We start from the raw sequence: 115019 nt of genomic DNA, 5'->3' as shown, positions 1-115019 counted from the left end.
GCGGTAGTGCAGCACGCAGGCGTTGGCGCCGCCCGCCACGATGGAGTTGTAGGCCACGCTCTGCGCGCCATGGCGGCGGAATTCGTAGAGCAGCTCGGCTTCCAGGTGGAACTCGCGCAGCCCCGCGCGCGACGTCTGCATGGCCCGCACATGCGCCTGCGCCGAGATCTCGGCTGCCCGGCGCATCGTGACCAGTTCGCCGGCATCCTTGAACAGGCGCATTTCGTCGAGCAGCGTGCGAACGTCCATGGCCACGGCCGGCGACGACACACCGGCACGGCCCTGCATGCGCACGGCGTCGAGCCAGCGGCGCACGTTTGCGTCGATGTCCGCCGTGGCCCCCAGCGGGTAGGCAAGCCGGGCACGATTGGCCAGCAGCGGGGGCAGCAGCTTGTCAATGTCCTCGACCGAGTGCGCTTCGTCGAAGCCGAAGGTCGCCCGGGCGCCTTCCGGACCAAAACGGAAGCCGTCCCAGATCTCGCGCTCTTCATGCTTGGGGCGGCAGAACAGGATGCTCTTGTCGCCACCTTCGCCCGGCGCACCCGCCACCAGCACCAGCACGGCTTCCGGCTCGGTGAATCCGGTCAGGTAATAGAAATAGCTGTCGTGCCGGTACGGATAGTCGCTGTCGCGATTGCGCATGGCCTCGGGCGCGGTGGGCACGATGGCCACGCCGCCGCCCTGGGCGCGGAGATGCTGCAGCACACGGGCGCGGCGGTCGTGGCACGCGCCAAGAAGAGCGGAATCGGGTGCGGACATGGAGTGAAGCCGGTGAGGGGAATGTGCCGATTCTAAACCCGCCGGCGCGCGATGCGGGCGCCGCGTGCGCCTGCCAGGCCGCACGGCATGCGGGTTTGCGCGGTTTCAGGCGCGCAGCGCGCGGTCCAGGGCGGCCAGTTGCTCGGGCGTGCCCACGTTCTCCCAGCGGCCCTCGAAGCGCTCGCCGGTGGCCGTGCCCTGGCGGATCGCCTCGCGGTAGTACGGCGACATGGCCACCTTCTGCCCCGGCTCGATATCGCGGAACAGGCGCGTGTCGTAGAGGCCGATATTGCCGAAGGTCAGCGCCTGGCCGGCGGCGGTTTCGCCGGGAAGCCGCAGTTGGCCGTCGTCGTCCAGCACGAAGTCGCCGCGCGGATGGAAGGGCGGGTTCGGCACCATCACCAGGTGCATGTGCGGCCGGGCGGCCGACGCCATGGCGCGGGCACGCGGCAGCAGCTGCCGGTAGTCGAAATCGCAGAAGATGTCGCCCGATACGGCCAGGAACACCCCGTCATCCGCACCGGCGGTCAGCAGCGGCAGGGCATGGGCGATGCCGCCGGCGGTTTCCAGCGCCGATCCTTCGGCGGACCAGTGGATGCGTACGCCGTACTGCCGGCCGTCGCCGAGGGCCGCTTCGAGTTTGTCGCCCAGCCAGGCATGGTTGATGACGATGTCGGCAAAACCCGCACGGGCCAGCGCCTCGATCTGCCAGACGATCAGCGGCTTGCCGCCCGCCGCCAGCAGCGGCTTGGGCGTGGTGTCGGTCAGCGGGCGCATGCGGTCGCCACGGCCGGCGGCGAAGATCATCGCTTTCAAATCAGGGTCTCCAGGGCGATCAGCGTGGCCATGCCACCGGCAATGGTCCATCCCACGCTGCGCGTGCGCGCGGCGACGACGATGGCCACCAGGCCCGCCACCAGGCGCGCGTTGTAAGGGCTCAGATAGAGCGCGCCGTCGTGCATCAGCAGGTCGGGCGCGATCAGCGCCGACAGCATCGCCGCCGGCACGAACTGCAGCGCCGTGCGGAACCACGGCGGCAGGCGCACCCGGCCTTCCACGGCGATGAACGACAGGCGGATCAGGTAGGTGGCCAGGCCCGCGCCCAGGAACACCCACAGCAGGGTCAGCGAACTCATGCCGCGTGCTCCTTGCTGTCGGAAGCCTTGGGCGCATGCTGCCCGCCGCGCGGATGGCGTTCGAGCAGCAGCATGCCCGCGGCAATGCCGCCCAGCGCCGCCACCATGATGCCGAGCTTGTGCGGCATCGCGTAGCAGGCCACGGCTAGTGCCGTGGCCACCAGCGCCGCGGCCACCTGCGCGCGGTGCTTGAGGTTGGGCACGATGATCGCGATGAAGGTCAGCGGCAGGAAGAAATCGAGCGGCCAGTCACGCGGCACCTGCGCCCCGACCAGCACGCCTGCCAGCGTGGAAAGCTGCCAGCTCGACCACAGCGCGAAACCGGCGCCGAAATAGAACCAGTGGCGGTAGCGGGCGCGCGGGCCCGTGTCGCCCAGCCGCCGCGTCATCGCGGCGAACGCCTCGTCGGTCAGCAGGTAGGCCACCAGCGCCTTCCAGCGGCGCGGCAGCGGGGCCAGCGACGGGGCGATGGTTGCCGAGTACAGCGCGTGGCGCAGGTTGACCATGGCCACCGTAAAGGCAATGACCAGCGCCGGCGTGCCGGCGGACCAGAGCTGGGTCAGGATCATCTGCGACGCGCCGCCGAAGACGATCGCGCTCATGGTGCAGGCCAGCCAGGCGGGCATGCCGGCGTTGACGGCCAGCACGCCATAGATCAGCCCGAACGGCACCACGCCCAGCAGCATCGGGGCCAGCGCGCGGGCACCGGCCCACCATTCGCCGCGACGCGTGATGGCGGGGGTGTCAGGTGTGTCAGCGGGGGCGCTCACGGCTCAGAACGTCAGACCGGTGGGGCGGTCGGTGCCTTCGAGCGCGTCCAGCAGGCGTACCAGCTTGCGCATCTCGGAATAGCGGCCCGCCACGCTGCGCGTGTACTTGAGCACCAGCGGCAGGTTGGCCAGGTAGCCGTCCTTGCCGTCCCGGTGGTACAGGCGCGCGAAGATGCCGAGCACCTTCAGGTGACGCTGCAGGCCCATCCACTCGAAATCGCGGTAGAAATCGCCAAAATCGGCTGCCACCGGCAGGCCGGCCTTGCGCGCGCGTTCCCAGTAGCGGATCAGCCAGTCGAGCTGCTGCTCTTCTTCCCACTCGATATAGGCGTCACGCCACAGCGACACGGCGTCATAGGTAATCGGGCCGATCACGGCGTCCTGGAAGTCCAGGATGCCCGGGTTGGCGCCCACCGTGGCGCCTTCGGGCAATACCATCAGGTTGCGCGAGTGATAGTCGCGGTGCACGTAGACCTGCGGCTGGGCCAGGTTGTTGGCCAGGATCGTCTCGAAGACCTCGGACAGGTCGGCCTGCTGGCGCGCGTCGAGCGTCACGCCCAGGTGTTTGGCTACGTACCACTGCGGGAACAGGTCCAGCTCGCGCTGCAGCATCGCGCGGTCGTAGGCCGGCAGCTCGCCAGGCCGGGTGGCCAGCTGGATCTGCACGAGCGCCGCGGCGGCGTCACTGTAGAGCGGGCGGGCCGAGGCCTCGTCCAGGCGCGACAGGTAGGTCTGGCTGCCCAGGTCGGCCAGCAGCAGGAAACCCTGTTCGAGGTCCTGGGCCAGCACGGTCGGCACGGTTACGCCGGCATCGCCGAACAGCCTGGCGACGTGGATGAACGGGCGGCAGTCCTCGTGGGACGGCGGCGCGTCCATCACGATGGCCGTCGGATGGGCCGGATGTCCGGTGCGTACGCGGAAGTAGCGGCGGAAGCTGGCGTCAGCGGACGCCGGGGCGCACGAAGACGGGTCGATCGACCATGCCGTGCCGAGTCCGGCCACCCACGATTTCAGTTGTTCGATACGCGGGTCGTGGCCCGGGTCGTGAATATGTGCTGCCATGCCGGAAAGGGAGAATACGATGCCCCGTATAATACCCGACCAGACCCGGGCGCCGGGTGGCCCCCGGGAGGGGTCTTTGTCGCCCCGCAGCCCGCTCCGGCATTGGGCTGTGGACGTGGGGACACCGCGAAAGCGGGCCCAGCGCAGCGCCCGCCGCAGAGCCGACCGATAACCGTTTGCATGACCGAACAACGACAACCGCATCATCCGGCCACCCGACCGCCTGCGCGCCAGGGCAAGCCCCGGCTCGCCCGCGTGCCCGCCAGCGCCTTGCGGCCGCTCGTGCTGGCCATGGCCGGCCTATCGGTCAACGCGCACGCCCAGTACGGCGCCGCGTCAGCGATTCCCAACCTCGACGTGGTCGAGCCGGCCATCACGCAGCAGGCCGAGCCCGAGCCGCCGCCGCCCGAATCGGGCGAGCTGGTGCCGCGCCTGACCGAACCGGCCCGCCGGGCGCCTACTGCTGGCAGCAATACGCTGGGCAGTCCGGCGTCGACGCCGTCCAACCCGGACGCGCCCGCCTATGTCTCGGGCGACCGGATGACCGGCTATAACGAGAAGGGCGTCGAACTGGAAGGCAATGCCGAACTGCGTCGCGATGGCGGCGTGGTCAAGGGCGACAAGCTGACCTACGACCAGGACACCGACGAAGCGCATGCCACCGGCAACGTGCGGATGTCGAAGAACGGCACGCTGGCCGTGGGCCCGGAAGCGAGACTGCGCGTGCAGGCCAACGAAGGCTACATGCTGTCGCCGGACTACTACTTCAATCAGACCGGCGGATCGGGCAGCGCAGAACGGATCGACTTCATCGACCCGGACCGCAGCACGCTCAAGAAGGCGAGCTACACGACCTGTTCGCCCGATAACGCGGACTGGTATTTCAGCGCACGTAAGCTGGATCTCGACAGCGACCGCGAAGTGGGCGTGGCCTATGGCGGTGTGCTGCATTTCTTCGGCATGCCCATCGCGGCGGCGCCGGCGTTCTCGTTCCCGCTGAACAACGAGCGCCGCAGCGGCGTATTGCCGCCGCTGTTCGGTTACAGCTCGCGGTCGGGCGCCGACCTGACGGTGCCGTATTACTTCAACCTGGCGCCGAACCGGGATCTGACGGTGTACCCGCGTATCCTGTCCGAGCGCGGCGTGCAGCTTGGCGGCGACTTCCGCTACCTGGGCGACGGCTACAGTGGCCGGATCCGCGCGGAATTCCTGCCCGACGACAAGAAGGCCAACCGCGACCGCTGGGCCTACTCGATCCAGCACAGCCAGCGGATCATCCAGGGCATGACGGCGTACGCGAACGTCAGCAAGGTGTCGGATGACCAGTATCCCGACGACCTGACGCGCAGCGTGTCGCAGTCGACCCTGCGGCAGTACACGCAGGAAGGCGGCGTGGTCTACAACTGGCAGAACTGGACGTTCCTGGCGCGGGTGCAGAAATTCCAGACGCTGCGCCCCAGCGAGCCGTCGTACGAGCGTGAGCCGCAGCTCAATGCGAAGTACACGCGCTACGACCTGGGCGGGTTCGATATTGCCCTCGATACCGACTACACGCGTTTCAGGATTCCGCTGACGTCCACCGGTCTCCAGCAGCCCGAGGGCAACCGCGCCTACTTCAATCCGTCGATCAGCTACCCGATCGTGCGACCGGGTTGGTATGTGACGCCGAAGCTCATCTTCAACGCGGCGCAGTACAACATGGACGCGGGTACGAACACGACGGGTGCATCCAACACGCTGAGCCGCGCCATCCCGACCGTCAGCCTTGATTCGGGCATGACATTCGAGCGCGATGCGCCCGGCATCAGCCGCCTGTTCGGCGTGAACTACACGCAGACGCTGGAACCGCGCCTGTTCTACGTCTACACGCCGTTCCGCGACCAGAGCCAGTTCCCGCTGTTCGACACGGTGCAGTCTGACTTCAGCTACGGCCAGATCTTCACTGAAAATCCGTTCAGCGGTAATGACCGGATCGCCGACAACAACAAGCTGACCGCCGGCCTGACCACGCGCCTGATCGAATCCGAGACTGGCGTCGAGCGCTTCCGTGGCACGATTGCCCAGCGCATCGACTTCACCGGCCAGCGCGTGCAGTTGAACGGCACGCTGCAGGACACCAAGCCGACGTACTCCGACCTGCTGGCGGCTACCACGATCCAGCTGTTCCGTGGCTACTACATTGACGCGGGTATCCAGTGGAACCCCGACGAGAACCGCGTCAACTACTCGAACGTGGCGTTCCAATGGCGGCCGGAGTCGCGCAAGCTGGTCAACGTTGGCTACCGCTACCGGCGCCCGACCTCGGTGACGGACAATACCGCCATCGACCAGTTCGAGCTGTCGGGCCAGTGGCCCATCACGCAGCGCGTCTACGGCATTGGCCGCGTGGCGTATGACCAGTCGGCCAGCCAGCTGGTGGATGCACTGGCGGGCTTCGAATATGCGGCGGACTGCTGGGTCGGCCGCTTCGTGTACCAGCGGTTCCGCAACACCACGAACGGATACACCGGCCGGGTCTTCCTGCAGGTGGAATTCCGCGGATTGTCGAAGGTCGGCTCCAATCCGCTGGACATGCTGCGCCTGAATGTGCCGGGCTACGAGGCGGTGACGGCACGACCCGTGCCCACGTCGCCGTACGATCACTATGAATGACGGACCAAGATGAAACGTCAAGCTTTTTCGGTTATGTCCCGCCTGAACCCCTGGCAGCAACTGCTGCTCTCCGCCGTGCTCGTCACGCTGGCCGCGCCTGCCGCCGCGCAACTGCGCGCGCCGGGCACTTCGGGCGCATCGGGCACACGTACGCAGGGCATCTTCGTGCCGGGCGGCCCGAGCAGCACGAGCACGGTGGCGCCCAGCCAGCCGCAACTCGGCGTGCCGCAGCCCGCGCAGAAGCGCTCGCAACTGGTCGACGAAGTCGTTGCCATCGTCAACAACAGCGTGATCACACGCCGCGAACTGCTTGACCGCGCCGACGAGATCGAGAACCAGCTGCGTGCGGCGAACCGGCCGGTTCCGGAGCGGCCGGACCTGCTGGGCGAGGTGCTGGAACGCCTGGTGATGGAACGCGTGCAGACGCAGGCCGCGCAGGACGCCGGCATCAAGGTGACCGACCAGGAAGTGGATCGCGCGATCGAATCGGTGGCGCAGCAGAACAAGATGTCGGCCACGGAGCTGCGCAGGCGCGTGGAAGCCAGCGGCATGTCCTGGACTAAGTATCGCGACGAACTGCGCAAGCAGGTGCAGGTCATCCGCCTGCGTGAGCGCGAAGTGGACTCGAAGGTACAGGTCTACGACGGCGAGATCGACAACTACCTGGCGGCGCGCAGCGGGCAACCCGCCGCCACCGGGCCGACCGAATACAACGTGCAGCAGATCCTGGTGCGCGTGCCCGAAGACGCTTCCGAAGCCCAGAAGGCGCAGCTCAAGGCCAAGGCCGAGGGCCTGCTCAAGCAGGCACAGGGTGGTGCCGACTTTGCCGACCTGGCGAAGGCCAATTCCGACGCCCCCGAGGCCGCACAAGGCGGTGCGATGGGCTTCCGCGAGATCGGCCGCCTGCCGGCGCTGTTCGCCAATGCCGTAGTCGATCTGCAGCCAGGCCGCGTGGTACCCGAAGTGGTGGAATCGGCCAACGGCTTCCACGTGCTGAAGCTGGCCGCCAAGCGCACGGCCGCTCCGGCGCAGCCGACGGCTTCCGACCGCATTACCCAGACGCAAGTGCGCCATATCCTGATCCGCACGGGCCCGAACATGCCCGAGGCGGAGGCCAAGCGCCAGATGACCACCATGCGCGACCGACTGACGCACGGCGGCGACTTTGCCGACGCCGCGCGCCGCTACTCGCAGGATGGTTCGGCGCAGCAGGGCGGCGAGCTGGGCTGGGTGTCGCCGGGCGAACTGGTGCCGGAGTTCGAGCAGGCCATGAACCGGCTGCGCCCGGGCGAGATCTCCGAGCCTGTGGTCACGCAGTTCGGCGTGCACCTGATCCAGGTGGAGAATCGTCGCGAGACCGAAGTGTCGGCCGAGAAGCAGCGCGACTTTGCCCGCCAGGAAGTGCGCGAGCAGAAGCTGCGCGCCGCCTATGATGACTGGGTGCGTCAGCTGCGCAGCGCGGCGTACGTGGAATACCGGATCAACCGCCAGCGCTGATACGCGCCGGCCCCTTGCCATGCCCGACCCTGCACCCGCGCCCCTTTCGTTAGCGATTACCACCGGCGAGCCCGCCGGCATCGGCCCCGACATCACGATCGGCGCGCTGTTGCAGCTTGGCGGGGGCGCCAACGACATGGGGCATGGGGCGTATCGGTTCCATGTGATCGGCGACGCGCGCCTGCTGGCACGCCGCGCCGAGGCACTGGGCGTGGCGCATGCCTGGCAGCGACGGCTGGCGGATGGCGATGTGGTGGTCGAAGACATCGCACTGGACGTTGCCTGCGAGCCGGGCCGCCTTGACGCCCGCAACGGCCGCTACGTGCTGGCCCTGCTCGATGCCGCCGTCGACGGGCTGCGCGACGGCCGCCATGCGGCGATGATCACGGCGCCCGTGCAGAAAAGCACGATCAACGACGCCGGCGTGCCGTTCACCGGCCATACGGAATACCTTGCCGAGCGCGCTGGCGTGCCGCGCGTGGTGATGATGCTGGCCGGGCCCCAGCCGGCCCACGACAACGCCATGCTACGCGTGGCGCTGGCCACCACGCACCTGCCGCTGCGCGCGGTGCCTGATGCGCTGACGATTCCGATGCTGCATGACACGCTCAGGATCGTCGACCACGACCTGCGGCGCCATTTCGGCATTGCGCGCCCGCGTATCCTCGTTACCGGCCTGAACCCGCATGCGGGGGAATCGGGCCACATGGGCCGCGAGGAAATCGACGTCATCGAGCCGGCGCTGGCGCTGGCCTGCGACGCCGATATCGACGCACGCGGCCCCTATCCCGCCGACACGCTGTTCCAGCCGCGCCACCTGCGCGATGCCGACTGCGTGCTGGCGATGTACCATGACCAGGGTCTGGCGCCGCTCAAGTACGGCACCTTTGGCCACGGCGTCAATGTCACGCTGGGCCTGCCCTTCATTCGCACATCGGTGGACCATGGCACCGCGCTCGATCTGGCCGCTACCGGCCGGGCCGAGCACGGCAGCATGTTGGAAGCCATCCGGTGTGCCATTACCATGGCTGGCCATGCCAGCGGACGCCACGGCAACGGCGCGTCCGCCAACGGCCGGCACTGACATATGCGTTCAAACGTGCACCAGGGCCATGTGGCCCGCAAACGATTCGGCCAGAACTTCCTGGTCGACGACGGCATCATCTACGGCATCGTCAACGCGATCGACCCGCAGCCGGACGACGTGGTCGTCGAGATCGGCCCGGGTCTGGGCGCGCTGACCAATCCGCTGCTCGAACGCCTGCCCAGCATGCAGGTGGTGGAGCTGGACCGCGACCTCGTGGAGCGCCTGCGCAACCGCTACAACGACCGCCTGACCGTGCATGCCGGCGACGCACTGGCGTTCGACTTCGCCAGGCTCAAGGAGCCCGGCCGCGCGCTGCGTATCGTGGGCAACCTGCCTTACAACATTTCGAGCCCGCTGCTGTTCCACCTGATGGATTTTGCCGATCAGGTGCGCGACCAGCATTTCATGCTGCAGAAGGAAGTGGTCGAGCGCATGGTGGCGGAGCCGGGCAGCAAGGCCTTTGGCCGGCTGTCGATCATGCTCCAGGTGCGTTACCACATGGAACACGTGCTCGACGTTCCGCCCGCGTCGTTCAATCCGCCGCCGAAGGTGGACTCCGCCGTGGTGCGCATGATTCCGTGGCCGCGCGCCGAGGACGGCACGCTGCAGTCGCCGTATCCCGCGTGTGACGCGGGCGTGCTGGGCGACGTGGTCACCGCCGCGTTCTCGCAGCGCCGCAAAGTGTTGCGCAACACGTTGTCGTTCCTGCGCGACCAGGTGGACTTCGACGCGCTCGGTTTCGACCTGACGCGCCGCGCCGAGGAAGTACCCGTGGCCGAGTACGTGGAACTGGCCCGCATCGTCGGCATCAAAGCCGTGCCGCCGGCGCAAGGCGTGGCCTGATCGCGCCACGCACCCGCATTCGATACCGTTTCCGAATATCCCGCTGAACATACCAAAGCTTTCGCGACGCTCATGACCGAACAGACCAAGACCGATCCGCGTCCCGTCATCCTGACTGGCGACCGCCCCACCGGCCCGCTGCACCTGGGCCACTACGTCGGCTCGCTGCAGAGCCGCGTGGCCTTGCAGGAAACGCACAAGCAGTACGTGCTGCTGGCCGATACACAGGCCATGACCGACAACGCACACGATCCGGACAAGGTGCGCCGCAACGTGCTGGAAGTGGCGCTGGACTACATGGCGGTGGGCATCGATCCCGCCAAGACCACGATCACGGTGCAATCGCATCTGCCGGCACTGGCCGAGCTGACGCTGATGTACCTGAACTTCGTTACGGTATCGCGCCTGGAGCGCAATCCGACCATCAAGGAAGAAATCCAGGCGCGTGGCTTCGGTCGCGACATCCCGGCTGGCTTCCTGTGCTATCCGGCCTCGCAGGCCGCCGACATCACCGGCTTCAAGGCCGTGCTGGTGCCGGTGGGCGAGGACCAGGCGCCGCTGATCGAGCAGACCAACGAAATCGTGCGCCGTATCAACCATCAGGTGGGCCGTGATGTGCTGCCCGAGGCTGCAGCGCTGATCCCGAAGCACGGCCGGCTGCCGGGCGTCGATGGCAAGGCCAAAATGAGCAAGTCGCAAGGCAATGCCATTCCGCTTGGCGCATCGCCGGACCAGATCCGCACGGCCGTGCACAGCATGTACACCGATCCGAACCACCTCAAGGTGTCGGACCCCGGCCAGGTGGAAGGTAACGTCGTGTTCACGTACCTCGACGCATTCGATCCGAACGTCGAGGAAGTGCAGGCGCTGAAGGACCACTACCAGCGCGGCGGCCTGGGCGACATGGTGCTCAAGCGCCGCGTGGAAGGCATCCTGCAGGAAATGCTGCGCCCGATCCGCGAGCGCCGCGAGCAACTGGCGCAGGATCCGGGCTATGTGTTCGACATCCTGAAGAAGGGCACCGCCGAAGCCCGCGAACTGACCCAGCAAACGCTGGAAGAAGTGCGCAGCGCGCTGGGCATGTTCTCGTTCCCGAAGTAAGCCCCTTCCTGCTTCTGTCTTGCTCCCCTCTCCCGCCGCGCGGGAGAGGGGTTGGGGGAGAGGGCAAGCCTATCGCCTGCGACAAGCGCTTGTCAGAGCCTGAGCCGCCCGCCCTCACCCCCGCCCCTCTCCCACAAGTGGGAGAGGGGAGAATACCCCGCCACCTATCCCCACCTACCCCCGCCGGTTCACCAGCACGATCCCCAGCAGCACCAGCACTGCCGCAACGGCGAACCGTACGCCGACCTGGTCGTGCATCAGCAGCACGCCGAAGGCCACGCCGAACAGCGGCGTCAGGAACGAGAACACCGACAGCCGCGACGCCAGATACTGACGCAGCAACCAGAACCAGATCAGGTAGCTGGCAAACGCGATCAGCACCGACTGGTAGAACAGGCTGGCCACCACGAAGCCGGTGACTTCCACGCGATGAACCTGGCCGGCCATCAGCGCCATCGCCAGCAACAACACCGCCGATACCGCCAGCTGATAGAGCAGCGTCTTGCTGGCCGGGGCGTGCGACAGCTTGCTGCCGCGTACGACGATGGTGGTGGCAGCCCACAGCGCGCCTGCCAGCACCCCCAGCGCATCGCCAAGCAGCGTACTGCCTTGTGCCGATGACGAGACGATGCCGTCCGCGAAGGCCAGCACCATGCCCAGGAACGCCAGCACCACGCCCAGCCACTGGCCGCGATGCAGGTGTTCACCGGGCACGAACAGGTGCAGGCCCAATGCCGTGAAGATCGGCGCCGTGTAGAGGAACACGGCCATGCGCGATGCGGTGGTATGGCCGAGGCCGACGAAGATGCAGAAGAATTCCGCGCCGAACAGCAATCCCGCCACCAGGCCCGCGCGCAGCGTGCCGTCGCGTTCCCAGAGCGGGGTGCCGCGCCACGCGGCGAACGCGAACACCAGCAGGGCGGCAATCGCGGAGCGGACGCCGGCCTGCAGCACGGCGCCCATTAGCGGCGCGGTGACCTTGATGATCACTTGCTGGAGTCCCCATGCGGCGCACAGCAAGACCATCAGTCCGATGGCCGTGCTGTCCAGCGGGCGCCTTGTTATTGTTTGTGTGCCCATTGCCGCGCCGCTTACGGACGCGCTGCGTCGCGCGTCGAGTGGCGCTGGATCAGTTCGATCTTGTAGCCGTCCGGGTCTTCCACGAACGCGATCACCGTGGTGCCGCCCTTGACCGGGCCGGCTTCGCGCGTGACTTTGCCGCCGGCCGCACGGATGCGGTCACAGGCTTCGGCCGCGTTGGGCGTTTCCAGCGCGATATGGCCGTAGGCGGTGCCCAGGTCGTACTGGTCCACGCCGTAGTTGTAGGTCAGTTCCAGCACGGCCGTCTCGCTTTCCGGGCCGTAGCCGACAAAGGCCAGACGGTACTTGTACTCGGGGTTGTCGCTTTCGCGCAGAAGCTGCATGCCCAGCACGCGTGTGTAGAAATCGATCGAGCGCTGGTAGTCGCCAACGCGCAGCATGGTGTGGAGGAGTCGCATAGGGGAGCCTCTTCGATGTGGGAGGTTGTTTGACTGCGGAGTCCGATATTTTAGTCCTGACCGCGAATGCGTGTCGAAATGGCTGAAATCGATCCAAAAGAAATTTCATCGCCTTGGCGAGGCCGATGCCGCCAACGCGTTGCTACATTCGATGAGGTCGCATGCATCGTGCGATCGCCTACGCCGTTTCGACGGCGCGGCAAGCGCGCCGGAGCGCGTGATAGGCAATCTCTGACTGGAGAGACATTGCATGTCGACACGCTTCGTTTGCAGAACGGCCCTGTTTGGATACTGCCTGATCATCGCCAGTGCCGGCGCCGGGCGGGCACGCGCGGCGGACTGTGCCCCACCCGCACCCACCGCGACCTCATATGCGGCCAACGGTTGCGACGGCACGGTCACCGGCGGCACATTCGATACCGGCGCGGGCGCCTATGCGTCGGTGCTGCATGCGGTCAACAGCGGCACGATTACCGTGACCGGCCCGGTGACGCTGCTTTCCGCCGGGGACGAATCCACGGGCGCTTATACCAATGAGAGCGGCATCATCAACTTCAACGCGGCTGGCAGCACGCTGACGATGCAGGGCGCACATTCCAACGGGACGCATGCCTTCGGGACCGGCGCCACGATCACGGGCGAGGTCCACATCACGACCTACGGCGAATCCGCGCACGCCGTATTCGCCGACTATGGCGGCACCGTGCAGTTGCGCAATTCGGATCTGACCACGGGTGGAGATTTCGCGGCGGGCATTGCCGTCGCCACCGGTTACGTCGAACTGCTTGGCGCGAGTTCCATCACCACCACAGGCTACACTGCGCCAGCGGTGGTTATCACGTCGACGAACTCGAATATCCTCATCGATGGCCAGACCGGCCGCATTCCGATCCGCACTATCCGGTACGAATCGTGGGGTGCCGGCGGTGCGCGGGACGGGCACCGTCAAGCTGCGCAATGTCGATGTGCTCACCGAAGGCAACGGGGCCTTCGGCCTGATTTCGGACAGCGTAGGCATCAATGTGGAGGCTGAAAATTCGACGGTCACCACCCAGGGGCTCGCGTCGGTAGGCGCCTCGGCCGGCCGTGGCGGAACCCAGTTGCTCACCTCCACGTCCGTCACGACGACGGGGTCCTACGCGCATGGCATCGGCGTGCGTGGCGCCAATAGCCGGGCAGTGCTCAACGGCAGCAGCGTTACGGTATCGGGCACCGGTGCGGATGCGCTGCGGGTTTCCGACGAAGGTTATCTCTCCCTCACCAACTCGCAGGCCACGAGCACCGCCGTCAACGGTCGGGCGCTGGGGCTGGAAAGTCCCGACGACAACACCATCCAGCGCGTGGATATCGTGTCGAGCACGCTCTCCGCGCCTAACGGTGTCGGCATCGCCATCCTGGGCGGGGCGGCAAACGTGACGCTGGTCGACAGTACCGTGATGGCGGAGCGGATGCTGGAAATCGACACGCGCCCGTCGCCACTGATTGTCAATATCGATGCCACACGCACCACCCTGCGAGGCGGGGCCAGGGTGGATCCGTCCGAAGGGGGCAGCTTCACGCCGCGAAGCTGACGTTGCACGATCACTCGGTCTGGTGGATTCCGATCGACTCCAACCTGACGCGCGTCGAGAACTTTGACAGTGCGGTGCGTTTCGTCGCGCGCGCCGACGGCATCTTCCACACGCTGACGCTGCGTAACTACATCGCCAGCAACGGCACGCTGGCGGTGAACAGCGCGCTCGGCGGCGATGGCTCGCCAGCCGACAAGCTGATCATCAATGGTGGTGCCGCCCAGGGCAACACGGCGTTGCAGGTGACCAACGTGGGCGGCAAGAGCGGCCTGACGAGCGAGGGTATCCGCGTGATCGAAGTGGCCAACGGCGGCAATGCGCCAGCGGGCGCCTTCACGCTGTCCGGCCGCGCCGTCGCGGGCGCGTTCGAATACAGCCTGTACCGTGGCGGACTGTCCAATCCGAACGATGGCAACTGGTACCTGCGATCGCAGCGCATGCCCGATCCGCCAGACCCGCCTGCGCCTCCCGGGCCGCCGAAGCCGGTCTACCGCCCCGAGGTGCCTGCCTATATCGCGAACGAGCACGCCGCCTCCAACCTCTTTGTCCACAGCCTGCACGACCGCATGGGCGAGATGCCGTTTTCAAGCGCACCGGCCGGCTGGCTCAGGCTGACCGGCAAGACCGGCGAAAGCGGCAGCCGTGGCGACGACTACAGCGCGCGCGCCGATACGGTGGTGCTGCAAGGCGGCGGCGACTTTGCGCGGGGTTCGCTGTTCGGCGCGGCGGACAGGCTGCACGTGGGGGCCATGCTCGGCTACGGCCATGTGGCGACCGATGGACTGGCCGCCGGCAACAGCGCGCGTGCCCAGGGCGAGGTCAACGGCTGCGGTGCGGGCCTGTACGCGACGTGGTTTGGCCAGGCGGCCTCGGACGTTGGGCCCTATGTCGACAGCTGGTTCCAGTACGCCTGGTTCGACAGCAATGTGCGTGGCGACCAGCGGCCTCAGGCGGGTTATCACAGCCAGGCGTGAAATGCCTCGCTGGAGACTGGCTGGGCGCTACCGCTCGCCACGACGGCCTGGCGCGTGGAGCCGCAGGTGCAGGCGATCTGGATCCGGCATCGCGGCGTGAACCTGACCGAGCCCAGCGGCACGACGGTCAACGGGGGAGATACCAACGGCGTGGTCACGCGGCTCGGTGTACGGCTATTCCGCACGCTGGACCGCGAGGATGGGGGGCGGCTGCAGCCGTACGCGACGCTGAACTGGTGGCACGACCAGGCCAGCATATCGGTGGCATTCAGCAACACCATACTGGGCGAGCTGTTTCCGCGGGATCGCTACGAACTCAAGATCGGCGTCAACGCGAAGCTGGCGCGCGGCTGGAGCAGTTGGGGCAATATCGGCGGGCAGTGGGGCACCCAGGGCTACCGGCAGTACGTGATGCGGCTGGGTGCACGCTATGCGTGGTAATGCGCGTGGTAAATGCGCGTGGTGAGGCGCGCGCGGCGGCGCGTCAGAACGTCGGCAGCAGCTCGGGCGGATGCGCGCGCAGTTGGGCGCGGGCGTCGCGGAATTCCGGGAAGATCGATTCCACGGTTTCCCAGAAACGCGGGCCGTGGTTCATTTCCTTGAGGTGCGCCAGTTCGTGGGCCGCCACGTAGTCGATCATCGACAGCGGGAAATGCATGAGGCGCCAGTTGAGGCGGATCTTGCCGTCGGCGGTGCAGCTACCCCAGCGCGTGGCGGCGGAGGTCAGCGCGAAGCCGGTATGGCGCACGCCAAGCCGGGCCGCATAGACGTCCAGGCGCTCGGGCAGCAGGCGGCGCGCCTGGTTCTGCAGCCAGCCCTGCACGCGGTCCTTGACCTGCTGTTCCTCTGCGTGGGCGGGCATGGCCAGGTGCAGCACGCGCGTGTCGGCGTCGAACAGCAGCACGCCGGCAGGCGACTCCAGGCGCAGCGTGATCGGCTTGCCCAGGAACGGCAGCGTCGCGCCATCGCGCCATTGCACCGTGGGCAGTACGCGGCGTGCCTCGCGGTGACGCCATTCGCCCAGTTTGGTAAAAATCCAGCGTTGCTTTTCGAGGATGGCGGCCTCGACGTCGACCTGTGTCACCCAGCGCGGTGCGGTGATCGACAGCCCGCGGTCATCGACCGTGAAGCCGATGGTACGGCGCGACGAGCGCTTGAGCGAATAGTGAAGCGTGCGTTCTCCCACCTGCAGCACCCGGCCGTTGGGCAGTACCGGCGGCCAGGCTTCGGCGGCTGGCGCCACCGGTTGCCCTGTCGAACCCTCGGGCTGCTGGGGCGCGAGCAGGTTCTGCGGCCCCGGCTGGACGGCTGGCGTGGCGTCGGCCAGCGGCAGCTCCAGCTGCGCGCCGGGGTCGGCAGTGGGGCGCAACAGCTTCATGCGGTGGCCTGGCTCCCTGCTTGACGGTAGCTTTCCGGATCGATACGGCGCATTTCGGCTTCAACCCAGGCTTCCACTTCCTGGTTGAGCATGTCGGCGGTCTTGTTGGCCGACGGGATGGCGTCGCCAATCGAGATCGTGATGGTACCCGGATACTTCATGAACGAATTGCGCGGCCAGACGCGTCCCGAATTGACCGCCATCGGAAACACCCATGCGCCGGTTTCCACCGCCAGACGGGCACCGCCGCTCTTATAGCGCGGATTGACCTTGCCAGACGGGGTACGCGTGCCTTCGGGGAACATGATGATCCATGCGCCCTCGTTGAGCCGCTCACGCCCTTGGCGGGCTGCCGAGGCAAACGCGCGCGTGCCGTCCTTGCGATTGATGTGGACCATCTTCAGCATGCCCAGCGCCCAGCCGAAGAACGGCACGAACAGCAGCTCGCGCTTGAACACGAAGCACAGCGGCTTGGGCATCAGTGCCACGTAGGCCACGGTTTCCCAGGCCGATTGGTGCTTGGACAGCAGCACCACGGGCTTGTCCAGCATGGCGAGCATCTTGTCCATGCCCTCGATGCGGTAGTCGATGCCGCAGATCAGGCGCGCGGCCCCGATCACCAGGCGCGGCCAGCCGCGCACGAAGAGAAAGCGGTTCTCCGCGTTCATGAACGGGAACACGATGAAACAGGCGCACGCATACGGCGGCGTCAGGATCAGCAGGTACAGCGCGAACAGCAGGGAGCGGATAAAAGTCATCGATGGGGGCGAATTCAGGAAGACGGGTGCAGCCTCAGGGCGCGGGCGAGGCTGCATGGGCAGCCGGGGCAGGGGACTTGTGCGCCCCTTCCGCGATGAGCCAGCGGGCAAACGCGGCCAGGTCGTCGTGCACGCGCGTATTGGCGGGCAGGCCGCCCTTGTCGAGCGTGCGCAGGCCCTTGCCAGTGCGCACCAGGTGCGGCAGGCAGCCCACGGCCACGCCGGCCTCGAGGTCGCGCAGCGAATCGCCCACGGTGGGCACGTTGCGCAGTTCGATGCCGAAACGCTCGCCGATCTGCTCGTACAGGCCCGACTTGGGCTTGCGGCAATCGCAGTTGTCGGCGGCGGTGTGCGGGCAGAAGAACACGGCCTCGACGCGGCCGCCAAGGTTGGCCAGCGCCTTGTACATCTTCTCGTGCATCGCGTTCAGTGCACTCATCTCGAACAGGCCGCGGCCGATGCCCGACTGGTTGCTGGCAATCGCGACGCGATAGCCGGCCTGGTTCAGCATGGCGATGGCTTCGAGACTGCCCGGAATGGGAACCCATTCGTCGGGCGTCTTGATGAAGTGGTCACTGTCGAGATTGACCACGCCGTCGCGGTCCAGGATCACGAACTTCGGCAGGGACTGTGGCATGGCTCTCTCCGATGTGGCCTGACAGCAGCTTAGGCCGCCAGCTTGGAAATGTCTGCCACGCGGTTGGCCAGCCCGTGCAGCGTGGCCAGCAGCGCCAGGCGGTTGGCGCGCAGCTTCGCATCTTCGGCCATCACCATCACGTCGTTGAAGAAGCGGTCCACGGCATCGCGCAGCTGGGCCAGGTCACGCAGCGCGGCGGTGAAATCGCCACCGGCGAAGGCGGCTTCCACGCCCGGGCGCACGCGCTCGATCGCTTCGAACAGCGCGCCTTCGGCCGCTTCCTGGAACAGCGCGGTGTCTACCGTGCCGATCGCTTCGTCGGTCTTCTTCAGGATGTTGGTGATGCGCTTGTTGGCGGCGGCCAGGGCCTCGGCCTCGGGCAGCGCGGCAAACGTGCGCACGGCTTCCATGCGGGCCAGGATGTCGTGCAGGCTGGCCGGGCGCAGGCTGACCACGGCTTCCACTTCATTGGTGGTGTAGCCCTTGTCCTTCAGGTAGCCGCGCACGCGGTCGTACAGGAAGTCGGTGATCGCCTCGCGCGCCGGCTTGACGGCGGCGATGCCGGCAAACGACTGCTCGGTCAGTGCCAGCAGCGTGTCGATCGACACCGCCAGCGGCTTCTCGATCAGCATGCGCAGGATGCCCAGCGCATGGCGGCGCAGCGCGAACGGGTCCTTCTCGCCCGTGGGCTGCAGGCCGATGCCCCAGATGCCCACCAGCGTTTCCAGCTTGTCGGCCAGCGCCACGGCGGTGCTCACGTTGCCCGCGGGCAGCGCGTCGCCGGCAAAGCGCGGACGGTAGTGTTCGGAACAGGCCAGCGCCACGTCCTCGGCCTCGTCGTCATGGCGCGCGTAATACGTCCCCATGGTGCCCTGCAGCTCGGGGAACTCGCCTACCATGTCGGTCAGCAGGTCGGCCTTGGCCAGTTCGGCGCCACGCATGGCGGCGGCCTTGTCGACGGCGGCACCGGCGGCGTTCATGGCGTCGGCCACGTGGCCGGCAATCTGCTGCAGGCGCTGCACGCGGTCCAGCTGGGTGCCGATCTTGTTGTGGTAGACCACGTTGGCCAGTTGCGGCACGCGCGAGGCCAGCGTCTTCTTGCGGTCCTGGTCGAAGAAGAACTTCGCGTCGGCCAGGCGCGGGCGCACCACGCGCTCGTTGCCAGTGATGATCGACTGCGGCGTGTCGGTGGCCAGGTTCGAGACGATCAGGAAGCGGTTGCGCAGCTGGCCGGCAGCGTCGGTCAGCGCAAAGTACTTCTGGTTGGTCTGCATCGTCAGGATCAGGCATTCCTGCGGCACGGCCAGGAACGCTTCCTCGAAGTGGCACGGATAGACCACCGGCCATTCCACCAGCGAATTCACTTCGTCCAGCAGCGAATCGGGCATCACGGCCTGGTCGGCGCCGGCTTCCTTGAGCAGCGCGCTGCGGATGCGCTCGCGGCGCTCGGTGTAGCTGGCCACCACGCGGCCGCGCGACTCCAGCAGGCCCGCGTACTCGCCCGCATGCGGAATCTCGATGATGCCTTGCGACAGGAAACGGTGGCCTTGCGTGATGTTGCTGGCCTGCAGGCCCAGCACCGCCACCGGCACGATTTCTGCGCCGTACAGTGCGATCAGGCTATGCGCCGGGCGCACGAAGTGCACCGTGGCGCCGTCAGGGCGCTGATAGCTCATCACCTTGGGAATCGGCAGCTTGCCCAGCGTTTCGTCTAGCGCTGCCTGCAGGCCATCGGCCAGCGTGGCACCCTTGGCCGTGTAGCGGTAGAAGAACGCGTCGGCCTTGCCGTCGGATGCGCGCTCCAGCGTCTGCCAGTCGATCTCCGCCACGCCCACGGACTTGGCCAGGGCGGCGAGCTTCTTGGACAGCGGCGCGGTCGGTGCGCCGTTGGCGTCCAGCGCCACGGTCAGCGGCAGCACCTTCTCGCGCTGCTCGCGGTCCGGTGCGGTCCGGCGCACGCCGGTCACCAGCGCGGCCAGGCGGCGGGGCGTGGCAAACGGCGTCACGGCGGCGCCGGCGTCGAGCAGATCGCGCGCGCCGAGGCCATCGAACAGACCCTGCGCGAAGGCATCGCCCAGGCGGGCCAGCGCCTTCGGCGGCAGTTCTTCGGTGAACAGTTCGATCAGCAGCGAATCGGTCATGGGTTGCGACATGAATCTATCCAACAGGTATGGGCGCGCGCATCAGCAGCGCGGCGCGAGATTGGGTTCCACGCCAGACAGCAGCCACAGGCCGTTCTGCTGGCGGAATTGCAGCGTGGTGTAGGCGCATTGCACCGCCACCCCGGAAGCGCCGCGCGTACCGGCGGCGGGGAATCGGGCATCGATGCGCTGGGACCGGCGGTCGTAGCGGATCTCGTCGATCCGGCCACCTACCCAGAAATCGATCTTCGCGGGCAGCTGCGCGGCGGATGCGTAGGTGCGCACCACCCGGCGCGACCGGCCGGCGTGTTCTTCCCACTCCACCCACTGCAGCGGATAGCGGATGGCGCTCTCATAGGCGCGCAGCGGCACGCGATGCCAGCCGAGATCGCGAGATCCCGACAGGTCGCACGAGAACGAGCGCACCAGCTGCGTCCACTGGTCGATCGACGACAGCGACGGACGCCAGTGCCGCGTGATGGCCTGCTGCAGCGCCTGGGCGTCGGCCTCGCAGATATTGGCCAGTTCCGCCGGCAGGTACAGCGCCTGAGGCGCCGGCGCGGGCGAGGTGCGCGCGGCGGCGAATGCGCTGCCAGCGGGCGACAGCGCAACCGGCACGGCAAGGGTCATCAGTGCCAGCGTGCCGCGCAGGCGGGGCGTCATGCGCGAGCCCCCTGGTTGCACATCGGAAAGCCCAGCGATTCGCGCGAATCGTAGTAGGCCTGCGCCACCATGCGCGACAGGTTGCGGATGCGGCCGATGTAGGCGGCGCGCTCGGTCACCGAGATTGCCCCGCGCGCATCGAGCAGGTTGAACGTGTGGGCGGCCTTCAGCACCTGTTCGTACGCCGGCAGTGCCAGGCGGGTGCTGTTCAGCTTCGGCGTGCCGTCTTCGTTCTTTTCGCCGGTATCGCCCATCAGGCGCTTGGCTTCGCCTTCATGCTCCGAGAAATGGCGGAACAGGATTTCGGTGTTGCTGTGTTCGAAGTTGTAGGTGGACTGCTCCACCTCGTTCTGGTGGTAGACGTCACCATAGGTCAGACGGCGCGTCTCGCCGTTCTCTTCCCATTCGGTCCACACCAGGTCATAGACGTTTTCCACCTTCTGCAGGTACATCGCCAGCCGCTCGATGCCGTAGGTGATCTCGCCCGTGATCGGCTTGCAGTCGATGCCGCCCACCTGCTGGAAGTACGTGAACTGCGTGACTTCCATGCCGTTCAGCCAGACTTCCCAGCCCAGGCCCCAGGCGCCCAGCGTGGGATTTTCCCAGTCGTCCTCGACAAAGCGGATGTCGTTCTGCTTCAGGTCCAGGCCCAGGGCTTCCAGCGAACCCAGGTACAGCTCCAGGATATTCTCGGGCGCGGGCTTGAGCACTACCTGGTACTGGTAGTAGTGCTGCAGACGGTTCGGATTCTCGCCATAGCGGCCGTCCTTGGGACGGCGCGACGGCTGCACGTACGCTGCGCGCCACGGCTCTGGGCCAATTGCGCGCAGGAACGTGTGCACGTGCGACGTGCCGGCGCCGACCTCCAGATCGATCGGTTGCAGCAATGCGCAGCCCTGCCGGTCCCAGTAGGCCTGCAGGGTGAGAATCATTTGTTGGAAGGTCAGCATAGGAAGACGAATTGGAAAGCTGGCGGGCAAGTGCGCGAACGGTCTCGCGCAGGGTTTGCCAAACCTTGGATTCTATCGGGTTTTTGGCTCGTCTCAGCCGCGATCGTGGTCGAAAACCGTGTCCGAGGGCACGAATCGTGCGTGTCTACGGTGTCGGGCCTGCGCAACGGGTCGGGTAAATCCCGACCCCCGTTTCAGAACCGTCCGACACGTGCCGATACCATTTTTGTATACAGTGGAAGCACGCAGCTACCGAATCACAAACCAGATGGCTGCCAACCGGACTGCGGGCTTCCCCGGGGTCGAAGCGCCGTCTTACAGCTTGTACAGGGCGTCGCGGTCCGCGAATCAGAAAACAACGTTAAGGGGATTTGTCATGTCGCTGCTGTCTCGCAAACCTTATGTCGTCGCGATCGTCGTGATGGTAGCCGCCGCCGCGGTGTCGATGGCGACGTCACTGGCCGGCTGATCGCCGGCTCAGGCCGCCCGGCGCCGCGCCCGCAGCGCCAGCAACAACACGAGCACGCTGCCGGCCAGCGCCGGCACGTTGCCCCAGCGGATATACGGCGTCAGGCCCTGCATGCCCTGCACGCTGGCTGTCAGCGTGCCCACTTCGAACGTCGGCAGCCTGGCCTGGACTTTGCCGTCGGGGCCGACCACGGCCGTCATCCCGGTATTGGTCGCGCGCAGCATCGGGCGGCGCATTTCCAGCGCCCGCATGCGCGAGATCTGCAGATGCTGGTCCAGCGCGATGGTGTCGCCAAACCATGCCAGATTCGTCACATTCGCCAGCATGTTCGCGGGCGTGGCCTGCTGGCGCAGCGTCGTGGCGATTTCCTCGCCGAACAGATCCTCGTAGCAGATGTTGGGCGCCACATGGATGCCGCGCACCGGCACGGCCGGCTGGTCCAGCGTGCCGCGCCGGAAATCGCCCAGCGGCATCTTCATCATGTTCACGAACCAGTGGAAGCCGAACGGGATGAATTCGCCGAACGGTACCAGGTGGTGCTTGTTGTACCGGTACAGTTCGTTCTGCTCGGGGCCGATCGCAAAGACGCTGTTGGTGAAGTCCACCGGTGAATCGGCGCCGGCCGCACCAAAGACGACCGTCGTCCCGGTCTTCTCCATATAGGAGCGCACGTCCTTGGCGATATCGAGCGGCAGGTCCTGCAGGATCACCGGGAATGCGGTCTCGGGCGTGACCACGAGGTCTGCCGGCGCTGCCGTGATCAGGTCGCGATACAGCTCCAGCGACCGCTGGATGCCGACTGGCTCGAACTTGATGTCCTGGGCAACGTTGCCTTGCAGCAGCCGCACGTTGATGGGCTGCCCCACGGGCACGGTGTAGGCCAGCGGCGCCAGCGCCAGGCCGCCGCCGAGCGTGGCGACAATCAGCCCGGCCGACCCGGCGGCAGTGCCAGTGGCGCCCGGCTCCGACCGGCGCAACGCGGCGCGCACGCCTGCCACCAGCAGCGCCGATGCGGACGCCGCCAGGAACGAAATGCCATAGACGCCGAACAGCGGCGCGAAGCCCGACAACGGGCCGTCGGTGTGCGGATAGCCGCTGCCCAGCCATGGGAAGCCGGTGAACACCACGCCGCGCAGCCATTCGGACAAGGCCCAGGCCGCGCCGAAAGCCAGCGCCGCCAGGATGCCGTCGCGGCCGCGCCGGGTCAGCCAGTGCCAGAGGGCGGCGGCCAGCGCCGGCCAGAGCGACAGGTAGCCCGCGAACAGCACCACGGCCAGCGCCGCCATCCAGGCAGGCATCTCGCCGTAGACGTGCATGCTGATATAGAGCCACCAGATGCCGGACAGGAACCAGCCCATCCCGAACGCATAGGCGGTGGCGGCGGCCGCGCGCGGACGCGGCGCGTCGGCAACCAGCGCCACGAGCCCGGCCACCGACAGGATCTGCAGCCACCACCAGTCATGCGGCGCGAACGCCTGCGTGTGCGCCACGCCAAGCGCGGCGGCAATCAGCAGGCGGAACAGCATGCCCTGGCGCGATGTGGCCTGGAAGGCGCCGGCAGGGGTGGCGGAGGGGGAGGACGGACCACTGCCGACCATCGGATCGGTGCGGCGGGTAGCCACGGCGTCGGGCGTGCCGGCGCGCTTCATGCGTCGGCCATGCCGTTGGTGTCGGCGGGTGCCTCGCGGTGCACCTGGAGCAGGTGCACCTGGCGCGCGTCGGCGCGGAGCACCTCGAAGCGGATCGGCGGCAAGGTGATGATTTCGCCACGATGCGGCACGTGGCCGACGTGATTGGTCAGCAGGCCGCCCACGGTATCGACATCGTCGTTCGAAAACGCCGTGCCGAATGCCTCGTTGAACTGCTCGATCTCGGTCAGGCCGCGCACGCGCCAGGCGCCGTCCGCGGTGGGCAGGATCATGTCCTGGTCCTCATCCAGATCGAACTCGTCCTCGATGTCGCCAACGATCTGTTCGAGCACGTCCTCGATCGTGACCAGTCCGGCCACGCCGCCGTACTCGTCGACGACGATGGCAATGTGATTGCGGTTGATACGGAATTCGCGCAGCAGGATATTCAGTCGCTTCGACTCCGGAATGAACACGGCCGGGCGCAGCGTTTCGCGCAGGTCGAAGTTCTCGTCGGTGTAGTAGCGCAGCAGGTCCTTGGCCAGCAGGATGCCGATGATGTTGTCGCGATTGCCCTCGTACACCGGAAACCGCGAGTGTGCGGTCTGCTGCATGAACGGGATGAACGCTTCTGGCGTGTCCGCGATGTTGACCGCATCCATCTGGGCACGGGGCACCATGATGTCGCGCGCAGTCAGCTCCGATACCTGGAACACGCCCTCGATCATCGAGAGCGAATCGGCATCGATCAGGTTGCGCTCGTGCGCATCCTGCAACACTTCGAGCAGTTCAGCGCGGGTGTCCGGCTCAGGGGAGATGAAATCCGAAAGGCGTTCGAGAAGGGATCGGGGCCGATCCGGCTGCCTGAAACTGGCAGGTTTCGAACTGGGATAGGGGTCGTTCATGTCGCGGCGAGCGCGTGGTGGAGATCGTCTGAAGCATACACTAAAAGGCTTGCAGCCCCGTGACGCCAGGATTGTAGTGTCTCCGGCATCACGGGTCCAGCCTTTTGTGACTACTCGCGCACCGGCAGATACGGGTCGCTGAAACCGAGCGCCTGCAGCGTTTCGGTTTCGATGGCTTCCATTTCCTCGGCCTCTTCGTCGTCTTCGTGCTCGTAGCCCTGCGCATGCAGCACGCCGTGCACGATCAGGTGCGCGTAGTGTGCTTCAAGCGGCTTCTTCTGTTGCCGGGCTTCCGTTTCCACCACCGGGCAGCACAGCACGATGTCGCCGGTCACAGGATCGTCGGCGCTCTCGGCGTAGGCGAACGTGAGCACATTGGTCGCGTAGTCCTTGCCCCGGTACGTGCGGTTCAGCGCGCGGCCTTCTTCCTCGTCGACAAAGCGCACGGTCAGCTCGGCGTCGGCGTAGAGCGCGGACTTCACCCACTTTTCGATCAGCTTGCGCGCCGGCACGCCCTTGCGGGCGCGTGCGCCGTCGCCGAACTGGACATCAAGCTCCACTTCGGGCGGCGTGGCCGGCGTGCCCGTGGTGGTCACGATCGGCGTGGCGGTGACGGCCACCGACAGCGTGTCGGCGTCGTCGGGGCGTACTAGGAGGCCGGCCTGCTGGCGCGTGTCGGTGTGCTCGGCCAGCAGGGCCACCACGCCGTCGTTGGCTTGCGAGAGGTCGAGCGTCAGGCTGCGGCCGTCGGCCAGCTGGATACGCAGTGCGTGGACCGACGCCTTGCGCGCGCGGCCGTCGGCATCGAACAGGACGACGCGCGTGGCGTCGGGCGTCTTGGTGACGGGGGACTTCTTGGTCAAGATCAGGCGTCCTTATGCTGGGCGTGATATTCGTCGTAAGCATCGACGATGCGAGCCACCAGCGGATGGCGCACCACGTCGACGCTGGAAAAGCGTGTAACGGCCACACCGCGCACATCGCGCAGCACGTGCTGCGCTTCCACGAGGCCGCTCTTCTGGCCGCGCGGCAGGTCGATCTGCGTGGTGTCGCCGGTGATCACGGCCTTGGAGCCGAAGCCGATCCGCGTCAGGAACATCTTCATCTGCTCCGGCGTGGTGTTCTGGGCTTCGTCCAGGATGATGAACGCGTGGTTCAGCGTGCGGCCGCGCATGTACGCCAGCGGCGCGATCTCGATCATCTGGCGCTCGAACATCTTCTGCGTGCGATCGAAACCAAGCAGGTCGTACAGCGCGTCGTACAGCGGGCGCAGGTACGGATCCACCTTCTGCGCCAGGTCGCCGGGCAGGAAGCCGAGCCGTTCGCCCGCTTCCACGGCCGGGCGCGTCAGCACGATGCGCTTGACGGAGTCGCGCTCCAGCGCGTCCACGGCGCACGCTACGGCCAGATAGGTCTTGCCCGTGCCGGCCGGCCCGACGCCAAGCGTCAGGTCGTGCGCGAGGATGTGGCGCAGGTATTCGCGCTGCATCGCCGTGCGGCCCTGCAGGCCCGAGCGGCGCGTGTGCAGCACCGGCGAGTCGTCTCCCACTTCGGTCGGCGCGTCGTCGTCGTTGCCGGGCAGGTAGGCACCATGCGCGGCGATCTGGCGCGCTTCCACCAGGCCAAGCTGCACGTCGTCGATCGACAGCGTCACCCTGGCGTTGTTGTAGAAGCGTTCCAGCGCCAGCGCAGCGTCCTGCGCGCGCTCGCCGCGCACCGTCATGCGGTGGCCGCGGCGCTGGATCGTCACGTCCAGCGCCTGTTCGATCTGGCGCAGGTTTTCATCGAGGGGCCCGCACAGGTTCTGCAGGCGGGTGTTGTCGTCCTTGGGCGCGACAAACTCTGCGGTTGGAATCTTCATAACGCCTTATTGACGCACGATCAGTTCGCCGCGCAACGAGTGCGGGAACGCCTGCGTGATGTTCACGTCCACCAGCTGGCCGATCATGCGGTCGCGCTGCGCCAGGGGCACGCCCGGCAGCGCAAAGTTGACCACGCGGTTGTTCTCGGTGCGGCCGTGCAGTTCGGTCGGGTCCTTGCGGGCCGGGCCTTCCACCAGGATGCGCTGCACCGTGCCAAGCATGCCCTGGCTAATGCGCACCACGTTTTCCTCGATCGCGGCCTGCAGCACCTGCAGGCGGCGCAGCTTCACGTCGTACGGCGTATCGTCGTGCAGGTTGGCGGCCGGCGTGCCGGGGCGTGCGCTGAAGATGAACGAGAACGACGTGTCGTAGCCGATCTCGTTGACCATGGCCATCAGCTTGTCGAAGTCGGCATCGGTCTCGCCGGGAAAGCCGACGATGAAGTCCGACGACATCGACATGTCGGGGCGGATGGTGCGCAGCCGGCGGATGATGCTCTTGTATTCGAGCACGCTGTAGCCGCGCTTCATCGCCATCAGCACGCGGTCCGACGCATGCTGCACGGGCAGGTGCAGGTGGTTCACGAGCTTGTCGCAGCGTTCGTACAGCTCCACCAGGCGCGACGTGAATTCCTTCGGGTGGCTGGTGGTGTAGCGGATGCGCTCGATGCCGGGAATCTCGGCCACGTACTCGATCAGCAACGCGAAGTCGGCAATCTCGCTGGTACCGCCCATGGTGCCGCGATACGCGTTGACGTTCTGGCCCAGCAGCGTCACCTCGCGCACGCCCTGGTCGGCCAGGCCAGCCACTTCGGCCAGCACGTCCTCGAACGGGCGCGACACTTCCTCGCCGCGCGTGTAGGGCACCACGCAGTAGCTGCAGTACTTCGAGCAGCCTTCCATGATCGACACGAACGCGCTCGGGCCATCCACGCGCGCCGGCGGCAGGTGGTCGAACTTTTCGATCTCGGGAAACGAGATGTCGACCTGCGACAGGCCGGTGCTCTGGCGGCGGTTGATCAGGTCGGGCAGGCGGTGCAGCGTCTGCGGCCCGAACACGACGTCGACGTACGGCGCGCGCGACACGATGGCGGCGCCTTCCTGGCTGGCCACGCAGCCACCCACGCCAATCACCAGGTCGGGTTTGGCGGCCTTGAGCGCCTTCATGCGGCCCAGTTCGGAGAACACCTTCTCCTGGGCCTTTTCGCGGATCGAGCAGGTGTTGAACAGGATCACGTCGGCGTCTTCGACGTTGTCCGTGGGCTCCATGCCCTGCGTGGCGTTCAGTACGTCCACCATCTTGTCCGAGTCGTACTCGTTCATCTGGCAGCCGTACGTTTTGACAAATACCTTCTTCATGGTGCCGGTCTCAGTGGTTTACCTGGGGGCATCCAGGGCACAACAGGTTGTTTCAGAAATGGGTCAGTGCGCGGCCTTCCACGCCTTGACTTCCGCATCGGTCAGTACCCACGCGGTCAGCAACTGGCCATAGAGGTCGAGCTTGTATCGCACATCGAGCTTCTTGCCTGCCACCGTGTTCGGGTTGATCAGCGCAGTGTCCGTGCTGAAGAGCCGCAACCCCGGGGCCACGCCGTGGACCTTGCCGTCGAGCTTGGCCTGCAGCGGGTCGGTGGCCGACGGCCGCGCCAGTTCCATGCGCGCCATGGGCGCGTCGGCGGGGATCACGCGGATCGGCGTGCCGCCGACGGGCGTGGGCACTGCCTGGGTCGTGGCCTGGGTGGTGATCTGCGCCATGGCCGGGGCGACGGCAAACAGCAGCACTGCGGCGCACGCAACGTGCATCGAACGCGAAAACAGCTTCGGCATGAGGGCTCCCGACAAAGAAAAACAGCGATCGTTATTGGAATACCGCCGGCGCCGGACGCCATCACGCTTGCAGCCACATTGCGCAGGCAGGGTAGCCGGCGATTTTACCCGTTTGCGGACCGGGAAGGGGAACGGCGCGGCTGCGCGGTGTGGCGCAATCCGTACATCGGCCGGATCGCGGGCAGCCGTCTGCCTAGAACAGGCAGGATGCCTCTTGCAGCACGCGCTGCTTGGATACGGTGCCCATCAGTTCGCGGCTGGCGGCATCGCGCACCAGTGGGATGCGGTTGATGCCATGTTCCGAGAAGATGGCCAGCGCATCGCGCAGGCGCGAGTCGGGGGTCAGGCAGGGGAAGCAGAGGTCGCCCAGCGACAGCAGCGTGGCATCCGGCGCCTCGCGCTGCGCGCGCTGGACGGCGTGGATCGAGATGGCGCCCAGCAGCGTGCCGGCGGCGTCCACTAGGTACAGGTAGCGCGTGCCGGTTTCGGCGAACTTGTCCGCTGCCTGCGCCACCGAAGCAGTGGGGTCGATGACCGTGTTCGTCGGATCGCACAGCCCGGCCAGGCGCAACCCGCGCGCGCGTTCCACGGCGGCGCTGGCCTGGGCGCGCTCCACAACCACGCTGTACAGCGACAGCGTCTGGCAGCGCGACGCCGTGTAGTACGCCGCCACCGCGCCGATCATCAGCGGCAGCAACAGCGTGGGCGCCAGCGTCATCTCGAACACCATCAGGATCGACATCAGCGGCGCCTGGCTGGTGGCGGCCAGGAAAGCCGTCATCCCCACCAGTGGCAGCACCGGCGTATCGGTCCCGCCCGGGATGCCAAGCGCCACCAGTTGGCCCAGCGCCGCGCCCACGAACATCGACGGCGTGAACACACCGCCAATGGCGCCGGAGCCCATGCTGACCACGGTGGCCACGAGCTTGGCCAGCAGCACGCCCCAGACCGCCACCGAGAGCGGTTCGTTGCGCAGGATCGTCTGGATCGTGTAGTAGCCGTTGCCCACCACCTCGGGCACCACGGTGGCCAGCAGCCCCACCAGCAGGCCACCCAGCGCCAGGCGCGCCACCGGGCCGCCGGGCACGTGCCGGAAGCCGTTGCGGGCCAGCGTGTTGGCGCGCATGAATACCGCGCCCGAAACGCCCGCGATCAGGCCGATGCCGGCGGCGGCCAGCAGCAGGTGCGGCTGCTGGAGCAGGTCCGGGCCGATGTGAAGCCCGGTGTAGAGCGGCTCCAGGCCGCCGCGCCACTGGCTGACCATCGTGCCGGCCACCGAAGCCAGGAACAGCGGCATCAGCCGCTGCACGGCCAGTGCGCCGAACACGACTTCGGCCACGAAGACGGCGGCGGACAACGGCGTGTGATAGGCGGTGGCAAGACCGGCGGCGGCACCGCAGGCGGTGAGCATGCGGCGCATGTTGCTGTCGTCGCCGGCCTGGTCGGCGCGGCTCGACGGAAAGACCGAGCCGGTCAGCGCGGCCAGCTGGATCATGGCGCCTTCCTTGCCGACCGAGCTGCCCGATACGATCGAGCAGAACGACGACAGCGCGCGCAGCAGGGTGATCTTGATCGGCAGCCGGCCAGACCCGCGTGCCACGGCTTCCATGTATTCGCTGGGCAGGGTCTCGGTGCGCGCATAGTGCTGCGCGGCCACCACCAGCGCGCCGGCCACGGCGCCGCCAACCATCGGAATCACCACGCGCCACACCAGTGCCAGGCCGGCGAAGACCAGCACGATATCGGCGTTCTTGCCGAACATGACCAGCCCGCTGGCTTCCAGCGCGTCCTTGAACAGTGTGGTCACGATGCCCGCCAGCAGGCCAATGGGGATGGCCGCGAAAAGCGTGACTTCCTGGTCTTCGAGAAAACGGAACCGCATGGCGATGGGAGGGGGCTGGCGCGCGCCGGCACCGGGTGGCCGCCATGATAGCGCAGGGCCACCTGAAGCCTACTACCGGTACGCCCATTTCCACAGACTGGTACACTACGGGCCTTTCCAGCCCGGGAGCGGGGGCAATCGACCCGTCCCGCCGGCCTGCACCCAGGCACGGTTATCTACCCGAGCCGCCCGACGATTGGCGCACATCTGCTGCGCGACAGGCGGCCGAAGCGTCCTTTCATGTCTTTTTCCGAACTCGGCTTGTCCGACAAGCTGGCGCGTGCCGTGGCCGAACAGGGCTACACCACGCCAACCCCGATTCAGGCGCAAGCCATTCCCGCAATTCTGAAAGGTGGCGATCTGCTCGCCGGTGCTCAGACCGGCACCGGCAAGACGGCAGGCTTCACGCTGCCCATGCTGCAGTTGCTGTCCGAGTCCGCCGCGCGCAATCCGGCGCCCCGTGGCGCCCGCCCGCAAGTGCGCGCCCTGGTGCTGACTCCCACGCGCGAGCTGGCCGCCCAGGTTGAGGAGAGCGTCCGCAACTACGGCAAGTACCTGAAGCTGCGATCCATGGTGATGTTTGGCGGTGTGGGTATCAATCCCCAGATCGAAGCGCTGAAGCGCGGCGTCGACATCGTCGTGGCCACGCCGGGCCGCCTGCTCGACCACGTGTCGCAACGCACGATCGACCTGTCGCATGTGGAACTGCTGGTGCTCGATGAAGCAGACCGCATGCTCGACATGGGCTTCATCCACGACATCCGCAAGGTCCTGAACGTCCTGCCGCCCAAGCGCCAGAACCTGCTGTTCTCGGCCACGTTCTCGGACGACATCCGCGCGCTGGCCGACCGCCTGCTGAACAACCCAGCCTCGATCGAAGTGGCACGCCGCAACACCACGGCCGAAACCGTGGCGCAGCGCGTGTTCCCGGTGGACCGCGAACGCAAGCGCGAACTGCTGGCCCACCTGGTGCGCCAGCATGACTGGCACCAGGTGCTGGTGTTCACGCGCACCAAGCATGGCGCCAACCGCCTGGCGGAACAGCTAACCAAGGACGGCCTGTCTGCGCTGGCCATTCACGGCAACAAGAGCCAGTCGGCCCGCACGCGCGCGCTGACCGAGTTCAAGGCCGGCACGCTGCGCCTGCTGGTGGCCACCGACATCGCCGCACGCGGTATCGATATCGACCAGCTTCCGCATGTGGTGAACTTCGACCTGCCCAATGTGCCCGAGGACTACGTGCACCGCATCGGCCGCACGGGCCGCGCGGGCGCCGAGGGCGAGGCGATTTCGCTGGTCTGCGTGGACGAACACGGCCTGCTGCGTGACATCGAGCGCCTGATCAAGCGTCAGATCGAACAGGTGTCGCTGCCCGGATTCGAAGTGGACCCGAGCATCGCGGCCGAGCCGATCCAGAAGGGGCGCCAGCAACGCGGCGGCGGCCAGCCGCGCGGCAACGGTGGCGGCAATGCCGGCGCCGGCGAACGTCGTCAGCCTCGCGCGCCGCAAGGCCAGCGCCAGGAAGCACCGCGCCAGGCGCGTCCCGCGCAGGCCGCAAAGCCCGCGCGTGGCGACGGCCGCAACGGCAGTGCCAATGGAAGCGCCAATGGGAATGCCAATGGCGCGGCACGCAAGCCTGCCAACGGCGGTGGCAATGGTGCCGGCAACAACGGCACGGCCAATGCAGCAAAGCCGGCCGGCCAGCGTCCGCAGCAAGCGCGTCCGCAACAGGCACGTCCGCAGTCGCCGCGCCCCGCGCAGGACAGCGTGGCGGCCGCTCCGGCCCGCAATCGCCGCCCCGCGCCGCAAGCCGCGCTGCTTGGCGGCAATCGCAAGGCGCCCTGACGGGACCCCGCAATGACCGCACCGGATCACCCATCGCCCAGCGCCGACGTCCCCTATGCGGGACTCACGCCCGAGTGCATCCTCGATGCGCTCGAGGCGGCGGGTTTCTATCCGGATGGCCGGTTGCTGGCCCTGAACAGCTACGAGAACCGCGTCTGGCAGGTGGGCATCGAGGATGCCGCGCCGCTGGTCGTGAAGTTCTACCGGCCCGGCCGGTGGAGCGACGCGGCGATTCTTGAAGAACACGCGTTCGTGCAGCAACTGGCCGATGCCGAGATCCCGGCCGTGCCGGCGCTGACCGCGACGGTGGGCGGGCAACCCGCCAGCACGCTGTTGACGCACGCGGGGTTCCGGTTTGCCGTGTTTCCCCGCTGCGGCGGCCGCGAGCCCGCGCTGGACCAGGCGGCCACGCGTACGTGGCTGGGCCGCTTTATCGGCCGCATTCATGCCTGCGGCGCCGCGGCACCCTATCACGCACGTCCGGCGCTCGATGTCGAAACGTTCGGTGTGGCCGCGCGCGACTATCTGATCGCCAACGACTGCATTCCCGCTGACCTGCTCGCGCCCTGGCGCGCGGCGGTGGACCTGGCGCTGGACGCCGTGCGCCGCTGCTACGAGCGCGCGGGCGATGTGCGTACGCTGCGCCTGCATGGCGATTGCCATCGCGGCAACGTGCTGTGGATCGATGAAGACGATGCGCGCGGACGTGGCGCACCGGGCCCGCATTTCGTCGACTTCGACGACAGCCGCATGGGGCCGGCGGTGCAGGATATCTGGATGCTGCTGGAAGGCGATCGTGCCGCGATGCAGGACCAGTTGGCCGATATCGTCGCGGGCTACGAGGACTTCGCCGATTTCGATACCCGCGAGCTGTGGCTCGTGGAGCCGCTGCGCACGCTGCGGCTGTTGCACTACAGCGCCTGGCTGGCCAGCCGCTGGCGCGACCCCGCGTTCCCGGCGGCGTTTCCGTGGTTCGGTACCGCCCGCTACTGGCAGGATCGCATCCTCGAACTGCGCGAGCAGATCGCGCTGATGGACGAACCGCCGCTCTGGTCGGCGTAGTCCGTCATCCCTCAGGTCAAGCCGTCGGCTTGTCCTTGTCTGCCGCCTTCACCATCACCACCGGGCAATCGGCCTGCGCCAGCACGCGCCCAGCGACGGAACCCAGTACCGCATCGAAGAACGAACCGCGTCCGTGGGTACCCATGACGATGGCGGCAGCATTCACCGACTTCGCATGGCCAAGGATCTTCTCGGGCGGATAGCCATGCAGCGCATGGCATTCGAACGGAATACCCGCGCCTTCGAGTATCGCGCAGACCGATGCCATGGCCTTCTCGCTGGCCTCGTTGTGCCAGGCATCGATGGTTTCCTTGTTGACGAAGGCGCGCACCTGGCCCGTGACGTCGGGCGATACGTGCAGCACGTGCACCGTGAAGCCAGACTGCAGCAGCTTGCCATCGGCCAGAAAACGCGCGGCGGCATCGCTGAAGGCGGAGCCGTCGGTGGCAAGCACGATATTGGACATCGGGGGCATGGCGCTATCTCCTTGGTTGAAAAGCTTCGGGGCGCTGTACGCGCTACGTGACCATCTTGGCACGCACATCGTGCTCATACCGTAACGTAGATCAAATCCAGGCGGAATATTTAAGGATTTCACGATTGTCATCCGCCTGATCGCATAGTCCGGAAATCTGCGGCACTCGCAGTTTCGCAAGCATCCGGCCGATACAAATACTCAACATCTGAAGTTTCCGCAGGGCATTACGGAAATTTCATACAACAAAACCAGACCGGGCTGACATCCGTGCGGCTGCAAAAAATCTATGCTCCCGCTAGTGCTTTCACACGGAGTCCTGACATGCCAAATGCCATCGTTATCGATCCGCATCCCGCATCCCGCATCCCGTGGTCCGAAAGGCCGTATGTACTGTTCTGGAGAATGCGGGTGGGTTCGAGGAGGTTCGCGTTGCCAACGGCGGCGCCGGCGCGCTGCTTGCCCTGAGGGACCGTCCGGCCGACCTGGTCGTGATGGATCTGCAACTTGATGACCTGCCCGGCGATGCCGCGCTGGAGGAAGTGGTGACGACCTGGTCGACCACGTGCGTGCTGGTGCTGTCCGCGCAGCGTCGCGCGGGCGAGCGCGCGCTGCTGGGCGGCGCCCACGGGTACATCGACAAGAGTGCGGGGCTGGACGGGCTGGCCGACGCCGTACGCGCGTTGATGGCCGGCTATGTCGCCTTTCCGATCAAGTCGCTGCCGACCTTCCGGCGGGCCGCCGCCAATCCGGCCGATCCCATGAGCCTGCTGAGCCGGCGCGAGCTGACCGTGCTGCGCCTTCTGGCGGTGGGGCAATCCAACAAGGCGATCTCGGAGGTGCTGGAGATCAGCAACAAGACCGTCAGTTCGCACAAGGCCAGCATCATGGACAAGCTGGGTTTCAGCTCGCTGATCGACCTGGCGGAGTTTGCGAGGATCCACCGGCTGCTGCCGCTGGAAGCGGAGACGGCTCCGCGCATGACAAGGCCGCGTGCAAGGAAAGAGGTCACCGTGGTGCAGTAGCCGCCCGCCACCGCAAGCCCGATGCGGCATAATCCCTGCCAAAAGGCCGCGCGGCCGCGGCACGGGATTGAGTGGGTAATGCACATGAAGCGCCAAAGACTTGCGCCGGAAACGATTGCATCGGAGACGAACGGGCCGGAGACGAACGCCGCAGGGGTGACCGCGATAGACACATCGCACGCTCAACCCGTGGGCGATGCCGACTGCCCGCTGCACTGGTTCGACGCCGACCGCGGCGCATTCGAAGACCTGGAGCGACGCATCGCCGAGCATCCGGCCGACTTCTTCGCAAGCCAGGACTTCGACCCCGTGGGCGCCTGTGCCACGCGCGAGGCGCAGTTCGCCTCGGTGGAGTTGCCTGAAGATCCCACCGCACCGCAGGCGCATGCCGATCACCTGCTCAACGATGTGTTCCGCCACGTGATGCCCGTGGCGGCGCCCACCTTCGTCGGGCACATGACGTCATCGCTGCCGTCGTTCATGCCGTCGCTGGCCAAGATCGTGGCGGCGTTGAACCAGAACGTAGTGAAGCTCGAAACCTCGGGCACGCTGACGGGGCTGGAGCGGCAGGTCATCGGCATGCTGCACAAGCTCGTGTTCGGGCAGGACAACACGTTCTATGCCCGATGGCTGCACGATGCCGAACACTCGCTGGGCGCGTTCTGCTCGGGCGGCACTACGGCAAACCTGTCGGCGCTTTGGGCCAGCCGCAACCATGCGCTGCGTGCGCGCGACGGGTTTGCCGGCATCAACGGTGCCGGGCTGGTGGCGGCGTTGCGGCACTACGGGTACGACGGTCTTGCCATCGTGGTCTCGGAGCGTGGTCACTACTCGCTGCGCAAGGCGGCTGACATCCTGGGCATCGGCCGCGACAACCTGGTGCCCGTCGGCGTCGATGCGGACGGCCGCATGCGGGTTGACCTGCTGCGCCAGACAATCCAGGACCTGCAGCAGCGCAACATTCGCACGATGGCCATCGTCGGCATCGCCGGCACGACCGAAACCGGCGCCGTTGATCTGCTCGACGCCATTGCCGACGTTGCGCAGGAATTCGATTGCCATTTCCACGTTGATGCGGCGTGGGGCGGGGCCACGCTGCTGTCCGAGCGGGAACGCTGGCGCTTTGCTGGCATCGAGCGTGCCGACTCGGTGGTCATCGATGCCCACAAGCAGTTCTACGTGCCGATGGGTGCCGGCATGGTGTTGTTCCGCGATCCCGCCAGAACGCAGGACATCATCCAGCACGCCAACTACATCGTCCGCAAGGGATCGGTGGACCTGGGTCGCCACACGCTGGAAGGCTCGCGTGGCGCGGCGGCCGTGATGCTCTATGCCAACCTGCATCTGCTGGGCCGCAAGGGGCTGGCCAGACTGATCGATACCGGCATCGACAACGCCAGATACTTCGCCGACCTGATCGAGCGCCAGCCCGACTTCGAGCTCGACAGCCGCCCGCAGCTTTGCATCCTGACCTACCGCTACGTACCCGAGCCGGTGCGGGCCGCGCTGCTGTCGCCCGCTACACCCGCCGACCGGCGTGAGCGGATCCAGCAGGCGCTCGACGCGCTGACCATCGACATCCAGGAAAGGCAGCGCGACGCCGGCCGCTCGTTCGTCTCGCGCACGCAGCTCACGTCCTCGCAATGGGATAGCCGCGCGATTGCGGTGTTCCGGGTGGTGCTGGCGAATCCGGACACCACGCAGGCAATCCTGCAGGGCGTGCTGGAGGAGCAGCGGCAGTTGGCGCTGGACAGCGCGAAGCTGGCTGCGGTGATGGTGGAGCTGGAGCGGTAGGAGTAGGGCGGCAGGCCCTGGGCGGCGACTCGCTGCCCAGGGGCAAAAACCAGAAACCCAAAGCAAAAAGCCGCAATCCCGTGAAGGATTGCGGCTTTTCAAATAGATGGTGGCGAATCAGGGATTCGAACCCCGGACCTGCGGATTATGATTCCGTCGCTCTAACCGACTGAGCTAATTCGCCAACGAAGAACGAAATTATACCTACGGTTTCGAACCTGTCAACAGCTTTGTGGCAACTTTCTGCAAGCTTTCGCGTTTGCCCAAAAAAATGGCAGACCCGAGGGTCTGCCTGGAAGGAGCGGCTGGCCTGCCGGCCAGCCATCCTGAGCGAGGGTTACCGGTCGTATCCCTCCGGTGAATGCTTGCTAGCCTTAGTCGTTGGCGTAGATGTCGATGTCCTTGGTCTCGCGCACGAACAGCGCGCCCAGGACGAAGGTCATGGCGGCGATCACGATCGGGTACCAGAGGCCGTAGTAGATGTTGCCGTTCTGGGCCACCAGCGCGAACGAGATGGTGGGCAGCAGGCCGCCGAACCAGCCGTTACCGATGTGGTAGGGCAGCGACATCGACGAGTAGCGGATGCGGGTGGGGAACATTTCCACCAGCATGGCCGCGATCGGGCCGTAGACCATCGTCACGTAGATGACCAGGATGACCAGGATCACCAGCACCATGATCGTGTTCATCTGGGCCGGGTCGGCCTTGGTCGGATAGCCGTGCGCGCTCATCTCGCTGCTGACCGCCTTCTTGAAGTCGGCGATCTGCTTCTTGCTGGCGTCATCGAAGGCGCCCTTGCCCACCGTGGCGTCGAACGACTTGATTTCCTTGTCGCCGATCTTCACCGAGGCAACGGTGCCCGCCGGAGCGTTCACCACCTCGTAGCTGGCCGATGCCTGGGCCAGCGTGCGCTTGACGATGTCGCAAGAACTGCGGAAGTCGATTTCACGTGCGATCGGGCTGCCCTGGAACGAGCAGCTGGCCGGGTCTGCCGTCACCACGATCTGGGCCGACTGCTGGGCGCGTTCCAGTGCCGGGTTGGCGTAGTGGGTCATCGCCTTGAACAGCGGGAAGTAGGTCAGCACGGCCAGCGCGCAGCCCAGCATGATGATCCACTTGCGGCCGATCTTGTCCGACAGCGAGCCGAAGAAGATGAAGAACGGCGTGCCGATCACCAGTGCGCCGGCAATCAGCAGGTTGGCCGTCTTCGCGTCCACCTTCAGCACCTGCGTCAGGAAGAACAGCGAGTAGAACTGGCCCGTGTACCAGACCACGGCTTGGCCGGCGGTCAGGCCCACCAGCGCCAGGATCACGATCTTCAGGTTACGCCATTGGCCAAAGGCTTCGGTCAGCGGTGCCTTCGACGTCTTGCCCTCGGCCTTCATCTTCTGGAAGGCCGGCGACTCACTCATCGACAGGCGGATGTACACCGACATGGCCAGCAGCAGGATCGACAGCAGGAACGGGATACGCCAGCCCCACACGTCGAAGTTCGGGCCCGTGGCTTCACGCACCAGCAGAATCACGATCAGCGACAGGAACAGGCCCATCGTGGCCGTGGTCTGGATCCACGCCGTGTAGGCGCCGCGCTTGCCGTGCGGAGCGTGCTCGGCCACGTAGGTGGCGGCACCGCCGTACTCACCGCCCAGTGCCAGGCCCTGCAGCATGCGCAGCAGGATCAGGATGATCGGCGCGGCCCAGCCAATGGTGGCGTAGCCGGGCAGCAGGCCGACGATGAACGTCGACAGGCCCATGATCAGGATGGTCACCAGGAAGGTGTACTTGCGGCCGATCATGTCGCCCAGGCGGCCGAACACCAGTGCGCCGAACGGCCGCACGATGAAGCCCGCAGCAAAAGCCAGCAGTGCGAAGATGAAGGCGGACGTCGGGTCCAGGCCGGCAAAGAACTGCTTGGCGATGACCGCCGCCAGCGAACCGTACAGGTAAAAGTCGTACCACTCGAACACCGTGCCTAGGGAAGAGGCCAGAATGACCTTTCTCTCTTCCTTCGTCATCGGCGCATTGTGAGCAGTGCCCCCGGGCACGGCTCCCACGTTATGCGCGTTTGCCATTTGTTGTCTCCTCCGTTTCCGTTCTTCCGTCGAAAATCTTCAGGGTCCCCGCCGTCGGTGTCGTACGAGTGCACGCACAGGCCCATTGCGCCGAGGTTGGAACGATTGTGGGAGGCGAAACTTACTGAGTTCTGACAGATTCAGGACAAACGGGGCTGAATCCGTCGGGGTATACGCTAGAGAAAATGTGCGCCTGGAAGGTGCCCTGCATGCTGCACTGCGTGCCATCTGGCGCGCGGACCGCATGGCGTCGCCAATTGCGCCATTCTTGCTCCGCAGCAATACGCGCCAACCGCGAGGAAACCCCTAGATAGTGGGCGGCGGGGGGGTGCCAGGGGTGTTGCCAGCCTGGTCGGGCGGCGCCGGGTGGGCTTCGGCGCTGGCCAGTTCACGCTCGCGCGCATGCGCCTCGTCGTCGGCGCGGTTCATGCGCCAGGCGTAGAGCGCGGCCATCAGCACGTAGAGGATCAGCGAGCCCTGGGCGGCCATCCAGTAGGAAAACGGCCAACCCATGAAGTCGAAGCGCAGCGAGCGTGCAAACCAGCTCACGCCGAACGTCATGACGAACCACGCCGCCAGCAGCGCGGTGATCCAGCGCACGTTGTGATACCAGGCGCGCCGCTCCAGCGGCGTCATCCGGTCGCGGGGCGTTCTTTTCATGAGTCGTCTTCAGGCTCGGTGCGGCGCAGCGTGACGCGGAAGCGTGCGCCCGCCAGGCGCGGCGACGCCTGGTAGACGTTGTCGTCGATGGTGACCTCGCCGCCGTGCTGCTGCACGATCTCGCGCACGATGGCCAGGCCCAGGCCGCTGCCTTCGGTGTTGGTGCCCAGCACGCGGTAGAAGCGCTCCATCACGCGTTCGCGCTCCCCCGGGGCGATGCCTGATCCGGTGTCCTCCACATCGAGATAAACGAACGGCTCGAACGCATCGGTGCTCACGCGCACGGTGGCATGGCCGCCGGCCGGCGTGTAGCGAATGGCGTTGTCGACGAGGTTGTTCAGCATCTCGGTCAGCATCAGCCGATTGCCGGTGATCATGACCGGATGATCGTCGGCTTCCAGGCCCAGATCGATGCGGCGCGCCCACGCTTGCGGCAGCCAGTCCTTGACCACGTCGCGGGCCAGTGTGGTCAGGTCCAGCGGCGCCATGCCGCCTACACCCGCCAGGTTTTCCATGCGCGCCAGAGACAGCAACTGGGTCACCAGGTGTGCGGTGCGTTCGGAACTGCCGGCGATCTGCGCCAGCGACCGCCGCAACTCTTCGGGCGACTGTTCGCGCTGCGCCAGTTCGGCCTGCATGCGCAGCCCGGCCAGCGGCGTTTTCATCTGGTGCGCGGCATCGGCAATGAAGCGCTTCTGCGTCTGCACCGACTGGTCGAGCTGGGCCAGCAGGTCGTTGAACGACGCCACCAGTGGCGTGATTTCCTGCGGCGCCGCGCGCTCGTCGATCGGACTCGTATCGCCGGGATTGCGTGCCCGGATGCGCTGCTGGATTGCGGTGAGCGGCGCCAGCCCGCGCGTCAGGCCAAACCACACCAGCACCACGGCCAGCGGCAGGATCACGAACTGCGGCAGGATCACGCCCTTGATGATCTCGTTGGCCAGGCGCGCACGCTTGTCCAGCGTCTCGGCCACCTGCACCAGCACCGGCTGGTTGCCGCCTACGCCCTTCAGGTCCACATAGGTGTAGGCCACGCGCACGTCGTTGCCGGCCACGCGTTCGTCGCGCATCGACACCAGCCCCGCATGGCCCTGTTCGTCCTCGGGCGGCAGGGGCAGGTCGTGATCGCCGGCCACGTACTCGCCGCGCTTGCCCACCACCTGGTAGTAGATGTTGTCGGTCTCGTCGGCGCGCAAGATCTCGCGAGCCGATAGCGGCAACTGCAGCGTCACCCGCCCGTTCACCTCGCGCACCTGCTGTGACAGCACGATGGCGCTGGCTTCCAGCGCGCGGTCGAACGGCCCATTCGCGATGGACTTGGCCACCAGGTAGGTGACCGCGATGCTCATCGGCCAGAGCAGCAGCAGAGGCGCCAGCATCCAGTCCAGGATTTCACCGAACAGCGAGCGCGGTGCGGGATGAGCGGAGGTTTCCTCCAGGTGGGGCAGGGCGTCGGCCAGCGCGGCATCCTCGGCGGCGGCGTCGGCCAGCGTGGGGCGTGGCGGTTCAGGCGGGCGGGTGCTGCCTGCGGCGGGTTGGCGTCGCCATGGCAGGCGCAGCAGGCTCATGGGCACCCCGCATCAGCCATGCGTGGCCATGGCCGGCTGGAACTTCTCCAGGCAGTAGCCCAGGCCGCGCACCGTGGCGATGCGGATGCCGCCCACCTCGATCTTCTTGCGCAGGCGGTGCACGTAGACCTCGATCGCGTTGTTGCTGACTTCCTCGCCCCATTCGCACAGGTGGTCGACGAGCTGTTCCTTCGACACCAGCCGTCCGCTGCGCGTGAGCAGGATCTCCAGCAGGCCCACTTCGCGGGCCGACAGGTCCAGCATCTGGTCGTTCAGGAAGGCGATGCGGCCGACCTGGTCGAAGGCCAGCGGCCCGTGGCGCATCAGCGTGGCGCCGCCGCCGGCCCCGCGCCGCACCAGCGCGCGCACGCGCGCCTCCAGTTCGGACAGCGCGAAGGGCTTGGCCATGTAGTCGTCGGCGCCCAGGTCCAGCCCCTTGACGCGCTCGTCCACGCCGTCGGCGGCGGTCAGGATCAGCACCGGCAGCATGGCGCCGCGCGCACGCAACCGCTTGAGCACTTCCAGGCCGGGCATGCGGGGCAGGCCCAGGTCCAGGATCAGCAGGTCGAAATTCTGCGTGGAGAGCGCCGAATCGGCTTCCACGCCGTTGGCGACGTGATCGACGGCGTAGCCGGAATGGCGCAGCGACCGTGTCAGGCCGTCTGCCAGCACGTCGTCATCTTCGGCGATCAGAATCCGCATGGTTTGTCTCCACCCTTGTCAGCTTTTTTGCGCTGGCATTGCCGGCCGCCGGGTTGCGGTACCGGTGGGGCTTGCCAAGCATACTGTTTTTTTATACAGTACCCGACATTCCGCGCAGTGGTCCCGAAAGGGGCGCGCGTGAGGCCGGGTCAGGCGCCAAAGCCGTCCGAAATCCATCGGAAAAGGCTTGAAATACAGGCGCCGCGCCGCATGCGGCCTATTTATACACCAATTGACCACCCATTGATTGAAGGACGACCATGGACGACAAGAAGGCCGGCGCCGGCGTGAACGCTGAGAAGCAGAAGGCGCTTGCCGCCGCGCTCTCCCAGATCGAGAAGCAGTTTGGCAAGGGCTCGATCATGCGCCTGGGCGATGGCGACATCGAGCAGGATATCCAGGTGGTGTCCACCGGATCGCTGGGCCTGGACATCGCGCTGGGCGTCGGTGGCCTGCCGCGCGGCCGGGTGGTCGAGATCTACGGCCCGGAATCGTCGGGCAAGACCACGCTGACGCTGCAGGTGGTGGCCGAGATGCAGAAGCTGGGTGGCACCTGCGCCTTTATCGACGCGGAACACGCACTGGACGTGCAATACGCCGGCAAGCTGGGCGTGGACGTCAACAGCCTGCTGATCTCGCAGCCGGATACCGGCGAGCAGGCACTGGAAATCACCGACGCGCTGGTGCGCTCGGGCTCGATCGACCTGATCGTGATCGACTCGGTGGCTGCACTGGTGCCGAAGGCCGAAATCGAAGGCGAGATGGGCGATTCGCTGCCGGGCCTGCAGGCCCGCCTGATGAGCCAGGCGCTGCGCAAGCTGACCGGTACCATCAAGCGCACCAACTGCCTGGTGATCTTCATCAACCAGATCCGCATGAAGATCGGTGTGATGTTCGGTTCGCCGGAAACCACCACGGGCGGTAACGCGCTGAAGTTCTACGCGTCGGTACGTCTCGATATCCGCCGCATCGGCTCGATCAAGAAGGGCGACGAGGTGATCGGTAACGAGACCAAGGTCAAGGTGGTCAAGAACAAGGTGTCGCCGCCGTTCCGCGAGGCATTCTTCGACATCCTCTACGGCCAGGGCATTTCGCGCCAGGGCGAGATCATCGACCTCGGCGTGGACGCCAAGATCGTCGAGAAGGCGGGCGCGTGGTACAGCTACAACGGCGACAAGATCGGCCAGGGCAAGGACAACGCGCGTGAATACCTGCGCGAGAACCCGGACATCGCCGCCGAGATCGAGAACAAGGTGCGCGCGGCATTGGGCGTGGCCCCGACCAATGCGCCCGTTGGCTCGCCGGCCGAGGTCGACGGCTGAGGCTGACGCCAACGTTGTCTCCCAAGTGGTTCGCAAGAAAAGCCGTCGCATGGTTGTGCGGCGGCTTTTTTGTTTTGGCTGAGCCGGCGACGCCGGCAATGCCGGCACTCATCCCCGCCTGAATTTCCCCGCCGATGCCCCGTCCTCCGCTCTCCCTCAAGGCCCGCGCAGTCGGCTATCTCTCGCGCCGCGAGCACAGCCGTGTGGAACTGGCGCGCAAGCTGGCACCGCACGCCGAGTCGGCCGAGGAAGTCGAAGCGCTGCTCGACGCGCTGGAGCGCGAAAACTGGCTGTCGAACGACCGCTTCGTGGACAGTCTCGTCCATCGGCGTGCCAGTCGCTATGGCGCCGCCCGCGTGCTGCAGGAAGCCAAGACCCACCAGCTTGGCGGCGAGCAACTGCGTGAACTCCAGGATCGGCTGCGTGACTCCGAGCTGGAGCGGGCAACCGAGGTGTGGCGCAAGCGCTTCGGTGTTCCGCCTGATTCACCTGAGGCGCGCGCCAAGCAGATCCGTTTCATGATGGCGCGAGGCTTCTCGCGGTCGGTGATCGGCAAGATCATCCGGGGTGCCGAGGACGACGCGTAGCCATCTGCATACCTGCGTACGCATAAGGGGTATTAGGTGAAGCGTCAACCTAGTTGTCGTACCACTGATGCAACGCAGCGCGAGTCTGGCGTGTCGGCCCGAAACCCATGTTTGGAGCGGGTTTGCCGCCAGCGGGCGTGCAACAATCCGCGCCGGACAGACTGTCGCGCAGGATGTTCCCGGTCAAAGCAGCGCGGCATGTTAAACTCCACGAGTTCTCCGGCCCAGGCGGCCGCCCGGCTGAAACCGGGTCGTCGGCCAGAAGATGGCCCCGGAGTGCGCCAAGAGATTTGCCCCCGAATACCGCCACACATCAGCCTGCCGCTTCAGCCCCTGCTGTCATGCCGCTTTCCCCACCCGTCAATCGTGCCTTGCGTCATCGCCGTTCCATCACGGCCGAGGCCTATTTGCGGGACGACGGCCTGTGGGACATCGAGGCACGCCTGACCGATACCAAGCCGCGCGACATCGAACTGGCGGGCAACCGTATCCGGCCCGAGGGCCAGCCGTTGCACGACCTGTGGCTGCGCGTGACGATCGATCTGCGCCTCAATATCGTGGACGCCGAGGCGTGCTCGGAATGGGTGCCCTATCCGACGCATTGCGACACCATCGGCCCGGCCTACCGCGAGCTGATCGGTCTGAATCTGATGAAAGGTTTCCGCCGTGCGGTGCGCGAGCGGCTTGGCCATGTGGCCGGCTGCACCCACCTCACGGAACTGGCCGGCGTGTTGCCTACCGCGGCCATCCAGGCATTTGCCGGCGACGTGTTCAAGATTCGCGACGGCGCCGACGATCCCAATCCCGAACCGCCCATGCAGCTGCATGGATGCCACGCACTCAAATTCGAGGGCGAGGTGGTTCGGCAGTTTTACCCGCGCTGGTATGGTCACCAGCCGAAACCGAAAGCCGGCGCTGCGGCGTCGTCCCCCCAGACCGCGTCACGCGCCGATGCCCCCGCATCAGGTGGCGAAGACACCCTGGCCCACCGGCCCAACGGTACGTCGGGCTGACCGTCACGGTCGGCTCAAGGAAACAGGCGCAAGCCCTTCGTCTCCAACTATTTTTCCAATCCCTTTACGCCTACCCGAAAGGAAACACGCATGAATATCCATGAGTATCAAGGCAAGGAAATCCTGCGCAAATACAATGTGCCGGTTCCGCGCGGCATCCCGGCTTTCTCGGTCGAAGAGGCCCTGAAGGCGGCTGAACAGCTCGGTGGCCCGGTGTGGGTTGTCAAGGCACAGATCCACGCAGGTGGCCGCGGCAAGGGCGGCGGCGTGAAGGTGGCCAAGAGCATCGACGAGGTGAAGACCTACGCCACCAACATTCTCGGCATGACGCTGGTGACGCACCAGACCGGCCCGGAAGGCAAGAAGGTCAACCGCCTGCTGGTCGAAGAAGGCGCCGACATCAAGAAGGAACTGTACGTTTCGCTGGTGGTGGATCGCGTTTCGCAAAAGGTGGCCCTGATGGCCTCGAGCGAAGGCGGCATGGACATCGAAGAAGTTGCAGCCCATTCGCCGGAAAAGATCCACACGCTGCTGGTGGATCCGGCTGAAGGCCTGAAGGACGCCGACGCCGACGACATCGCCCGCAAGATCGGCGTGCCCGACGCAAGCGTGGCGCAAGCCCGCCAGGCGCTGCAAGGCCTGTACAAGGCGTTCTGGGAAACCGACGCTTCGCTGGCCGAAATCAACCCGCTGATCCTGACCGGCGACGGCAAGGTGATCGCACTGGACGCCAAGTTCAACTTCGACTCGAACGCACTGTTCCGTCACCCGGAAATCGTCGCGTACCGTGACCTGGACGAAGAAGACGCCAACGAAATCGAAGCCTCGAAGTTCGACCTGGCCTACATCTCGCTGGACGGCAACATCGGCTGCCTGGTGAACGGCGCTGGTCTGGCCATGGCCACGATGGACACCATCAAGCTGTTCGGCGGCGAGCCGGCCAACTTCCTGGACGTGGGCGGCGGTGCCACCACCGAGAAGGTGACCGAAGCCTTCAAGCTGATGCTGAAGAACCCGAACGTGGAAGCCATCCTGGTGAACATCTTCGGCGGCATCATGCGCTGCGACGTGATCGCCGAAGGCGTGATCTCGGCGTCGAAGGCCGTGCAACTGGGCGTGCCGCTGGTCGTCCGCATGAAGGGCACGAACGAAGACCTGGGCAAGAAGATGCTGGCTGAATCCGGTCTGCCGATCATTTCGGCTGACACGATGGAAGAAGCTGCCCAGAAGGTCGTGGCCGCTGCCGCTGGCAAGTAAGGACAACTTTCGTTGCCGCCTGGCCACAGCCGGGCGGGGCGACTAAAAGGACTAGCAAATGAGCATTCTGATCAACAAGGACACGAAGGTCATCACCCAGGGTATCACCGGCAAGACCGGCCAGTTCCACACCCGTGGCTGCCGTGACTATGCCAACGGCAAGAACGCGTTCGTTGCCGGCGTGAACCCGAAGAAGGCCGGCGAAGACTTCGAAGGCATTCCCATCTACGCCAGCGTCAAGGACGCCAAGGCACAGACCGGCGCCACCGTTTCGGTGATCTACGTGCCGCCCGCAGGCGCTGCCGCCGCCATCTGGGAAGCCGTCGACGCCGACCTGGACCTGGTGGTCTGCATTACCGAAGGCATCCCCGTCCGTGACATGATGGAAGTCAAGGACAAGATGCGTAAGCAGAACAAGAAGACGCTGCTGCTGGGACCGAACTGCCCGGGCCTGATCACGCCGGACGAGATCAAGATCGGCATCATGCCGGGTCACATCCACCGCAAGGGCCGCATCGGCGTGGTGTCGCGCTCGGGCACGCTGACGTACGAAGCCGTGGGCCAGCTGACCGCGCTGGGCCTGGGCCAGTCGTCGGCTGTCGGCATTGGTGGCGACCCCATCAATGGCCTGAAGCACATCGACGTGATGAAGATGTTCAACGACGATCCGGATACGGACGCCGTGGTCATGATCGGTGAAATCGGTGGTCCGGACGAAGCCAACGCGGCTTACTGGATCAAGGAAAACATGAAGAAGCCGGTGGTTGGCTTCATCGCTGGCGTGACCGCGCCTCCGGGCAAGCGCATGGGCCACGCCGGCGCGCTGATCTCGGGTGGTGCCGACACCGCCCAGGCCAAGCTGGAAATCATGGAAGCCTGCGGTATCACGGTGACCAAGAACCCGTCGGAAATGGCTCGCCTGCTGAAGGCCAAGCTGTAAGCAGTGTCGAATACCGCACCGTATTCCGGACGATCCGGAGCGCGGTGCGGCATGCAGTACCAGCGGCCTTTCGGGTCGCGCGCATTGCCCCCGGCCGTCACTGGCGGGGGCAATGTCGTTCTGGCGAGCGGTGCCCCTAGGGTATTTCCCGAGGACCGTTGCGTCACAATGAAACCCAATCGTAAGGTTTCTACGATACATCTCATGTCTGGTAGTTCAGACATCCGAAAGTCCGCAGTTGGCCGATCAGTGGCAGCTTCCGCGGGCACGGAAATAACTTTGTAATTCGAGGAGTCAAGCCGTGGAATTGTTGTCCAGCAGCACGTTCTGGATTGCGCTGGGATCGATCATCCTGACCAATATCGTCCTGTCGGGCGATAACGCCGTGGTGATCGCGCTCGCATCGCGCAACCTACCCCCCGCGCAGCAGAAGAAAGCCATTTTCTGGGGTAGCGCCGCCGCCATCATCATGCGGGTGGTGCTGACCGTGGCAGCCGTCAAGCTGCTGAGCCTGCCGTACCTGAAGATCGTGGGTGCCATCCTGCTGGTCTACATCGGCGTGCAACTGCTGACCGGCGACGACGGCGAAGACGGCCACGACGCCAAGGACAACATCTGGGCCGCGGTTCGCACGATTCTGATCGCCGACCTGGTCATGTCGCTGGACAACGTGGTGGCGGTTGCCGCCGCCGCGCAGAAGGGCCCCGAAGGCAGCCAGCTGATGCTGCTGATCATCGGCCTGGGCCTGTCGATTCCGCTGATCGTCTTCGGCAGCACGCTGCTGCTCAAGGTGATGGAGCGCTTCCCGATCATCATCGTGCTGGGCGCCGCGCTGCTGGGCTACCTGGCCGGCGAAATGCTGGTCAGCGATCCGGTCGATGCCGCCTGGTTCCAGGTCAACGTGCCGCACGCCCACCTGGTGTTCGGCGTGGCTGGTGCCGTGCTGGTGGTACTGCTGGGCAAGCTGCTGCAGAAGCGCGCTACGCAGAAGATCGCCTGAGCGACCTGGTAGCTGAACGAGCCTGAAACGGGCGACCCAAGCGGGTCGCCCGTTTTGTTTTTGCAACACCCAAAAGCGCGGCTTCCGCGCTACGGACTCCTGCGGATTTCCAAACAATTCCCACTTTTCTGTGGGAATTGTCCGAGGTCATTGGGCCGCTGGGGTGGTTCTTCCGATCATGACCCCGCGGCGCATCGCACACCTTTCGGGGGTGCGGCGCGACGCAATTTCATTCCATCCAAAACTCAATGAAAGGGTCAACATGCAACGCAAGACCAACGCCTTCGGCACCAACCTCCGTGGATCGCACCGCCACGCCCGGCACGCGCAACACGGCTTCTCGCTGATCGAACTCATGATCGTGGTGGCGATCATCGGCATCCTGGCCGGTATCGCCATTCCGCAGTACCAGGACTATGTGGCGCGGTCGCAATTCTCCGAAGGGGTCAACCTTGCCTCGGGGCAGAAGGCGGCGCTCACCGAGGCTTTCTCGTACACGGGCACGTGTCCCAACAACGCAAGTGGCGCCACCGACGGCATTCCGGCCGCGTCGTCGATCGTCGGCAGCTACGTGCGCAGCGTGCAGACCGGCGGCACCGCCAGTGACGCGGGCGGCTGCACGATCACCGCGAACTTCAAGGACGCCGGCATTGCCAAGGGACTGCTCGGCAAGTATGTGGTGCTGACCATGGGCAACGCCGACAAGGGTTCGATCACATGGAAGTGCCAGTCGTCGGCCGACAAGAAGTACCTGCCGCAGGCCTGCGGGCAACTGACAGCGTCGGCGGACGACAAGTAAGCCGCGTGAGCTGATTTGCTGAAGACGATAGCGCGGATCGGAAGCGTCCGATCCGCGCTTCGGAAATGCCTGATTTCGAACGCCGCATCCCCGTTTTGTCGCGCCTGTCCGCGATTGCGACATTGCCTGTCAGCTTGTGCTGCATCAATCCAGAACCGGCATGACACCCGTGAAGATCTGGCCTGCCGATGGCCTTGCCGCCGCCGGCGTAGTGCCATCACAGGACAACTTTTCAATCTGGGGGTCAACATGCAACACAAGCGAGTTCGCCAAGCCGGCTTTACGCTGATCGAACTGATGATCGTGGTCGCGATCATCGGCATCCTGGCAGCGATTGCCATCCCGCAATACCAGGACTACCTGGCGCGCGCGCAGTTCGCCGAGGGGCTGAACCTGGGGTCGGGGCAAAAGGCTTCGGTGACTGAGGCGTTTTCGCAAGAGGGGTCATGCCCGAGCAACGCGAGCGCAACCGCAGCCGGCATACCGGTTGCCACGGATATCTCCGGCGCATACGTGGAAAGGATCACGACGGGAGGTACTGCGGTGGCAGGCGGTGGTTGCACGATCGTCGCGACGTTCAAGGCCGCTGGGGTATCGAAGGGGCTGCAAGGCAAGACCGTCACGCTGACGATGGGCAACGCCGACAAGGGATCGATCACGTGGGATTGCACGTCCAACGCCGAACAACGCTACCTGCCGCAAGCCTGCGCATATCAGGCCGCGACCAAAACCTGAACGGACTAGCCAACTTCGTTCTGGACTTCGGAACGCAACAAGGCTTCGACGACTGACCGGCAAAGCCCATGGGCACAAGCGCCCACGCTATCATGGCGCCTTTGCCTCCCAGTCCCCGTGCGCATGCCGGCCCACCGAGCCACGATTCCCGCGACGGCCATTGTCGTTGCCTTTACTGTTCCGTTCCTGGTCTCCCGCCATACGCTGCCGCTGGCGACGTTCTACGGCGAATGGACCGCAGCCGTCCTCGGGGTCGTGCTGGTGGCCGTACTGGCGATGCAGGCCGGGCGCACGGACCCGGCCGACCTGACCGACCGGCGCGCTGCGCGGGCTTTTCCGTGGGTGGCGCTGTTCCCGGTCTGGTTGCTCGGCACCACGCTGCTGCAAGCGGCATCGGGCATGGCCGATACGTCGGGCAGCCGTCTGACCACGCAACTGGTGCTGGGGCTTGGCACCGCCGTCATGGTGAGCGCGTGGCGCACGAGCCAGGGGATGTCTTCCGAGCGTCGTGCTGCCATTGTCGATGCGCTGGCCATTGCCTTTCTGGTGGCCGGGCTGCTCGGCACGCTGGCGCAATGGATTCAGGTCTTCCACATGGAAGACCAGACGTTCGGGCTTGTCTCCGAGTATTTCTACGATGCCAACCGGCGCCTCTGGGGCAACCTGAACCAGCCCAACCATCAGGCCACGGTCAATGGCCTGGCACTGGCTGCGGCGATCTGGCTGGCGACGCGTAGCTGGCTGCAGTTTCCGGCATGGCTCGTGGCCACGTTGATGCTGGAAAGTGGCATCGTGCTGTCGGGGTCGCGCACGGGGCTGGTCCATGTCGGGCTGACCGCCGTGTACGCGTTGCTGGCGGCGCTGATGGCGCGCGGCACGCCGCGCGGTGCCAGCCCGATGCATCGGGCACCCGGCCTGGTCGCTGCCGCGGTGCTGCTGGTGGTGGGTTTCGCGGCATTGCAGCCCGGGATCAAGATGGCGGGACAGGCGTTCGACTGGCGCCTGTTCGACACCGTGGCGCAACTGCAGTCGGGTAGCCAGATTTCGTATCGGGGCGCGCTGTGGACGCAGGCCCTGGCGATGTTCCGCACGCATCCGTGGCTTGGCGTCGGCTATGGCGAGTTCGGCTGGGCGCAGTTCCAGATTACGTCGCAGACGCAAGTGGTGGCCGAGATGTCACTGCACGCGCACAACGCGGTGCTCGATCTGCTGGCCAAGACGGGTGCAGTGGGTACGGCTGGCGTTGTACTGGTGTTGGCGGCGTGGTTCTGGCGTGTGATGCGCGACCGGATCTTGCGCGGCTCGGCTACCGAGCGGGGCATGGCGGTACCGGTCCTGATCTGGCTGGCGATGCTGGCGGCGCACTCGATGCTCGAGTATCCGCTGCACTACCTGTACTACTTCCTGCCGTTCTGTTTCCTGCTGGCCTGGCTGGAACCGTCGGGCGTCGGCAAGCGGTGGCCACGGTTCGCGGTCACGGTGGTGGGCGTGGTGTTCGTGGCGGGGTCGGCCGTGGTGCTGGCCACGTTGTGGCAGGACTACAAGCGGGTGGAAGCCCGCGAGTACGCGAGCGACGAACATCGTGCCGCGCTGCCCATGCCGCGCTACTGGTTCAGGCAGCACGCGGCGTCCGATGTGGCCGAACATACGACAATCACGCCGGGCAGCGCCGCCGGCTTGCTGCCGAACCATATCGCGGCGTTGCATCTGCTGCCCACGCCTACGCTGATTCGCCGCAGCGCATGGCTGCTGGCACTGACCGGCGAGCAGGAACGTGCACGGCTCTGGATGGAGCGTCTGCGCTACTACTATCAGGGCGACGAAGCGACGCAGTTTGACGCGTTAGCGCGCGACTGCGACGCACTCTCCGCCGACCGCCGGCCGCGCGAATTCTGCGCGTGGGTCCGCATGCGCGAGCAGCGAGACCACCATCGGGCGGCCTCGGGCGGCCAGGGTATCGACTAGCGCGTGTATCCCGGCGGAGGCGGGGGCGGGTAGTAGGGCTGATAGTTGGCGGGCGGCATGGCGGCGCGTGCAGGCGGCTGGGCGGTCACCATCTGGCCATACACCGGCACGCGGTTGCCGCTGGCGTACATGCACTGCACGTAGGCCGCGTCATATGCACGCTGCGAGCCATAACCCGCGTTGTACGAATTGCCGGCGCCCACGGCGGAGCCGGTAAGAAGTCCCACCCCGGCGCCGACGGCGGCACCTTCACCACCCCCGAAAGCGGCACCAGCGGCCGCGCCCAGCGCGGTGCCGATGACGGCGCTTCCCACGGCGGCCGTATTGGCATTTTGTTGCGGGCTCGTCCCGCCGATCTGCCCAAACGCGAACTGCCGGCAGTTGTAGTCGTCGCCACGGAACTGGTCGAACGTCTTGTTGGTGCCCGGCAGCGCCATGACACTTGGGCCCGACGGCATTACCGCGCAGGCACCCAACCCCAGCGAAGCTGCCGTCAGCAGGCACAGGGACCGCATTCTCATGATGTCACTCCAGGCGTGGCCGGTACGGGCGCGGCCGAAGACGGGGCGCGCGGCTGCTCGCGCTGCCAGCCGCCGGGGCACTCGCGAACGTACGGGTAGTAGCCCTCGGGCTGCGAGCAGTGGTACCACCAGGCATTGGGCGACGAGCCGTCGGTGATGGCGGGATTGCCGTCGCTGCCCTGTTCGATGTATTGCGGCGGATTTGGCGGCGGCACGGCCACCACGGCCGGCGCGGGATAGTAGCCGGGGTAGTAGTACGGCCCATAGGGTGCCCATCCCGGCCCCCAACCCGGTCCCCAGCCGGGACCCCAACCAGGGCCCCATCCCGGTCCCACGTAGACGCCAACGCCCACGCGGGCACGCGTGTGGTGATACCCGCCGGCCAGCGATGTCGTGCTGTACCCCGCCGCGGCAATCGCGGCCAATGCCAGGGCCACCTGGCAGAGCTTGCGCCCGTTCATGATCTGCATCCCAAGTACTTGCCTGTTACTCAACGCCTGACGCGCGCGGCCGGCATACCGGCCCGGCGTGACGTTTTGTATTGAATATCAATTTGCCGCAGTCAGGGGCACCGTGGGCCATCTGGAAATGCCGCGTTACCTTTATTACGGGCAGGATGAATGGCACGAACAGAGGCGTGTGTGCAGGCATCGGCGCGCAACATCGCCGTTACGGTCCGGACAGGGGCGCGGACAAGTATTACGGCGCCACCCAGTCGCCCGATTTGCCACCGTGCTTTTCCAAAAGCTTCACATTCCCCATGACCATGCCCCGGTCCACGGCCTTGCACATGTCGTAGATCGTCAGCAGGGCCACCTGCACGCCCCATATAGATCAAGGACTTGCAAGCGTAAGGGTGTTCGATCTTGACCAAATTCGTTGATCAAATTGGACAGCGTTTGGACAAGGCTTGGACGACATTCAGCCTCTCTAAACGTGCCAGACGCAAGTTTACGGGATGTGGGGATTCTTAGCGACAGAGCATCCACGTTGGAGTCACAACCGAAGGATGTTCCACGGCCACTGGCACGAACATTCACTCTACGCTTTGTGGCTAACGCTGGTCCGCGACTGAATCTCGTATTGGTCGCTTGCGGCAGTGGAGGCCGCGTAGGACTGAAGAGAGGAGGAATTGAGAAATCCGGTTTCCTCTGCCGGCGTCACGACTGGACAATCAAATGCCGTGCCTACACTGAGCCGGTAAAAAATGGTCCGACAGGGAAAGCTGCTTCATGCTGGAGAGCAGAGGAACGTATCGAGGACAGTCTCCGGTCTTCCTTGATTGCAGGCATTCCGAAGCAAACCTAGTTTCCCTATGGGCCCCTCATAAGGGAAGGTGAAGAGATCTAAGTATAATGGTATTAGTATATCTCTATAGAGTAGATGATCTGTCTATCCATAGAGCATCAATGATGATCTGTCTATGGATACGTCTATAGATTCATTGCTGTACTGTCTTGTAGGGTGTATGGTAATTCTGAAATCAGACTCCGCTATGGACTGGACCCATATTGCCAAGATTCGCCATCAGTTAGGGCTTTCGATGCTGACAGTTCCTTCGATGCCGGTCATAGTCAGGAAAGTGTCATGCATAATTGATTGGGCCTGCCCCTGATGATGATCGGCCACAATAATCGCGTCGTGAATGGGTAGGGCGGCAATATTGAGATCACATAATTTGAGCAGCACTGCAACCAGAATCTGACTCTCAATGAAAAAGACTTCCATTCCTTTGTCGGCGAAGAAAAGGTCGGCAATCGGGCTGTGGAATGTCGTTATGGTGTCCATTATTTTCTTAATAGGCCAAGGGGGCAGGAGGCTTTTAGTCCCTCTGGGCTTGCGTGATAACGTCTTTTCCGGGTGGATCATGGAGTTGAAAACCTTCTTCGCTCCGGTACGGTACGCTTCGAGTCCCGGTATTGCGTAGGCATCATCAAAATGAGGCTGAACACCCTTCATTCCATAGAGAATTCGAGGTGCCATCTGTCCATAGTCCAGGGTCACGGTGTCGTTTTCGTCTATCAAGATCAAATCTTGCCGGTCCTGTCTCGAAAGGGTTTGCCAAAATCCACCAAACAATCGGCCACCTCTTGCAAAGCTTCCGTCGTTGAATACCCTCACGAGATAACGATCATTTGCATCAATCGGCTTTGAGGTGGTCAGCAGACTGATGTCGGCTTCGCTTAGGAATGCATTGATTCGCCTCATCTCTTCCCGATACCGATTCGTATCAGCAGTGTCTACGTATTGGATGCGTCCGCCCCTGTCGAAGGGGCCGCTGTTGGTTTCCTTTAGGATGATAGTCTCCCCACCCAGCTGGATGCCCAAGTCCTTAAGCCCAATACCGTAATGTGAGGCGAGTCCCCGCAGCCGATCACTCGCTCTGATCGTCGTTTGTCTACCGGGCCGCTCGGTAAAGGCACGAGGAAATCCCAGTTCTAGCTGAAGGAAGTCCATTTCAGGCATCGCCATATTCCGGATGACCGTTGGAAGGGTCTTGTTCAATATGGGAGAGCGATACCTATCCTTTGAACCAAGGATGGCCTTGGTGAATGGTACTGCAATGGATTTTCCAGGTCTCGTAAGATCACGATGAATTAGGTCGCATATAATTGCTTCGACCTGTTGCTCGAATAGGCGTTGATCAGTCTTTTTTCGTTTCCTTTCGCGCATTTCATAGTAGTCTTCCAAAACTAGTAGCTGACCAGTAATGTCGATGATCATTTCGCGAGCTGACTCGCTTGCGGCTACCCGCATCCCATTGATGGGTCTGTCGTTCTCCTCTGCCTCCGTGGCTATTACAGAGAACTCGTCGGCATCCATGGTGCGCATACTCACTTGATATCAAGCTCTGCTAGTGTCCGCTCTATTTCATTGGAAAGAGCTGTCACGGCAAACGCTCGCATGGATCTATAGCCGGGCTTGTTATTAATAATCCACTGTATTTTTAAGTACATCTCCGATGTTACTGGGACTCCGAGTGAGTGATGTTTTTGCTTTTGCGGAAAGAGGGGTTCTTGCTGCCACGGGTAAATCGGGGGTTTGATTCTCTTCATGTCGATATTCTCGATAGCGGTGACAAATGAATGATAGTCGTGCGACCGTGCATGCCTCCTAATCACCTCCCGTGGCCCTCGGGAATCATTTGAATTAGCGTGATATGATCCATGCGGGAATTGGTTACTTCGATTGTGATATCAGATCAGATCAAATCAGATCGAATCACATCAGAGTTTCGGTCCAAGACGGAGTGACGGCATTGCTTGGTGACGGTGGCGAATGCATATGTCCGCAAGGAGGTTGTGCGGAGCGAGCGAGCGGGCTACGGCGGCATTTGACGACATTGAAGTCCACGTCAACGCGCCTATGACGGAGGGATGTAGGGCCAGCCCCGTGGGGCTAACTGTTGGGGCAGAGATACTGGCCGCGAATTTCGAGACTCCAAGCTAGACTGCTGCTGTGGAGCATCCCTTCTCGGTCCCGCTTCCTCAGGGGCACAAGGGGCATCAGATAGAAACTGAGATCGCCTGGTCCTTGGCGCGGATACGCATGATGGTCTGGCGAGTTGTATTGAAGTCCCTCGCGAGCTGGGCCACAGAGACGCCTTGGGCGAGTTGAGAGCGCACAGCATCCTGTTGCGCCAACGAGAGCGCTGAGGGCCGTCCAAAGGCCTTGCCTTCGGCCTTCGCCCTACTGATACCTGCGGTCGTGCGCTCGATGAGCAGGTCCCGCTCAAACTCAGCCACGGCGGCAAGGACTTGCATAGTCATCCGTCCCGCTGCGCTAGTAAGGTCCACGCCCCCAAGGGCCAAGCAATGGACCCTGATGCCATCAGCAGCCAGCCTATCAATGGTGCTCCGCACGTCCATCGCATTGCGGCCCAGTCGGTCCAGCTTGGTCACGACGAGGACATCCCCGCTTTCCATGCGATCTACCAGACGCGAGAAGCGAGGGCGCTCAAACGCAGCGACGGACCCGCTCACCACCTCAATCTCAATGCGCTTCGCCTGAATGGCAAACCCAGCCGCTTCGATTTCCCTGACCTGGTTGTCGGTCGTCTGATCGGAGGTGGAGACGCGGCAGTAAGCGAAGACTCTGGACATGGGGCTAATGTGTACGAAAGAGATGTACGAATAATACTCTATGTACGAAATTTGTCTAGGCTTACTTTCGTACATATCGTGCGACTTGGGTACGAAAGGGACCGATTCCGTACTCCTCAGTGTCTTGAAGATCAGCCACGGATTTCCTTGAGTTCTCTCAACGTGTCCCTCGGACGGTCCTCGATCTGTCCCTGGGGTTTCGCTGTGGTGACGCTGTCAGGATTTTTCCGACCGCTCTGCCCAAGTACCCCCCCCTAGTCGAATCGAATCGATCTTCAAAAAAGGGTTAAAGCCCTTGAGCTATTGCTGTTGTTGAGCCTTGCACGCTGGAAACCGTCCCCAGATATTCAGACTCCCAAAAAAAGTACCCCCTATGCCTTTCAGGCTTTCCCCGAAAAGGGTCATGGTTTCCAAAGGTACTGGGGGTAAGGGGTGGGCGACCTCTGCAGAAACGGGGGTTGTTTCCGAAGTAAGTACCTAGCTATGGGGGGGCGCCGCTGCTCGTGACGAAAGCTCATTATCCCCACGGAATCTCATTATCTTGGCCAGATCCCCAAAGCCTCTTGGGGTGGCGAGCCCCTACGGTGCCTGGCGTGGACAACACGGTACGCAACTGCCGCAGTTTTCGAGCTAAGCTTGGCGGCCCCATGTTAGCTGCTCAAGAAAGCAAATTCGGAAAGATCCCTCTGGCTGTCAATACTGCTAGAATGCTTTGAATGAAAAAATAAGCAACAAGGAGATGGAAGATGTTGGAGGATGTGGAAAAGGTTTCGGTTGCCTTGGAGAATGTATTTAAGGAGTCCAGTGATTTCATAGTTATTGGACTGACAGGTAGGACTGGCTCCGGGTGCTCCACCACTGCTCAGATTTTGTCGGGCGATCTACGAAATTTGCCAGAAGCCGGAGCTTCGCACTACACCGGAAATGAGGCAAGAAAGTTCAGAATAGTTAAGCGTTACCTTGAGCCCCATTGGCACCCTTTCAAATGGCTGCAAGTGAGATCTGTCATTACGCGTTATATTCTTGTATTGAGTTTTGCTGAGTTTACAAAACTTGTCGCCGAAATCCTCGGGGACAATCTTCCAGATGTTAGGGAGAAGCTCAGGAGCTTCAAACCAGAGTATGAGGAGGCGCACGCAAGAATAAAGGATTACTTGGGTGCTAAGGACGATACAGTTGAGTCTCAAGAAAACAAGAAGAAGGTGGCCTATCAAATTTATTTTGAATGGCTTCCATTATTTTCTGATCAGCTCCGAGAACATCTGAAAAAACTCTCGATTGATGCCTATACGAGGGTCTATCAGATAGTGGGAGATAACATCAGGACGTCAGGATGCGCTAACAATAGCAAGTTCGATCCTGATAAGATATTTAGTCTCTCCGTAACGATTAATAAGGTCATCAAGTCGGCCCGGTTTGTGTCTCGCCAAGAGGGTGTGCCTTGCTACATTGTGATCGACGCGATTCGGAATCCCTATGAGGCCATGTTCCTCAAGGAAAGATACGCAGATTTTCATTTGCTCGCTGTCAACACAGCTAATGAGAATCGACTTTCACATTTGCGTAATAGTCGAAAATTCTCCGATCAGCAGATTCTTGATCTCGATGCCAAGGAGTATCCTGATAAGTTGAGCGGTTACAGAAAATATACATCCCAGAATATCCAGAAGTGTATTGAGATAGCGGATATCCACGTAAACAATCCACGTACCGATCAGTACGGGCACAGCCAACTTAGATGTCAATTGGCGTGGTATGTATCATTAATGATGCATCCCGGATTGATTATGCCTACATCGATTGAGAGTGGGATGCAAATCGCTTACAGCGTTAAGCACAATTCCGGGTGTATTTCGCGGCAAGTCGGAGCGGTAGTTACGGATGCAAACTATTCGGTAAAGGCAGTGGGGTGGAATAATTCCGCTCAGGGCCAGGTTCCATGCCTCTTACGCAGTGCCGATGATTTACTCAATGGCATCGACGAGAAAGCGTACAGTCACTATGAAAAGAACGATGGCACCTTCCGAGCAGTGCTCTCACATAAATTCTCTGGAGCCTTAGGCTCGAAGACACTGAATGGTAGGAATCTTTGCTTCTGTTTTAAGGATCTACAGAATGAGGTGGACAAGGAAAAGAACCAAGTTCACACCCGGTCACTTCATGCTGAAGAAAATGCTTTTCTCCAGATTTCGAAATACGGTGGGCAGCAGCTGCAGGGTGGCGTCCTATTTACTACAGCAAGCCCTTGTGAACTGTGCGCAAAGAAAGCCTATCAACTCGGAATCAGCAAAATCGTCTATATTGATCCGTACCCCGGAATTGCAACGAGCCACGTGCTCTCATCCGGTGAGCATGCGCCGATTTTGGAGTTATTCAGAGGTGCTGTCGGGCGAGCGTTTCATAAACTCTATCAACCTATAATGCCCTTCAAGGATGAGCTTGATATGCTTCTATCATTTCCAAAAATGAGCAACAGGAAGGAAGATAGAATTAAGAGCCTTGAGGATGAGAATGGATTGCTCAAAAATCAAATCGAGAGACTGAAAGAGCAACTGAAGCACGCAGCACGCAATTGAGGGGAGATGCGTCGAGGTCGATAACTTAGTCAAGGGCGGTGCCGCTGGGCAGGGTCGCTGGCTCGCTCGCCGAGGCTGACTGGCACCGTACCCCTCCCTGTCACTCTAAGGGACTTCTACAGTGGAGGGAGGTATGTTGGGCAGGTAAGCCCTGCTGCTAATCCGAACAGTGTGACTACACTGTGGACGGCCGGGGGCCTGCGCTGGCGATACGTCCTCGAGGAGCTGGAGCGGTACATCTGGCGACGTACCGCCCCAAGGGCAGGCGCGGCAAGCGCTCTACTGTCTTACTCAATGTTCTCCGGGGTTGTAGCGATGGCCGCGAGAACTTTGCTCTGATGCTCCGATACTTCCGCCACTACTGTGTGAATGTGATGGTTGCTGTCAACGGCGATCATGACCGTGGATTCGCGAAGTTCCTTGAGCCCCAGGCTGCAATTCAAGAGCTCCGAGTCACCCCAGCTAAACGAGGGGCCCATGTAATGGGCAGACGCGACTAGCTTCTGTGCAAGATCCTTGTGCTGGACTGTCAGGGAGTCCAGCCTCTTCGTGTGGCCTCGGACGATGAAGGTCTGATTTTCGATCGTATAGCGAATTTTGCCATTTGCGTCAGGTGCGATCACTCCTTCTGCGGCTTTGGGGCTCCGGATAAGGTAGTCGCCGAAGACGATACCTTCATCCTTCAGGCCAGAGAATACCGCTTTCCACGCCCACATTTCGATACGTGGGATGCATCCCTCAGTGTCAGGTGCATCTACGGCTTCGTTCACTCCTGCGGGCATTGAGCCACCGACGACAACTACTGGGCCAAATCCCATCGAACGCAGCGCCTGAACCGCGTCTTCGGTAGCTTGGATGATGTCGGGCACAGCAGTCTTCGAGACATCTCCAAAGTCCACCATCACATAACAGTTCTCCGGGCCAACATCAAGTCCGTCCAGAATTTCCTGCATCCTGCCTTCGAAATACACCAGATCGCCCAGGTCTTCTTTGATTGCTTCCAAGTCAAGGCGAATGCAGGGGGTGATCTGATACGCCTTCCTGATATTCTTCAATGCTAGGCTATAAGCAGGGTCGTCCCAGCGGTCATATCCGACAACGGGCTGGACCACAACTCCTTCAGTGCGGAACTGACCGAACGCAAATTCCAAGACGTGGATTCCACTCTCAGTACGCGCGTCCGGGCTCCATTTGGAGATGTCCAGGAACGCTAAGCGGTTCGCCCATGCCTTTCCCGCGCCAATAGCAGTGCGGGCAATCTTCTTCTCATGTTGGATGGCCTCCGGCTTCTTTGATGGCAATTCAAAGACCGGAATGATCTTCTCAGAGATCGAGGTGCGGAGATTGGCTAAGGCTGTAAACTCGCCACGCTTCGCAGCCATCACCGGAACGTATTTGAGACTCATACTAGATCTCCACTCCTGACAAATTGAAGTGCTTCCGCACTTGGTTCTGGCCAACGAATTCGGTAAACAAAGTGTAGTTTTCCCGCTCTTTCCTTAGTCTGCCTACAATAATTGCGGGATGAATCTTTAGCTCCCTGGAGAGCTTGTCAATAGCTTCACTGCTTGGATTTAGATACGCTTCACTACGTTTCCAGGTTACCCGAGGTATTAATGCTTCCTTTGCGATCCGATTAGCCTCAAGTTCCATGCGATCCTCTGATGAGGAATCCATGTTATCCAAAAAGGTCTCTTCTTGACTTACGTGTTTCCACAAGTGTACGACCTCGTGCAGCAGGGTAAACCAAAAATTATCTAGCCGATCGAACCTTAAAGTGAGCCCGATAATTGGTGTGCCATCCGTGTCATGCAAGGCTGCGCCGTCAAGCAAGGTTCCCTTGAGGGGTGGCTCAACGACCACTGCAATGCCAAATTTTTCGAGGAATTCGACTGCAAGTGCTGGGCCTTGGTCTGACCAACTAAGCTGGACCAGATCGCGCAAAAACGAAGGCGAAAATCCGGCATGATCAAATCTCCCCAAGCTTCCCTTCTTTTCCCTCGCTTTTTGGATGACCCTGGCTAGCCACGCATGCAGCGCGTACCTCGTACTTGGTGAGTAGGCGTCACCATGCAAGGAGCGTCGGAAGGCGGCTGTTCCAAGCTGCATGCCTGCATCCGCGATAAAACCCTTAACAAGGTCTTCCGTAGACCCTTTGGCCTTACTCGCGATTCTTTGAAGCCAGCCCCTCGCAATCATTTCCTTAACAGGAAATCCACTCCAATCCACTTCATCCTTTCGTGGTCGCGAAGCATCTGCAGGCTCAACTCCCAGAAGCGTCTCTGCCGAAATCCCAAGACCGCTAGAAAGGGCGCGAATCATAGGGATCGTCAAGGGGCGCTTTCTGCTTAGAACCTCTGAAACTCGGCTGCGTGTCCCGAAATAGGGGACAAGATCGGCTTGCTTTAGGCCCTGCTCCTGCATCCGGAAAAGGATTGCATCAATCGGGTCCGGAGCTTCAACCGGATACTTCTGGTTCTCGTACGCCTCAATCAGTACAGACAGCAACTCCAGGCGCTCAGCCTCATGACTCCCAAGCCTCGGGTTGCCTGCTATCAAACTTTGCATCTCGGCAAGATATGCCTGATGCTGCTCTTCGGAACGGATTACTTTGGTGTCCATTAACATCGCTATTTTGTGCGCTTCAGATCGCATACGACGGCCACGGGAGGTGAGAATGACATCGCCACCTCAATCCACGCCGCCTGAGGCTCTACGTGGAACTGGACAACGTTGTCTGTAACCCATTTCGCTTGAGGAAACTGACGAAGCACATCCTTGGCTTGCTTCCAGTTTGCACTCGCTACCTCTGAAATCCAGGCGCGAAGCCACCTGTCGGTCTGGTCATCCAGTCCGAACAGCTCCTGCAGCCTGTTCCTACCGTGCAATTTCATATTTTTATCTGTTCACGACGTGGGAACAAATGTACCCCTGTGTGCTGGGCTAGTCAAGTTCCCATTGTGGGAACATTGAAGTGGCGCTTCAGGGACTAACGGACTTGATGGGCGGGAGCTACTTGCATTTTGGTGTTACGGCCAGGACGCACTGAGCGCTTCCGCGTACGTGCGCTACTTCTCCGAAGGCCGGCGAGTTAGCGGTGCAGTCCAACACAGCGCGGCCTGCCGTTGATAGCAAACTATCCAAAATGCTACGGGCAGAGTGGGAAGAAATCAGTGCTGGGAAGCGATGTACCCGGATCCCGATCTCGCGTGTATCGCGTTCACAGACCAGAGTTATCACTGCTTGTTACTCTCGGGGGGTGCGAAGTAGCACCTCGAGTCATTGATTGCTCGCTCAAGCCACGCTGACCGTCAGCACGGACAGTTCTAAGCCGTGAAGTGTGGTCTCACGTTGTGCGAGTGAGTGTGACATTTCACGGTCCTGATCAACGGATCTTTTTCGCCAGATCGACCGCAGACGGATGATAGTACCGCTTCAGCATCGTCAGGCTGCGGTGTCCAGATACTGCCGCGAGTTCGATCAGATTTGGCAGCTTTGTGGCCAGCCGAGTGATCGCCGTATGACGAAGGTCATGCCAGTTCAGGTCCACCAGTCCAGCCCGTTTGCATGCCCGTTTAAATGCCTTATGGTGGGCCGGGGCATTGATCGGGAATACGCTTCCATCGATGCACCTTGGCAAGTCGCGCAATAGAGCCACAGCTTTCAAGGACAGGGGCACTGTCCGCGCCGTGCCATTCTTGGTCACAGGCAAGAATGCCGTCTGGTCCTCCAAGTTGATATTTGCCCAGCGAAGTTGCAGAAGTTCACCCCGCCGCATTGCCGATTCCAGGCTCAGGATTGCCATTGGGCGTAGCCACGGATTTCGACGACCGGTAGGGGCCAATGCAGTCAGCAAGCGGGCTTCTTCCTCCGCCGACAGTACCCTGTCACGCCCCTGCGGCGCTGACGGCTTGCGAACAGATGCGACCGGGTTTGGGACATTGATCCCCCACTCTCGACGAGCGTGGTTGATGATCGCCGACAAATAGGCCAGTTCGCGGATTACCGTCCCCGCCTTCACTTGCTTCAGGCGGTCATCTCGATACGTGGCGATTGCCATCGGGGTCAGCGCAGCCATACTGAGCCTCGCAAATCTGGTCCGACACATCGCACGCAGCCGGATGGTGTCGTCAGCCCCGCCTCGCATTAAAGGGCAAACCTCTGCGATGTACCGTTGGAGGATCTGTCCAAGCGTGGTCGCCTCCGCCTCGGTTCGGCTGACGTAGCTACCTTTGTCCATCTCCGATTCGATAGACCTTGCCCAACGTTCGGCGTCCTGCCGTGTCTCGAAAGACTTCACTTCGGGCGGGAACCCGATCCGTGTTACCCGCGCCTGCCACCTGCTTCCTCGATGTCTTATCGATGCCATCTCCCATCCTCACTTGGACAGAATTTGGACAAGATCGATGTTTCGCCACTCCCTGGTGCTTTCGCAGGTCAAGCCAGCGATGCTGCTAGTAAATCCGGTAGCCAATGGTTCGTCTCGGGCTAAGGCTTACAAAACAACTACTTAGCCTCCCGCCACCCAGTCGCCCGACTTCCCGCCATGCTTCTCCAGCAGCTTCACATTGCCGATGACCATGCCGCGATCGACGGCCTTGCACATGTCGTAGATCGTCAGCAGGGCCACCTGCACGCCGGTCAGTGCTTCCATCTCCACGCCGGTCTGGCCGTGTGTCTCGGTGCGCACGATGCAGGCGATGGTCGAGCTGGGGGCATCGAGTGCGAAGTCCACTGCCACGCGTGTCAGGCCGATCGGGTGGCACAGCGGAATCAGGTCCGACGTGCGCTTGGTGGCCATGATGGCGGCCACGCGGGCAATGCCCAGCACATCGCCCTTCTTTGCCGTGCCATCGCGCACCAGTGCGAAGGTCTCGGGCAGCATCGTGATGGTGCCGGTGGCCACGGCCACCCGGTGCGTGCTGGACTTGTTGCCGACGTCGACCATGTGGGCCCGGCCGGCGGTGTCGAAGTGGGTGAGTTGGCTCATGGTCGCGAAGGAATAAAAGGGCTTGGGTACGGGTGGATGCGGGCGGTACGACCGCAGGTGGAACGGTGCGGGAACACGCCGCCACCGGGGCGCATCGTGACGCAAAACAACGGCAACGCGCGCTGGGGCTTGCCCGATGGGAACGGCATCCGGAGGCCGCTATCATAGCAACATGCTCAAGACATCATGGCCTCGCCGCCTGCCCGTCCGGTCGAGTGCCCACGCCCGCTCCAGCGCCCCACCCAGCGCCAACGATCACGCCTTGCCGGCCGTCCGTGCGTCACATGCGGCACGTGCGCTGGCGGCCGTGCTCGTGCTGACGATGGCGGCGCCAGCCTGGCCGCAGTCGACGCCGGCCGCGACCCCGTCGCAGGCACCCCGGTCCGGCGCAGCGACGGCGGCCAATGCGAAGCTGGCTACGTCCGGGGTGTCGTCAGGCACGCAGGCCGCGCCGGGCATTCCGAAGCTGACGGCACCGAGCGCCGCCCCGGACATCGGCGGCGGTGTCAGCGACCAGGTCTATGACAACCTCAACCGCAGCGTCCGCGCGGGCCAGAAATCGGAATTCGGACTGCGCAGCGGCAACACGGTGGTGGAGGGTGCTGGCATCCAGTTGCCCGACCTGGGCGACCCGTCCACGGCATCGCTGTCGCCGGACATGGAAAAGCGCCTCGGCGACCGGATCATGCGCAGCATCCGGCGCGATCCCGACTACGTGTCCGACCCGCTGCTCAACGATTATCTGAACGCACTGGGATATCGACTGGTGCAGGCCGCGCGCCGCATGAACATCGCGGGGTCGAACGGCGCAGGCACGTTTGCCACCGGCTTCGAGCTGTTCGGCGTGCGTGACCGCTCGATCAACGCGTTCGCCATGCCGGGCGGCTTTATCGGCGTGCATACCGGGCTGCTGGTGCAGTCCGATACCGAGTCCGAACTGGCGTCGGTGCTGGGCCACGAAATCGGCCACGTCACGCAGCGGCATATCGCGCGCGGCATTACCAGCCAGGACCAGTCGATGTGGATTGCGCTGGCGTCGATGGTGCTGGCCGGGCTGGCCGCTACCAAGAGCGGCGATGCGGCGGCGGCGCTGGCGATGGGCGGGCAGGGCGCGGCGATTGCCAACCAGCTGTCGTTCTCGCGCGGCGCCGAACGCGAGGCCGATCGCGTGGGCTTCCAGATCATGACGGCCGCCGGGTTCGATCCGCAGGGCATGCCGGACTTCTTCCAGCGGCTGCAGCGCGTGATGGGTATCTCGGACAATTCCGTGCCCGCCTACGTGCGCACCCACCCGCTGACCTCCGAGCGGATTGCCGACATGCAGGACCGTGTGCGCCACGTCACCGCGCGCAAGGTCGGCAATACGCCCGACTACGAATTCGCACGTGTGCGCGCGGCGGTGCTGCAGTCGCCCACGCCCAATGACCTGCGCAACCTGCTGGCGTCGTTCAAGGCGCAACTGAACACGGTATCGGCAGTGCGGCTGCCCGCCGTCTACTACGGCATCGCGTTCACCAACCAGAAACTCGGACGCTTTACCGACGCCGAGAAGGCCCTGGCCGAAGCGCGGCGCCTGTACGGCACGATTCCGGGCGCCACGTCAGGCACGCCGATGCTCGATGTGATGGCCGTGGAACTGGCGCGCAGCGAGGGCCGCACGCAGGAAGCACTGACGCAGGCGGCCGCCACGCTGAAGGCGTTCCCGCTATCGCACGCGGCGGCCGTGACCTATGCCGACACGTTGCTGGCGTCGAACCGACTTGACGATGCGGTGGCCTTCCTCCGGTCGCGTACGCGCGAGGAAACCGGCCGTTCGGAATGGTGGGAGATGCTGGCGCGTGCCTATGCCGCGCAGGGCAAGCGCCTGCAGCAGCATCAGGCGTTGGCCGAGAAGTATGCGATGGATGGCTCGTACCAGGCAGCCATCGAGCAGCTTCAGATCGCGCGCAAGGCCGGCGACGGCGACTTCTACACGCTCTCGGAAGTCGATGCGCGGCTGCACCAGTTGCAGCTGCAGTACAAGGAAGATCGCCAGGACAACAAGGGCATGCCGAACTAGCGGCAAGCCAAACGGCAATCAGGCGGCCCGACTAGGCTGCCTGCTCCGCGACCGGTGTCCTGACAAAGCCGAACCGCTTCGGCACTTCCGCCTCGACGATCGGTTCGATATCGAGATCACGCCCGCCGTAATGGAACACGCCCAGCGCGGCGCCGCACGCTTCGCCGTGCCAGTCGCTGGCCGTGCTGAACGCGTCAAGGTCGTGATCGTGCAGCACTGCTGCCTGCTCGCCGTCCATGCCTTCCACAGTGCCTGACAGCACCACATTGCCGTGCTCGTCGGCAAAGCAGGCGGTGGGCGTGAACGCCTTGTCCGACGATGTGGTCAGCACGCCGTTATGCAGGCGCGCGATCCACGGAGCGTACGCCAGCGAGACAAACACGCGCTGCGGGCCATTCTGGAAATACCACGCGCCGTGCCCATCGTGCGTGTAGTTGCGCTCGATAAAGGCAATCAACGCCTCGTGGCGGATCGGGTCGCCCGACAGGCCATGCTGCTGCGCGAACTCGTTGCGCATGCGCCATTGGCCGCGACGGTCCAGCGCCAGCCAGCCAAAGCAGTTCGGCACGTTTGGCCAGCGCGCCATGGCTTGCTTTACCACTTCATCCATGGTGTCTCCTTTATTTGCCGACGCCGTCAAAGAAGTCCAGTATGCGCGCGGGCAGCCATTCGATGTGGCCGGCCATCGGGAACAGCGGCAGTTGCCTGAGCAGTCCGCCGCGCGGCGTCATGAAGCCCACGTGGCCGCCGTGTTCGGGCTGCTCCAGCAGCACGTCGGCGCTGACATCGGTGGGGCCTGGCAGGTGCCGGGCCGGCAGGAAGGGGTCGTTGCGGGCATTGAGCACCAGCGTCGGCACGCGGATCTCGCCCAGGATCGGCTTGCTGGAGGCGCGCGTCCAGTAGTCGTCGGTATCGCGAAAGCCGTGCAGCGGTGCTGTCACCACGTTGTCGAACGCGTACAGGTCGCGGCTGCGCATCATGGTGTCGCGGTCAAACAGCGCCGGAAACTGCTCCAGCTTGGCCAGCGACTTGACCTTGAGCGTCTGCAGGAACATGCGCGTGTAGATCATGTTGAAGCCGCTCGACAAAGCCGCGCCGCCGGCTGCCAGATCGAGCGGCGCCGACACGGAGGCCGCCGCACGCAGAAAGCTCGCGTCGCGGCCGTCTTCGCCAAGAAAGCGCAGCAGCGCGTTGCCGCCCAGCGAGATGCCGACGGCCAGCATTTCGCGGCCGGGCTCGGTGATATGCAACTGGTCGCGCAGGCGGTGCAGGACCCAGCGGATCTCGGCGGAATCGCCCGAATGATAAAAACGCGGCGCCTGGTTCAACTGGCCCGAGCAGCCCCGGAAATGCGGAATCACGCCCTGCCAGCCACGGTCGCGCAGCGCCGTCATCAGCGTCTGCGCGTAGTGGCTGCGGGAATTGCCTTCCAGGCCGTGGAACATCACCACCAGCGGCGCCCCAGGTGTCACCGGGTGTGTGGTCCAGTCCAGGTCGATGAAGTCGTCGTCGGGGGTTTGCCAGCGTTCGCGGCGGAACGCGATGCGGCGATGCCGCGTGAAGCGCGCGGGCAGGATGGTCTGCGCGTGGCCGCCACGCAGCCACCAGGGCATCTGGAAAGTGTCGCCGAACGTGTTGCCCAGAGTCATGGCCTGCACTGCGGTCAGTGCAGGGCCTGTCCCGGCGCGGCGGCCACGGCGGCCACCTGCACCGCGTTGGCCGGGCTGCAGTGGATATGCGCCAGGCGCCAGCCCTCGTGGTTCTGCATCAGCACGTAGGTGGTGTGCACGAACAGGTCGGCTTCCACGCGGCCTTCGCCAAAGCGCAGCGCCTCGGTGACGTCGAAGATCGACACGCCCAGCGACGAATGGCTGCTGGTCTCGATGGCATCGATCAGCACCGGCTGCTCTTCCAGCAGCTGCGCAAATGCCTGGCGCAGGTTTTCATGGCCGATCAGGCGCTGGCCGTCGGGCATCACGCAGGTGACCGAGTCTTCGTCCAGCCAGAGTCGCAGCGCGCCATCGGCATCGCGCAACTTCATGGCTTCACGGAAGGCATCGACGATGTCTTCGGCGGAATCGAACAGGCGGGCGAAACGAGGCATGGTGGTCGGGTCAGGGGCGGTGCAGCAGCTTGCGTAGCTCGACGAACACCATTTCGGGTTCGATCTCCTTCAGGCAACGCAGGTGGCCCAGCGGGCACTCGCGCTTGAAGCAGGGGCTGCACTCGAGTTGAAGCCACATGATACTCGCTGCCTGTGACAGCGGGGGCGTGTGGCGGGGGTCGCTGGAACCATAGACGGCCACCTGGGGCCGGTTCAGCGCGGCGGTCACGTGCATCAGGCCCGAATCGTTGCAGACGGCGGCCTCTGACAGCGCCAGCATGTCCACGGCATCGTCCAGCGACGTCTGGCCGCAGAGATTACGCACGAACGGCGCGCCCTGGACGATCTCGTCCGCGATCTCCGCGTCCTTGGCCGAGCCCAGCGTCACGATCTGCGCGTACGGGTACGACCGGCGCAGCATCTGCGCCAGTGCTGCGAAGTGCGCGGCGGGCCAGCGCTTGGCCGGGCCGAATTCCGCGCCGGGGCAGAACGCGATCACGCGAGTGCCTGGCGCGATGCCGAAGCGCTGGGCCGTGGCGGCCATGCGCGCCGGGTCCACCTTGAGTTGCGGGTCGGGAATCGATTCGGGCAGGCGCGCGCCGGGCTTGAGCGCCAGGCGTGCGTAGTGCTCCACCATCGGCGGGCGCTTATCGCGCGGCGGATTGGCGTGGCGCACGTTGAGCATGCCGAAGCGCGCCTCGCCGCGATAGCCGATGCGCAGCGGAATGCCCGCCAGGAACGGAATCAGCGCCGACTTCAGCGAATTGGGCAGCACATAGGCCACGTCGTAGCCTTCGTGCTTGAGCTGCTGCGCGAACATCAGCCGCGCGCTGAGCTGCAGCTTGCCGTGCGCCAGGTCGCTCGGAAACACCTGGCTGATCTCGGGCATGCGCGCCAGCACGGGAGCGACCCATTTCGGGGCCAGCGCGTCGATGACCAGGCGCGGATGACGCGCCTTGAGCAGCGCGAACAGCGGCTGCGCCATCAGGGCGTCGCCGATCCAGTTGGGGGCGATAACGAGGGCTTTTCTCATGAAAGTGGGTATTGCGTGGCCCTTCTTCGTGTACCCGGGCATGGCAACGCCCCGGGGCGCTGGGCGGCCCGGGGCGTCAGGTCAAAGCGGCGGGAAGTGGCGTGGGCCGGGCGGGTCAGTGGTGACCCTTCAGCACGCTGCCCGGCTTGAGCTTGTACACGGTGCCGCAGTACGGGCAGCGCACTTCACCGGTGTCCACCACGTCCAGGAACACGCGCGGATGGTAGTTCCAGGCCGGCGTATTGCCGGTGGGGCAGTGCAGCGGAATGTCTTCAGCGCCGATTTCGACGACGGTTGCAGTTTGCGTCATGGTATTGCGATGGTCTTGCAGGGATGGATGGATTGTGGACCGCGCCGGATCAGACCAGCGTCAGCCACTTCTTGTATTTTTCGTCGGTGCCGCCCACGGCCGCGAAGAACGCGTCCTGGATGCGCTTGGTCACCGGGCCGCGGCGGCCTTCGCCAATCACGCGGTCGTCCAGTTCACGGATCGGCGTCACTTCGGCGGCGGTGCCGGTGAAGAACGCTTCGTCCGCGCAGTACATCTCGTCGCGCGTGATGCGCTTTTCGCGCACCTCGATACCCAGGTCGCGGGCAATCGTCAGCGTGGCGTCACGGGTAATGCCGTCCAGGCACGAGGCCAGGTCCGGCGTGTAGATCACGCCATTGCGCACCACGAACACGTTCTCGCCCGAGCCTTCGCTCACGTAGCCGTCGGTGTCCAGCAGCAGCGCCTCGTCGTAGCCCAGGCCGGTGGCTTCCTGGTTGGCCAGGATCGAGTTGATGTAGTAGCCGCTGGCCTTGGCGCGCACCAGCGACACATTGACGTGGTGGCGCGTGAACGACGACGTCTTCACGCGGATACCGCGCTCCAGGCCTTCCTCGCCCAGGTAGGCGCCCCACGGCCACGCGGCGATGGCCACGTGGATGGTGTTGCCCTTGGCCGAGACGCCCAGCTTTTCCGAGCCAATCCAGACCAGCGGGCGGATGTAGCACGACTCCAGGTTGTTGGCGCGTACCACCTCGCGTTGCGCGGCTTCGAGCGTGGCTTCATCGAACGGCATGGCCATCTGGAAGATCTTGGCCGAATTGAACAGTCGGCGCGTGTGCTCCTTGAGGCGGAAAATCGCGGTGCCTTCGGGGGTCTTGTAGGCGCGTACGCCTTCGAAAACGCCCATGCCGTAGTGCAGGGTGTGCGTCAGGACGTGAATCTTGGCATCGCGCCATTCAATCAGCTTGCCGTCCATCCAGATCTTGCCGTCGCGATCCGCCATCGACATGGTTGTCTCCCTTTGCACCAACAAAAGTCGTAAAGGCGTCATTGTAAGCCGGGGGGCCCTGCGTGCCAACGCGGCTGGCGGGGGATGCCGTTCTACAATCGCACGTTCTTTACCGACCCGCGCCGCGCGTGCCCCAGTCCGCTCCCATCCTCTCCGAACCCGACGAATCCACCGGCGACGACCGCTGGCGCGACGCGCTGGGCGCCCTGGAAGCGCTGGCAGGCGACGCGCCGACCCCGGACGCGGCCGGCGCGGGCCACCGCCTGCTCTGGGCGATCACCTTCGACGCCGATGGCGAGGTGGGCACGATCGAGCCGCTGGAGCAGGCGTGGGGCGCCCGTGGCTGGGGCAAGCCGCGCCCGGTGACGCTGGCCCGCGTGGCCGACGACGACACCCTCCCGCCGTGGGATGACCGCGTGGCACGAGCGATCCGGCGCGACACCTCACGCAACCGGCGGCTCGTGCTGGACCGCGCGGCCGCCATCGTCGCGCTGGTCGGCCATCCGGCCGTGGTGCTGGCGCATGCCCCCACCATTCCGATGGAAGTGCTGGAAGCGGCGCCCGCGCTGGAGGCCGTGCGCGACGGCGACCGTTTCACGCTGCGCATCGTGCCGCCGATGCGCGCGCCGAAGTCGATGGAAGACTTCCTGCCCGCCGCCGCGAAGCAGGAGGCCGAAGCGCTGCGGCTGGTCACGGTGCTGCAGGACGGCGCCCGCCGGCTACGCGTGGTGCGCTTCACGGCCGCCCAGCAGGAGGCCGCAAAGTGGATCGCGCAGGGCCTGACGGTGCCCGCCACCGCGCAGGCGCGGCTCGACAGCACGCTGCGGGCGCTGGCCGGCCATTTCCAGATCCATGCCGACAGTTCCGGTCAGGCACGCGAGCGCGATCCCGAATCGCGGCTGCGTGCCGAAGTGGCGCCGGTGGGGCGGGGCATCAGCCTGCGGCTGGTGGTGACGCCGCTGGGGCCGGTCGGGCCGCGCTTGGCGCCGGGCCATGGCCGCGCGCAACTGATGGCGACGCTGGGCGGCGAGACGGTGTCCACTCGCCGCGATCTCGATGCCGAGCAGGCCCATGTGGCCGAGGTGTTCGATGCGCTGCCGTTCCTGGTGCAGCAGGCGCCGGGGAGCGGCGAGCTGAACTGGACGCTGGACGACCCCGAGGACGCGCTGACCGCCGTTGAAACGCTGCCCGGCCTGCGCGGCGTGATCGACCTGGAATGGCCGCGCGGGCGCGAACTGCGTGTGCTGTCGGCCGATCTGCCGCAACTGGCGATCAGCGTGGAGCAGGCGGGTAGCGACTGGTTCAAGCTCGTGGGCGAACTGCAGGTGGCCGAGGGCCTGGTGCTGTCGCTGGAAAAGCTCGTGGCATGGGCACATGGCCATGCCGGGCGCTTTATCCCGATGGAGCAGGGCGTGTACGTGGCGCTGACGCGCCAGTTGCGCGAGCGCCTGCGCGACCTGGCCGCCGTGGGCGATGGCGTGCGCGACGGCATCCGCGTGCCGCTGGTGGCCACGCCATGGCTCGACGATGCGCTGGCGGGCGTGGGTATCGATCCCGATGCGCATTTCCGTACCCGCGTGCGCCGCCTGCGTGAAGCGCGTGAGCGCGATGCCGTGGTGCCGGCCACGCTGGTGGCCGAATTGCGACCGTACCAGGTGGAAGGCTATCGCTGGATGATGTCGCTGGCCGATGCCGGGTTCGGCGCCTGCCTGGCCGACGACATGGGGCTGGGCAAGACGCTGCAGTCGCTGGCGGTGATGCTGGCGCGCGCCGGAGCGGGCGCCGCGCTGGTGGTGGCGCCCACATCGGTGTGCGGCAACTGGGCGGCCGAAGCGCGCCGCTTCGCGCCGTCGCTGCAAGTCCACGTCTATGCCGAAGGCGACCGAGAGGCGATTGTCGAGCAGGCCGGCGCCGGCGATCTGGTGATCGTCTCGTACAACCTGCTGCAGCAGGCGCGCCGCGCGTTTTGCGAGCGCCACTGGCACACCGTGGTGGCCGACGAGGCGCAGTCGTTCAAGAACCCGTCGGCGCGGCGCGCGCAGGCGATGTTCGCGCTGCAGGCCGACTGCCGCATCGCGCTGTCCGGCACGCCCGTCGAGAACCGCCTGGCGGAACTGTGGGCCGTCATGCGCTTCTGCAATCCGGGCCTGCTCGGGTCGCTGGTGCGTTTCAACGAGCATTTCGCCAATCCGATCGAACGCAACGGCGCACGCGATCCGCGCGTGCGTCTGCGCCGGATGATCGTGCCATTCGTGCTGCGCCGGACCAAGGTGCAGGTGCTGGACGAACTGCCGCCGCGTACCGAACTGGTGATTCGCGTGGCGCCCGAACCGGCCGAGGCGGCGCACTACGAGGCGCTGCGCCGTCAGGCACTGTCAGAAGCCGAACGCGCGCTGCTGCGGCCGAAGAAGGATCGCCGCGCGCCCGCCAAGCTGCCCGAGCCCGACGCGCGCATCCACGTGCTGGCGCAACTGATGCGCATGCGCCGCGCGGCGTGCGATCCGCGTCTGGTGACGCCAGAGACCAACCACCCGGGCGCCAAGGTGCGCGCGTTCGCCGAGCTGGCCGCCACGCTGGCGGCCAATGGCCACAAGACGCTGGTGTTCAGCCAGTTCGTCGATTTCCTGCAGTTGCTGCGCCAGCCGCTGGACGAGGCGGGCCTGGCCTGCCAGTACCTCGATGGCGCCACGCCAGCCGCCGAGCGGACAAAGCGCGTGGCTGCGTTCCAGGCCGGCGACGGCGACGTCTTCCTGATCAGCCTGAAGGCCGGCGGCTTCGGCCTGAACCTGACCGCTGCCGACTACGTGGTGATCGCTGACCCCTGGTGGAACCCGGCCGCCGAGGACCAGGCCATGGGACGCGCGCACCGGATCGGCCAGCAACGGCCGGTCACGGTCTATCGCCTGATTACGGCGGGCACGATCGAAGAACGCATCGTCGACCTGCACCAGGGCAAGCGCGCGCTGGCCGAGGGCGTGCTCGACGCCTCGGCGGACGAAGCCGTTGGCCGCGAAGCCGTGCTGCCCGATATCGACGAACTCGTGGGATTGCTGCGCCGCTGACGCTGGCTCCTGTTCCGCGTTTGCACCAAACGGTATACAAACTCATCCCGATTCTGGTGCGAATGCACAGACGCGGATCGCAACCGGAAGGGCGCTCTGACTTGGTCGCGTCAGCAATTCCGCCTGCTTGCCCTCATTGAAATCCCTTATGTTGCAAGCGATGGCGCGCCAATGGCCGCGTAGAGTCACTCTTCGCTGCGGTGCAGCGCGCCTTGGCACAAATACTGCCTTGTGATTTAGCGAATGCTGAATATAGTATACCGAGCGTAGCTTCCAGAAATCGCCCCCATCAAGCTGACCGGCGCCGCCGTGCCCGACATCCGTCAGCCCATGACAACAACGGAGCCCCTGTGACCCTGCCCGACCCGTCTCTTCCAGATGTCCGCTGGATGCCTGCCCATGTAGCCGCCGCGCAGTTGGCGCGCGGCGAGACCACGGCGCAGGCGCTGGTGGCGTCGTGCCAGGCTGCCTGGGCCGCGCATCACGGCACGATCAATGCGCTGGTGCTGGCCGATTTCGAGGCGGCGCGCGAGGCGGCGGCGCAGAGCGATGCGCGCCGTCACGCGGGCCGGACGCGCGGACCGCTCGATGGCGTCCCGTTTTCGATCAAGGAATCGTTCGACGTGGCCGGCTGGCCCACCACGTGCGGCGTGCCGGCTCGCGCCACGCATCGCGCCGCCGCCGATGCCGCGGTGGTCGAGCGCCTACGTGCACATGGCGCCGTGCTGCTGGGCAAGACCAATGTGCCGATGGGCCTGCGCGACTGGCAGAGCTACAACGCGATCTACGGCACCACGCGCAATCCGCACGACCCCACGCGCACGCCGGGCGGATCTTCGGGCGGCAGCGCCGCGGCAGTCTGCGTCGGCATGAGCTATTTCGACGTGGGCTCTGACATCGGGTCGTCACTGCGCAATCCCGCGCACTACTGCGGCGTGTTTTCGCACAAGAGCAGCCACGGCATCGTGCCGCTGTGCGGCCATGGCAATGCCCGGTCCGGGTTTGCCGAGCAGGACATCAATGTGGCCGGCCCGGTGGCGCGCAGCGCGCGCGACCTGGAACTGGTGCTGCGCGCCATCGCCGGCCCCGACGCGGCCATGGCACCGGCCTGGCAATTGGAACTGCCGCCGTGCGACCACACGCACCTGGCCGATTTCAGGGTGGCTGTGCTGCCCTCGCACCCGCTGGCCGAGGTCGACGCCCCGGTCAGCGAAGCCATCGAAAAGCTTGGGCAATGGCTCGGGCAGGCCGGCGCGCAGGTGACCTGGAATGTCCGACCCGATTTCGACGCGGCGCAGCTTTGGCAAACGTATGTACTGCTGCTGCGTGCCACGACCTCGCTGCATTTGGACGACGCCGCGTTCGCCGATGCCCGAGAGCGCGCCGCCGCCGGTGATGGGGCCGGTAGCGACGCCGACTACTCGACGCTGCAGTACTCCGGCGCCACGCTGAGCCACCGCGACTGGCTGCTGATGCAGCCTGCGCGCGAGGCGTTCGCCCGGGCCTGGAATCGCTTCTTCGGCGACTACGACGTGCTGCTGTGTCCGGCCGCGTCCACCACGGCGTTTCCGCTCGACGAACAGGGCGAGCCGTGGCAGCGCACGATTTCCGTCAATGGCCAGCCCTGGCCGCTGACGTCGCAGTTGTTCTGGGCAGGCCATTCGGGACTGTGCGGCCTGCCATCGACCGTCGCGCCCATCGGCCCCGCCAGCAATGGCCTGCCGGTGGGCGTGCAGATCGTGGCGCGGCGCTACGGCGATCTCACGTCGCTGCGGTTCGCGCAACTGCTGGAAGACGCCGGCCACGGTTTCAGGCCGCCGGCGGGACTGCGTTGAATCCAACAAAAAGGCACTAGGGGAGGGCAATCATGCTGGACTGGTTCAAGGAGTTGTCGCGCGCGGAGCGCAAGGGATTCTATGGGGCGTTCCTGGGTCATGCGGTCGACGTGTTCGACTTCATGATCTATTCGTTCCTGATTTCGACGCTGCTCGCGCAGTGGGGCATGAGCAAGTCGATGGCGGGCGCCATCGTGACGTGGACGCTGGTGTCGTCGCTGGTGGGTGCGGTGGGGGCGGGTCTGCTGGCGGACCGTTTTGGCCGGGTACGCGTGCTGCGCTGGACGATCCTGGTGTTCGCGGTGTCGTGCTTCCTGTGCGGCATGGCCAATTCGCCAGAGCAGCTGATGGTGTTCCGCATGCTGCAGGGCCTGGGCTTTGGCGGGGAGTCATCGCTGTGCATGGTGCTGGTGACCGAGCTGATCCGCAATCCTGCCCATCGCGGCAAGTACTCGGGCTTCACGGCCAGCAGCTACTCGTTCGGCTGGGGCGGCGCGGCCATCGCCTATGCCATCACGTTCAACCTGTTCGAACCCGAGACGGCGTGGCGCGTGTGCTTCTTCCTGGGCATCCTGCCCGCGCTGGTGGTGGTCTACCTGCGCCGCAACCTGCAGGAGCCTGAAGTCTTCCTGAAAAGCCGTGCCGAGCGCGCGGCCGTTTCGCCCGGTGCCGACCTGGCGCGCGTGTTCCGCAAGCCGCTGCTGCGCAAGACGCTGCTGTGCAGCCTGCTGTCGGGCGGCATGCTGGGAGCCTACTACGCTATTGCCACGTGGCTGCCCACGTTCCTGAAGACCGAGCGCGGCCTGTCGGTGTTCGGCACCAGCACCTATCTGGCGGTGACCATCCTGGGATCGCTGGTGGGCTATGTGGCGGGGGCCTATGCCACTGACCGCTGGGGACGCCGCCTGACCTACATCGCGTTTGCCGCGGGTGCGTTCGTGATGGCCATGATCTACATGGTGATTCCAGTGTCGAACACGTCGATGCTGTTCCTGGGCTTTCCGCTGGGCGTGCTGATGCAGGGCGTGTTCTCGGGCATTGGCGCCACGATCTCGGAGTCGTATCCCAGCAGCATCCGGGCCACCGGTTACGGCGTGTCGTACAACATGGGCCGCGTGATCGGATCGTTCTTCCCGCTGGCCGTGGGCTGGCTCAACAGCGGCCGCACGTCGCTGGCGCTGGGCATCGCGATGGTGGCTGGCGTGGGCTACGCGCTCGTGATGGTGTCGGCGGCCCTGCTGCCCGAGACCTCGGGCATGGACCTGGGGCAGGCCGGTGGCGGCGGCGACGATGGCCACGACGAGGCGGCCCAGCCCGCCTCGCCCACCCAGCCCGTCGGCAAGCCAGCGTGACGTGCGATGGGTGACGGATCGGGTGACGGATACGCGCGCCTTTGACCTCGAAACAACACTTGCGGGATCGCAATTAAGCCGCCGCTTACCAGCGATCCACGCGGCCCTATAATGGGGCTCCGCCATCGGCCACGCGTCTAGCGTGGCCGATGGTCATTTCTTCACGGCGATGCCGCATCCGGCAGCCTGCTGTGGCCGTCTCTTCTCTTCTCGCCATGACACCCCGACAGTCGTCTCCGGTGTGGTTGCGCCTCTGGCATCGCTTTGCCGAGGTGGAACGCAACGCCTTTCTCGACGGCGCGCGTTTTTTCGCGCCCTCATTGCCCGCGGTATTTTCGTGGGGCCTGGTCACCGGGGTGGCCATGAGCAAATCGGCGCTGACCGTGCCCGAGGCCATCGGCATGTCGCTGCTGGTCTACGCGGGGTCGGCGCAACTGGCGGTGCTGCCGCTGTTCGCGGCGGGCATGCCGATCTGGACGGTGTGGCTCACGGCGGCCGTGGTCAACCTGCGCTTCGTGATCTTCAGCGCCGCGCTGCAGCCTCACTTCAATTACCTGCCGGCGTGGCGCCGTACGCTGCTGGGCTTCTTCAACGGCGACCTGCATTTTGTCTACTTCATGCAGCGCTATGCCGAGCCGGGCTACGCGCCGGGCAAGGAAGGGTATTTCTGGGGCATGGCGCTGATCAACGGCGCCACCTGGCAGGTGTCGTCGATCATCGGCATCGTGCTGGCCAGCCTGTTTCCCGATAGCTGGGGCCTGGCGCTGGCGGGCACGCTGGCGCTGATTCCGGTGATGATCGCGACGATCAACTCGCGGTCGACGCTGATGGCCGTGGTGGTGTCGGCGGTGGTGGCGCTGCTGTGCTTCGACCTGCCATACCGGCTGGCACTGGTGCTGGCTGTGGTGGCGGCCATCGCGGCCGGCATGGCCAGCGACGAGATGGCGGCGCGCGCCACGTTGCGCACCATCCGGCGCAGTTCCCGCCGCAAGGGCGGCCAGCCGACCGGAGACCAGGCATGAGCCATCTTGAAACCTGGATCGCCATCCTCGGCATGACCGTGGTGACCGTGCTGTCGCGCGCGCTGTTCCTGATGGCGGGCGAGCGTGTGACGGTGCCGGACCGCATCCAGCGCGCCCTGCGCTATGCGCCGGCTGCCGCGCTGGCTGCCATCATCCTGCCGGACCTTCTGACGTTCGAGGGACACTTCACGATCGGCCCCGGCAACGACAAGCTCATGGCCGGGATTGCCGCCACCGTTTGCTATGTGCTGACCAAACGCATGGTCGGCATGATCGCGGTGGGCATGGCGGTGTACACCGCGCTGCGACTGCTGGGCTAAACGATGTGGGCGGCGCGGCCGCCCGGTTCCGCCAGGATGCTGCCCAGGCGGGTCAGCAGGTGGGCCAGTTGGGCCTGCGTGCTGGTATTGGTCTTGGTGAAGATGGCCTTCAGTTGCGAACGCCCGGTTTCGCGCTTGATGCCCAGTTGCATGCAGGCATCGGGCAGGCCGATGCCGCTGGTCAGCAGCATGGCCAGCCGGGTTTCGGCCGGCGTCATGCCATAGAGGTCGCGCAGCACCGCCGGTGCGGTGCGCGGCGGGCCGCTGTTCTCATGGATGGCCACCAGCACCGGCTGTCCCTCCCATTCCGACGACAGGTACAACGGCTGCGTGAGCGCCACCGCCACGATCTGCGCCACACGGCCATCGGCGCCAACGGCCTGGATGGCCTGCGCAGGCTGCAGCGTGCCGGGATCGCACAGCGACCGCACCACGTCGGCGAACGGGCGCGACAGGCGCCAGCTACTGCCATTCATATTGACATTGACCGCGAGCGGGTCGGCGGGCTCGGTCGGCAGCAGCCGGCGCGTCCATGGCTCGCCGGCGGCGTTGGCCAGCAGGACCTTGCCCGTTTCAGTCAGCACGATCACGCCGAACGGCAGGCGGTTCAGCAGATCCGCCGAGACATGGCCCTGGGTGGCCACGCCGTGCGTGCGGTCGCGCAGGGCCAGGGCATCGCGCAGGTGGGGAATGGCCCAGTCCAGCGCGCGTGCGTCGGCCTCCGAATAGCCTTCCTCGCTGGCCGGCCGCTGGAGCGCCAGGTAGATCTCGTGCGTCGCACGGCGATCCACCAGGCAGGCCATGACCGACGTCAGCGCCACATCGTCGAACGACTCGCCCCGGAAGGCCTGGTGCCCCACCACGGCACCGGCCGTGTCGCGGCGGTCGATGTGCCAGCCCCCGACTGGCATGGCGCCGGAAATCGGCATGTCCTGGTGAATCTGGTAAGGCGGGGGCAGGATGGCTAGGTTGTCGGGCGCGCGATTGACCATATGGCGCACCCTTACGGTCTGCTGGCGTGTATCCAGCACCAGGAGAGACGCCTGGATGCTGCCGCTGGCTTCGCACAACGCATGCAGGCTGCGCTGCCACGCCAGCGGTTCGAATACGCCGAGATAGAGACCACGTATGGTCTCGTGCAGCTCACTGTCTTTCATCCGTGAGTCCTTCTTGTCCGTGGCGACGCGCAAAACGAATGGTTTCCGCTGCGCCTCGCGGGCCTGCAGAGGGTCGATGGTGTCGATGCTGCGGGGCTGCAGTCGAAAACGTGCTGCAGCAGGAAGAAAGGGGGGCAGCCTCCGTGGTGCGCAGAGGTTGGCCGAAATTGCCGGGCACGCACCGTCAGCGGCCCGGATGTCGATTCATGGGATGTGGATGGTTCGGTGACTGGATGGATGCTGTCACCCAGGACGCGCCCGCGCTGTCCGCACGTGGCGCTAGCGAGGATGCCCCTGTGCAAAACGCGGCGCATGCCGTGTATGTCGGCTTGCTCCATCTGACTACCCCCTTGCATTCTTACGGCGGTCCTTCCCCCATGTCCGTTATGCCGCGTCCGGGGGAATGGTGATGACCGGTCTATGCCGGTTATCGCAATTTTGTACCAAAACTATCAAAAATAGTCTGATTATCTGAATTTGCATATGTTTGGTACATTAGGGGGCTACATTACCCGAAGCGTCGAATGTCTTGGAAGATACGATGACCCCACCGAAGTAGGGTTTCTATCGTATCGCGATGTGATGTGTTGGCCGGACCGGGCCGCAAGGGCGCAAATCCGTAACGGCGATCAGGTAAAATGCCGGTTTTCCTGTTTTCTGTGGACGGCTGTATGCCGGCCCAGTCCCCGCTCTTATAGCCATGACCTCTGTCCTGCGTCTTACCGATCTCATTTCCCAAGGCAAAATCTCCGGCAAACGTGTGTTTATCCGTGCCGACCTGAACGTGCCGCAAGACGACGCAGGCAATATCACCGAAGACACGCGCATCCGCGCCTCGGTGCCGGCCATCCAGGCTTGCCTCGATGCTGGCGCCGCCGTGATGGTGACGTCACACCTGGGCCGCCCGACCGAAGGCGAGTTCAAGCCCGAGGATTCGCTGGCCCCGATCGCCGCGCGCCTGTCCGAATTGCTGGGCAAGCCGGTGAAGCTGGTGCAGAACTGGGTGGACGGCGTGGAAGTGGCGCCGGGCCAGGTCGTGCTGCTGGAAAACTGCCGCGTGAACAAGGGTGAGAAGAAGAACAGCGACGAGCTGGCCCAGAAGATGGCCAAGCTTTGCGATGTGTACGTCAATGACGCATTTGGCACGGCCCATCGCGCCGAAGCCACCACGCACGGTATCGCCAAGTACGCCCCCGTAGCCTGCGCCGGCCCGCTGCTGGCCGCTGAAATCGACGCGCTGGGCCGCGCGCTGGGCCAGCCGGCCCGTCCGCTGGTGGCCATCGTCGCCGGCTCCAAGGTATCGACCAAGCTGACCATCCTGAAGTCGCTGGCCGACAAGGTCGACAACCTCGTGGTGGGTGGCGGCATCGCCAACACGTTCATGCTGGCCGCCGGCCTGAAGATCGGTAAGTCGCTGGCCGAGGCCGACCTGGTGGGCGACGCCAAGACCATCATCGACATCATGGCCGCGCGCGGCGCGTCGGTGCCGATTCCGGTGGACGTGGTCTGCGCCAAGGAATTCAGCGCCACGGCAGCCGCCACGGTCAAGGACGTCAAGGACGTGGCCGATGACGACATGATCCTGGACATCGGTCCGAAGACCGCCGCGATGCTGGCCGAGCAGCTCAAGGCCGCTGGTACCATCGTCTGGAACGGCCCGGTCGGCGTGTTCGAATTCGATCAGTTCGGTAACGGCACCAAGGTGCTGGCCGAAGCCATCGCCACGTCCAAGGCGTTCTCGATTGCCGGTGGCGGCGACACGCTGGCCGCCATCGCCAAGTACGGCATTGCCGACCGCATTGGTTACATCTCCACGGGTGGCGGCGCCTTCCTGGAATTCCTGGAAGGCAAGAAGCTGCCCGCGTTCGAAGTACTGGAGCAGCGCGCAGCGGCCTGAGCCGGCCGGCCCCTGACAGGCACCCAGCCCCGCAGCCCGAATCCGGAAACCGCAGGAACCCCAGGAAACCCCGAATGAGCCGCTCCACCAAGATCGTCGCAACGATTGGCCCCGCATCCAGCACGCTCGACGTGCTGACCCGCATGATCGCGGCCGGTGTCGACGTGGTACGCCTGAACTTCTCGCACGGTACCGCGCAGGACCATATCGACCGCGCGGCGCTGGTGCGCGAAGCCGCCGCCGCGTGCGGCCGCGAGGTGGCCATCATGGCCGACCTGCAGGGCCCCAAGATCCGCGTGGGCAAGTTCGAGAACGGCAAGATCACGCTGAAGACCGGCGACGCCTTCGTGCTCGATTCCACCTGTGAGGTGGGCAACCAGGAGCGCGTGGGGCTGGACTACAAGGACCTGCCGCGCGACGTGGGCCCCGGCGACGTACTGCTGCTCAACGACGGCCTGATCGTGCTGGTCGTGGACCGCGTGATCGGCAACGAGATCTTCACCACGGTGCGCGTGGGCGGTGACCTGTCCAACAACAAGGGCATCAACCGCCAGGGCGGCGGGCTGTCGGCGCCGGCGCTGACCGCCAAGGACATGGAGGACATCAAGACCGCCATGTCGCTGGCCGCCGACTACGTGGCCGTGAGCTTCCCGAAGAACGCCACCGACATGGAAATGGCGCGCCAGCTGGCCAACGTGGCCGGCCAGCCGCACGGCCACAAGGCGCGCATGATCGCCAAGATCGAGCGTGCCGAGGCCATCCGCCCGGGCGTGCTGGAGGAAATCCTCGGCGCGTCGGACGGCATCATGGTGGCGCGCGGTGACCTGGCCGTGGAAGTGGGCAACGCGGCCGTGCCGGCGCTGCAGAAGCGCATGATCCGGCTGGCGCGTGAAGCCAACAAGCTGACGATCACAGCCACGCAGATGATGGAAAGCATGATCGTCAACCCGGTGCCGACGCGCGCCGAGGTGTCGGACGTGGCCAACGCCGTGCTGGACGGCACCGACGCCGTGATGACGTCGGCCGAGACCGCCGCGGGCCGCTATCCGGTGGAAACGGTCGAGGCCATGGCCGCGATCTGCCTGGAAGCCGAGAAGTCCGAGGTAGTGCAGCTCGACACCGATTTCCTGAACCAGACGTTCTCGCGCATCGACCAGTCGATTGCCATGGGTGCGCTGTTCACGGCCTATCATCTAGGCGTGAAGGCGATTGCCGCGCTGACCGATTCGGGCGCCACCGCCTTGTGGATGAGCCGTCACCGCATCCACGTGCCGATCTATGCCATGACGCCCAACCTGGCGTCGCAGCGCAAGATGCAGCTCTACCGCAATGTGGTGCCGCTGCCGCTGCAGTCGAGCACGGACCGCGACGAGGCGCTGGAGCAGGCCGAGGAGCTGCTGCTGGCGCAGGGCGCGGTGCAGCATGGCGATTTCATTGTGCTGACGATCGGCGAGCCGATGGGCCAGGCCGGCGGCACGAACACGCTGAAGATCGTGAGGGTCGGCAGCAAGTTCAAGTAGAGATTGACGTCCGGTGTGGCGCGCTGCACGGACGGCGCGCCACGGATGCGCGAGCCTGCCCGGCGCGGCATCGATAAAAACGATCAGATACCCATTTTTTTATTCAGGAGTTAGACATGCCACTCGTATCCATGCGCCAGCTGCTGGACCATGCCGCCGAGAACAGCTACGGCCTGCCGGCCTTCAACGTGAACAACCTGGAGCAGGTGCAGGCCATCATGCAGGCCGCCGATGAGGTCAATGCCCCGGTGATCATGCAAGCCTCGGCCGGTGCACGCAAATACGCTGGCGAGCACTTCCTGCGTCACCTGATCGAAGCCGCCGTGGAAGCCTACCCGCACATCCCCGTGGTGATGCACCAGGATCACGGCCAGTCGCCGGCCATCTGCCAGGGCGCGATCGACCTGGGCTTCTCGTCGGTGATGATGGACGGTTCGCTGCGCGAAGACGGCAAGACCCCGGCCGAGTACGAGTACAACGTCGACGTGACCCGCAAGGTGGTGCAACTGGCCCACGCCGTGGGCGTGACCGTGGAAGGCGAACTGGGCTGCCTGGGCTCGCTGGAAACCGGTGAAGCGGGCGAAGAAGACGGTATCGGCGCCGAAGGCGTGCTGGACCACTCGATGCTGCTGACCGATCCGGAGCAGGCCGCCGACTTCGTCAAGGCCACCCAGCTTGACGCCCTGGCCATCGCCATCGGCACGTCGCACGGCGCCTACAAGTTCACGCGCAAGCCCACCGGCGACATCCTGGCCATCAGCCGCATCAAGGAAATCCACGCCCGCATCCCGAACACGCACCTGGTGATGCACGGTTCGTCGTCGGTGCCGCAGGAACTGCTGGAAGAAATCCGCAAGTTCGGTGGCGACATGAAAGAAACGTACGGCGTGCCGGTGGAAGAAATCCAGGAAGCCATCAAGTTCGGCGTGCGCAAGATCAACATCGACACCGACATCCGTCTGGCGATGACCGGCGCGATCCGCCGCTTCTTTGCCGAGAACCCGAGCAAGTTCGACCCGCGCGAGTACCTGAAGCCGGCCCGCGAAGCCGCCAAGCAGGTTTGCAAGGCCCGCTACATCGCCTTCGGTTGCGAAGGCCAGGCCAGCAAGATCAAGTCGGTGTCGCTGGTCGACATCGCTGGCCAGTACAAGGCAGGCAAGCTCGCCCAGGTGGTGCAGTAAATCGAATCGCCGCCCCGCCCGCCGCCGATGCGCGCGGGGCGTTTGTACTTCATGGGGCTTCGCCATACGCACGAAGCCCCGCTTGTTTTTCAGCCGCAGCCGCTTTCACACCATGTCTGACGCCCTCTACGAATCCTCCATCCAGTCCCTGCCGCTGCTCGGCAAGGGCAAGGTCCGCGACAACTACGCCGTCGGCGACGACAAGCTGCTGATCGTGACGACCGATCGCCTGTCGGCATTCGACGTGATCCTGGGCGAGCCGATTCCGGCCAAGGGCCGAGTGCTGAACCAGATGGCGAACTTCTGGTTCCGCAAGCTCGCGCACATCGTGCCGAATCACGAGACCGACGTGACCGCCGAAAGCGTGGTGGCGGCGAACGAAGTGGCGCAGGTCAAGGGCCGCGCCGTGGTGGTGAAGCGCCTGAAGCCGATCCTGGTGGAAGCGGTGGTGCGCGGCTACCTGGCCGGCAGTGGCTGGAAGGATTACCAGGCTACGGGCAAGGTCTGCGGCATCGAACTGCCGGCCGGCCTGCAGAACGCGCAGAAGCTGCCCGAGCCGATCTTCACGCCGGCGGCCAAGGCCGAGATGGGCGAGCACGACGAGAACATCTCGTTCGACGAGGTGGAGCAGCGCATTGGCGCCGAGCTGGCCGCGAAGATGCGCGACATCTCGATCCGCCTGTACAAGGAAGCGTCGGAGTACGCGGCCACGCGCGGCATCATCATCGCCGACACCAAGTTCGAATTCGGCCTGGACGATGACGGCACGCTGACGCTGATGGACGAGGTGCTGACCGCCGATTCGTCGCGCTTCTGGCCGGCCGATTCGTACCAGGTGGGCACCAACCCGCCGTCGTTCGACAAGCAGTTCGTGCGCGACTGGCTGGAAGCCGTGCGCATCGACGGCAAGCCGTGGCCCAAGACCGCCCCGGCGCCGAAGCTGCCCGAGGACGTGGTGCAGAAGACGGCTGACAAGTACAAGGAAGCACTGACCCGCCTGACCGGCGAGCAGCTGCAGTAAGGCGCAAGGAAAGAACAGACATGAGCAACGCAGCAAAGCCGGTGGTGGGCGTGGTGATGGGCAGCAGTTCCGACTGGGACGTGATGCAGCACGCCGTGGCCATGCTCAAGGATTTCAACGTGGCGTTCGAAGCGCAGGTGGTATCCGCGCACCGCATGGCCGACGACATGTTCCGCTATGCCGAATCGGCGCGCGGCCGTGGCATCCGCGCGATCATCGCCGGTGCCGGCGGCGCGGCGCACCTGCCGGGCATGATCGCCGCCAAGACGATCGTGCCGGTGTTCGGCGTGCCGGTGCCGTCGAAGTACCTGCGCGGCGAGGATTCGCTGCTGTCGATCGTGCAGATGCCCAAGGGCGTGCCGGTAGCCACGTTCGCGATTGGCGAGGCGGGCGCGGCCAACGCCGCCCTGCACGCGATTGCCACGCTGGCCACCACCGACGACGCGCTGGCCAGCGCGCTGGAAGCATTCCGCGCCAAGCAGACCGAAGCCGCGCGCGCGATGACCCTGCCTGTTTAAAAGTTGTAAGCCACAGAAGCCTTCAGCCATGCCGACCGATATCCATCCCTACCTGTCCGAAGCACATACGCCGGAGTCGCGCGCCGAATTCGGCGTGGACAATCCCAGCTCGCCGATCCTGCCCGGCGCCTGGCTGGGCATGCTCGGCGGCGGCCAGCTGGGCCGCATGTTCACGCATGCGGCGCAGTCGATGGGCTATCGCGTGTGCGTGCTCGACCCGGACCAGGACAGCCCCGCCGGCAACGTCGCGGACCGCCATATCTGCGCTACGTACACCGATGAGGCTGCGCTGGCCGAAGTGGCAAGGCTGTGCGAAGCGGTGAGCACCGAATTCGAGAACGTGCCGTCGATCTCGCTGGACCGCCTGGAGCAGGCCGGCGTGTTCGTGGCGCCGCGCGGCTACTGCGTGTCGATTGCGCAGAACCGTATTGGCGAGAAGAAGTTCTTTGCCTCGTGCGCCGAGCGCACGGGCGTGCCGCCGGCCCCGCACTGGGTGATCCAGCACGATGCCGATGTGGACAACGTGCCCGACATCGTGCTGCCCGGCATTCTGAAGACCGCGCGCATGGGCTACGACGGCAAGGGCCAGGCGCGCGTGAAGACGCGCGACGACGTGCGCGCCGCATGGAAGGCCATGCAGCATGTGCCGTGCGTGCTGGAGCAGATGCTGCCGCTGGCCTACGAAGTGTCGGTGCTGGCCGCGCGTGCCGCCGATGGCACCACGGCTACCTGGCCGCTGGCGGAGAACGTGCACCGCGACGGCATCCTGTTCTCGACGACCATGCCGTCGACGAGCGTGTCCGACGACATCGCCACGCGCGCACGCGCCGCCGCCGCCACGATCACGTCGGAAATGGGTTACGTGGGCGTGCTCTGCATCGAATTCTTCGTGCTGACCGATGGCACGCTGGTGGCCAATGAAATGGCCCCGCGTCCGCACAACTCGGGCCACATCACGATGGACGCCTGCGAGACCAGCCAGTTCGAGCAGCAGGTACGCGCCATGGCACGCCTGCCGCTGGGCAGCACGCGCCAGCATTCGGCAGGCAAGATGCTGAACCTGCTGGGCGATTGCTGGTTCGAGTTCGGCCTGGAGCGTACGCCCGCCTGGGACGAGGTGATGGCGCAGGCCGGCGCCAAGCTGCACCTGTACGGCAAGAACGACGCGCGTCCGTCGCGCAAGATGGGCCACGTGAACTGCGTGGGCGAGCATGCGGAGGCGGCGGGTGCCGCGTTCGACGCCGCCGCGCGTGCCCTGCATATCCCGCTCTGAGTATCGATGTCCTCACGCATGCCAACGGCCGCCGAGCTTGACGAAGCGGTGCGCCTGCTCGAAGCCGGCCAGCTCGTGGCCTTTCCGACCGAAACGGTCTACGGCCTGGGCGCCGACGCCGAGAACCCCGAGGCGCTGGCGCGCATCTACGCCGCCAAGGGCCGGCCGTCGAACCATCCGGTGATCGTCCACGTGGTGGATGGCGGCGACGTCAGCTACTGGACCGACGATGTCCCCGAAGCGGCGCAAAAGCTGATCGATGCCTTCTGGCCCGGTCCGCTGACGATCATCCTGAAGCGCGCGGCGCATATTCCGGCGGCCGTGGCTGGCGGACAGGACAGCATCGGCTTGCGCTGCCCGTCGCATCCGGTGGCCCAGGCGCTGCTGTCGCGCTTCAAGCGCGGCCGTGGCGGCATTGCCGCGCCATCGGCCAACAAGTTCGGCCAGGTCAGCCCGACGACGGCCGAGCACGTGCGTGACGAATTCGGCGGCGCTGTCTATGTGCTGGAAGGCGACGGTGTGGACGTCGGCATCGAATCGTCGATCGTGGATCTGTCCCGCCTGGATACGGCCGGCCCGGTGCTGCTGCGCCCCGGCGCGATCACGGCGGCGATGATGGCCGACGTGCTCGGCACCACGCCGCTGCCGCCCGACGCTGCGGCACCACGTGCCTCGGGCACGCTGAAGGCTCACTACGCCCCGCGCACCACGCTGACGCTGGCCCACGCCGAGGCGTTGCCCCAGTTACTGCATGGCCTGACCGAAGGCGGCCGCCTGGCGTTTGTTGGCAAGACTGCGGTGGGTACGGATCAGCGCTGCGTGTTCGTCGAAGCACCGGCGACGCCGGACGCCTATGCGCAAGCGCTGTATGGTCTGCTGCGCAAGCTCGACAAGGAAGGTTTCCAGCGGCTGGTGTTCGAACCGGTTCCCGACTCGCACGAGTGGGATGGGGTACGCGACCGCCTGGGCCGCGCTGCGGCGGCATTCGAGTAATTCGCGGGTTTGCTCCCCTCTCCCTTCGGGGGGGAGCCAAAGCGCCCCCAGCATCAAATCAAGGCGCGCCGCGATACACCCACTGCATCAGCGCGTCATGCGCTTCCTGCGCGCCCGATGCGTTCGGGTGATTGATGTACGCCACCACCACATACCGCTCGCCATTGAGCGCGTCCACATAGCCGGCCAGCGCACGCACATCGGCCAGCGTTCCAGTCTTCAGATAGGCATTGCCCGCCGCGTTGGCGCGCGTCAGGCGATTGCGCAGCGTGCCGTCGACACCAAGCACCGGCAGCGAGTCGAGCAGGACCGGCCCCACGTTGCTGGCCAGCGCCTGTTGCAGCAGGCGCGCCATGTCATAGGCGCTGATGCGCTCGTCGCGTGACAGCCCCGAGCCGTTTTCCAGCACCAGCCCCGGCATGTCCAGGCCCTGCTTGGCCAGCCACTGATGGATGACGCGCGACGACTTCTCGGTGCTGGCCGGACCCTTGCGGTCCAGCTCCGCGCCAATCGTCAGGAACAGCTGGCGGGCCATCACGTTGTTCGAGAACTTGTTGATGTCGCGCACGATGTCGGCCAGCGGCTGGCCGTAGTGGCGCGCCAGCAGAAACGCACTGCGCGGCACCGCGCCACTGCGCAAGCCGGGCCAGCGGGCAAAGCGGCCACCGGCGTTCTGCCATTCGGCGACGAAGCCACCCCAGATGAAATCGCTGTGGCTCAGCGTGGCCAGGTTGACGATGTGCTCGCCGCAGTCGGCGGAATAACTGCCGTCAAACGACGCCACGACCGTGCCGTCGGGCTGCGGCACGATGCTGGGCGTGGCGCGCGTCTTCCAGTCGCCGCAGCGGCCGTTGGCCAGCGTCATGCGGTTGTCCACGCGCAGCTGGGCCAGTGCCGGCGTGACGGCCACGTCCACGGAGCGGTTGACAGCGTCCGGCGTGATCGTGAACGACAGCGTCTTGAACGCATAGAGCAGTGCGTCCGGATTCACGTTGTAGGCGCGCTGGGTCTCACCGTCGATCGTATAGCTGCCGTCCATGCCATCGGCAAAGAAGCTGCGGTCCAGCACCACGTCGCCGTTGATGGTGGTGGCGCCAGTTGCGCGCGCGGTGGACACCAGCTTGGCCATTTCCTCGGGTACCAGCTTGGGGTCGCCACGGCCGCGCAGATAGACGTTGCCGTTGATCACGCCATCCGGACCGGGCTGGCTGTCGGCGTAGAGCGACGTGAGCCAGCGGAACTCCGGCCCCAGCAGTTGCAAACCGGCGAACGTGGTGACCACCTTCATCGTCGACGCCGGGTTCATCGGCGTCTCGGCATTCCAGCTCACGCGAGCCTGCGGCGCGCCGACCTTGACGACGTAGAAGCTGGCCGCCGACAACGGCACATGGGCACGGCGCAGCGCCGTGGTGACCGTCGACGGCAACCCCGAGCGCGCAGCAGCGGGATCGGCCGGCGCGGCGGCCACGCGGGCAGCACCTGCCGTCGCGGCGGTGGCCGTGGCAGCCTTGGCCGCAGTCGCGGCCTTGGTGGACCTGGTGTTCTTGACGGGTTTGGCCTGGGCTCCAGACAGGCCGAAGACGAGCAGCGTGGCCGCGATGATGGCGGGTGACAGGCTGCGGCGGAGCAGGGACGGGCGGATGGGCATGGCGTGCATGTTAACGCAACGCCCGGGGTGCCCGGATGACGTCATGCGGCCGATTCAGGCCGTATTTCTTGCGGGAGGTCGACCACGCGCCGCGTGGCCGGACCTCCGGGTCAGTTCGCCGACTGGCAATCGCGCGTGGCCGGGTTTGCCTTGGCGTTCGGCGTGGCGTTCGGAATCGGGAACACCACGTCATAGGCCCAGTTGTAGAAGAACGCGTAGACCATGTAGTAACCGGCCACGGCGATGTCCATGATGAACGCGTCGACCAGGCCGATGCCCAGGTACCAGGCCACCGACGGCAGGAACACGATCAGCAGGCCGCCTTCGAACAGGATGGCGTGCAGCACGCGGATCGGCGTGGACTTCTTCAACTGCCCGGTGAAGCGCAGCATCGCGCGGTCGAACAGGATGTTGTAGATGTAATTCCACGTGGCGGCGATCAGGGCCGCCACGGCGCCGACGATGCCCATCTGGTGCAGGTCGTAGCCAAACACCCAGCTCGCCAGCGGCGCGAAGGCAATCAGACCGATCACCTCGAAGCCGATGGTGTGACGGATACGGTCTGCGGTGGTGCGCATGAGATTCTCCAGATTCAAGCAATGGACCGCATTCTATCGGCGCGACAGCTAACCGCAAGTTAGATACCATCCAAAAATCCGATAGATGGCCTGAGCGGGAGTCCGTGCGATGAGTTTGTCCCTTGAGCAACTACAGGCATTTGCCGCTGCCGCCGAGACTGGCTCGTTCTCCGCGGCTGCCCGCCAGCTGGGCAAGGCGCAGTCGGTGATCAGCGCGGCCGTCGCCAACCTGGAAGTCGATCTCGATACCGCGCTGTTCGACCGCAGCGCGCGCTATCCGGTAATGACCCCGGCCGGCGAACGGCTGCTGCTGGAGGCGCGCGTGATCCTGGAGCGCTGCGAGCACTTTCGCGGCGTGGCCAAGAGCCTGGGCGAGGGCGTGGAATCGCGCCTGACGCTCGCCGTCGACGAGCTGTATCCCGAAGAAACGCTGGGCGAACTGCTGACCGAGTTCTCGCAGCGCTTTCCGTCGGTCGAACTCGAAATCCTGTTCCCGCTGATGGAGGACGTCAGCCGCCTGGTGCTGAGCCAGTGCGCGGACCTGGGCATCATGTGGCGCCAGGAAATCCTGCCGCCCGAACTGGGCTTCCACGCGCTGGGCTGGGTGCCGATGCCCATCGTCTGCGCGCCCGACCACCCGCTGGCATCACAGCCGCGCGTCGACTTCGAGGAACTGAAGCGCTATCGCCAGCTGATGGTGGCTACGCGCAGCGACAGCGAGGAAAAGAAACGCCTGCGCGTGGCCGCCGAAGTGTGGTGGGTGGAAAGCCAGTGGGTCATCGTCGAACTGGTCAAGCGCCGCCTGGGCTGGGCTTTCGTCCCCTGGCACGTGGCCGCCAACTCGCCCGCCGCGGCCGAGCTGGTGTCCCCGCAACTGACCTTCCAGGACCAGGACTGGCCCGTGGCGATGGAACTGGTCTGGCACAAGCAGCGCCCGCTGGGCAAGGCGGCGACTTGGCTGAAGGAACGGGTCAGCCAGCAACCGTTGCCGGTGCCGGAGGGGCGGTAGTGATGTAGGTCGATGCCGACTGCGCCAGTGCCGCTACTGCGCCAACGGCGCCGCATCGGAGGGATTCGTGCCAGCCTTCCCCACCTCCACGTCATACCCATGCCACCCGCCGCCCAGCGCCTTGATCAGCGTGACGGCTGCGGTGTACTGGCGATTCATGATGCTCAGTGTGGTGTTCTCCGCCGTGTAGGCCGCCGTCTGCGCGGTCAGCACGTCGAGCAGGCCGGCGGTGCCGGCCTTGTAGCGGTTGTTGACCAGTGCCAGCGCCTCGCGTGCCGAGCGCAGCGCGTCGCCCTGGACCGTGGCTTCCTGTTCCAGTACGCGGGCCGCGGCCAGGTTGTTCTCGACTTCCTGGAAGGCTTCGAGCACGGTCTGCCGGTAGTTGGCCACGGTTCCGTCATAGGCGGCCACGGCCTGGGCCTTGGCGGCGCTGCGCAGGCCGCCGTCGAAGACGGTGCCGGCCAGGCCCGCGCCCACTGACCACACGCGGTCGGGCAGCGATATCCAGCGCGCCAGCGTGCCGGCCGTGAGGCCGCCTGTGGCCGACAGCGACAGCGTCGGGTAGTAGGCGGCCTGGGCCACGCCGATATCGGCGTTGGCCGATGCCATGCGGCGCTCGGCCGCAGCGATATCGGGGCGGCGTTCCAGCATCTGCGAGGGCACGGCCACCGGCACCACGGGGACCAGGCTCTGCGTATCGGCCGGAGCGATGTTCAGTTCCGAAGGCGGCCGGCCGATCAGCACCGCAATCGCGTGCTCCAGTTGCGCGCGGCTGATCTGGATGTCGAGTTGCTGGGCCTGGGCCGACTTGAGCTGGGTCTCGGATTGCAGCACGTCGGATCGTTGCGCGGTGCCGGCCTTGTACTGGTTCTGCACGAGCTGCAGCGACTTGGCGTAGTCGGCCACGGTGCGATCCAGCAGTGCGCGCTGGGCATCGGCCACGCGCAGCGAGAAGTAGCTTTGCGCGAGCGTGGCCTGCGTGGACAGCAACGTCGACGCCAGATCGGCCTGGCTGGCCTGTGCACCGGCTTCAGCGCCTTCCACCTGCCGGCGGATGCGGCCCCAGATGTCGATTTCCCAGCTTGCCGACAGCGTGGCGTTCTGCCCGTTGATGACGTGTCCGGCCGAACTCGACTTGCCGCGCGAGACGCCCGCGTTGGCGCCCACGGTCGGGAAGTAGCCCGCGCGCGCGGCAGCCAGCGATGCCGTGGCCTGGCGGTAGGCGGCTTCGGCCGCCTTGATGTTCTGGTTCGACACCTGCACCTGCGACATCAAGCCGTCGAGCGTCGGGTCGTTGAAGACACGCCACCAGTCGGGGCGGCCCATGACGTCCTGCGGCTCGGCGGTTTTCCAGTCGCCGGTCCAGGTGGGCATGGCTTCGCTGGCTTCCTTGAACGCCTTGGGCACGGGGGCATCGGGGCGCTTGTAGTCGGGGCCCACGGCGCAGCCGGTCAGCAGCGCGCAGGCCAGTGCAACCACCGAAAAAGTATGAAAAGGTCGAATCATGGCAATGGCCTTCTTCAGTGTTCCAGGTGCGGCGCGGGGTTGTCGCCGCGTCGCTGCCGGCGCGCGCGCCAGGCATTGACCTTCAGGCGCCAGCGGTCGAGCGTCAGGTAGACCACGGGCGTCGTGTAGAGCGTCAGCAGCTGGCTGACCACCAGGCCGCCGACGATCGAGATGCCCAGCGGCGCGCGCAGCTCGGCGCCATCGCCGCGCCCCAGCGCCAGCGGAATCGCGCCCAGCAGGGCGGCCGCCGTGGTCATCATGATCGGCCGGAAGCGCAGCAGGCAGGCGCGGTAGATCGCTTCGCGCGGCTTCAGGCCGTCGCGGCGTTCGGCGTCGATGGCGAAGTCGATCATCATGATCGCGTTTTTCTTGACGATGCCGATCAGCAGGATCACACCGATCAGCGCGATGATGCTGAACTCGGTCTTGAACAGCAGCAGCGCCAGCAGCGCCCCCACGCCGGCCGACGGCAGCGTCGACAGGATCGTCAGCGGATGCACGTAGCTCTCGTAGAGGATGCCCAGCACGATGTAGATCGTGATGATGGCCGCCAGGATCAGCAGCGGCTGGCTCTTGAGCGAATCCTGGAACGCCTTGGCGCCGCCAGCGAAATTGGCCTGCAGCGTTTCGGGTGCGCCGATCTGCGCCATCGCCAGCTTGATCGCATCGGTGGCCTGCGACAGCGAATAGCCTTCGGCCAGGTTGAACGAGATGGTCGACGCGGCGAACTGGCCCTGGTGGTTCACGCCGAGCGGCGTGCTGGTTGGCGTCACGCGCGCGAACGCCGACAGCGGCACGCGGTTGCCGCCGCCCGTGACCACGTAGATGTCCTGCAGCGCATGCGGCCCCTGCAGGTATTCCGGACTCAGCTCCATCACCACGCGGTACTGGTTCAGCGGGTGGTAGATCGTCGACACCAGCCGCTGGCCGAAGGCGTCGTTCAGGATCGCATCGATCTGCTGCGTCGTGACGCCGAGTTTCGACGCCGTGTCGCGGTCGATGATCACCGACGTCTGCAGGCCCTTGTCGTTGGTGTCGGTATCCACATCCTCCAGCCCCTTGATGTTCGATATCGCCGCGCGTACCTTGGGCTCCCACGCGCGCAGCACCTCCAGGTCATCGGACTGCAGCGTGAACTGGTAGGCCGAACTGCTCTGGCGTCCGCCGATTCGGATGTCCTGCACCGGCGTCAGGAACAGGCTTGCACCGGGCTCCTTGGCCAGCTTGATACGCAGCCGCGCGACGATCTGGTCGGCGGTTTCGGGGCGCTCGGACAGCGGCTTCAGCGTGACGAACATCTGCCCCGTATTGCGCTGCGAGCCGCCGGTGAAGCCCGTGACATTGACCACGGCCGGGTCGGACTGCACGATCTTGATGAAGTTGTCGAGCTTGGTGCGCATCAGCTGGAACGACGTGGCCTGGTCCGCGCGGATAAAGCCGATCAGGCGCCCGGTGTCCTGCTGCGGGAAAAAGCCCTTGGGCACGATCACGTACAGATACACATTCAGCGCAATCGTCAGCAACAGCACGATCCAGACGATTGGGCCATGGCGCAGCGCCACTGCCAGCGTGCGGCCGTAGGCGTCCTGCATCCACGTGAACACGCGCTCGCTGGACCGGAAGAAACGGCCTTGCGGATGTTCTTGCGCGGGCCGCAGCAGCCGCGCGCACATCATCGGCGTGGTGGTCAGCGACACCACCAGCGACACCAGGATGGCCACCGACAGCGTGATCGCGAATTCCTGGAACAGCCGCCCGACGATGCCACCCATCAGCAGCAGCGGAATGAACACGGCAATCAGCGACAGGCTCATCGACAGCACCGTGAAGCCCACCTCGCGCGCGCCACGCAGCGCGGCGGCCAGCGGCTTCATGCCTTCCTCGATGTGGCGCGAGATGTTCTCCAGCACCACGATGGCGTCGTCGACCACGAAGCCGGTGGCAATCGTCAGCGCCATCAGCGACAGGTTGTTCAGCGAGAACCCGGCCAGGTACATGATCGAGAACGTGCCCACCAGCGACACCGGCACGGCCACGCTGGGAATCAGCGTGGCGCGCACGTTGCGCAGGAACACGAACACCACCATGATCACCAGCGCCACCGAGATCATCAATGTATGCTCCACCTCGCGCAGCGACGCGCGGATGGTGGGCGTGCGGTCCATCATCACGTCCATCGAGATCGTGGCCGGGATCATCTTGCGCAGCGTCGGCAGCATGTCGTTCACGCGGTCGACGGTCTCGATGATGTTGGCGCCCGGCGACCGGTTCAGCACCAGCAGCACCGACGGCTTGCCGTTGGCCGAGCCGGCGTTGCGGATGTCCTGCACCGAATCCACCACGTTGGCCACGTCCTGCAGCCGCACCGGCACCGCGAACGAACTCGGTCCCGGATTGTTGTTGTTGCCGCCCGTGGCACCGGTGCTGATGGTCTGCGTGCCGCTGCTGGTGGTGATCGTGGTCGTGGTGATGCCGTTGACGGTCTTGGTGCTGACGTTGCCGCCCGCCGCCGCATTGGCCGTGCTCGCGATCAACGCGCCGGCCGACGTGGACGAGTAGGTACCAGGCGTGGCGTAGCGGATGATCAAGGGCATGTAGTCCTTGGCCGCCATCGCCTGGTCGTTGGCGTAGACCTGCCACGCGTTGTTGGTGTTGTCGAGAATGCCCAGCGGCCGGTTGGCGTTGGTCGCGCTGATGGTGTTGCGGACGTCTTCCAGCGAGATGCCGTAGTTGTTCAGCGCCGTGGGGTTCAGCTCCACGCGCACGGCCGGCAGCGACGAGCCGCCGATCGTGACCTGGCCCACGCCTTCCACCTGCGACAGCTTCTGCGCCAGGATGGTGGACGCCGCGTCGTAGAGCTGGCCGCGCGTCATCGTGGGCGACGTCAGCGCAATGATCATGATCGGCGCGTCGGCCGGGTTGACCTTACGATAGGTCGGGTTGTTCGGCAGGCTCGTGGGTAGCGTGGCACGCGACGCGTTGATGGCGGCCTGCACGTCGCGGGCCGCGCCGTCGATGTCGCGCGACAGGTCGAACTGCAGCGTCACGCGCGTGGAGCCCAGCGAGCTGCTCGACGTGATCTCGGTGACGCCTGCGATGGCGCCCAGCGCACGCTCCAGCGGCGTGGCCACGGTGGCGGCCATGGTTTCGGGGCTGGCACCGGGCAGCGACGCCGACACCGAGATCGTCGGAAAGTCCACCTGCGGCAGCGGCGACACCGGCAGCAGCCGGAACGCGGCCAGGCCCGCCAGCAGGATGCCGATGGTCAGCAGCGCGGTGGCGACGGGGCGATGGATGAAGGCGGCCGAGAGGTTCATCAGCGGTTCGGCTCCTGCGGATGCGGCGTCACCGGATGACCACCGCCACCATCACGTCCATCGTGCCCGTCGTCCTCGCCGGTGCCACCCTCGTTGGGGTCGCCGAACTTGCGGTTGCGCCAGTCCTTGAGACGATAGGCCACGCGGTCGAAGGCCAGGTAGATCACCGGCGTGGTGAACAGCGTCAGCACCTGGCTGACCAGCAGGCCGCCCACCATCGTGATACCGAGCGGACGACGCAGCTCCGACCCGATGCCGGTGCCCAGCATCATCGGCAACGCGGCCAGCAGCGCGGCCATGGTCGTCATCAGGATCGGCCGGAAGCGCAGCAGGCAGGCCTGGAAGATCGCGTCGTACGGCTTCATGCCCTGCTCGCGTTCGGCTTCCAGCGCGAAGTCGATCATCATGATCGCGTTCTTCTTGACGATACCGATCAGCAGGATGATGCCGATGATCGCGATGATGCCCAGATCCTGCTGGAACACCAGCAGCGCCAGCAACGCGCCCACGCCCGCCGAGGGCAGCGTGGACAGGATGGTCACCGGGTGGATCGTGCTTTCGTACAGCACGCCGAGCACGATGTACATGGTGACCACGGCGGCCAGGATCAGCCACAGCGTGTTGGACAGCGATGCCCGGAACGCCAGCGCAGCGCCCTGGAATTCGGTGGCCATCGAGATTGGCAGCCCGATTTCCTGCTCCACCTTGGTGATCTTGTCGACGGCGGCGCCCAGCGATTCGCCCGGCGCCAGGTTGAACGAGATGGTGGCGGCCGGGAACTGGCCCTGGTGGTTGATCACCAGCGGGCCAGTGCGCTCGGAAATGCGCGCGATGGACCCCAGCGGCACCTGCCCACCCGACGACGACGGCAGCCGCAGCTCGGCTAGCGACGCCGGGCTGGTGCGGAACTCGGGCATCGTCTCCAGCACCACGCGGTACTGGCTGGCCTGCGTGAAGATCGTCGAGATCAGCCGCTGGCCGAACGCGCTGTAGAGCGCGCTGTCGATCACGGCGGTGGTGATGCCGAAGCGCGCGGCGGCGTCGCGGTCGATTTCCACGAACGCGCGCAGGCCGTTGTTCTGCTGGTCGCTGGCCACGTCGCGCAACTCGGGTTCGCGCTGCAGACGTTCCACCAGCTTGGGCACCCATTCGGCCAGCACGGTCGGATCGGGATCTTCCACCGTGAACTGGTACTGCGTGCGCGCCACGCGGTCTTCGATGGTCAGGTCCTGCACGGGCTGCATGTAGAGCGACACGCCACCGAGCTTCTGGACGGACGCCTGCAGGCGGTCGGTCACCTCGGCCATCGAGTCGCGCTGGCCCTTGGGCTTCAGGTTGATCAGCATGCGCCCGGCGTTGATGGTCTGGTTGGTGCCATCCACGCCAATGAACGACGACACGCTGGCCACGGCCGGGTCTTCCAGAATCACCTTCTGGACGGCTTCCTGCTTGCGGCCCATCGACTGGAACGAACTGGTCTGCGCTGCCTCGGTAATGGCCTGGATCACGCCCGTGTCCTGCACCGGGAAGAAGCCCTTGGGCACCACCAGGTAGAGCAGGCCGGTCAGCACCAGCGTGCCGACGGCCACCACCAGCGTGGCGGTCTGGCGCGCCAGCACCCATTCCAGCGCATGGCCGTACTTCTCGATCACGTTGTCGAAGAAGCGGCCGGTGGCCAGGTGGAAGCGCGACTGCTCGCTCTCCGGCACGTGGCGCAGCAGGCGCGCGCACATCATCGGCGTCAGCGTCAGCGATACCACGGCGGAGATCAGGATCGACACCGCCAGCGTGATGGCGAACTCGCGGAACAACCGGCCCACCACGTCGCCCATGAACAGCAGCGGAATCAGCACGGCCACCAGCGAGAACGTCAGCGAGATGATCGTGAAGCCGATCTGCTTCGACCCCTTCAGCGCGGCTTCCATCGGGGAATCGCCTTCCTCGATGTAGCGCATGATGTTCTCGATCATCACGATGGCGTCATCCACCACGAAGCCCGTGGCAATGGTCAGCGCCATCAGTGTGAGGTTGTTGATCGAGAAGCCTGCCAGGTACATCACACCAAACGTGCCCACCAGCGACAGCGGCACGGCCACGCCCGGGATGATCGTGGCCGACAGGTTGCGCAGGAAGACGAAGATCACCATCACCACCAGCGCGATGGCCAGCAGCAGCTCGAACTCCACGTCCTTGACCGAGGCGCGGATCGTGGTGGTGCGGTCGGTCAGCATCTGCACGTGCACCGACGCCGGCAGCGCCGACTGCAGTTGCGGCAGCAGCGTCTTGATGCGGTCCACCACCTCGATCACGTTGGCGCCGGGCTGGCGCTGGATGTTGACCACGATGGCCGGCTTGGCATTGGCCCACGCGGCCAGGCGGCTGTTCTCGGGGCCGTCGATGATCTCGGCCACGTCGGTGATGCGGATCGGCGCGCCGTTCTGGTAGCCGATGATGATCTGCTTGTACTCGTCGGCGGACTTGAGCTGGTCGTTGGCGTCGATGGTGGACGCGCGCGACGGGCCGTCGAAGCTGCCCTTGGCGCCATTGACGTTGGCGCTGCCGATGGCGGTGCGCAGGTCGTCGATCGACATGCCCAGGTTGGCCAGCGCGGTGGGGTTGGCCTGGATGCGTACGGCGGGGCGCTGGCCGCCACTGATGGTGACCAGGCCCACGCCCTGGATCTGCGAGATCTTGGCGGCCACGCGGGTGTCCACCATGTCCTGCAGCTTGGGCAGCGGCAGGGTGTCCGACGTCATCGCCAGCGTCATGATCGGCGCGTCGGCCGGGTTGACCTTGCTGTAGACCGGCGGCATCGGCAGGTCGGCCGGCAGCAGGTTGCCGCCGGCGTTGATGGCCGCCTGCACTTCCTGCTCGGCCACGTCCAGCGACAGCGTCAGTTCGAACTGCAGCGTGATGACCGATGCGCCGCCCGACGACGACGAGGACATCTGCTTGAGCCCCGGCATCTGGCCGAACTGGCGCTCCAGCGGCGCGGTGACCGACGACGTCATCACGTCGGGGCTGGCGCCGGGGTAGAGCGTGGTGACCTGGATGGTCGGGTAATCGACCTCAGGCAGCGCCGAGAGCGGCAACAGCTTGAACGCGAGCAACCCCGACAGCAGGATGGCCAGCATCAGCAGTGCCGTCGCAACCGGCCGTTCGATAAAGATGCGTGAGGGATTCATGCCGCTTACCTGTCCTCGGCTTATTGCTGCGGCCGCTGGCCAACGCTGGCCCCGGGGTTGGCCGGCGTGTTCGTGGTGGGGTTCGGGTTGGCGTCGGCGTCACGATGACGGCGGCGCTCGCCCGGCGCGGCGGCGGCGTCGCTGGCCGCGCCCGGTGCCACGGCGGCACCCGATGCGCCATGCGCACCGCTCGCACCATGCGCGCCGCTGGCGCCGCCCCAGTTGCCGCGCCGGCCGCGCGCACGCGGCGCGCTGGACGGCTGCAGCTGCGCGGCACGCGCGGCCGGGTCCACGGCTTCCACGACCATGCCTTCCTTCAGGCGGTCGGCGCCGTCCACCACCACGCGCTGGCCGGGCTCCACGCCCTTGAGTACGGTGGTGCGGACGCCGTCGCTCGGTCCCAGCGTCACCACCTGCACCTTCACCGTGCTGTCTTCACCCACCACGTAGACGAAGGTGCCCTGCTGGCCACGCTGGATGGCCGCCACAGGCACCACGGTAGCGTCTTCCAGCGTGTCCACGCGTGTGCGCACATTGACGAACTGGTTCGGGAACAGCATGCCGTCGGTGTTCTGGAAGATCGCCTTGAGCTTGACCGTACCGGTGGTGGTGTCGATCTGGTTGTCGGTGGTCAGCAGCGTGCCGTCGGCCAGCCGGTTGCGCATCTGGCGGTCCCAGGCCTGCACTTCGAGCTTCTCGCCAGCGTTGAGCTTCTTCAGCACCGACGGCAGGTTGTCCTCGGGAATCGTGTAGAGCACCGTGATCGGCTGGATCTGCGTGATCAGCGCGATGCCATTGGTATCGCCCGTGTTGACGATATTGCCGGGGTCCACCTGGCGCAGGCCGATGCGGCCCGAGGTGGGCGCCACGATGCGCGTGTAGCCCAGGTTCAGCCGGGCGTTGTCGACATTACCCTGGTCGGTCTTGACCACGCCTTCGTACTGGCGCACCAGCGCGTCCTGGGTGTCCACCTGCTGCTTGGAGATCGAATCCTGCGACAGCAGCGTCTTGTAGCGCTGCTGGTCCAGCCGCGCGTTCTGCAGCAGCGCCTGGTCGCGCGCCAGCTGGCCCACGGCCTGGTCCAGCGCGGCCTGGAACGGGCGCGGGTCGATCTCGGCCAGCACGTCGCCAGCCTTGACCATCTGGCCTTCCTTGAACAGCACCTTCAGCAGCGGACCCGACACCTGGGCCCGCACGGTGACGTTGGCCACCGGCGTGACGTTGCCCAGGCCATTGAGCACCACGTCCATGTCGCGCTTGCCTACCGTGTTGACCACCACCGGCGAGCGCGGCATCGCGTTCGGACCACCGGGGCCACCAGGGCCGCCCGGGCCACGCCGGCCGGCACCCATGCCCGCCGCGCCGCTCGCTCCGCCTTGCGCGGCCGTGCCGGCTTCCTTGGCGGCCTGGCGATGGCTGTGCCAGTACCAGCCGGCACCGGCCAGCACGACAATGACGGCGGCGGCAATCCAGGTGCGGCGGCGCGGGCGCGCGGTGCCGCGCGGCGGATTGGGAGGAAGAGGCTGACCTTGTTCTGGGTTGGACATGAACGGAATCCTGGGTACCGGCACGACGAAAAAGGGGCGCGTGCCAAACGGTATTCGCACAGCGGCTGTGACGGCGAAGTGGCAGCAGTATGCCGCATCGCGAGGGCAGGGCGATCCGCCGTCTGGTGGGATGGCGCCCGTTGGGGGCGCGTCATGGATGGAAGCATAATGTGCAGCCGTCATCCCACGTATTTCGCGGCTTCCCGCTTTTATTACAGCGGGTTACGAGTCGCGTGGGTGTAACCTCCAGAAACAAAACCGTCCCGGGCATTTGCAAAGTTGCATGCCCGTCCTGACTATCATGTGCCTATGCGTACAAACCAGCCCACCCAGATTCTCGTCGTCGACGATGACCCCGAACTGCGCGACCTGCTGCGCGAGTACCTCACATCGCAGGGCTTCGCGGTGTCGGTGCTGCACGATGGCGACGGCCTTCAGGCCCGGCTAGAACGCGAGCGCCCGGCGCTGATCGTGCTCGACCTGATGATGCCGAAGGTCGACGGCCTGACCGCCCTGCGCAACCTGCGTGCCAAGAACGACGACATCCCCGTGATCCTGCTGACCGCGCGCAGCGACGAGATCGACCGCATCGTCGGGCTGGAGATTGGTGCCGACGACTACCTGGGCAAGCCGTTCTCGCCGCGCGAACTGCTGGCGCGCATCAACGCCGTGCTGCGCCGCAAGCTGGCCCGCCCGGCCGCCGCGCCCGAAGACCGCGAATCTATCGCATTCGGCCCGTTCCGCGTGAATTTCCGCCAGCGCTCGCTGGAGCGCGCCGGGCAGGGGGTGTCGATCAGCGACACCGAATTCGCGCTGCTGAAGCTGCTGCTGATGCATCCGCTGGAAGTGCTGCCGCGCGAGCGGATTGTCGAGCTGATGTACGGCACCGCCAACGGCATCAGTGACCGTGGCATCGACGTGCAGATATGGCGCCTGCGCCGGCTGCTGGACGAGGATGCCCAGCGCCCGCGCTACATCCAGACCGTACGTGGCCGTGGCTACACGTTTGTGCCCGACGAGGCCGAAGACAGCGTGCCGCAATAAGGCAGTGCTGAAGCCTGGAAACAAAGCTGAAGAATGAAGCTCAGAATCGACACCCTGTTCGGCCGCATGGCGCTGCTGATTGGCGCCGTGCTGGTCATCAGCCATTTCTCGTGGCTGGCCATCCTGCGCATGGACCGGCGCCAGCAGCAGATCGACTACTCGGTCGAGCAGATGCTGTTCCAGCTGGACAGTATCCAGCGCGCGCTCGACGCCAAGCCGCCGGTGCCGCTGCCAAGCCTGGTGGAAGTGGCCGATAGCGCCGTGGCCGACGAACAGGCGGGGCCGCCCCAGGCGGGCCGCCCGCGCCGGCTGGTGGAGCAGTTCACGCGCCGCCTGCCGCCCGGGTCCGAGGTGCGGCTGGAGGACGAACTGTCCACGCCCCGGCTCTGGATCAAGCTGCCCACGCGCAGTCGATGGATTGCCATGCCGATCCTGTTCGTGCACAACCCCCCGCCCGATAACCGGCTGATTCCGGGGGTGGTGCTGGTGGTGGGCGTGGCCATCGTGTTCGCGCTGTTCGTGGCGTGGCAGATCCAGCGTCCGGTGCGCGACATGGCCGAAGCGGCCGAGAAGCTGTCGCGCCAGCAGGCCGTGCCGCCGCTGCGCGAACGCGGGCCGCACGAGCTGCGCCAGTTGATCGAACGTTTCAATCGCATGGTGGCCGACCTGGTCCGCATCGACCAGGAACGCAACACCATGCTGGCCGGTATCGCGCACGACCTCAAGACGCCGCTGGCCCGGCTGCGGCTGCGTGCCGAGATGCTGTCCGATCCCAAGGCGGCAGCCGGTGTGACGCGCGACGTGGAATCGATGTCGGCCATCGTGGAGCAATTCCTGACCTTCGCCCAGAGCAGCGAATCCGCCGCGCGGCCGGTGCCGGTGGAAAAGCGCATCGGTGAGCTGGCCGCGTCGCTGCAGGAGCAGGATCGCCTGGTGGTGATGGAACTGACCGCCGGCGACGGTTTCCGCATGATCGCCACCCAGCTGGACCGCATCGTCGGCAACCTCGTGGACAACGCCTACGCGTACGGATCGCCCCCGGTATGCGTGGCCACCGCGCGCACCAGCGAAGGCTGGCGCCTGACCGTGGAAGACCAGGGTCCGGGCATTCCGGAAGAGGCGATTGACCGTGTGACGATGCCGTTCGTGCGGCTGGATCCGGCACGCGGCGGCAATGCACATTCGGGGCTGGGCCTGGCGATTGTTGACCGACTGGTCAGGCAGGCTGGCGGAAAGCTGACGATCAGCAACCGCGAGGAAGGCGGGCTGCGCGTGGAGATGGTGTTCCCGTTCGCGGCGATGGCGCAGGCGGCTTGAGGCTTAACTAGCCCCTTGCCCTGTTTTGCTCCCCTCTCCCGCAACGCGGGAGAGGGGCCGGGGGTGAGGGCAAGGCGGTTCTGCTTGCCGGCATGTCGCAATTTGAACCGCCGGCCCTCACCCCCAACCCCTCTCCCAGAGGGCCCAGAGGGAGAGGGGAGGAATACATCCCCTTCAAACCTTCTTCTTATCCCCGATCCGGCTTTCCTTCCCAGCCAGCAGCTTGGCGATATTCGACCGGTGCCGCGCGATCAGCAGAATGCCGATCACCAGCACGGCGCCCGCGATGATATCCACGCCGAACATCAGCACGTAGAAGAACGGGGCGAAGATCGCGGCCACCAGCGCGGCCAGCGACGAATAGCGGAAGAAGAACGCGATGATGAGCCACGTGGCCAGCGTGCCGGCGCCCAGCAGCGGGTGAATCGCGAACAGGATGCCGGCCGCGGTGGCCACGCCCTTGCCGCCCGCGAAGCGGTGGAATACCGGGAACAGGTGGCCCAGGAACACGGCCAGCGCCGCCATGGCGATGCCGGTCTCATCCACGCCATAGGCCGGGCCGAAATGCTTGACCAGCATGACGGCCGCATAGCCTTTCAGGCCGTCGCCGATCAGCGTCAGGATGGCCGCCTTCTTGTTGCCGGTACGCAGGACATTGGTGGCGCCAGGGTTGCCGGAGCCATAGCTGTGCGGATCGGGCAGGCCCATGACCTTGCTGACCACGACGGCGAACGACACCGATCCGATCAGGTAGGCGATGACGGCAAATATCAGGTTGACCATTGTGTGCGGATAAAGACTAGGAATTCAGGCTGGCGCGATTGTAGCGCGGCAGGGCAGCGGTGGACTCCGGGATTTCCCGGCTTCGGCGCCGTCCGGGTAGCCGTCAGTCCGGCAGCGCGCACGTCACGGGCTTGGCGTCCAGCAGGCTGGTCAGCACCGCGGGGGCGATGCTGACCAGGTAGCCACGGCGCCCGCCGTTGATGTAGATCGTATCCAGCGCCAGCACGCTGCCTTCCACATAGACCGGCATGCGCTTCTTGGTACCGAACGGCGAGGTGCCGCCCACCATGTAGCCGCTGTGCCGCTGCGCCACCTCGGGCTTGCACGGCTGCACGCTCTTGGCGCCGATCTGCCGCGCGAGGTTCTTGGTCGATACCGAACAGTCGCCATGCATCAGCACGATCAGCGGCTTGGCGGCCTCGTCTTCCATCACCAGTGTCTTGACCACCGCGTGCTCGGGTACGCCAAGCTGGCGCGCCGATTCGCCGGTGCCACCGTGGTCGACGTAGTCGTACGCGTGCTCGCCGAACGCCACGCCCTGCTTGCGCAGCATTTGCGTGGCGGGTGTCTCGGAAACGTGTTTCTGCTTGCTCATGGATGACAGCGCGCGCCGGGGTCAGCCGCGCGGATGATGATGCAGGTGCAGCTCGCGCAGGCGCTCGCGCGCCACGTGCGTGTAGATCTGCGTGGTGGAGATATCGGCGTGGCCCAGCAGTAGCTGCACCACGCGCAGGTCGGCGCCGTGGTTCAGCAGGTGCGTGGCAAACGCGTGGCGCAGCGTGTGCGGCGACAGCGGGGCGTGGATGCTGGCGTCGCGCGCATGCTTCTTGATCAGGTGCCAGAACGTCTGGCGCGTCATGCCTTCACCGCGCTGCGTGACGAACAGCGCGTCGCAGGCGCGGCCGGCCAGCAGCGCGGGGCGGCCCTCGGCCAGGTAGCGGCGCAGCCAGTCACCGGCTTGCGCGCCAAATGGCACCAGCCGTTCCTTGTTGCCCTTGCCGCCCACCACGCGCGCCACGCCTTCGTTCAGGCCGATCTCGATGGTCTTCATGTTCGTGAGTTCGGACACGCGCAGCCCGCTCGCGTACATCAGCTCCAGCATCGTGCGGTCACGCAGGCCCAGCGGGGTTTCCGCATCGGGCGCTTCGAGCAGCGCCTCGACCTGTCCTTCGGACAGCGTCTTCGGAAAACGTGGCGGCTGCTTGGCGGGGCGCAGCAGCAGGCACGGATCGGCCTCGATCATGTGCTCGCGCAGCGCCCACTGGTAGAAGCGGCGGAATACGGTCAGGCGACGGTTGGCCGACGAGGCGCGGGTTTCCAGGTGGCGCGCCGCGAAGTAGGCGGACAGCGCGGTATCGTCGACGGCCAGCAGCGCGCAGGTTTCGCTCTCGTGCAGCCAGCGCGCCAGCAGCGCCAGGTCGCGCCGATAGGCATCGATGGTGTTCTTGGACAGGCCGTCTTCCAGCCACAGCGCATCGCAGAAGCGGTCGACCAGCGCCAGGTCGTCAGCCAGCACCGCGCTCATAGCAGCATCGCGCCTTCATGGCGCAGCAGCCAGCGCTTCACGCCCAGGTGAAAGCCTTCCTCGCCGTGATGGGCAAAGCCGCCCAGCCCGTTGGCGGCCACCACGCGGTGGCACGGAATCACGATCGGAAACCAGTTCTGCCCGCACGCCTGGCCCACGGCGCGCGGCATGCTCTGCAGCGATTTGGCGATGGTGCCGTAGGTGGTCAATCCGCCGCGCGGAATGGCGCTGATGGCGGCCCAGACCTTGCGCTGGAAATCGGTGCCACGCGTGGCCAGCGGGAGGTCGAAAGCCAGGTCGGGATTGTCATAGTAGGCCGCCAACTGGTCGGCCACCCGCTGCGCCAGCGCGTTGGCCGGGGCGATTTCCGCGAAGGAATCGGGCAGGTAGACGATTTCGTGCACATGCACGCCATCGACACGCACGCCAACCTTGCCGAAAGGGGCGGGCAGGATGGCGTCGAAGTTCGGAGACATGGTCTGGGGCTGTGAGGCAAGCAGGGTACCGGTGAGATGGGATTCTAAGCCCAATCCGCCCCGAAACCTGCCCTCTCCCCCAGCCCCTCTCCCGCATGGCGGGAGAGGGGCTGGGGGAGAGGGCAGGCGTCCCAACCACCAACCAACGCAGGCCGCCAGCCCCCAACGCCCCCCAAAAAAACAAAAAGACCACCGCAACGGGTGGTCCTTGCCAAAAGCCTCCGGAGATCAGGCGCCAGCCCTCACCCCAACCCTCTCCCGCCGTGCGGGAGAGGGAGCCGGATATCGGCAGATTGCCGGCTTACTGCTCCAGCTTGATGTTCTGAACCTTCACCAGGTTCTTCATCTTGTCGAATTCCTTCTTGATTTCGGCGGCGTGCTGGGCCGGGGTGTTGCCCGACGGTTCGGCGCCGGCGGCTTGCAGGCGTTCCGCGAAACCCTTGTCCTGCAGCGCCTTCACCACGGCGGCGTTGAGCTTGGCGATGATGTCGTCAGGCGTGCCGGCCGGGGCCACCAGGCCGTACCAGGCCGGGTCGTTCGGCTCCTTCAGGCCCATTTCGCCGAAGGTCGGCACGTTGGGCAGGCCTTCCACGCGCTTGTTCCAGGCCACCACGATCGGACGCAGCTTGCCGGCCTTGATGTAGGGCATCGACGACGGCAGGTTGTCCACCATGATCGGCACCTGGCCCGCCAGCACGTCGTTCAGTGCGGGGCCGGCGCCACGGTACGGAATGTGGACCATGAAGGTCTTGGTCGACACCTTGAACTGCTCGCCCAGCATGTGGCCGAAGCCGCAGGTGCCCGACGACGCGTACGAGAACTTGCCCGGGTTGGCCTTCAGCACGGCCAGGAATTCCTTGTAGTCCTTGGCCGGGAAGTTCGGGTTCACCGCGATCACGTTGGCCACGTTCGCCACGTTGGCGATGGGCTTGAAGTCCTTGATCGGGTCGTACGACAGCTTCGGGTTGCAGGCCGGGTTCACGGCCATGGTCGACACCGTGGAGATGCCGATCGTGTAGCCGTCCGGCGCGGACTTGGCGATGGCGTCGGCGCCAATCGATCCGCCCCCGCCCGCGCGGTTTTCCACGACCACCGGCTGGCCCAGGATGCGGCTCATCTGGTCGCCCACGCCACGGCCGACGATGTCGGTGGTGCCACCCGGTGCGAACGGAATGATCAGCCGGATCGGCTTGGTCGGATAGGTGCTCTGTGCTTGTGCTACCGAGGTCACGGAAGCGGCGGCCATGAAGACCGTCGAAGCCAGGATCAGTGCTTTATTGTGAGCTGTCATTTAAGGAGAGTCTCCCGTCGTTGAAGCCGGACGGATCGCGCCCGGGGAGGTCAAGAAACACCGGCGTGCCCCTGCGGTTGCAGCGGTGCGCCGGCGTGCTTCGGAATCAGCCGCCCAGCAGGCCGCGCTTGAGATTGCGATCCACCGGGTGTTCGCCCAGGAAGATGCGCAGCACGGCCTGGTAGAAATCCTCGCCAGGAATGGCCTGGCCACGTGGAATGCCGTTCAGCGTCACGGCAGTGCCGCTTTCCGGTGTGAAATCGAAATTGATGATGTCGCCGCGCTGCGCCGTGCCCACCTGGGCCATCGTGCGCTCCAGCTGCGTCACGCGGCCGGACAGCATCTGCAGCTGCATCTCGGAATGATTTTCGCGCAGCCCTTCGTTGAGTGCCTTGACGAAGGCCGCCGACTCCACCTCGCGCAGCGGACGGATCTGCAGTCGCTTCGGTCCGGGCGAACCCAGCACCACGGTGGCGTTGCGGGCGCGCTCGGGCAGGTACAGCCCGGCCGCGTAACCCTTGATCACAAACACCTGCCGCATCCCCGTGCCATTCAGCGGCAACTGCTTGCCGCCCAGGCGTGCCATGTCGTCGAAGCGCACGCCATCCACTTCCATCGCCGATACCGACGGCAACAGCAGGCCGAGTGCCAGCGTCGCGCACAGCGAAACGGCAAGGCGGCGGGAGGGCGTGGATCGGCGGGCGGAAGACGTCTGGGACTTCATGGCGCGACAGGCGGAAAAACCGCAGGCAAGACGAAATTCAGCGTGCCATGCTGCGGGAAATCTGAAAAAATACCCATCCGGATCTGCCCTAGGCTTCACTTTCCGCGAAGCCCGCCGTCGGGTACGACGATAACTACAAAGCATTTGAGACATGTCTGCAGCGCTGCTGTTGGTGCCTGACTTCAGCCTTATTCTTATCGGCTGGCTGCTGGTCCGATTTACCTCGTTCGACCGGGGTTTCTGGGCAGGCGTTGAGCGCCTGGTCTATTTCGTCCTGTTTCCCGCGTTGCTGTTGCAATCCACCAACAGTGCGAAGCTCGAGTTCTCGTCGACGTCGGCCATGCTGGGTCTGGCGGTGGCGACGATGGCCTTTGGCATGGCGGCCGGCTACCTCGTCCGGTTCGTGCTGCGGCCCGATCCCATCGACTTTGCCTCGGGTTTCCAGACCGCTTTCCGGTTCAATTCCTATATCGGGCTGGCGCTGGCCGCGCGGCTGGGCGGCGGCGAAGGGCTGGCGATGATGGCGCTGGTGGTGGGCATCACCGTGCCCGCCTGCAACGTGGTGGCGGTGTGGGCGCTGGCGCGCCATGGCGAATCGAAGCTGCTGCGCGAACTGGCACGCAATCCGCTGATCCTGGCCACGGCCACCGGGCTGGTCACGAATCTGCTGGGACTGCATCCGCCCGAGGTCATCGGCATGACGCTGAGCCGGCTGGGCTCGGCGTCCACGGCGCTGGGCCTGATGACGGTCGGGGCCGGGCTGCAGATGAGCGGCGCCACGGGCGCGGTGGGGCCGATGGCGTGGTGGAGCGGCGTAAAGCTGCTGGCCATGCCGTGCTTTGCCTGGCTGGTAGGACGCTACCTGCCGCTGACTACGCTGCAGTACCAGATCGTGGTTATCTACGCGTCGCTGCCCACGGCATCGAGCGCCTACATCCTGGCCGTGCGCATGGGCGGCAACGGGCCGATGGTGGCCGCGACCATTTCCGCGATGACGGTGGCCGCCGTGGTGACCACGCCGGTCTGGCTCTCGCTGGTCAACTAGCCGGTTGCGGGTCTGGCGCGTCCTGCGCCAGCGCCCAGTCGATGTGCTCGCGCACCAGTGGCGAGGCCGCATCGCGCCGTGCCTGCAGCGCCTGGCGGATACGATCCGCCAACGCCGCATCGTGGCCAGTGCCAGGGGCCGACGCCACGCGCAGGCTGTTGCCAAGTCCCACCGCCAGATTACGCAGCCAGCGCTCGTGCCCGATGCGCCGGATCGGGCTGCCCTCCAGCCGCTGGTTGAATTCCGCATCGGTCCAGCCGACCAGCTCGACCATATCCGGCGCATCGAAGCCATTGCGCACGTCGAAGTCGGGCAGCGTGGCGCGGTGCGCGAACTTGTTCCACGGGCAGGCCAGCTGGCAATCGTCGCAGCCATAGACGCGGTTGCCCATCGGCGCGCGCAGCGGCTCCGGGATGGCGCCCTTGTGTTCGATGGTCAGGTACGAGATACAGCGCCGCGCGTCGAGCCGGTACGGCTCCAGGATCGCGCCCGTGGGGCAGATATCGATGCAGCGGCGGCAGTTGCCGCAGTGGGGCGCCTCGGCCGGATCCGCCGGCAGCGGGATATCGACCAGGATTTCACCAAGGAAGAACATCGATCCGCCGTTGCGGTCCAGCAGCAGTGTGTGTTTGCCGCGCCAGCCCAGGCCACCCTGGCTGGCCAGCGCCACTTCCATGACCGGCGCCGAATCGGTGAACACGCGATAGCCGAACTTGCCGATTTCGGTCTCGATGCGGGCCGCCAGTTGCTGCAGGCGGTTGCGCAGCACCTTGTGGTAGTCGCGGCCGCGGGCGTAGAGCGAGATCACGGCCGTGGCGGGGTCGTCGAGCCGGCCCAGTTCGTGGCGGCGCCAGTCGTCGGGGCCTTGCGCGGGCAGGTAGGGCATGCGGGCGACGATGGCACGTACCGTGCCGGGCACCAGTTCGTCGGGCCGGGCGCGCCGTGTGCCGTGGTTGGCCATATAATCCATGTCGCCGTGGTAGCCCGCCTGCAACCACGCCAGCAGGCCCGCTTCGGCGTGCCGCAGATCGACATCGGCAATGCGGATTTCATCGAATCCGAGCGCGCGGCCCCAGTCGCGCAGCGACGCCGCCAGCGCTGCCAGGTCAGCCGCCGCCGTGGTGGCGGCAACGGATTCTGGACGCGCCGGAACGAAGTCTTCTGCGGGATTTGCGCCGGTGGCGGATATGGGGGCGGGCACTGCACGGTCGATCATCCCTGAATTGTACGCAATGCCCCTGCTCGAAGAACGCATCCTGCCGCTGCCCGACGAAACCGCCACCGAGCGGTTTGGCGCCGCGCTGGCCGGCGCGGTGCGCGACATGCCGCCGCGCACGGTGCATGTGCAGCTGTCCGGCGACCTCGGCGCGGGCAAGACCACGCTGTCGCGCGCGGTGCTGCGCGCGCTGGGCCATGCCGGCAAGGTCCGCAGCCCAACCTATACGCTGTGCGAACCGTACGACGTGCGGCGTGCCGACGGCTCGGCGCTGACCGTCTATCACTTCGACCTCTACCGTTTTGCCGATCCCGAGGAATGGATCGACGCCGGCTTTCGCGACTGTTTCGCCGAGCCGGCCTTCAATCTGGTGGAGTGGCCGGAGAAGGCTGGCCGCCTGCTTGGGGAACCCGACCTGCACGTGTTGCTCCAATCGGACAATCGCGTGCCGCAAATCGCCGCAATCGGGGATGAAGCGGGCGCGGATCGCCGCATGGCAACGCTGCGCGCCTATACTCCCACTGGACTTATCCTGCTGAACGCATGCTGATCAAGCGACTCGCCACCGACCGACCCGATGGACCCGACGGACTGCTGCAGGCCCGCCGCAAATGGATGGCGCAGGCCCTGAAGCTGGGCGCCGGGACGGTGGTGCTTACGCTGGCCGGGCCGCAGATCGCGTCTGGCGCCGGCATCGTGGCCGTGCGCGTCTGGCCCGCCGAGGATTACACGCGCGTCACGATCGAATCCGACGAGAAGCTCGTGGCCGTGCACCAGATGATCCGCAGCCCGGATCGCCTGGTCGTCGACATCGACGGCCTGGACCTGTCGCCGACACTGCGCGAACTGGTGGCCAAGATCACCCCGAACGACCCGTATATCCAGTCCGTGCGCGTGGGCCAGAACCGGCCGCGCGTGGTGCGGATGGTGTTCGATCTCAAGGAAGACGTCTCGCCGCAGGTGTTCACGCTGCTGCCGATCGCCGAGTACAAGAACCGGCTCGTGTTCGACCTGTATCCGGTCAATCCTCCCGACCCGCTGTGGAAGCTGGTGCGCGACACCGAGGACAAGCAGCGCCGCTTTGCCTCGAATCCGCCGCCGGCCAACAGCGAGGCTGCGGTGGCGGGTGCGCCTGCCGGCGCCGAGGAAGATGCGATTGGCGCCATCGTGCGCAAGTTCGAGGATCGCGACCAGATTCCGTCGGGCACCACCGCGCTGCCGCCTGCCGTGGCCGTGGTCAAGCCAAAGCCGTCGGCCCCGGATAGACCGGCCGCGCCGCCTCCGGTAGCCCAGACCAATGTGCCGCCGCCCAGCCAGTTCAAGATGCGCCGCCTGCTGACCGTGGCGCTGGACCCGGGCCATGGCGGCGAAGACCCCGGCGCCATCGGCGCAGCGGGATCGCGCGAGAAGGACGTGGTGCTGCAGATTGCCACGCGGCTGCGCAAGAAGATCGATTCGGAACCGAATATGCGCGCGATGATGACGCGCGACTCGGACTTCTTCGTGCCGCTGAACGTACGCGTGCAGAAGGCGCGCCGGGTGCAGGCCGACCTGTTCGTGTCGATCCACGCCGATGCGTTTGTCTCGCCCGAGGCGCGCGGGGCGTCGGTCTTCGCGCTGTCCGAGCGCGGCGCATCGAGTTCGGCCGCCCGCTGGCTGGCCAACAAGGAAAACAATGCCGACCTGATCGGCGGCACCAACATGGGCAACAAGGACGCCCAGGTGTCGCGCGTGCTGCTGGACCTGTCCACGACGGCACAGATCAACGACAGCATGCAGGTGGGCAAATCGGTGCTGCAGGAAATCGGCGGTATCAACCGGCTGCACAAGGGCAGCGTCGAGCAGGCCGGGTTTGCCGTGCTCAAGGCCCCCGATATCCCATCGATCCTGATCGAGACCGCGTTCATCTCCAATCCGGAGGAAGAGCGCAAACTTACCGACGACGCACACCAGGAACAACTGGCCAACGCGATCCTGCGAGGGATCAAGGCGTACTTCGCCAAGAACCCGCCGCTGTCGAAGAATCCGTCGGTGTAAGAACCACCGGGGCTTTCAATTCGCCCCTTGGTTTTCTCCCCTCTCCCTCCGGGAGAGGGGAGAAAAAAACAAGGCGGTAGCGAGAGCAGAAATCAGCGGGAAATCAGGCCCTCAAGCCCTTACCGCGCCCCGCTCTTCCTTCACATCATCCCGCGCCGCATAACGCGCTGCGATCACCGAGCACACGATCAGTTGCAGCTGGTGGTAGACCATCAGCGGCAGCACCAGCAGGCCCAGTGCCGGGTGGCCGGCGAACAGGATCTTGGCCATCGGGATGCCGTTGGCCAGGCTCTTCTTCGAGCCGCAGAACACGGCCGTGATCTCATCCTCGACCGAAAAGCCCAGGCGGCGCGCCGTGAAGGTGGTGGTGCCCAGCACCACGAACAGCAGGATGGCGGCAATACCCATCACCGCGCCAATGGTCTGCCAGGAATACTGGTGCCACAGGCCCGCAGCGGTTGCATCGCAGAACGACGAATAAACGATCAGCACGATCACGCCGCGGTCGATCTTGTTCGTGATCTGCTTCTTCTTGGCCAGCCAGTTGCCGATCAGCGGGCGGAACGCCTGACCCAGCGCAAACGGCAGCAGCAGTTGCAGCGCCACGCCCGTCAACGCACGGCCCAGAGGCATCGATGCGCCGCTGGCGCTGATGACCAGGCCCATCAGCAACGGCGTCAGCGCCATGCCGATCAGGCCCGAGATCGTCGCGTTGAAAATGGCGCCCGGCACATTGCCGCGCGCCATCGAGGTCATGGCCACCGACGACGACACCGTGGACGGCAGCGCACACAGATAGAACACGCCCAGCAGCAGCTCGGGCGGCAACTGGTTGCGCAGCGACAACATCAGCAGCGCGCCCACGATCGGGAACACGATGTAGGTGAACGACTGCACGAACGCGTGCAGGCGCCAGTGCCTGGCGCCTGCTACCAGCTTGTCGCGCGACAGCGCGGCGCCGTGCAGGAAGAACACCAGCGCCACACCGAGGCTGGTCACGACTCCAAGATGCAGCGGACCGTCACCGGCACCAATTTCCGGGGCAATCAGCGCCAGCGCAATCGCGCACAGCATGATCAGGACGAACCCGTCGATCAGGTCGTAGGCTTTTTTGAAAGGGGCAAGAATGGCAGACATCGGGATAGTGCTTAAGGGTTTCCGCTTGGTATTGGACGCTTGTCTTGCTTAGAATGCAAATTCATTTATTTCATTTATTCATTTTCTCGTTGCATGAATTACACACTCCGGCAGTTGCGGGTCTTTCTTGCGGTGGCGGCGCACGGCAGTTTCAGCCGGGCGGCGGATGCCGTCGGCCTTACCCAGCCCGCCGTGAGCCGGGGCGTGGCCGAACTGGAAGAGGCGCTTGGCGTACGTCTGCTGGACCGCACCACGCGTGAGGTGGTGCTGACCGATGCGGGAACGTCATTAGTCCCGGCATTGGAGCGACTTCTGGGCCAGCTCGACGACACCCTTGAGGAAACCCGCCAGTCAGGCGAGCGCTATCGGGGCAGGGTAGTGATAGCCAGTGCGCCGACGATCTCGGCGCGGCTGATGCCGCTGTATGTGGCGGCCTGTGCGAAGCAGTACCCGGAGATCCGGTTGTTTGTGCGCGACAACGTGCAGGCCGACGGGCTGGAACAGATCCGCGCGGGGGCGGTGGATTTTGGTGTGCTGATCGATCCGCTGTCGCGCGAAGGGCTGACGATTGCGCCGCTGGCGACGGATCCGTTCTGCTTTGTCTGCCGGCGCGATCACCCGCTGGCCAATGCCGAATCGGTGCCGTGGAGCGCCTTGCATGACGAGCGGCTGGTGCTGCTCGATTTTGCGTCGGGTAGCCGGCCGCTGATCGACCGTATCCTGGCGCGGCATGGCGTGGCGCCGCACGTGGTGCAGGAGCTGGGCCATTCGGCCAGCGTGTTCGGCATGGTCGAGGCCGGTATCGGCGCGTCGGTGCTGCCGTCGTTCTCGCTGCCGCTACCGGCTGCGTCGCCGCTGGTGTCCCTGCCGCTGACGCCGCGCGAGGAGCGCAGCATCGTCATGGTGTGCCGCGAGGACCGGTCATTGTCGCCAGCCGCCGCAGCGGTCTGGCAGATGGTCCAGGACATGCCGATCCCGGCCGACGTGGCGGCCGGCTGACCGGCTGTCCAAGCGGCTTTAGCGCAAGGGCGCGGCCGTGATCATGGCCGCTTCCAGCGCAAAGCTGCCGTCGGGCTGCACGCGATAGCGGTCACGTACTTCGGCCGGTGCCTTGTCCCACAGGTGCCGGATGGCCGCCTGCGCCACCTCGGGCGTGCGCATGCGCGCCACCCAGCTCTGGAATTCGATCTCGATACGCCAGATCGGCGACACCTCCACGCTGAACCCCGCGTCTTCGAACAGGCGCGCCCAGCCAGTGGGCGAGTAGTCGCGGATATGCGACGGATCGCGCAGCAACTCCACCGACTGCAGCCAGGTATCGCACAGCGGATCTTCGGCGCCCACGATATCGATCAGCACGACCTTGCCGCCGGGCTTCACCACGCGTCGAATTTCCTTGAGCGCGGCGGGCAGATCGCGCCAGTGGTGCGCACTCATGCGCGACACCACGGCGCAGAAGCTCGCGTCGTCGAACGGCAGGCGTTCCGCCGCGCCCTGGCGCGTGACGACGTTGGCCAGACCCCGATCGCGGGCCGCACCGGCCACGACGCCGAGCATTTCGGCGGACAGGTCGTAAGCCACCACTTCGTTGGCAACCGTTGCCGCGGCGAAGCTGGCATGACCGGCGCCGCAGCCCAGGTCGAGCACGCGGCTGTGCGCCACCGGCTTCAGGTGGGCCAGCGCCTGCTTCAGTTGTTCGAGATCGGCGCCCTGGGCGTGGACGGCGCTGGTGAGATAGGCATTGGCGGTGGCGCCGAACTGGGCGGCGACGAGTTCCTGCTGTTGCATGGGGGGTGCCTCGTTCTTGTTGAAAACGGATGGAAAGGATTGCCCGGGCCCCGGGGTTCACGTACTGTAGACGGCGTGTTTTCCCAGTACAAGTCACTGTTTTATCCTGGTATAAGAGCCACCACCCATGTCAGCGGAACCGTTGCGACCGTCGTCGCGTGACACCGAACTTGGCGCATTCCTGCGCAATCATCGCGAGCGGCTGACGCCAGCCGATGTCGGCCTGCCGCCCGGCCGCAGGCGCCGCACGCCTGGCCTGCGCCGCGAGGAAGTGGCCCAATTGGCCGGACTCAGTGCGACGTGGGTGACTTGGCTGGAGCAGGGGCGTCCTGTGGCGATGTCGGCGCGCGCGCTGACCAGTCTGGCGCAGGCGCTGCGGCTGTCGCGTGCCGAGCGCGCCTACCTGTTTGCCCTGGCCGGCAAGCCCGAGCCGCGGCAGGACGCCGAGCCGGCCGTACCGCCTGCCTTGCTGGCGAGCGTGCAGGCGATCGCGGCGCCGGCCTATCTGCTGGACCGCCAATGGACCGCGCTGGCCTGGAATGACGCCGCCGCCGAGCTGTTCGTCGGCTGGCTGGACGAGGCGGCCAGTGAGAAGAATCTGCTGAGGGCGATGTTCCTGTCGGCGCCGCTGCAGGCGCTGGTGGAGGACTGGCCGCACCGCGCGGCACGGCTGGTGGCGGAATTTCGCGTGCACAGCCTGCGGCACGCCGAAGACCCGCCCACGCGTGCGCTGGTCGAGCAGTTGATGGCGGACAGCCCGGCGTTTGCCAACGCCTGGCGTTCGCAGGATGTGGAGGAGCGGCAGGGCGGCCGGCGCGGCTTTCACCATCCCGCGCGCGGCCTGGTTCACCTGGAACAACTGACGCTGGTGCCGCCGGCCGCGCCGGGTTTGATGCTGGCGATGCTGCTGCCGGTGGCGTAGGCCGGGCCGGCAAGCTCCTACTTACTTTCCGAACTTATTTCGGCTGCATGCGGATCGCGCCGTCCAGGCGGATCACTTCGCCGTTCATCATCGGATTGCCGATGATCGCCTGCGCCAGCTTGGCAAATTCGGCGGGACGGCCAAGGCGCGACGGGAACGGCACCATCTTGCCCAGTGCGTTCTGCACTTCCTGAGGCATGCCCAGCAGCATTGGCGTCTCGAACAGGCCCGGGGCA

The 115019-nt window shown here is 65.2% G+C and carries 100 protein-coding genes, 1 tRNA gene and 2 pseudogenes (2 of these 103 cut by a window edge); 43 read left to right on the top strand and 60 right to left on the bottom strand.

From position 1 onward, the window contains the following. The 5 genes from MFF62_RS05670 to MFF62_RS05650 all read right to left on the bottom strand — a co-directional run. Window positions 1-759, bottom strand: the 5' portion of a protein-coding gene (locus tag MFF62_RS05670) for an aminopeptidase P N-terminal domain-containing protein (protein ID WP_238261038.1). The gene continues 639 nt to the left of window position 1, outside the view; only the first 759 of its 1398 coding nucleotides appear in the window; the start codon lies at window positions 757-759; the stop codon falls past the left edge of the window. Window positions 760-864: 105 nt separating this feature from the next. Further along, window positions 865-1575, bottom strand: coding sequence for an N-acetylmuramate alpha-1-phosphate uridylyltransferase MurU (gene murU, locus MFF62_RS05665; protein WP_238261036.1), 711 nt, complete (start codon window positions 1573-1575; stop codon window positions 865-867). Then, window positions 1572-1895 carry an AzlD domain-containing protein gene (locus tag MFF62_RS05660; RefSeq protein ID WP_238261034.1) on the bottom strand — a complete coding sequence of 108 codons (324 nt, stop codon included), beginning with the start codon at window positions 1893-1895 and terminating at the stop codon, window positions 1572-1574. The genes murU and MFF62_RS05660 overlap by 4 nt, the downstream gene beginning before the upstream one ends. After that, entirely contained in the window at window positions 1892-2665 is a 774-nt protein-coding gene (locus tag MFF62_RS05655; RefSeq protein ID WP_238261032.1) for an AzlC family ABC transporter permease, read from the bottom strand. The genes MFF62_RS05660 and MFF62_RS05655 overlap by 4 nt, the downstream gene beginning before the upstream one ends. 3 nt (window positions 2666-2668) lie before the next feature. After that, on the bottom strand, window positions 2669-3727 hold the full coding sequence (locus tag MFF62_RS05650; protein WP_238261030.1) for an aminoglycoside phosphotransferase family protein: 1059 nt from the start codon (window positions 3725-3727) through the stop codon (window positions 2669-2671). Window positions 3728-3907: 180 nt separating this feature from the next. Here MFF62_RS05650 and MFF62_RS05645 point away from each other — a divergent pair, with 180 nt between their 5' ends. The 5 genes from MFF62_RS05645 (at window position 3908) to trpS (ending at window position 10907) form a co-directional block, all read left to right on the top strand. Further along, a complete protein-coding gene (locus MFF62_RS05645; protein WP_238261028.1) occupies window positions 3908-6379 on the top strand; it encodes an LPS-assembly protein LptD in 2472 nt (823 codons plus the stop codon). Between the two features lie 9 nt (window positions 6380-6388). Beyond that, entirely contained in the window at window positions 6389-7876 is a 1488-nt protein-coding gene (locus MFF62_RS05640; RefSeq protein WP_238261025.1) for a peptidylprolyl isomerase, read from the top strand. A gap of 19 nt (window positions 7877-7895) precedes the next feature. Next, entirely contained in the window at window positions 7896-8960 is a 1065-nt protein-coding gene (gene pdxA, locus MFF62_RS05635; RefSeq protein WP_238261023.1) for a 4-hydroxythreonine-4-phosphate dehydrogenase PdxA, read from the top strand. A gap of 3 nt (window positions 8961-8963) precedes the next feature. Then, a complete protein-coding gene (gene rsmA, locus MFF62_RS05630; protein WP_238261022.1) occupies window positions 8964-9806 on the top strand; it encodes a 16S rRNA (adenine(1518)-N(6)/adenine(1519)-N(6))-dimethyltransferase RsmA in 843 nt (280 codons plus the stop codon). 72 nt (window positions 9807-9878) lie between these two features. Further along, entirely contained in the window at window positions 9879-10907 is a 1029-nt protein-coding gene (gene trpS, locus MFF62_RS05625; RefSeq protein ID WP_238261020.1) for a tryptophan--tRNA ligase, read from the top strand. A 174-nt stretch (window positions 10908-11081) separates the two neighbouring features. On the opposite strand, the gene MFF62_RS05620 is transcribed toward trpS, so the two are convergent. After that, the gene (locus MFF62_RS05620) at window positions 11082-11987 is read right to left on the bottom strand and encodes a DMT family transporter (protein ID WP_238261018.1); all 906 of its coding nucleotides are present in this window, start codon (window positions 11985-11987) and stop codon (window positions 11082-11084) included. Window positions 11988-11998: 11 nt separating this feature from the next. After that, the gene (gloA, locus tag MFF62_RS05615) at window positions 11999-12406 is read right to left on the bottom strand and encodes a lactoylglutathione lyase (protein ID WP_238261017.1); all 408 of its coding nucleotides are present in this window, start codon (window positions 12404-12406) and stop codon (window positions 11999-12001) included. A gap of 250 nt (window positions 12407-12656) precedes the next feature. Between gloA and MFF62_RS05610 the strand changes: the two genes are divergently transcribed. The 3 genes and pseudogenes from MFF62_RS05610 (at window position 12657) to MFF62_RS05600 (ending at window position 15392) form a co-directional block, all read left to right on the top strand. Continuing rightward, window positions 12657-13439, top strand: coding sequence for a hypothetical protein (locus MFF62_RS05610; RefSeq protein WP_238261015.1), 783 nt, complete (start codon window positions 12657-12659; stop codon window positions 13437-13439). Beyond that, window positions 13429-13977: a hypothetical protein gene (locus MFF62_RS05605; RefSeq protein ID WP_238261013.1), complete on the top strand. Its 549-nt coding sequence runs from the start codon at window positions 13429-13431 to the stop codon at window positions 13975-13977. The genes MFF62_RS05610 and MFF62_RS05605 overlap by 11 nt, the downstream gene beginning before the upstream one ends. Before the next feature lie 2 nt (window positions 13978-13979). Beyond that, window positions 13980-15392 (top strand): annotated as a pseudogene (locus MFF62_RS05600) (autotransporter family protein). 43 nt (window positions 15393-15435) lie between these two features. On the opposite strand, the gene MFF62_RS05595 reads toward MFF62_RS05600, so the two are convergent. The 13 genes from MFF62_RS05595 to MFF62_RS05535 form a co-directional block, all read right to left on the bottom strand. Beyond that, a complete protein-coding gene (locus MFF62_RS05595) occupies window positions 15436-16329 on the bottom strand; it encodes a M48 family metallopeptidase (RefSeq protein WP_238261011.1) in 894 nt (297 codons plus the stop codon). Then, window positions 16326-17087: a lysophospholipid acyltransferase family protein gene (locus MFF62_RS05590; protein WP_238261009.1), complete on the bottom strand. Its 762-nt coding sequence runs from the start codon at window positions 17085-17087 to the stop codon at window positions 16326-16328. The genes MFF62_RS05595 and MFF62_RS05590 overlap by 4 nt, the downstream gene beginning before the upstream one ends. Before the next feature lie 34 nt (window positions 17088-17121). Next, on the bottom strand, window positions 17122-17724 hold the full coding sequence (gene gmhB, locus MFF62_RS05585) for a D-glycero-beta-D-manno-heptose 1,7-bisphosphate 7-phosphatase (RefSeq protein WP_238261007.1): 603 nt from the start codon (window positions 17722-17724) through the stop codon (window positions 17122-17124). A gap of 29 nt (window positions 17725-17753) precedes the next feature. Then, window positions 17754-19877 (bottom strand): glycine--tRNA ligase subunit beta, encoded by a 2124-nt coding sequence (gene glyS / locus MFF62_RS05580; protein WP_238261005.1) that lies wholly within the window; start codon window positions 19875-19877, stop codon window positions 17754-17756. 30 nt (window positions 19878-19907) lie between these two features. Continuing rightward, complete coding sequence (locus MFF62_RS05575) at window positions 19908-20528, bottom strand: hypothetical protein (protein ID WP_238261003.1); 621 nt, start codon at window positions 20526-20528, stop codon at window positions 19908-19910. Further along, window positions 20525-21478 carry a glycine--tRNA ligase subunit alpha gene (gene glyQ / locus MFF62_RS05570; protein WP_238261001.1) on the bottom strand — a complete coding sequence of 318 codons (954 nt, stop codon included), beginning with the start codon at window positions 21476-21478 and terminating at the stop codon, window positions 20525-20527. The genes MFF62_RS05575 and glyQ overlap by 4 nt, the downstream gene beginning before the upstream one ends. 477 nt (window positions 21479-21955) lie before the next feature. After that, a complete protein-coding gene (gene lnt / locus MFF62_RS05565) occupies window positions 21956-23545 on the bottom strand; it encodes an apolipoprotein N-acyltransferase (protein WP_404990676.1) in 1590 nt (529 codons plus the stop codon). 47 nt (window positions 23546-23592) lie between these two features. Further along, entirely contained in the window at window positions 23593-24480 is an 888-nt protein-coding gene (locus MFF62_RS05560; RefSeq protein WP_238260997.1) for an HlyC/CorC family transporter, read from the bottom strand. Between the two features lie 110 nt (window positions 24481-24590). Then, window positions 24591-25343, bottom strand: a complete 753-nt coding sequence (gene ybeY, locus MFF62_RS05555; RefSeq protein WP_238260995.1) for an rRNA maturation RNase YbeY — start codon at window positions 25341-25343, stop codon at window positions 24591-24593. A 2-nt stretch (window positions 25344-25345) separates the two neighbouring features. Next, window positions 25346-26341 (bottom strand): PhoH family protein, encoded by a 996-nt coding sequence (locus MFF62_RS05550; RefSeq protein WP_238260993.1) that lies wholly within the window; start codon window positions 26339-26341, stop codon window positions 25346-25348. Between the two features lie 6 nt (window positions 26342-26347). Beyond that, complete coding sequence (gene miaB / locus MFF62_RS05545) at window positions 26348-27700, bottom strand: tRNA (N6-isopentenyl adenosine(37)-C2)-methylthiotransferase MiaB (RefSeq protein ID WP_238260991.1); 1353 nt, start codon at window positions 27698-27700, stop codon at window positions 26348-26350. 63 nt (window positions 27701-27763) lie between these two features. Continuing rightward, a complete protein-coding gene (locus MFF62_RS05540; protein WP_238260989.1) occupies window positions 27764-28168 on the bottom strand; it encodes a hypothetical protein in 405 nt (134 codons plus the stop codon). A gap of 193 nt (window positions 28169-28361) precedes the next feature. Beyond that, window positions 28362-30050: a ClcB-like voltage-gated chloride channel protein gene (locus MFF62_RS05535; protein WP_238260987.1), complete on the bottom strand. Its 1689-nt coding sequence runs from the start codon at window positions 30048-30050 to the stop codon at window positions 28362-28364. Between the two features lie 240 nt (window positions 30051-30290). On the opposite strand from MFF62_RS05535, the gene MFF62_RS05530 reads away from it, so the two are divergent. Together MFF62_RS05530 and MFF62_RS05525 are read left to right on the top strand one after the other, a co-directional pair. Next, entirely contained in the window at window positions 30291-31895 is a 1605-nt protein-coding gene (locus tag MFF62_RS05530) for a DEAD/DEAH box helicase (protein WP_238260985.1), read from the top strand. 12 nt (window positions 31896-31907) lie between these two features. Next, window positions 31908-32957, top strand: coding sequence for a serine/threonine protein kinase (locus MFF62_RS05525; RefSeq protein WP_238260983.1), 1050 nt, complete (start codon window positions 31908-31910; stop codon window positions 32955-32957). A gap of 16 nt (window positions 32958-32973) precedes the next feature. Here MFF62_RS05525 and MFF62_RS05520 read toward each other — a convergent pair whose 3' ends face one another. Continuing rightward, a complete protein-coding gene (locus MFF62_RS05520) occupies window positions 32974-33423 on the bottom strand; it encodes a universal stress protein (protein ID WP_238261227.1) in 450 nt (149 codons plus the stop codon). A gap of 380 nt (window positions 33424-33803) precedes the next feature. Between MFF62_RS05520 and MFF62_RS05515 the strand changes: the two genes are divergently transcribed. Together MFF62_RS05515 and panP are read left to right on the top strand one after the other, a co-directional pair. Then, entirely contained in the window at window positions 33804-34457 is a 654-nt protein-coding gene (locus MFF62_RS05515) for a response regulator transcription factor (protein WP_238260982.1), read from the top strand. 156 nt (window positions 34458-34613) lie between these two features. Beyond that, window positions 34614-36251, top strand: a complete 1638-nt coding sequence (gene panP / locus MFF62_RS05510; protein ID WP_238260981.1) for a pyridoxal-dependent aspartate 1-decarboxylase PanP — start codon at window positions 34614-34616, stop codon at window positions 36249-36251. Window positions 36252-36358: 107 nt separating this feature from the next. Here the strand turns inward: panP and MFF62_RS05505 are convergent. From MFF62_RS05505 to MFF62_RS05485, 5 genes are all read right to left on the bottom strand, one after another. Next, window positions 36359-36435: transfer RNA gene (locus MFF62_RS05505), tRNA-Met, on the bottom strand. Between the two features lie 190 nt (window positions 36436-36625). Next, on the bottom strand, window positions 36626-38323 hold the full coding sequence (locus MFF62_RS05500; protein ID WP_238260980.1) for an MFS transporter: 1698 nt from the start codon (window positions 38321-38323) through the stop codon (window positions 36626-36628). Between the two features lie 306 nt (window positions 38324-38629). Further along, window positions 38630-38983, bottom strand: coding sequence for a DUF4212 domain-containing protein (locus tag MFF62_RS05495; protein ID WP_238260979.1), 354 nt, complete (start codon window positions 38981-38983; stop codon window positions 38630-38632). Further along, window positions 38980-40551 (bottom strand): sensor histidine kinase, encoded by a 1572-nt coding sequence (locus MFF62_RS05490; RefSeq protein ID WP_238260977.1) that lies wholly within the window; start codon window positions 40549-40551, stop codon window positions 38980-38982. The genes MFF62_RS05495 and MFF62_RS05490 overlap by 4 nt, the downstream gene beginning before the upstream one ends. Window positions 40552-40563: 12 nt before the next feature. Further along, window positions 40564-41253, bottom strand: a complete 690-nt coding sequence (locus MFF62_RS05485) for a response regulator (protein ID WP_238260975.1) — start codon at window positions 41251-41253, stop codon at window positions 40564-40566. A 260-nt stretch (window positions 41254-41513) separates the two neighbouring features. Here MFF62_RS05485 and recA point away from each other — a divergent pair, with 260 nt between their 5' ends. The 9 genes from recA (at window position 41514) to MFF62_RS05440 (ending at window position 50871) form a co-directional block, all read left to right on the top strand. Then, window positions 41514-42575 (top strand): recombinase RecA, encoded by a 1062-nt coding sequence (gene recA, locus MFF62_RS05480; RefSeq protein ID WP_238260972.1) that lies wholly within the window; start codon window positions 41514-41516, stop codon window positions 42573-42575. A 134-nt stretch (window positions 42576-42709) separates the two neighbouring features. Continuing rightward, a complete protein-coding gene (recX, locus tag MFF62_RS05475) occupies window positions 42710-43162 on the top strand; it encodes a recombination regulator RecX (protein ID WP_238260970.1) in 453 nt (150 codons plus the stop codon). Window positions 43163-43503: 341 nt separating this feature from the next. Continuing rightward, window positions 43504-44175: a DUF2889 domain-containing protein gene (locus MFF62_RS05470; RefSeq protein ID WP_238260969.1), complete on the top strand. Its 672-nt coding sequence runs from the start codon at window positions 43504-43506 to the stop codon at window positions 44173-44175. A 90-nt stretch (window positions 44176-44265) separates the two neighbouring features. Further along, window positions 44266-45432 (top strand): ADP-forming succinate--CoA ligase subunit beta, encoded by a 1167-nt coding sequence (gene sucC / locus MFF62_RS05465; RefSeq protein WP_238260967.1) that lies wholly within the window; start codon window positions 44266-44268, stop codon window positions 45430-45432. A 58-nt stretch (window positions 45433-45490) separates the two neighbouring features. Then, on the top strand, window positions 45491-46372 hold the full coding sequence (gene sucD, locus MFF62_RS05460; RefSeq protein WP_238260965.1) for a succinate--CoA ligase subunit alpha: 882 nt from the start codon (window positions 45491-45493) through the stop codon (window positions 46370-46372). A 301-nt stretch (window positions 46373-46673) separates the two neighbouring features. After that, window positions 46674-47372, top strand: coding sequence for a TerC family protein (locus MFF62_RS05455; RefSeq protein WP_238260963.1), 699 nt, complete (start codon window positions 46674-46676; stop codon window positions 47370-47372). Window positions 47373-47727: 355 nt separating this feature from the next. After that, a complete protein-coding gene (locus MFF62_RS05450) occupies window positions 47728-48171 on the top strand; it encodes a pilin (protein ID WP_238261225.1) in 444 nt (147 codons plus the stop codon). A 249-nt stretch (window positions 48172-48420) separates the two neighbouring features. Beyond that, window positions 48421-48906: a pilin gene (locus MFF62_RS05445; RefSeq protein ID WP_238260961.1), complete on the top strand. Its 486-nt coding sequence runs from the start codon at window positions 48421-48423 to the stop codon at window positions 48904-48906. A gap of 123 nt (window positions 48907-49029) precedes the next feature. Further along, window positions 49030-50871, top strand: a complete 1842-nt coding sequence (locus tag MFF62_RS05440; RefSeq protein WP_238260959.1) for a PglL family O-oligosaccharyltransferase — start codon at window positions 49030-49032, stop codon at window positions 50869-50871. On the opposite strand, the gene MFF62_RS05435 is transcribed toward MFF62_RS05440, so the two are convergent. The 6 genes and pseudogenes from MFF62_RS05435 to MFF62_RS05410 form a co-directional block, all read right to left on the bottom strand. Continuing rightward, window positions 50868-51392, bottom strand: a complete 525-nt coding sequence (locus MFF62_RS05435; protein ID WP_238260958.1) for a YMGG-like glycine zipper-containing protein — start codon at window positions 51390-51392, stop codon at window positions 50868-50870. The genes MFF62_RS05440 and MFF62_RS05435 overlap by 4 nt on opposite strands. Further along, window positions 51389-51853, bottom strand: a complete 465-nt coding sequence (locus MFF62_RS05430; RefSeq protein ID WP_238261223.1) for a hypothetical protein — start codon at window positions 51851-51853, stop codon at window positions 51389-51391. Before MFF62_RS05430 ends, MFF62_RS05435 begins: the two co-directional genes overlap by 4 nt. Window positions 51854-52091: 238 nt before the next feature. Further along, a pseudogene (locus MFF62_RS05425) lies at window positions 52092-52226 on the bottom strand (cyclic pyranopterin monophosphate synthase MoaC); the annotation flags it as partial. A 693-nt stretch (window positions 52227-52919) separates the two neighbouring features. Further along, a complete protein-coding gene (locus MFF62_RS05420) occupies window positions 52920-54215 on the bottom strand; it encodes a hypothetical protein (protein ID WP_238260956.1) in 1296 nt (431 codons plus the stop codon). Between the two features lie 11 nt (window positions 54216-54226). Next, window positions 54227-54448, bottom strand: a complete 222-nt coding sequence (locus MFF62_RS05415) for a hypothetical protein (RefSeq protein ID WP_238260954.1) — start codon at window positions 54446-54448, stop codon at window positions 54227-54229. A gap of 450 nt (window positions 54449-54898) precedes the next feature. After that, window positions 54899-55495: a recombinase family protein gene (locus MFF62_RS05410; protein WP_238260952.1), complete on the bottom strand. Its 597-nt coding sequence runs from the start codon at window positions 55493-55495 to the stop codon at window positions 54899-54901. A gap of 746 nt (window positions 55496-56241) precedes the next feature. Between MFF62_RS05410 and MFF62_RS05405 the strand changes: the two genes are divergently transcribed. Next, window positions 56242-58071: a hypothetical protein gene (locus MFF62_RS05405; protein WP_238260950.1), complete on the top strand. Its 1830-nt coding sequence runs from the start codon at window positions 56242-56244 to the stop codon at window positions 58069-58071. Window positions 58072-58358: 287 nt separating this feature from the next. Here MFF62_RS05405 and MFF62_RS05400 read toward each other — a convergent pair whose 3' ends face one another. From MFF62_RS05400 to moaC, 5 genes are all read right to left on the bottom strand, one after another. After that, on the bottom strand, window positions 58359-59477 hold the full coding sequence (locus MFF62_RS05400) for a beta family protein (protein WP_238260948.1): 1119 nt from the start codon (window positions 59475-59477) through the stop codon (window positions 58359-58361). Window position 59478: 1 nt separating this feature from the next. Then, window positions 59479-60693 carry an ImmA/IrrE family metallo-endopeptidase gene (locus MFF62_RS05395; RefSeq protein ID WP_238260946.1) on the bottom strand — a complete coding sequence of 405 codons (1215 nt, stop codon included), beginning with the start codon at window positions 60691-60693 and terminating at the stop codon, window positions 59479-59481. A gap of 8 nt (window positions 60694-60701) precedes the next feature. After that, window positions 60702-60965, bottom strand: a complete 264-nt coding sequence (locus MFF62_RS30860) for a type II toxin-antitoxin system HigB family toxin (RefSeq protein ID WP_404990628.1) — start codon at window positions 60963-60965, stop codon at window positions 60702-60704. A gap of 491 nt (window positions 60966-61456) precedes the next feature. Then, window positions 61457-62311 carry a tyrosine-type recombinase/integrase gene (locus tag MFF62_RS05390; RefSeq protein WP_473700881.1) on the bottom strand — a complete coding sequence of 285 codons (855 nt, stop codon included), beginning with the start codon at window positions 62309-62311 and terminating at the stop codon, window positions 61457-61459. A gap of 270 nt (window positions 62312-62581) precedes the next feature. Continuing rightward, on the bottom strand, window positions 62582-63061 hold the full coding sequence (moaC, locus tag MFF62_RS05385; RefSeq protein ID WP_238260942.1) for a cyclic pyranopterin monophosphate synthase MoaC: 480 nt from the start codon (window positions 63059-63061) through the stop codon (window positions 62582-62584). A gap of 172 nt (window positions 63062-63233) precedes the next feature. On the opposite strand from moaC, the gene MFF62_RS05380 reads away from it, so the two are divergent. Beyond that, on the top strand, window positions 63234-65120 hold the full coding sequence (locus MFF62_RS05380) for a beta-barrel assembly-enhancing protease (RefSeq protein WP_404990625.1): 1887 nt from the start codon (window positions 63234-63236) through the stop codon (window positions 65118-65120). A gap of 31 nt (window positions 65121-65151) precedes the next feature. On the opposite strand, the gene MFF62_RS05375 is transcribed toward MFF62_RS05380, so the two are convergent. The 6 genes from MFF62_RS05375 to MFF62_RS05350 all read right to left on the bottom strand — a co-directional run bounded on the left by MFF62_RS05375 (window position 65152) and on the right by MFF62_RS05350 (window position 69537). Continuing rightward, the gene (locus tag MFF62_RS05375; protein ID WP_238260940.1) at window positions 65152-65730 is read right to left on the bottom strand and encodes a DUF2946 family protein; all 579 of its coding nucleotides are present in this window, start codon (window positions 65728-65730) and stop codon (window positions 65152-65154) included. 10 nt (window positions 65731-65740) lie between these two features. After that, a complete protein-coding gene (locus tag MFF62_RS05370; protein ID WP_238260938.1) occupies window positions 65741-66769 on the bottom strand; it encodes a YheT family hydrolase in 1029 nt (342 codons plus the stop codon). A 14-nt stretch (window positions 66770-66783) separates the two neighbouring features. Further along, on the bottom strand, window positions 66784-67224 hold the full coding sequence (locus MFF62_RS05365) for a YybH family protein (RefSeq protein ID WP_238260936.1): 441 nt from the start codon (window positions 67222-67224) through the stop codon (window positions 66784-66786). A gap of 10 nt (window positions 67225-67234) precedes the next feature. Beyond that, entirely contained in the window at window positions 67235-68257 is a 1023-nt protein-coding gene (gene waaF, locus MFF62_RS05360) for a lipopolysaccharide heptosyltransferase II (protein WP_238260934.1), read from the bottom strand. Window positions 68258-68372: 115 nt separating this feature from the next. Beyond that, window positions 68373-68567 carry a zinc-finger domain-containing protein gene (locus MFF62_RS05355; protein WP_238260932.1) on the bottom strand — a complete coding sequence of 65 codons (195 nt, stop codon included), beginning with the start codon at window positions 68565-68567 and terminating at the stop codon, window positions 68373-68375. 49 nt (window positions 68568-68616) lie between these two features. Beyond that, entirely contained in the window at window positions 68617-69537 is a 921-nt protein-coding gene (locus MFF62_RS05350; protein WP_238260930.1) for a branched-chain amino acid transaminase, read from the bottom strand. Window positions 69538-69665: 128 nt separating this feature from the next. On the opposite strand from MFF62_RS05350, the gene MFF62_RS05345 reads away from it, so the two are divergent. From MFF62_RS05345 to MFF62_RS05325, 5 genes are all read left to right on the top strand, one after another. Next, entirely contained in the window at window positions 69666-72599 is a 2934-nt protein-coding gene (locus tag MFF62_RS05345; protein ID WP_238260929.1) for a DEAD/DEAH box helicase, read from the top strand. A 389-nt stretch (window positions 72600-72988) separates the two neighbouring features. After that, on the top strand, window positions 72989-74434 hold the full coding sequence (locus MFF62_RS05340) for an amidase (RefSeq protein WP_238260927.1): 1446 nt from the start codon (window positions 72989-72991) through the stop codon (window positions 74432-74434). A gap of 32 nt (window positions 74435-74466) precedes the next feature. Further along, the gene (locus MFF62_RS05335) at window positions 74467-75786 is read left to right on the top strand and encodes an MFS transporter (protein ID WP_238260925.1); all 1320 of its coding nucleotides are present in this window, start codon (window positions 74467-74469) and stop codon (window positions 75784-75786) included. Between the two features lie 215 nt (window positions 75787-76001). Then, a complete protein-coding gene (locus MFF62_RS05330) occupies window positions 76002-76808 on the top strand; it encodes an AzlC family ABC transporter permease (RefSeq protein ID WP_238260923.1) in 807 nt (268 codons plus the stop codon). After that, on the top strand, window positions 76805-77128 hold the full coding sequence (locus MFF62_RS05325) for an AzlD domain-containing protein (protein WP_238260921.1): 324 nt from the start codon (window positions 76805-76807) through the stop codon (window positions 77126-77128). The genes MFF62_RS05330 and MFF62_RS05325 overlap by 4 nt, the downstream gene beginning before the upstream one ends. Here MFF62_RS05325 and MFF62_RS05320 read toward each other — a convergent pair. Continuing rightward, a complete protein-coding gene (locus MFF62_RS05320; protein WP_238260919.1) occupies window positions 77125-78285 on the bottom strand; it encodes a helix-turn-helix transcriptional regulator in 1161 nt (386 codons plus the stop codon). The genes MFF62_RS05325 and MFF62_RS05320 overlap by 4 nt on opposite strands. Before the next feature lie 700 nt (window positions 78286-78985). Here MFF62_RS05320 and MFF62_RS05315 point away from each other — a divergent pair. From MFF62_RS05315 to MFF62_RS05285, 7 genes are all read left to right on the top strand, one after another. Further along, a complete protein-coding gene (locus tag MFF62_RS05315; RefSeq protein ID WP_238260917.1) occupies window positions 78986-80182 on the top strand; it encodes a phosphoglycerate kinase in 1197 nt (398 codons plus the stop codon). Between the two features lie 74 nt (window positions 80183-80256). Then, window positions 80257-81702 carry a pyruvate kinase gene (gene pyk, locus MFF62_RS05310; RefSeq protein WP_238260915.1) on the top strand — a complete coding sequence of 482 codons (1446 nt, stop codon included), beginning with the start codon at window positions 80257-80259 and terminating at the stop codon, window positions 81700-81702. Window positions 81703-81818: 116 nt separating this feature from the next. Next, the gene (fba, locus tag MFF62_RS05305) at window positions 81819-82883 is read left to right on the top strand and encodes a class II fructose-bisphosphate aldolase (RefSeq protein WP_238260913.1); all 1065 of its coding nucleotides are present in this window, start codon (window positions 81819-81821) and stop codon (window positions 82881-82883) included. Between the two features lie 112 nt (window positions 82884-82995). Beyond that, window positions 82996-83904, top strand: coding sequence for a phosphoribosylaminoimidazolesuccinocarboxamide synthase (locus MFF62_RS05300; protein ID WP_238260910.1), 909 nt, complete (start codon window positions 82996-82998; stop codon window positions 83902-83904). A gap of 20 nt (window positions 83905-83924) precedes the next feature. Next, window positions 83925-84422, top strand: a complete 498-nt coding sequence (purE, locus tag MFF62_RS05295; protein ID WP_238260908.1) for a 5-(carboxyamino)imidazole ribonucleotide mutase — start codon at window positions 83925-83927, stop codon at window positions 84420-84422. 28 nt (window positions 84423-84450) lie between these two features. Further along, window positions 84451-85695, top strand: coding sequence for a 5-(carboxyamino)imidazole ribonucleotide synthase (locus MFF62_RS05290; protein WP_238260906.1), 1245 nt, complete (start codon window positions 84451-84453; stop codon window positions 85693-85695). 6 nt (window positions 85696-85701) lie between these two features. Beyond that, window positions 85702-86688 carry an L-threonylcarbamoyladenylate synthase gene (locus MFF62_RS05285; protein ID WP_238260904.1) on the top strand — a complete coding sequence of 329 codons (987 nt, stop codon included), beginning with the start codon at window positions 85702-85704 and terminating at the stop codon, window positions 86686-86688. 58 nt (window positions 86689-86746) lie between these two features. Here MFF62_RS05285 and dacB read toward each other — a convergent pair whose 3' ends face one another. Both dacB and MFF62_RS05275 read right to left on the bottom strand, forming a co-directional pair. Beyond that, window positions 86747-88345, bottom strand: coding sequence for a D-alanyl-D-alanine carboxypeptidase/D-alanyl-D-alanine endopeptidase (gene dacB, locus MFF62_RS05280; protein ID WP_238260902.1), 1599 nt, complete (start codon window positions 88343-88345; stop codon window positions 86747-86749). Between the two features lie 101 nt (window positions 88346-88446). Continuing rightward, complete coding sequence (locus MFF62_RS05275; protein ID WP_238260900.1) at window positions 88447-88914, bottom strand: PACE efflux transporter; 468 nt, start codon at window positions 88912-88914, stop codon at window positions 88447-88449. A 109-nt stretch (window positions 88915-89023) separates the two neighbouring features. Between MFF62_RS05275 and MFF62_RS05270 the strand changes: the two genes are divergently transcribed. Then, window positions 89024-89923: a LysR family transcriptional regulator gene (locus MFF62_RS05270; RefSeq protein ID WP_238260897.1), complete on the top strand. Its 900-nt coding sequence runs from the start codon at window positions 89024-89026 to the stop codon at window positions 89921-89923. A 33-nt stretch (window positions 89924-89956) separates the two neighbouring features. Here the strand turns inward: MFF62_RS05270 and MFF62_RS05265 are convergent, their stop codons facing one another. From MFF62_RS05265 to MFF62_RS05250, 4 genes are read right to left on the bottom strand one after another with little or no spacing between them, the layout of a single operon-like run. Continuing rightward, window positions 89957-91429, bottom strand: coding sequence for an efflux transporter outer membrane subunit (locus MFF62_RS05265; protein WP_238260894.1), 1473 nt, complete (start codon window positions 91427-91429; stop codon window positions 89957-89959). Window positions 91430-91443: 14 nt separating this feature from the next. Then, on the bottom strand, window positions 91444-94746 hold the full coding sequence (locus tag MFF62_RS05260) for an efflux RND transporter permease subunit (protein ID WP_238260893.1): 3303 nt from the start codon (window positions 94744-94746) through the stop codon (window positions 91444-91446). After that, the gene (locus MFF62_RS05255) at window positions 94746-97931 is read right to left on the bottom strand and encodes an MdtB/MuxB family multidrug efflux RND transporter permease subunit (RefSeq protein WP_238260890.1); all 3186 of its coding nucleotides are present in this window, start codon (window positions 97929-97931) and stop codon (window positions 94746-94748) included. The genes MFF62_RS05260 and MFF62_RS05255 overlap by 1 nt, the downstream gene beginning before the upstream one ends. Window positions 97932-97951: 20 nt before the next feature. After that, a complete protein-coding gene (locus MFF62_RS05250) occupies window positions 97952-99478 on the bottom strand; it encodes an MdtA/MuxA family multidrug efflux RND transporter periplasmic adaptor subunit (RefSeq protein ID WP_238260888.1) in 1527 nt (508 codons plus the stop codon). Between the two features lie 309 nt (window positions 99479-99787). Between MFF62_RS05250 and MFF62_RS05245 the strand changes: the two genes are divergently transcribed. Then, window positions 99788-100522, top strand: coding sequence for a response regulator (locus tag MFF62_RS05245; protein ID WP_238261219.1), 735 nt, complete (start codon window positions 99788-99790; stop codon window positions 100520-100522). A 33-nt stretch (window positions 100523-100555) separates the two neighbouring features. Beyond that, window positions 100556-101839, top strand: a complete 1284-nt coding sequence (locus MFF62_RS05240; RefSeq protein ID WP_238260886.1) for an ATP-binding protein — start codon at window positions 100556-100558, stop codon at window positions 101837-101839. A gap of 174 nt (window positions 101840-102013) precedes the next feature. Here MFF62_RS05240 and plsY read toward each other — a convergent pair whose 3' ends face one another. From plsY to MFF62_RS05210, 6 genes are all read right to left on the bottom strand, one after another. Further along, on the bottom strand, window positions 102014-102622 hold the full coding sequence (gene plsY, locus MFF62_RS05235; protein ID WP_238260884.1) for a glycerol-3-phosphate 1-O-acyltransferase PlsY: 609 nt from the start codon (window positions 102620-102622) through the stop codon (window positions 102014-102016). Window positions 102623-102725: 103 nt separating this feature from the next. Continuing rightward, the gene (ybaK, locus tag MFF62_RS05230; RefSeq protein ID WP_238260882.1) at window positions 102726-103217 is read right to left on the bottom strand and encodes a Cys-tRNA(Pro) deacylase; all 492 of its coding nucleotides are present in this window, start codon (window positions 103215-103217) and stop codon (window positions 102726-102728) included. Between the two features lie 21 nt (window positions 103218-103238). Beyond that, on the bottom strand, window positions 103239-104147 hold the full coding sequence (gene xerD, locus MFF62_RS05225) for a site-specific tyrosine recombinase XerD (protein ID WP_238260880.1): 909 nt from the start codon (window positions 104145-104147) through the stop codon (window positions 103239-103241). Further along, window positions 104144-104623 (bottom strand): methylated-DNA--[protein]-cysteine S-methyltransferase, encoded by a 480-nt coding sequence (locus tag MFF62_RS05220; protein WP_238260878.1) that lies wholly within the window; start codon window positions 104621-104623, stop codon window positions 104144-104146. The genes xerD and MFF62_RS05220 overlap by 4 nt, the downstream gene beginning before the upstream one ends. A 301-nt stretch (window positions 104624-104924) precedes the next feature. Beyond that, window positions 104925-105914, bottom strand: a complete 990-nt coding sequence (locus MFF62_RS05215; RefSeq protein WP_404990623.1) for a tripartite tricarboxylate transporter substrate binding protein BugE — start codon at window positions 105912-105914, stop codon at window positions 104925-104927. Between the two features lie 106 nt (window positions 105915-106020). Next, the gene (locus MFF62_RS05210) at window positions 106021-106638 is read right to left on the bottom strand and encodes a chalcone isomerase family protein (protein WP_238260877.1); all 618 of its coding nucleotides are present in this window, start codon (window positions 106636-106638) and stop codon (window positions 106021-106023) included. Window positions 106639-106789: 151 nt separating this feature from the next. Here MFF62_RS05210 and MFF62_RS05205 point away from each other — a divergent pair, with 151 nt between their 5' ends. Continuing rightward, window positions 106790-107683 (top strand): AEC family transporter, encoded by an 894-nt coding sequence (locus MFF62_RS05205; protein WP_238260876.1) that lies wholly within the window; start codon window positions 106790-106792, stop codon window positions 107681-107683. On the opposite strand, the gene queG is transcribed toward MFF62_RS05205, so the two are convergent. Then, a complete protein-coding gene (gene queG, locus MFF62_RS05200; protein WP_238260875.1) occupies window positions 107676-108899 on the bottom strand; it encodes a tRNA epoxyqueuosine(34) reductase QueG in 1224 nt (407 codons plus the stop codon). The genes MFF62_RS05205 and queG overlap by 8 nt on opposite strands. Window positions 108900-108915: 16 nt before the next feature. On the opposite strand from queG, the gene tsaE reads away from it, so the two are divergent. After that, window positions 108916-109449, top strand: coding sequence for a tRNA (adenosine(37)-N6)-threonylcarbamoyltransferase complex ATPase subunit type 1 TsaE (tsaE, locus tag MFF62_RS05195; RefSeq protein WP_238260873.1), 534 nt, complete (start codon window positions 108916-108918; stop codon window positions 109447-109449). Further along, on the top strand, window positions 109443-110936 hold the full coding sequence (locus MFF62_RS05190; RefSeq protein WP_238260871.1) for an N-acetylmuramoyl-L-alanine amidase: 1494 nt from the start codon (window positions 109443-109445) through the stop codon (window positions 110934-110936). Before tsaE ends, MFF62_RS05190 begins: the two co-directional genes overlap by 7 nt. A 111-nt stretch (window positions 110937-111047) precedes the next feature. Here MFF62_RS05190 and MFF62_RS05185 read toward each other — a convergent pair whose 3' ends face one another. Next, window positions 111048-112073 carry a bile acid:sodium symporter family protein gene (locus tag MFF62_RS05185; RefSeq protein ID WP_238260869.1) on the bottom strand — a complete coding sequence of 342 codons (1026 nt, stop codon included), beginning with the start codon at window positions 112071-112073 and terminating at the stop codon, window positions 111048-111050. Window positions 112074-112166: 93 nt separating this feature from the next. Between MFF62_RS05185 and MFF62_RS05180 the strand changes: the two genes are divergently transcribed. Next, the gene (locus tag MFF62_RS05180; protein WP_238260867.1) at window positions 112167-113072 is read left to right on the top strand and encodes a LysR family transcriptional regulator; all 906 of its coding nucleotides are present in this window, start codon (window positions 112167-112169) and stop codon (window positions 113070-113072) included. 18 nt (window positions 113073-113090) lie between these two features. Here MFF62_RS05180 and MFF62_RS05175 read toward each other — a convergent pair whose 3' ends face one another. Continuing rightward, on the bottom strand, window positions 113091-113861 hold the full coding sequence (locus MFF62_RS05175) for a class I SAM-dependent methyltransferase (RefSeq protein ID WP_238260864.1): 771 nt from the start codon (window positions 113859-113861) through the stop codon (window positions 113091-113093). A gap of 127 nt (window positions 113862-113988) precedes the next feature. Between MFF62_RS05175 and MFF62_RS05170 the strand changes: the two genes are divergently transcribed. Beyond that, window positions 113989-114783 (top strand): helix-turn-helix transcriptional regulator, encoded by a 795-nt coding sequence (locus MFF62_RS05170; RefSeq protein WP_238260862.1) that lies wholly within the window; start codon window positions 113989-113991, stop codon window positions 114781-114783. Between the two features lie 34 nt (window positions 114784-114817). Here MFF62_RS05170 and MFF62_RS05165 read toward each other — a convergent pair whose 3' ends face one another. Beyond that, window positions 114818-115019, bottom strand: partial view of a 3-hydroxyacyl-CoA dehydrogenase gene (locus MFF62_RS05165; protein ID WP_238260861.1) — the final stretch only. 557 nt of this gene lie beyond the right edge of the window; 202 of the gene's 759 nt are visible here — the last part of the coding sequence; its start codon lies off the right edge, out of view; the stop codon is at window positions 114818-114820.

This window comes from Cupriavidus pauculus, from assembly GCF_022179805.1.
Taxonomy (GTDB): domain Bacteria; phylum Pseudomonadota; class Gammaproteobacteria; order Burkholderiales; family Burkholderiaceae; genus Cupriavidus; species Cupriavidus pauculus_E.
The sequence above is the reverse complement of the archived record's forward strand: the minus strand, read 5'-3'. Positions and strand labels throughout refer to the sequence as shown.

Coding starts and splice junctions, on each gene's coding strand:
- MFF62_RS05660 (WP_238261034.1), bottom strand. CDS start 1,895: ATGAGTTCGCTGACCCTGCTGTGGGTGTTCCTGGGCGCGGGCCTGGCC.
- MFF62_RS05650 (WP_238261030.1), bottom strand. CDS start 3,727: ATGGCAGCACATATTCACGACCCGGGCCACGACCCGCGTATCGAACAA.
- MFF62_RS05645 (WP_238261028.1), top strand. CDS start 3,908: ATGACCGAACAACGACAACCGCATCATCCGGCCACCCGACCGCCTGCG.
- MFF62_RS05640 (WP_238261025.1), top strand. CDS start 6,389: ATGAAACGTCAAGCTTTTTCGGTTATGTCCCGCCTGAACCCCTGGCAG.
- pdxA (WP_238261023.1), top strand. CDS start 7,896: ATGCCCGACCCTGCACCCGCGCCCCTTTCGTTAGCGATTACCACCGGC.
- rsmA (WP_238261022.1), top strand. CDS start 8,964: ATGCGTTCAAACGTGCACCAGGGCCATGTGGCCCGCAAACGATTCGGC.
- trpS (WP_238261020.1), top strand. CDS start 9,879: ATGACCGAACAGACCAAGACCGATCCGCGTCCCGTCATCCTGACTGGC.
- MFF62_RS05620 (WP_238261018.1), bottom strand. CDS start 11,987: ATGGGCACACAAACAATAACAAGGCGCCCGCTGGACAGCACGGCCATC.
- gloA (WP_238261017.1), bottom strand. CDS start 12,406: ATGCGACTCCTCCACACCATGCTGCGCGTTGGCGACTACCAGCGCTCG.
- MFF62_RS05610 (WP_238261015.1), top strand. CDS start 12,657: ATGTCGACACGCTTCGTTTGCAGAACGGCCCTGTTTGGATACTGCCTG.
- MFF62_RS05595 (WP_238261011.1), bottom strand. CDS start 16,329: ATGAAGCTGTTGCGCCCCACTGCCGACCCCGGCGCGCAGCTGGAGCTG.
- MFF62_RS05590 (WP_238261009.1), bottom strand. CDS start 17,087: ATGACTTTTATCCGCTCCCTGCTGTTCGCGCTGTACCTGCTGATCCTG.
- gmhB (WP_238261007.1), bottom strand. CDS start 17,724: ATGCCACAGTCCCTGCCGAAGTTCGTGATCCTGGACCGCGACGGCGTG.
- glyS (WP_238261005.1), bottom strand. CDS start 19,877: ATGTCGCAACCCATGACCGATTCGCTGCTGATCGAACTGTTCACCGAA.
- MFF62_RS05575 (WP_238261003.1), bottom strand. CDS start 20,528: ATGACGCCCCGCCTGCGCGGCACGCTGGCACTGATGACCCTTGCCGTG.
- glyQ (WP_238261001.1), bottom strand. CDS start 21,478: ATGCTGACCTTCCAACAAATGATTCTCACCCTGCAGGCCTACTGGGAC.
- lnt (WP_404990676.1), bottom strand. CDS start 23,545: ATGGTCGGCAGTGGTCCGTCCTCCCCCTCCGCCACCCCTGCCGGCGCC.
- MFF62_RS05560 (WP_238260997.1), bottom strand. CDS start 24,480: ATGAACGACCCCTATCCCAGTTCGAAACCTGCCAGTTTCAGGCAGCCG.
- MFF62_RS05550 (WP_238260993.1), bottom strand. CDS start 26,341: ATGAAGATTCCAACCGCAGAGTTTGTCGCGCCCAAGGACGACAACACC.
- miaB (WP_238260991.1), bottom strand. CDS start 27,700: ATGAAGAAGGTATTTGTCAAAACGTACGGCTGCCAGATGAACGAGTAC.
- MFF62_RS05540 (WP_238260989.1), bottom strand. CDS start 28,168: ATGCCGAAGCTGTTTTCGCGTTCGATGCACGTTGCGTGCGCCGCAGTG.
- MFF62_RS05535 (WP_238260987.1), bottom strand. CDS start 30,050: ATGCGGTTCCGTTTTCTCGAAGACCAGGAAGTCACGCTTTTCGCGGCC.
- MFF62_RS05530 (WP_238260985.1), top strand. CDS start 30,291: ATGTCTTTTTCCGAACTCGGCTTGTCCGACAAGCTGGCGCGTGCCGTG.
- MFF62_RS05525 (WP_238260983.1), top strand. CDS start 31,908: ATGACCGCACCGGATCACCCATCGCCCAGCGCCGACGTCCCCTATGCG.
- MFF62_RS05520 (WP_238261227.1), bottom strand. CDS start 33,423: ATGTCCAATATCGTGCTTGCCACCGACGGCTCCGCCTTCAGCGATGCC.
- MFF62_RS05500 (WP_238260980.1), bottom strand. CDS start 38,323: ATGGCAAACGCGCATAACGTGGGAGCCGTGCCCGGGGGCACTGCTCAC.
- MFF62_RS05495 (WP_238260979.1), bottom strand. CDS start 38,983: ATGAAAAGAACGCCCCGCGACCGGATGACGCCGCTGGAGCGGCGCGCC.
- MFF62_RS05490 (WP_238260977.1), bottom strand. CDS start 40,551: ATGAGCCTGCTGCGCCTGCCATGGCGACGCCAACCCGCCGCAGGCAGC.
- MFF62_RS05485 (WP_238260975.1), bottom strand. CDS start 41,253: ATGCGGATTCTGATCGCCGAAGATGACGACGTGCTGGCAGACGGCCTG.
- recA (WP_238260972.1), top strand. CDS start 41,514: ATGGACGACAAGAAGGCCGGCGCCGGCGTGAACGCTGAGAAGCAGAAG.
- recX (WP_238260970.1), top strand. CDS start 42,710: ATGCCCCGTCCTCCGCTCTCCCTCAAGGCCCGCGCAGTCGGCTATCTC.
- MFF62_RS05470 (WP_238260969.1), top strand. CDS start 43,504: ATGCCGCTTTCCCCACCCGTCAATCGTGCCTTGCGTCATCGCCGTTCC.
- sucC (WP_238260967.1), top strand. CDS start 44,266: ATGAATATCCATGAGTATCAAGGCAAGGAAATCCTGCGCAAATACAAT.
- sucD (WP_238260965.1), top strand. CDS start 45,491: ATGAGCATTCTGATCAACAAGGACACGAAGGTCATCACCCAGGGTATC.
- MFF62_RS05450 (WP_238261225.1), top strand. CDS start 47,728: ATGATCGTGGTGGCGATCATCGGCATCCTGGCCGGTATCGCCATTCCG.
- MFF62_RS05445 (WP_238260961.1), top strand. CDS start 48,421: ATGCAACACAAGCGAGTTCGCCAAGCCGGCTTTACGCTGATCGAACTG.
- MFF62_RS05440 (WP_238260959.1), top strand. CDS start 49,030: ATGCCGGCCCACCGAGCCACGATTCCCGCGACGGCCATTGTCGTTGCC.
- MFF62_RS05435 (WP_238260958.1), bottom strand. CDS start 51,392: ATGAGAATGCGGTCCCTGTGCCTGCTGACGGCAGCTTCGCTGGGGTTG.
- MFF62_RS05430 (WP_238261223.1), bottom strand. CDS start 51,853: ATGAACGGGCGCAAGCTCTGCCAGGTGGCCCTGGCATTGGCCGCGATT.
- MFF62_RS05420 (WP_238260956.1), bottom strand. CDS start 54,215: ATGGATGCCGACGAGTTCTCTGTAATAGCCACGGAGGCAGAGGAGAAC.
- MFF62_RS05415 (WP_238260954.1), bottom strand. CDS start 54,448: ATGAAGAGAATCAAACCCCCGATTTACCCGTGGCAGCAAGAACCCCTC.
- MFF62_RS05410 (WP_238260952.1), bottom strand. CDS start 55,495: ATGTCCAGAGTCTTCGCTTACTGCCGCGTCTCCACCTCCGATCAGACG.
- MFF62_RS05405 (WP_238260950.1), top strand. CDS start 56,242: ATGTTGGAGGATGTGGAAAAGGTTTCGGTTGCCTTGGAGAATGTATTT.
- MFF62_RS05400 (WP_238260948.1), bottom strand. CDS start 59,477: ATGAGTCTCAAATACGTTCCGGTGATGGCTGCGAAGCGTGGCGAGTTT.
- MFF62_RS05395 (WP_238260946.1), bottom strand. CDS start 60,693: ATGGACACCAAAGTAATCCGTTCCGAAGAGCAGCATCAGGCATATCTT.
- MFF62_RS30860 (WP_404990628.1), bottom strand. CDS start 60,965: ATGAAATTGCACGGTAGGAACAGGCTGCAGGAGCTGTTCGGACTGGAT.
- MFF62_RS05390 (WP_473700881.1), bottom strand. CDS start 62,311: ATGGACAAAGGTAGCTACGTCAGCCGAACCGAGGCGGAGGCGACCACG.
- moaC (WP_238260942.1), bottom strand. CDS start 63,061: ATGAGCCAACTCACCCACTTCGACACCGCCGGCCGGGCCCACATGGTC.
- MFF62_RS05380 (WP_404990625.1), top strand. CDS start 63,234: ATGCTCAAGACATCATGGCCTCGCCGCCTGCCCGTCCGGTCGAGTGCC.
- MFF62_RS05375 (WP_238260940.1), bottom strand. CDS start 65,730: ATGGATGAAGTGGTAAAGCAAGCCATGGCGCGCTGGCCAAACGTGCCG.
- MFF62_RS05370 (WP_238260938.1), bottom strand. CDS start 66,769: ATGACTCTGGGCAACACGTTCGGCGACACTTTCCAGATGCCCTGGTGG.
- MFF62_RS05365 (WP_238260936.1), bottom strand. CDS start 67,224: ATGCCTCGTTTCGCCCGCCTGTTCGATTCCGCCGAAGACATCGTCGAT.
- waaF (WP_238260934.1), bottom strand. CDS start 68,257: ATGAGAAAAGCCCTCGTTATCGCCCCCAACTGGATCGGCGACGCCCTG.
- MFF62_RS05355 (WP_238260932.1), bottom strand. CDS start 68,567: ATGACGCAAACTGCAACCGTCGTCGAAATCGGCGCTGAAGACATTCCG.
- MFF62_RS05350 (WP_238260930.1), bottom strand. CDS start 69,537: ATGTCGATGGCGGATCGCGACGGCAAGATCTGGATGGACGGCAAGCTG.
- MFF62_RS05340 (WP_238260927.1), top strand. CDS start 72,989: ATGCCTGCCCATGTAGCCGCCGCGCAGTTGGCGCGCGGCGAGACCACG.
- MFF62_RS05335 (WP_238260925.1), top strand. CDS start 74,467: ATGCTGGACTGGTTCAAGGAGTTGTCGCGCGCGGAGCGCAAGGGATTC.
- MFF62_RS05330 (WP_238260923.1), top strand. CDS start 76,002: ATGACACCCCGACAGTCGTCTCCGGTGTGGTTGCGCCTCTGGCATCGC.
- MFF62_RS05325 (WP_238260921.1), top strand. CDS start 76,805: ATGAGCCATCTTGAAACCTGGATCGCCATCCTCGGCATGACCGTGGTG.
- MFF62_RS05320 (WP_238260919.1), bottom strand. CDS start 78,285: ATGAAAGACAGTGAGCTGCACGAGACCATACGTGGTCTCTATCTCGGC.
- MFF62_RS05315 (WP_238260917.1), top strand. CDS start 78,986: ATGACCTCTGTCCTGCGTCTTACCGATCTCATTTCCCAAGGCAAAATC.
- pyk (WP_238260915.1), top strand. CDS start 80,257: ATGAGCCGCTCCACCAAGATCGTCGCAACGATTGGCCCCGCATCCAGC.
- fba (WP_238260913.1), top strand. CDS start 81,819: ATGCCACTCGTATCCATGCGCCAGCTGCTGGACCATGCCGCCGAGAAC.
- MFF62_RS05300 (WP_238260910.1), top strand. CDS start 82,996: ATGTCTGACGCCCTCTACGAATCCTCCATCCAGTCCCTGCCGCTGCTC.
- purE (WP_238260908.1), top strand. CDS start 83,925: ATGAGCAACGCAGCAAAGCCGGTGGTGGGCGTGGTGATGGGCAGCAGT.
- MFF62_RS05290 (WP_238260906.1), top strand. CDS start 84,451: ATGCCGACCGATATCCATCCCTACCTGTCCGAAGCACATACGCCGGAG.
- MFF62_RS05285 (WP_238260904.1), top strand. CDS start 85,702: ATGTCCTCACGCATGCCAACGGCCGCCGAGCTTGACGAAGCGGTGCGC.
- dacB (WP_238260902.1), bottom strand. CDS start 88,345: ATGCACGCCATGCCCATCCGCCCGTCCCTGCTCCGCCGCAGCCTGTCA.
- MFF62_RS05275 (WP_238260900.1), bottom strand. CDS start 88,914: ATGCGCACCACCGCAGACCGTATCCGTCACACCATCGGCTTCGAGGTG.
- MFF62_RS05270 (WP_238260897.1), top strand. CDS start 89,024: ATGAGTTTGTCCCTTGAGCAACTACAGGCATTTGCCGCTGCCGCCGAG.
- MFF62_RS05265 (WP_238260894.1), bottom strand. CDS start 91,429: ATGATTCGACCTTTTCATACTTTTTCGGTGGTTGCACTGGCCTGCGCG.
- MFF62_RS05260 (WP_238260893.1), bottom strand. CDS start 94,746: ATGAACCTCTCGGCCGCCTTCATCCATCGCCCCGTCGCCACCGCGCTG.
- MFF62_RS05255 (WP_238260890.1), bottom strand. CDS start 97,931: ATGAATCCCTCACGCATCTTTATCGAACGGCCGGTTGCGACGGCACTG.
- MFF62_RS05250 (WP_238260888.1), bottom strand. CDS start 99,478: ATGTCCAACCCAGAACAAGGTCAGCCTCTTCCTCCCAATCCGCCGCGC.
- MFF62_RS05245 (WP_238261219.1), top strand. CDS start 99,788: ATGCGTACAAACCAGCCCACCCAGATTCTCGTCGTCGACGATGACCCC.
- MFF62_RS05240 (WP_238260886.1), top strand. CDS start 100,556: ATGAAGCTCAGAATCGACACCCTGTTCGGCCGCATGGCGCTGCTGATT.
- plsY (WP_238260884.1), bottom strand. CDS start 102,622: ATGGTCAACCTGATATTTGCCGTCATCGCCTACCTGATCGGATCGGTG.
- ybaK (WP_238260882.1), bottom strand. CDS start 103,217: ATGAGCAAGCAGAAACACGTTTCCGAGACACCCGCCACGCAAATGCTG.
- xerD (WP_238260880.1), bottom strand. CDS start 104,147: ATGAGCGCGGTGCTGGCTGACGACCTGGCGCTGGTCGACCGCTTCTGC.
- MFF62_RS05220 (WP_238260878.1), bottom strand. CDS start 104,623: ATGTCTCCGAACTTCGACGCCATCCTGCCCGCCCCTTTCGGCAAGGTT.
- MFF62_RS05215 (WP_404990623.1), bottom strand. CDS start 105,914: ATGACAGCTCACAATAAAGCACTGATCCTGGCTTCGACGGTCTTCATG.
- MFF62_RS05210 (WP_238260877.1), bottom strand. CDS start 106,638: ATGAAGTCCCAGACGTCTTCCGCCCGCCGATCCACGCCCTCCCGCCGC.
- MFF62_RS05205 (WP_238260876.1), top strand. CDS start 106,790: ATGTCTGCAGCGCTGCTGTTGGTGCCTGACTTCAGCCTTATTCTTATC.
- queG (WP_238260875.1), bottom strand. CDS start 108,899: ATGATCGACCGTGCAGTGCCCGCCCCCATATCCGCCACCGGCGCAAAT.
- tsaE (WP_238260873.1), top strand. CDS start 108,916: ATGCCCCTGCTCGAAGAACGCATCCTGCCGCTGCCCGACGAAACCGCC.
- MFF62_RS05190 (WP_238260871.1), top strand. CDS start 109,443: ATGCTGATCAAGCGACTCGCCACCGACCGACCCGATGGACCCGACGGA.
- MFF62_RS05185 (WP_238260869.1), bottom strand. CDS start 112,073: ATGTCTGCCATTCTTGCCCCTTTCAAAAAAGCCTACGACCTGATCGAC.
- MFF62_RS05180 (WP_238260867.1), top strand. CDS start 112,167: ATGAATTACACACTCCGGCAGTTGCGGGTCTTTCTTGCGGTGGCGGCG.
- MFF62_RS05175 (WP_238260864.1), bottom strand. CDS start 113,861: ATGCAACAGCAGGAACTCGTCGCCGCCCAGTTCGGCGCCACCGCCAAT.
- MFF62_RS05170 (WP_238260862.1), top strand. CDS start 113,989: ATGTCAGCGGAACCGTTGCGACCGTCGTCGCGTGACACCGAACTTGGC.